We start from the raw sequence: 112,064 nt of genomic DNA on the forward strand, positions 1-112,064 counted from the left end.
GCGCGGGCACACCGCATCGCGGTGGCGGCCATCGGCCATGTTGCCGCCCAGCACCAGCACCTGCCCTTGCTGCACGGCGCGGGCCCCGGCCACCAGCGCCATCAGGCTGGATTTGCCCACCCCATCCGGCCCGATCAGGCCCACCATGCGGGCTGCAGGCACTTCCAGATCGATGTCTTCCAGCGCCACCGTGGCGCCGTAGCGCTGGCTGACGCCCGTGAGGGTGACGACGGGTGCGGTCACTGTGCGGCCTTGGGGGCTGCGGTTTGCAGGCTTTCCTTCACCGCGAGCTGCTGGGGCCAGGTGGCGTTCGGGTCAATGCGCAGCCACGCCACACCGGGCAGGCCGGTCTTGACCTGCTCGCGGTGGCGCACAAGCAACTCCTTGGGGATTTGCGCACGCACGCGGAACATGAGCTTTTGCCGCTCGCTGGCGGTCTCTACCGTCTTGGGGGTGAACTGCGCCGTGCTGGCCACAAACGACACGCTGGCCGGGATCACAAAGCCGGGGGCAGCGTCGAGCACGATACGCACTTCGCTGCCCAGGGCCACGCGGCCTGCGACGGTTTCGGGCAGGAAGAAGGTCATGTACACATCGGTCAAATCGGCCAACTGCAGCACGCGGGCACCTGCGCCCACTACCTCGCCGGGCTGCACCACGCGGAATTGCACGCGACCATCGCGCGGGGCCTTGAGTTCACTGTCGGCCAACTCCACGTCGATGCGGGCCAGCGTGGCCTGCAGCGCGCGCACATTGGCCTCGGCACTGGTCACCTGGGTGCGGGCGGCACTGATGCCCGCCTGCGCGGCCTTGGCCTGCGACTGAGCTGCTGTCAGGGCGGCTTGCAGGCTGCGCACCTTGGCACGGTCGTCATCGAGCAACTGGGTAGAGAAGAAACCATCGCGGGCCAGTTGTTCAGAGCGTGGCAGGCGCCGCTTGGCGGTGTCGAGGTCGCTGTCGCGCTGCGCTACCACCGCCAGGGCCGACTGGTAATCGCTTTCGCGCTGGGCCACCTGCACCTGGGCACTGCTCACAGCCAGCTGGGCCTGCTGCAGGCGGGCCATGGCCTCGTCGCGCTGGGCCTGCAGGCTGTCGATCTGCATGCGGGCCACGGGCTGGCCAGCTGTCACAAAGTCGCCCTCGCCCACGAGGATGTCGAGCACCCTGCCCGCTTGCTTGGTGGCGACGGCCACCTCCGTGGCTTCAATGCGGCCGTTGCCGCTGACAAATCCCTCGCCGTGCCCCTGGGTCTTCCAGGGTGCCCAATACACCAGCCCTGCAGCCACTGCCGCCAGCAGCGCCACTGCGGCAGCAAAGGTCTTGAGCTTCTTGTTCATGCTTCCTCCTTGTGGTCTTCACCGCACGCCGCTGGGCCAGTGCGCAAGAACACGCATCGGGTGAAGCCTTGAAGCAGTCAATGCTATGCCATCCGGATGACAAGCCAGGGAGCCGGGCGCGCATCAATTGACCTGCATCAATGCTCACGGTGCCTGGAGTGAAGAGACAGCTTGGCGGCGTCAGGCAGTAGCTATACATATCAAAATGGGCTCTAGCGCTCTATAGAAAAGCGTCAATAGCTACATTTTTAATAGCAAAAAGAGAAAGGCGACTCCCCCGCCCGTCCCACTGCGAAGCGCCCCGTTCGCAAGCGCCCTAGATTGGCACTGGAGACTCCGCCACTTCGACGCGGTTGCGCCCGTTTTGCTTGGCCAGGTACATGGCCGCATCCGCACGCTTGAGCACTGTCTCGGCGGAATCACCGCGCGTGCACAGGGCTACCCCAATGCTCACCGTGACGGGAATGGCGTGGTGGTCCGCACGCAAAGGCTGGGTTTCCACCAAGGCACGCAGGCGCTCGGCTACCGCTTCGGCGCCCGGCCCATCGGCGTTGGGTAGAAAAATGGCGAATTCCTCACCGCCCAGCCGGCCCATCACGTCTTCCTTGCGCAGGCACTGCTGGGCCAGGGCCACAAACTGGCGCAGCACATCGTCCCCCCCCGCCATGACCCCAGGTGTCGTTGATTTTCTTGAAGTGGTCGAGGTCCAGCGCCAGCACGGGCAGCCCCTGGCGCGTGCGCTGGGCGTTGCTGATGGCCTTGTCCAGCAGCGTGAGGTAGGCGCGGCGATTGAACACGTTGGTCAGCGAGTCCATTTCCGCCAGATGGCGCAGTTCTGTGGTGACGTGTTCGTTGGTCAGCAGCAAGGTCCCAAAGGCGATCATCACCAAGGCCACGGTCGATTCCAGCGCCACATACTGCGAAATCCGCTGCGCCATGTCGGACCCGGCCTCCGCCGCGCTGATCAGACCAAACAGCGCCGGCCGGAGCAGCAGAAATGCGCCATGAAAACCCACCATGGCCGCAAAAATATAACGGGCGGGTACCTTGTTGAAGCCACCCCGCGCCAAGGTGACCGCTGTGAGCAGGAAGTACACCCCACCCACCAAACCCGAAAGCACAAAGCGCGCTACCGGATGGGGATGCCCCACGGTGAAATAAACCGCCAACGCCACCACCGCAACAATCGCTGCCGTTGCATATCCATGGTGTGGCAGCCGCAGCCCCAGGTAGGCGCGGCCGCCCAGAAAGCAGCAATACGCCGCCACTGCAATGCCTGCCTGGGCCACCACCACAGAGAGCACCAAGGGCATGTGCTCGCGCACCAGCAGGCTGGCACCAAAAACGGAGGCGCTCAAAAATGAAAGCACCCAAAAACCCAGCCCAGGAATGTGCCTGTTGAACCGCCACACCAAATGCAGCACAGCGGTGACCAGCGCCGCGAGGATAGCGGCAAGGGCAATAAGGGTGGGACTGTACACTGCAGGAGGGCGTGAGGCGCCGGTTTGGGAGCGAGCGAAGTGGCAAAAACCGCTGGTGTGTAGCCGGGAGTCGAGCAAGCACCACCAAAAAACCGCTGACAGGTTTTTCAGAACATGCCGCCGAAATGACTTTTAAATGTTAACCTGCCCGGCTACATACCAAAGCACGGCACAGAGATTTTTATACCCTGCGCAGTGGCGCGAACCAGACACCGAAGCGTCAGGTCTGCGACCACAACGCGGCACAGCACACGACCACGCCGTCAGCCAGCGACGTGGCACTCCCGACGCAGCAGCGCCAATGCGTCGTGCAGTTGGTAGTCCATATCGCTGGTCAAGGTCCTGGTCGCCTCTTGAACAAAACCGTTCCACAGCGCCAGGTAATCGTCTTGGTACACGCCAGGCGCGTGGGCCTGAATGAACTCAGCCGCCAATGGGGGCTGCCACCCATGCTTGCGAATGCGGCGCACCAGGCTGGCTGCAGCTTTTTCGGTGAGCAGCGTCTTCTTCGGAACCCCAGCAGCCAGGCACAAGAACAGCGTGAGCAGCGAATGCTCATCGTCGTTGCCTTGTGTGGTCTTGGTCCATAGCTTGCTGGCGGGCTGCGGTGGCTCTGCAGCTTCGTCCAGTGCATCCAGGCTGCGGTGGTAGCTATCGACCTCGGCCAAGGGGTCGTCCAGCAGAAAGTACCGCGCGCGAAAGGCCCCCATGGGACGCAGCAAATTGCGCAGCGGCACAGCCGCATCCAGGAGCTTGGGCAAGTCGGCCAGCACTGCCGGACACTGTGCCTGAACCACCGGGCGCATGTCTGCAGGCAGGCCTGGGGGCAAACGCAGCGCGGTGGGTGCTGGCTGCTTTTTCTTGCGCAGTGCTGTCACCAGTTTTTCGAAACCTACCGTGTGCGGCCATTCGCCAGCAGCCATCGCGCTCGGGGCCAGGGCCTGCATCAGGAGGCCGGTGCGGATGACGGCTTCTGCATCCGCCCCGGCAGACTCCAGCTCGTCCGTGTCCAGGTCAAACTGTTCAGCCAGCCACTGGGCCGCCGTGATGGCCTGGGCCATCTGGCTGCGCCGCGCCAGTTCGGCCTGGTATTCCGCATGGCTGCGCAGCGTCCAGACGGCCAGCAGTGCAGTCTGCGCATCGTCGTAACCCGCCATGCCGAAATTGCTGCTCTCGGGCATGGCGATCAGCTTTTTGAGCATGTCGGACCCGCCTTTGGAACGCGACAGCAACGAGTTGTCGCGCAGTGACACAGCGGCCTTGTCGAGGTCGCCACCCGTGGTCTCCAGCAGGTAGAGGCTGATCATGTTGACCATGCGGTCCCGCGCTTTTTCGAGTTCAGGGCGCAGAAACTCGCTGCCAAAGTACCGTGCGATCTGCACGATGCCCTTGGGCGCATCGGCATTGATGGTGGCAAGCCGCTCTGCGTCGATGATGCCGCGACGCACGCCATGGGCCAGCACCTTGTCGAAGAACGGGCGTGCGTCGTGCAGTTGCAGTGCGTTGCCCGCTGGCACAGCGCTGGAATCGGTGGTTTCAGGCATGGCTTGGTTCGCAGGCCCGTTCAAATGGCAGATTCTTCATCAGACACGCGGGCTGCAGGTGTGGCCTTGCCGCGGTCGGTCTCGCTGGTCTCAAACTTGCCGTCGTCTTCTTCCGCAGGCTCTTCGGCGTCGTCCAACCCCAGATCAAAGGCCCGCGCCTTGGCCCGCAGCACCAGCAAGGTTTCAATGAACAGGTCGCGGCATTCATAGCGCAGCAACCAGGCCATTTGCATCCAGTCGCCATCAGCCACTTCGTCGAGCTCCACGCGGGGCTGCACATAGCCCGACGCCAGGAGCTCGTCATCGCTCAGCGTGGGGCCATAGTCCTCGGTGGCATCAAACGTGCCGGTGCGGGCAAAGGCTTCCAGTCGGCTCCACTTCTCTGCGAAGTAATTGGCCAGGGCCTCGGCCCCACCCTCCAGGTTGCCAATCGCGTTCAAAAATTCCACCGGGTCTGCATCGTCGCGGAACACCACGGCGTTGACCATGTTGCGCAGGTGCGTGTGGGTCAGGTCCTTGTATTGCTTTTCAAGCACCATGGCCCGCGCGAATTGCTCGGGGGTGACCAGCAGGTTCACTACGGAGGCCTTGGAGTCGTCGTATTCGCGCATGACGGCCAAGATGTCTTTGGGCTCCAGCTGATCCAGCACGACCATCAGGGCGTTATCGCCTTCGGTGTCTGCCAACTCGGCCAGGGCAGACTCGGCGCCCACGATGTCGCCTGCAGCAATGAGACTGGTAGTTTTGGTGATGAGGGCCAGGTGATTGCTCATGGATGTCAGTGCATTGGTTATGTAATGGATCAGTCTTTGCGCTCAAAGCCCACGTCGGCCAGCCAGTTTGCGCTGGCTTCTTCGCGGCTGCGGCTGTCGTGTGGTTCCACGACATCGTCTGCACTCAGTGCGTCGTAGTCATCGTCGTGCTCGCGGTCGTCTACATCGTCCTCATCACCTTCAGCATCTGCCTCGCCACCCACAGCCGAACCCGCAAACCTGGCCTGCTGTAAATACTCCAAACCGGCAGCGATCACCATGAAACGGTCGCCACCTGGCTCTGCAAGCACCGTCTTGGCCAGCGCTGCTGCCCAGGGCTCCAGGGAGATGCAAGTGCTCAGGCTTTCCCACGGTGGCAGATGGTCTTGCCCCACAGCCAGCGCCTGTTCCAGCGGAGCAGCGCGGGTGAAGCGAAAACCTTGGTGGAAGACCACAGCCACCATCTCCGGGGCCAGCTCCATCATCTTGACCAAGAAGCCGATCTCCGAACGCTTTTGGGCCAGCCGCTTGCGCAGCACATCCTTGCCTTCGGAGTCTTGGGTCAGGTCATCAATCTCGGCCTGATAAGCCGAGCGCAAGTCATGGAAAAAAGGAGAAATTTTCACGGGGCAAGAATGTTGTGGGTGTAGGTTTGCCAGATTTCCTGGGCGGTCTGCAGAGGGTCGTCCAGCAGGTTGCGTCGGCGGTTATCGTCATAGGCTTGGCGAGCGGCCTCGTCCGAGAGCACCTCATAAGCCTTTTGCACGGCAGCGAAGCGCTGAGCGGCATCCGGGGCGTCGTTCTTGTCCGGGTGATAGAAAGAGGCCTTTTGCCGAAAGGCTTTTTTGATATCTGCCAACGAAGCATGGGCCGCCAGCCCCAAAGCAGAGTAGTGATCGGTCATGGTTCTGTCTGTATGAATACCCAGGGCGGTTGCTTTGGGCCTTGGGGCGCATCGCGCGCACTCATCAGGCGCTCTTGCGCCGGTCGAAAAATGGGGGCCGCACACTTGAAATCAAGTGCGCGGCGCAGCCTCTTGAAAACCCGGAAGCTTGAAAAAGCTGGAATCAGCCCGCCAGGCTGACAAAGACGTTTTGTACGTCGTCATTGGCATCAATGGCAGCCAGAAAGCTCTCCACCTCTTCCAGCTGCTCTGCCGTGAGATTCGCTGGATTGACAGGGTTCTTGGGCTTGTAGCCCAGCTTGGCAGACAACACGGTGAAGCCTTGGGCTGGCAGTGCACGGCTGACCAGATCCAGATCCGTGGGATCCGTCCAGAACATGGTGACGCCCTCTTCGTCACCGGCTTCAAAGTCCTGGGCTCCCGCTTCAATCGCTGCAAGCTCGGGGTCGGCGTCAGGACGAGCGGGCTCAGCTTCAATCATGCCCACATGGTTGAAATCCCACGCCACGGAACCCGAGGTGCCCAACTGCCCTTTGCGAAACAGCACCCGCATTTCAGGCGCGGTGCGATTCACGTTGTCGGTCAGGCACTCAACCATCACAGCCACTTGATGCGGAGCGAACCCTTCGTAAATCACGCGCTCGTAGCTCACCGCATCAGCGCCTGTACCCGAACCCTTCTTGATGGCGCGCTCCAGCGTGTCTTTGGGCATGGAAGCCTTGCGGGCCTGCTCGACCACCAAGCGCAAGCGAGAATTGGTAGCAGGGTCTGCCCCACCACGCGCAGCTACAGTGATTTCCTTGACCAGCTTGCCAAACAGCTTGCCTTTGGCATCAGCCACCAGTGCCTTGCCCTTTGCTTTCCACTGCGCGCCCATGGTGCTTCTCTTTCTTTGTGTTGTAGCGCGCTCAGGCGCCCTGTTTTGTCATTGATATGTGTTGTGCAGATGTCTTGCCCCCTGAGGGAAGACAGACACCGGCGACCGCATATTTTCGTTGATTTGACGAGCCGCCCCGCGAGGGCTACTTTGCTGCTCCGAAGCAGGCTCTATGTAAGCAATATCCAGGGGGAGGAAATACCCTGTGATTGATTGTCATGAAGCACGAGTTCACGCAACATCGCTGCGCCAATCTCGGCACCCAAAAGTAATCACAACATGAAAAAAATTCTCGTTCTTGCCTTCGCTCTCGCACTGTCACCAGTCCTCATGGCGAAGGGGTTGCACCACAGCCCGAAAGTACACGCTGTGCAAAAAAGCTCACAAATGAAGCCATCCCACAACGCCAGCCGCAGCAAGGCGAAACCAACAAGTCACAAGCGAACTGCAAAGCCCCAGTCCAAACGCGCCAGTGTCAAAAAATAACGAGACTGCTGGAGCATGAGTCTCGGGTGGCCGCCTGTTGCAACCATGGGCGGCTACCCTGCTAGATAATTCACGAGAGCAAAAAAACAAAACCCACTGCTTTTACAAGCAGCGGGTTTGAAGCCGATGGGCTAAATTGGGTGGTAGGACGTACAAGATTCGAACTTGTGACCAACGGATTAAAAGTCCGCTGCTCTACCAACTGAGCTAACGTCCCAACCTGTCTCTTTACATTTCTGTAGAGTCTCAAATTATAGCCTGAATTTCAGGACCAAGAAGAAACCCCGGCAATTTTGTCGAGCACCCAGCCGGCCGCACATTGGCCAAAAGTCGCCGTCACCGCCACCACCGATCCATAGCCATGGCAGTTGAGCGATCCGTCACCCCCACTTTCCAGCGCACATGAAGCGTCGGGCGGCGCCACGGACTCACGGCTAAAAACGCAGGAGACACCGATTTTTTTACCGTCTCGTGCAGCACGGTGGTGTTTTCTGAGGCGGTAACGAAGCTGCGCCAACAGAGGGTCATGCGTCGTGGCAGACAGGTCATCGATATCCACCTTGTGGGCTTGGCGCTTGCCCCCTGCGGCACCTACCGAAATCAACAACTGCTTGTTGGCGAGGGCCCATGCAGCCATGGCTGTCTTCGCTCGCACTTGATCGCAGGCATCCACCACTGCAGACACTTTCACGCCGCCGAGCAGCTCCGGCCAGTTCTCAGGCTCGACAAAGTCTTCGATGCAATGAACCACGCAACCTGGATTGATCAGCGCGATCCGGTCACGCATGGCAAGCACCTTGGCTTGACCCACCGTGGTGGACACCGCATGGATTTGGCGGTTGATGTTGGACTCAGCCACATGGTCCAAGTCCACCAAGGTCAGTTGGCCGACACCACTGCGGGCCAAGGCCTCGGCCGTCCAGGAACCGACCCCGCCCACACCCACGACAACGACATGAGCATCACGGATGCGCTGAGCCCCGCCCACTCCGTACAGCCGCTCCAAACCGCCGAATCGGCGCTGAGTCACCTCGTCCGGCAGCAGCGTGGCTTCAGCGGTATTTGACGCAGACAAAGAATTGGATGTCACTTCAAGCGCGCAAGTCGTTCTTTGGCAGCGGCGGCGGCTTCAGATTGTGGGTAAACGCGCACCAAATCTTCCAGCGTTTTCCGGGCTGCACGGTTGTCTTTGAGTTCCAACTGGCAATTGGCGATCGAGAGAGCCGCCTCGGGTGCGCGTGCGTGCGAAGGCGCATCCGAAAGCAACTGCTTGAAATTGCCAATCGCTTCTTTGTACTCGCGCTGCGCATACTGTGCATTACCCAACCAAAAACGGGCAGATGGGCCATAACCGCTTCGGGGGTATTGACGCACGAAGGATGCGAAAGCCGTGTTGGCCTCGGCAAACTTGCCAGAACGGAAGACCGCCAGGGCGGCTTCGAAATCACGCTTTTCAGCAGGGTCAGCCTGGAACTCCTGTCCGTCCAGCGTCACCTTGACCGGCTCGAACTTGCTCAGCCTTTCATCCACCCCTTGGGCGATGTCTTTTTGACGGCGCTGCAGGTCCGCAACGTCCCTGATGAGCTGCTCATTTTGGCCGCGCAATTTCGCCTGCTCCACCCGCAGCACCTCGATCTGGTTTTGCAGATCCAGCAGGATGCGGCGAAGTTGCTCGGTATCTTGGCGGTGCTCGTCCGCTGCCTTTTGCTGGGCAGCCTGCATGGAATCCACACGCTGGCGAAGCTCCAGGATGGCACGACGTGCCTCACCGTCTTCAAAAATGGCTGCGTTGCTGACCGAAGCAAAAAGCCCCGCCAGCACAAGGGCCAGCAGGGATTTCACGGGTTTGGCGATCACACCGGTGCGCATTAGCGGTACGACAGTTCAGCACGGCGATTTTTCGCGTGCACTTCTTCCGTGCCACCTTGGGCAGCAGGCTTTTCCTTGCCGAAGCTCACAGCTTCCACCTGTGCATCCGACACGCCCAGCAATGCCAGAGCACGACGAACGGCTTCTGCACGTTTCTGGCCCAGAGCCAGGTTGTATTCGCGGCCACCGCGCTCGTCGGTGTGGCCTTCAACCATCAGCTTGCGGTTACCGCCAGCTTTGATGAAGCGGGCATGTGCCTCAATCAAAGATTGGAATTCTGGCTTGATGACGTAGCTGTCGTAGTCAAAGTACACGATGCGGCTCACGCCCACCGGGCCAGCAGCATCGCGAGCCGACTGGCCCAGATCTACCCCGGCCACGCCGCTTTGGCTGGTGTTACCAGAGTTGGCACCGCTACCAGTGGTAGAGGTCGAGCCTGTTTTGTCCTCGACAGGCACATCGTCGAGCTTGACGCCAGAGCTGCAGCCTGCGGCAAGAAGTGCGACGAGGGAAAGGGCAAGGGTTGCGTGTTTGATCATCAAAAATCTCCAGAAATTACGGATTGCTAAAAAGAGTCAAAAGTTCATTGTTTTTGAAACGAGCCCCAGTCAGGCTCGCGAATGTCCCCTGCTTGTCCTGCCAGGCGTGCCTTGATTTTTCCGTCCAGCGTTGTCGTCATCAGAGCCTCACGCCCCTGCTGCTGAGTCGCGTACACCAGCAGTCGGCTGTTGGGTGCAAAGCTCGGATTCTCATCCGCTGTCGTGTCTGTAATGGCATTGACTGCGCCGGAAGCGAGATCCATGACGTGCAGCTTGAAGGCCCCGCCCACCCGAGAGATGAAGGCAAGCCACTTGCCATCGGGGCTGATACTGGGGGAAATGTTGTAGTTTCCAGAGAAGGTCACTCGCTCAGCACTACCGCCGCCAACGGGAACCCGATAAATCTGGGGAGCGCCACCACGATCGCTCACGAAGTAAATCGTGCGACCATCGCTCGAAAACACCGGCTCCGTGTCAATGCCAGAACTTTGCATAAGACGACGTGGCTCTCCTCCATTGGCGTCAATGGTGTATAGCTGCGAGCCGCCGTCACGGCTGAGGGTGACCGCCAAAGTGCGGCCATCTGGAGCCCAGGCAGGAGCACTGTTGGAGCCGCGGAAATTCGCAATCAAACGGCGACGCCCCGTGGCCACATCGTGCACATACACCACGGGCTTGCGCGATTCGAAAGACACGTAAGCGATCTGCCCGCCGCTCGGAGACCACGCAGGCGAGATGATGGGCTCGGGGCTGGACAGCGCGGACTGGGCGTTCTCACCATCCGCATCCGCCACCCAGAGGCTGTAGCGAGAACCGGTCTTGGTCACGTAAGTGATGCGCGTGGAAAACACGCCTCGCTCGCCCGTGAGCTTTTCGTAAATGAAGTCGGCGATACGGTGCGCCACCAGACGCAAATCGCCTTGGGTCACGACAAAGCTTTGCCCACCCAAATCCTGACCCCGAACCACGTCCCAGAGCCTGAAGCGCACGTCATACCGCCCATCGGCCATCCGGGTGATACTGCCGGTAGCCAGAGAATCGGCGCTTTTTTGCCGCCACATTGCCACGTCGGGGCGCGACGATTCGTCCAGTGCAGCGCCAGAAGCATCGATGGAGCGAAACTGACCACTGCGCTCCAAGTCTGCCTGAACAATTGCAGCAATCTTCTGGGGAGCCTGGGCATCGCCACGAAACGGAGCGATGGCAATCGGCAATTGCGTCAAGCCCACGCCGGTGACTTCGACACGAAACTGCGCCATGGCCGGCGCTACCGAGGTCGCGGCCAAGGCAGCCAGCACATTTCGGCGGTGATGGAGCGGCTTGGCCGCAGCGAGAATTTGGTGTGAGTGGTGTTCGATGGTCATTGGCGTTCAGAAATAGCCGAACTATCGCAGTCTGGCGGAAGACAACCTTCAATGTTACACACTGGAAAGCCCCCCCTGTGACAAACTGTTCGGCATCCCTTACAGGGAAAGGCATTTTTTGCGACTTTCAGGCACCCATGGATTCCACGCGTCTTCAGGCGTGAACGGGGCCAGAGAACCTGCCGACAACGCGTAGTCCAAGCACGCATGCCACTTTGGAGCACGCAGTGGTTGCTCTGCCCCGCCCACTTCAACCCGAAGTGCAGTGCCGCAACCGTAGAATTCGCGTCACATGCAAGCAAATGAATCGCAAGGCGAGCAGCGCGCCACCTCCAGCCTTCCCTTGATGACCAGACTGGCCCGGCTGGCGGTCTACTTCGGGCACCAGCGGCTTGCATGGGGCTTGGCGATTGCCGCGACCTTGGTCGGCGCTGTGACCGAGCCCATGATTCCTGCCCTCTTGCAGCCGTTGCTGGACAAGGGATTCACCCAAGGCACCCTGCAGCTGTGGACGGTTCCTCTGGCCATCATGGGGGTCTTTCTCATCAGGGGCCTGGCTCAATTCATAGGCCAATACGCGTTGGCCAAGATTGCCAATGAGGGCATGCTGCTGTTGCGCAAGGCTCTGTTTGAGCGTGTGCTGGCAGCAGACATGGGGTTGTTTGGCCGCCAGTCGGCCAGCGCGCTTTCGAACACGGTGGTGTACGAAGTACAGAACGGCTCCAACCTGCTGGTGCAAGCGCTTCTGGGTCTCTCTCGGGACGGCTTCACATTGATTGCCCTGCTGGGATACCTGCTGTACCTGAACTGGCAACTGACGCTGATCGTGGCCGTGGTGGTGCCGGGCGTGGCCTGGATCATGAAGACCTTGTCACGCCGTCTATACAAGCTCACCAAATTCAGCCAGCAAGCCACCGATGAACTCGCCTACGTGGTGGAAGAAAACGTACTGGCCCACCGCATGGTGCGCCTGCACGGTGCCCAGCAAAGCCAGGCAAGCCGTTTCGGCGCGCTGAGCCAGAGCCTGCGACGCCTGGCGATCAAATCCACCATCGCCTCCGCCGCCATGACGCCGCTGACCCAATTGTTGGCAGCCGCAGCCTTGTCTGTGGTGATCTGCATTGCCCTGTGGCAAAGCCGTGGGGTGGTGGACTCCAAAGACGTCACGGTCGGCGGGTTTGTCTCGTTCATCACCGCGATGTTGATGCTGATTGCCCCCATCCGCCGACTGGCCGATGTGGCCAACCCCATCACGCGCGGCGTTGCTGCGCTGGAACGAGGTTTATCGCTACTGGGGGACACCGGGGCAGAATCGGAAGGCACGCACACTGCCGACCGGGTGCGGGGAGAGATTGTGCTGAACCAGGTCAGCGTCTCTTTCGGCGCAGAACAGGCGCCAGCGCTCAACAACGTCAGCCTGCGTGTGGCACCGGGCGAGATCGTGGCGCTGGTGGGCCCCTCGGGCGCGGGCAAGACGACTCTGGTCAACCTGCTGCCACGTTTCGTCAGCAGCAGCCAGGGCCAGATCACGCTCGACGGGCATGAGCTGAGCACCTGGAACCTGGCCTCCCTGCGCAGCCAATTTGCCATGGTGAGCCAGGACGTGGTGATGTTCAACGACACCATCGCGGCCAATGTGGCGCTGGGCAGCGCCATGGATGAAAAGCGGGTGCACGAATGTCTGGCGGCGGCCAATCTGGCCGAGCACATTGCGGCGCTACCGCAGGGCATTCATACCGTGGCAGGCCACAATGCAGCGCAACTGTCTGGGGGGCAACGGCAACGTTTGGCCATTGCCCGTGCGCTGTATAAAAACGCTCCCATCCTGATACTGGACGAAGCGACATCAGCGCTCGACACCGAATCCGAGCGCCTGGTTCAAGACGCCTTGCAGCGGCTGATGCAAGGAAGAACCACGCTGGTAATTGCCCACCGCCTCTCGACCATTGAGCATGCCGATCGCGTGGTCGTCATGGAGCGCGGGGCCATCGTGGAGCAAGGCACCCACGCGCAACTGATGGCTTCGGGCGGCCTCTACGCCCGCTTGCAGAGCCGTACGGCCACGCCCGCAGAGCTTTGATGGCGCGCCGCTACGCGCACCAGTAGCCGTCAATCACCAGGAGCCGGCGTTGGGCTGGCGCTTGCGAATCGCTGCCGAAAGCTGCGCAGCCAATTCGCTGCGGCTGACCCGCTGCGCAAAATTCACAGCGGTCAAACCCAGCTGGTTTTTCAGGGTGGGGTCCGCCCCTTCATCCAGCAATAACTTCACCATCTCTGCGGAGCCATACTGTGCGGCCATCATCAAAGGCGTAGTGCCATTGGGAGAAGCAGCGTCGATATAGGCATGGTTCTCCAGCAACAGCGCAGCAATGCGCAAATGCTGCTCAGTGCCACCAGACGCAGCGTAGTGCAGCGGCGCCCAGCCGGTCTTGTTGACATCTGCATCGCGAGCGATCAGCTTGCGTACCGCCTCCACATTGCCCTTGATGGCCGCCATCATCAGCGGGCTTTCGTCCTGCGCGTTGCGCGCTTCCACCTGCGTGTTGCGCGCGGCCAGCAAAGCGTCGAATGCTTTGTCGGACTCTTGTTTCAAGGCAATGACCAAACCCACCTGCCCTTTGGCATCGCGTGTGTTGGGATCGAACCCCCGGCGCAGTAAGGCAGTGATGGTGGCGGGGTCGTCGCGCAAAATGGCCGTGAAAAAATCTTCGTACGAGCCTGCCCAAGCCAGAGGGCTGGCTACTGCGGCCCCCGCGGCCAACAGCACGTTGCGACGATGGATCATGGAGTCACCCCTTTGAACAGCGTTTCAAAGTTGCGGCTGGTGGCGTGTCCCACCTCTTCCACCGCAATGCCTTTGCACTGCGCCACCTGCTGGGCCACATAGGGCACAAAGGAAGGATTGTTGGTTTTACCTCGGTACGGCACCGGCGCCAGATACGGGCTGTCGGTCTCGATCAAGATTCGATTCAGCGGAGTGAATGCCACCACGTCACGCAAGTCCTGCGCGTTCTTGAAGGTGATGATGCCGGAGAACGAGAGGTAGTACCCCAGGTCCAGCGCAGCCCGGGCCACCTGCATGGATTCGGTGAAGCAATGGAAGACGCCACCCGCGATGTTGCCTGCCCCATCTTCCCCCTCTTCCCTGAGGATGGCCAATGTGTCGTCCGACGCACTGCGGGTGTGGATGATCAACGGTTTGGCGCAGGCGCGCGCCGCGCGGATATGGGTGCGGAAACGGTCGCGCTGCCACTCCAGATCAGCCACGCTGCGCCCGCCCTTGCGGTCTTCCATGCCGTAATAGTCCAGGCCGGTTTCGCCAATCGCCACCACACGGGGCAACGCGGCTTTGGCCAGCAAGTCCTCCACAGAGGGCTCTTGCACACCCTCGTTGTCGGGGTGCACGCCCACCGTGCTCCAGAAGTTGTCGTAGGCCAATGCCAGAGCGTGCACGTCACCAAACTCTTCCATGGTGGTGCAGATACACAGGGCCCGGTCCACACGGGCATCAGCCATCGCCTGGCGAATGGCCGGCATTTGGCTCACTAGTTCGGGAAACGAGAGATGGCAGTGCGAGTCAATAAACATGCGGCATCAAAATAAAAAAAGCCGACCAGCCAGCGCGGGTCGGCACAGGGCGCAACGGCGCCATCAAATGGTCTGGGTAGGACGCTCCGAGCCCAGGGCAGTTCCCAAGATTTCTTCGATCTTGAGCTTGAGCAGGCGGGATTTTTCGTCTTTTGGAAACTGGATGCCCACCCCCTGGGTGCGATTGCCGGCCGCACGCGCTGGAGTCACCCACGCCACGCGCCCCGCCACCGGGTAGCGCTGGGTATCTTCGGGCAAGGTCAGCAGCACATAGACGTCGTCGCCCAGCTTGTAGTCGCGCTGGGTGGGGACAAAAATGCCACCTTCTACAAAAAAAGGAATGTACGCAGCATACAAAGCGCCCTTTTCCTTGATGGCCAGCTGCATGACGCTGGGACGGGGGGCATTGGACGGAGTGCTCATGGTCAGGAATGCGTTGGTTGTCTGGAGTGTAGGGTGTTTCGCGCCTGGGCGACAAGCGCTTCCAGCATGAGTCCGGCATTGAAGGGGTGGTCTGCCGTGCGTGCCTCCTTGGCCAGCGCCTTGGACCAGCGGGTGAGCGCGGCCAAGGGTGGCGGCTTGGGTAGATCAGCTGCAGCGAAGTAGCGCGGCGCGGCTCCTACCGCCACGGCCAGCAAGTCATGGCAGAGCTTTTGCAAGGCCTCAATGGCCTGCGCGGGCGTCCAGTCGCCCAGCGCAGTGACATCCCCACGCGCCACCGCCTGCGGCAGCGATGCCCAGGCCTGGGGGCTGCGCCCTGAACGGGCCACCGCCAGCGCATCATCAGGCCGCCCGCCCGCTGCACGCAAAAACGCGGTGGCCGCATCGGCGGCAACGCCTTTCGATTGCAGCCACTGCAACATATCGGCCTGCGCAGGCCACGTCATGGTATGGCCCAGGCAACGGCTGCGAATGGTGGGCAGCAACTGGTGCGCAGCCTCGCTGGCCAGCACAAAACGCACGTCGCCCGGCGGCTCTTCCAGCGTCTTGAGCAGCGCATTGGCCGTGACGTGGTTCATCTGCTCTGCGGGGTAAACCAGCACCGCCTTGCCGCGCCCTCGGGCAGAGGTACGCTGTGAAAACTCCACCGCATCGCGCATGGCTTCCACGCGAATTTCGCGGCTGGGTTTGCGCTTCTTGTCGTCGATTTCGGCCTGGGCTTTTTCCGACAAGGGCCAGCCCAGCTCCATCATCTGCACTTCGGGCATCAGCACGCACAGATCCGCATGGGTGCGCACCTCGATGGCGTGGCAACTGGCGCACTGGCCGCACGCTCCGTGCGGGGTGGGTGCATCGCACAGCCAGGCGCGCACCAGCTCCAGGCCCAGGGCGTACTGCCCCATGCCTGAAGGGCCTTGCAGCAACCACGCGTGGCCACGTTGCGCGAGCAAGGTGGTGCGCTGCGCCGCAATCCACGGCGCCAGTGCGGGGGACTCGCTGGAAGGCAGACTGCTCACGCGACGGCTCCTGGCGTGGGCACCATGATGGACAACCAACCCTTGCGCACAAACACGCTGGTGAGCTGCTGCCAAACACGGTGGCGGTCCTGTGCGGCATCGATACGGGCAAACCGCTGGGGCGCGGCAGCCGCCCGGTCGGCGTAGCCCTGGGCTACGCGCCGGAAGAACTCCACGGGCTGGGACTCGAACCGGTCGGGCACTCGCGCACCGGCCAGCCGCTCGGCGGCCACTTCAGGGGCCAAATCAAACCACACGGTCAAATCGGGTTCACGCATCAAATCAGGCTCTGGCGCAACACCAGTCTGCGCCATGCGCTCCAAAATCGATAGCAAATTCGTATCAAACCCGCGCCCAGCGCCCTGGTAGGCAAAAGTGGCATCGGTGAAGCGGTCGCACAGCACCACATCGCCGCGCGCCAGGGCGGGCTCGATCACCTGGCACAAATGGTCGCGCCGGGCCGCGAAGATCAACAGGGCTTCGGTCAGCGCATCCATGGGGTCATTCAGCACCAGCTCGCGCAGCTTTTCGGCCAGCGGGGTGCCGCCAGGCTCCCGGCTGAGCGTGACATTGCGCCCCTGGGCCCGAAAGGCTTGTGCCAGGCCGTCGATGTGCGAGGACTTGCCTGCACCGTCGATACCTTCAAACGAGATGAATAAGCCAGAACGTGACATGGAACCCTTCAGTGTTGAGGCCGTGCCCCATCAAGTCGATCAACCGCCATCTACCGCATGCACGCCAGTTACTGCGATTGCCCCCGCTGGTAGCGATTCACCGCGCGATTGTGTTCGTCCAGACTGGTGCTGAAATGGCTGGAGCCATCGCCCTTGGCCACAAAGTACAGCGCACGGGTGGACGCTGGCTGCACCGCGGCCAACAGAGCCGCCTTGCCCGGCATGGCGATGGGCGTGGGCGGCAAGCCGGGACGGGTGTAGGTGTTCCAGGGCGTGTCGGTCTGCAGGTCACGGCGGCGCAGGTTGCCGTCAAACTTCTCGCCCAGGCCGTAGATGACGGTGGGGTCGGTCTGCAGCAGCATGCCCACCCGCAGGCGGTTGGCAAACACCCCGGCAATTTGCGCCCGGTCGCTGGCCCGGCCGGTTTCTTTTTCAACAATGCTGGCCAGAATCAGCGCCTCGTCGGGTGACTTCAGCGGCACATCTGATGCCCGTGCCGCCCACGCGGCCTCCAACCGGCGGTCCATGGCGTGCAAGGCACGGCGCAGCAGCGCCAGGTCGCTCGAACCCTTGGCATACGAATAGGTGTCAGGAAAAAACCGCCCTTCCGGGTGTACGCCCGGGCGGCCCAGCTGGGCCATGATTTGCTCAGCCGTCAGCTGCGCCGTGTCTTGTTTGATCTGATCTTCCTTGGCCAGCGCCTGTCGCACTTGCCGGAAGGTCCAGCCCTCCACCAGGGTCAAGGTCCGCAAGGCTTCCTCTCCGCGCACCAGCATGCGCAGCAAACTGCGTGGCGTGGTGCCTGCCGGAATCTCGTAGTTGCCCGCCTTGATCAACCGGTCTTGGCCAGACAGGCGAAACCAGGCGTAGAGCAGTTGCGCGTTGGTATGCGCACCCGCAGCCACCACGTCACGGGCCACGCCGCGCGGGGTGGTGCCGGGCTCAATCGCCAGCTCCAGCGGCTCGGCACCTGTGGCCAGGGGCTCGTGCAACCACCATGCGGCAGCGGCGCCGCTGGCGATCAATAAAACAAACACCCATGCCAGTAAACGTCGCACAACCCTGCTGCCTGTGTGAAAAAGAGGGGGCATCATAATTCAGCCATGACGCAGCTTTTGAACGGTATTGCCCCCCTGTCCCACCTCGGCGTGATTCGCGTGGAAGGCGAAGACGCCGCGAAATTCCTTCACGGCCAGTTGACGCAGGACTTTGCGCTGCTGGACATGCAGCACGCCCGGCTGGCGGCTTTTTTGTCGGCCAAGGGCCGAATGCAAGCCAGCTTCATCGGCTTCAAGCGCAGCGCCACCGAAGTGCTGCTGGTCTGCAGCCTGGACTTGCTCGCACCCACGCTCAAGCGCCTGTCGATGTTTGTGCTGCGCGCCAAGGCCAAGCTCAGCGATGCGACGGCGGACTTCGCACTCTACGGGCTGGCGGGTGACACTATCAAAACCATAGCTGGCAGCGCTTTACCTGCTTGGTCCAAGGCCGATTTTGATCAAAACACGATCATCCACCTCTACCCGGCCGCAGGCCAGCCGCGCGCGCTGTGGATCGCCCCCCAGGGCAGCCCCGCACCCCAGGGCCCGCAGCTCGACCCGTCAATCTGGCTGTGGAGCGAGGTGCAAAGCGGTGTTGCCACGCTCACGGCACCGCTGGTGGATGCGTTTGTGCCGCAAATGCTCAACTACGAATCGGTGGGCGGTGTGAACTTCAAGAAGGGCTGCTACCCCGGCCAGGAAGTGGTGGCGCGCAGCCAGTTCCGGGGCACACTCAAGCGCCGTACCTATCTGGCGCACGCCAGCAGCGACATCGCCGTAGGCAGCGAAGTCTTTGCCGCCGACGACCTGGAGCAGCCTTGCGGCACGGTGGTGCAGACTGCGCCTTCGCCGCAAGGGGGCGTGGATGCGCTGGTCTCGCTGCAGATTGCTGCCACCGAACAACCGTTGCAGGTGGGCGCAGCCGGCGGCGTGGCATTGCAGTTGCAAGCCCTGCCGTACCCGCTGCTGGAAGATATTTAAGAGTCTGCCTGCACAACCCCTGCAAGGGCGCCAGCAGGCTTGGCGCTCAAAGCGCCTGGGTCATCAGCACATGGGCCAGCCCGGCCTCCTCATAGGGCGCACCCGCCACCGTGAACCCCGCCCGCTCATAGAACCCTTGTGCGCTGCACTGCGCGTGCAGTTGCACCTGCGTGTCACCCCGGGCGCGCGCGGCCTCTAGCAAGGCAGCCAGCAGCACACGGCCCCACTGGGCACCGCGCACGGATCGGTCTACCGCCATGCGCCCAATGCGGCCCACGCCCGGGGCCTGTTGCAGCAGCCGGCCCGTAGCCACAGGCTGCCCCAGGCGGTTGTAGAGCACCGCGTGGCGCGCGCTGGCATCCAGCGCGTCTGCTTCCACATCGGCGGGTATGCCCTGTTCGCGCACAAACACCGCCGTGCGCAGGCGGGCGGCATCGCGGCCCAGTGCATTCCAGTCACCCGTGCGCACTTCGACCATCTCTGCACCGGCCTCGTACCCCTCCAGCATCGCCCGCAGCGCAGCAGGCACCGGGGTGGATGTCTGAGTGGCTGGGTCGGCAAACACATAGACCAGTTCACCAGTGACCAGCAAGCGATCGCCACAGAAAATGGCCGCTTCAAACAGGCAGGATGAGTTGCCAATGCGCGCGCAGCGCATGCCCACGTCCAGCGTGTCGTCCAGCTTGGCCGAGGCGTGGTATTCCACCGTGGCCTTTTTCACATACATCTCGCCGCCCAGAATGTGCATGCTGGCCTCGTAGGGCAGCGCCAGCGCGCGCCAGTACTCCGACATGGCGGTGTCGATGTACATGAGGTAGTGGGCGTTGAACACGATTTTCTGCATGTCCACTTCGGCCCAGCGCACGCGCAGGCGGTGCATACAACGGAAGTTCTGGCGTTGCATTCGGTGTCACTCCATTCCAAAAGCTTGGCGCATCGCGCGGGCTGCGTCGGCGTGGGCTTTCAATGCCTCGGGCACGGCACGGCCCATCTTGATGAATTCATGCGTCACGCCACGGTAGATTTCCAGATCGACCGCCACGCCGCTGGCGCGCAATTTGTCGGCATAGTCCACGCCCTCGTCCACCAGCGGGTCACACTCGGCCAGGCCAATCCACGCAGGGGCCACGCCTTCGACATCGGGCGCGTGCAGGGGAGCAAAACGCCAGTCCTCACGCTCTGCCCGGCTTTGCACGTAGTGGCCAAAGAACCAGCTGATGGCGGGCTCTTCCAGCACCAGGCCGCGCGAGTAGGTGGCGTGGGAGGGAGTGTCCTGGTGCGCCGCGCAGCCTGGATAAAACAGCAGCTGCAAAGCCAGCGGCAGGCCCGCATCGCGCGCCAGGATGGCGTTGACTGCCGCCAGGGTGCCCCCGGCGCTGTCGCCCCCCACCGCCAGTCGGGCGGGGTCTGCGCCCAGCGTGGCAGCGTGCTGGGCCAGCCAGGCCAGCGCGTCCCACGCGTCGTTGCTGGCCGTGGGAAACCGGTGCTCCGGCGCCAGCCGGTATTCCAGCGACACCACCATCGCCCCCGAAAGGCGCGCCAGCTCGCGGCAAAGCACATCATGCGTGGCAATGCTGCCAATGGTGAAGCCGCCGCCGTGCAGGTACAGCAGCAGCGGCAGCGCGGCGCCCCCCGCCTCGATGGGCGCGTACAGTCGCGCAGGCATGCGGTAGCCGTCCCGCGCGGGGATGTGAAAGTCTTCCACCCTGGGCAGTGCCGCCTTGGGCACTTCCAGCACACCTGCACCGGCCTCGTAGGCCTTGCGCGCATCTTCGGGGGTGCGCGTGTGCAGCGGCGGGTGCCCGGCGCGGGCCATGCCTTGCAGCACGCCGCGCATCTGCGGCGTCAGGCGGGTGTGGTGGATGTGCAAATCGGTCAAAACACAAAGCTCCGTGGGTTGCGGTCGAAAAATTGGGGCAACGCCTACTTGAAGCTCACCCGCACAGGCTCGGCACCTGGCAGCCCTTCGAATGTGGCTGTGACTGACAAGCCGGCCTTGGGTGGCAGCAAGGGCGAGAAAGAACCTAGGCTGATCAAGTCGCCCGGCTGCATTGCCAGCCCTTCTTGCGCCAGGGCCTGGGCCAGCCACACCACGGCGTTGAGTGGGTGCTCCAGAATGTCGCTGCCCTTGCCGCCACCCAGCCGGGTCCCGGCGCCATCGGTCAGGCTGACCTGCATGTCGGCCAGAGCCTGCAGGAACGCATAGCGCTCTGCACGGTAGGCTGGCACGGCCAGCGGCGCACCGGCCACGCCCAGGCGGGCGCCCACATTGATGGCGCTGACGCCAGCGCCGTTGAGCTTGGGCGGCGCCTGCACCAGCAGGTCGGGCAGTTCGATGAACGGAATGACCTGGTCAATCGACTCCAGCACCTGCATGGGCGTCTTGGCCTGGTTGATGTGGGCGCTTTTCACGCGCACCAGCATGTCGGCCTCGAACAGTGGGCGGGCACCAAAGGCTGCATCCACTGCCGCGCCGTTGGCCAGCACCATGCCTTCGTAGAGCTTGCCCCACACGGGCTTGTCGGTGTTGAAGCGCTTTTGCACCGCAGGGTTGGTCAGCCCGGCCTTGTAGCCCACCACCTTGCCAAAGCGCTGCGCGAGCAGGCTGTTGACCTTGGCGCGGGTGCAGGCGCCGTCAGCGTCTGACAAGCCTTCGATATTGGCGGCGGGCTTTTTGGCCACGTAGTTGGCGACCAGGTCAGACACCTGCGCATCGCTCAGGCACTGGGCACTGGCGCTTGTCGCGCAAGTGACGGCCAGCAAAACAGTCATCAGGGTTTGCTTCGTAGGCATGTGCGTCTCCTCCTTATAAAGTGGGCCTTTGCGGGCTGGCGGCTATCGTAATCGCTGGCGTTCTTCTCCACATCCATCTCACACCATGGCTTTCATCAACTACGTGACCCAGATCCAGTTCGAGTTTGGCGCGGTGCAACTGCTGCGCCAGGAATGTGATCGGGTCGGCATCACCCGCCCCCTGATCGTGACCGACCCCGGCGTGAAAGCCGCCGGGGTGCTGCAAAAAGCGCTGGACGCCCTGCCCGGCCTGCCACTGGCCGTTTTCGACCAGACCCCGGCCAACCCCACCGAAGCCGCCGTGCGCGCGGCTGTGGCGGTGTACCAGGCTCAGGGCTGCGATGGCCTGATTGCGGTGGGTGGCGGTTCGGCCATCGATTGCGCCAAGGGCATTGCCATTGCAGCCACCCACGAAGGCCCCCTCACCCACTACGCCACGATTGAAGGCGGCTCCCCGCGCATCAGCGAGCGCACCGCGCCGGTCATTGCCGTGCCCACCACCAGCGGCACGGGCAGCGAGGTGGCGCGCGGCGCCATCATCATCGTGGACGACCACCGCAAGCTGGGCTTTCACTCGTGGAACCTGGTGCCCAAGGCCGCCATCTGCGACCCTGAACTCACCCTGGGCCTGCCCCCCATGCTCACGGCAGCCACCGGCATGGACGCCATTGCGCACTGTATGGAAACCTTCATGTCTGCCGCCTTCAACCCGCCGGCCGATGGCATTGCACTGGATGGCCTGGAACGCGGCTGGGCTGCCATCGAAAAAGCCACCCGCAACGGCAGCGACCGCGAAGCGCGCCTGAACATGATGAGCGCCAGCATGCAAGGGGCCATGGCCTTCCAGAAGGGGCTGGGGGCGGTGCATTCGCTCAGCCACAGCCTGGGCGGCGTGAACCCGCGCCTGCACCACGGCACGCTCAATGCCATGTTTTTGCCCGCCGTGGTGCGCTTCAATGCGCAGGCGGAATCGGTGCAAAAGGAAAAGCGCCTAGAGCGCATGGCCCACGCCATGGGCCTGGCCAGCGCAGGAGACATCCCCGAAGCCATCCGCGACATGAACGCCCGCCTGGGCCTGCCCACTGGCCTGGCCGCCATGGGTGTGACGGAAAGCATGTTCGACGAAATCATCAAAGGCGCCATGGCCGACCACTGCCACAAGACCAACCCGCGCGTTGCCACGCCCGAGCAATACCGGGAAATGCTGCACCAGAGCCTGTAAGAACGTGGTGCCCGGCGGCTGTGCCCACCAAGCCAGCCCTACAACCGGTGCACCACCCCCATGTCGGGCCGCTGCAGCCACTGGGCCAGCTCATCAGCCAATTGCTGGGCTGCCCCCGTGGCAGCCAGCCAGGCCTTGCTGCGCGCAGCGGTGTCGGGCCCGTAGTGGGTGAAATCCTGGCGGTCGGGCAGCTTGGCGTTGGGCAAGGTCTTCACCCATTGCGGATCGGGCGACAGCACCACCATCGAGTCGAGCGCCGGGGTGGCTTTGTGGCGCCAGCGCAGCGCCTTGTCCAGCCAGCCCGGAACCACCTGGTGCTGAAAGTGCGGGTACAGCACCAGGCCTGCGCCCTGCAAGGCTTCAGATCCGCCCATAGTAAATTGTGAGTCAAATCGGCCTGCAGCGCTTTCTGAATAAGCGCTAGCAGCTATGTTATTGATAGCACCCTGCGGCTGATGGTAGGCCAGATGCATGTGGTAGTCGGTCAGCCCGCCATCCCAATAGGCACCGGGCGGAGCCCCCTCAATGTGGTGCACCGCCTGCAACACGAACGGAATGGAGCAACTCGCCTGCAAGGCGTTCATGAAGTTGGCAGGCGTGAGGCGCACCTGCCGGGTGCGAAAGTCGTGCGTGCCGAACGGGAGCGGTGCGGGCAGCGGTGCGCCCGCAGACCCATCCCCCAGGGGCGAGGAGAACACCACCCGCTCCAGCCAGGCGCCCAGTGCCTTGCGGTGCACGGTGTTGCTGAAGAATGCGCCCAGGTAGCCCAGCGGCGTAGCCACCGGGTGCTCCCGCCCCAGCACATGGCGGCCACGCGCTGCAATCACATGCAGGTGGTAGCGCGGGTGCTGCAGCACCTCGTCCACCCGCCCGGCATAAAAGCTTTGCAGGTTTTGCCCAAACTGCTCGCTCACCTGCGATGCGGGGGGGCGCTTCTTGCCCGGGGGCACCTCGTAGTGCTGGCGCACGTAGGCGTCTTCCAGGCGCTGCAGGGCAGCCACCGGGTCATTGAGACAAGCGGTGGCCATGCGCCACGCGCCAATCGATGCACCCACCAGGTGCACCGGCTGGGCAGATTGCGGCAACCACTGGCCAAACAAAAACCGGTCAAGCGGCCCCAGGATGAGCCCCTTGGGCCCACCGGCTGCGGCGGGCACCACCCCGACATCAGACGGCTGCAGGCCGCGCTGGGCCAGGTGTTGGTAGGCCAGTGGGCCAGCGTGGATTCGCAGTGCTTTCATCGCGCCGATTGTCGCAGCGCAGCAGCCCGCGCGCGGCGGGCGCGAGCGTCAGACCAGGTAGTCTGCGGCGTCGGGGCGCACCGTCCAGTCGATGGGGTCTTGCTGCAGCACCATGTCAATGTCCAGGCCCAGCATCAGGCCGATCTCGCCCGGAAAAGTCACTGCCAGCTCGCGCTCAGAGAGTCCGGCCTCGCGGCCCCGCACGCGCCAGGCCGCCAGGTGAATGACACCCGCCAGTGGCTCGTAGGCTGTGTTCTCAAAAGGCGCGGCCTGGTACTGCAAGGCATCCACCACCACCTGGGGCAGCAGCCAGCGCTGGGCCAGCGCCGCAGAAACATGGCTGTAGCTGTAGCCCAGGATGCGTTGCTCGATCTTGCCCCGGCGCATGTCCAGCGGTAGCACCAAGGTGTTCATCGACTGCGCCTTTTGCGGGTTGCCTAGGTGAATGAGCAATTCACCCAAACCATGCAGCAAGCCAGCGGTATACGCAGCCGTGGGGTTCTGGAACACCACCCCAGCCAGTGAACGCGCCAGCTTGGCAGTGTGCAGGCTGTAGCGCCAGAACTGCTGCAGGTTGATGCCCGGCACCGCACGGGCCGCCGTGCCCAGCGTGGCAGACGACACCAGCGTTTGCAGCGGGGCGCTGCCCAGCAGCACCAGGGCTTCAGAAATGCCCGCCACCTGGCGGGTCAGCTGGTGCGCGGGTGCGTTGGCCAGCTCCAGCAGGCGCGCGGCGAGCACCGGGTCTGAACCAAAAAGCAGGTTCAGCCGACGCAAACTGGGCTCGCGCTGCGCCAGCTCGTTCATCAGCAACGCCACCGTGCGCGGCAGGCTTGGCAGCGCCACGGGTTGGCCTAGCAGTGCGTTCAGCTCCATGGTTCAGGGGGCGCGTCGGTGGTGGTTGCGGCGATTATGGCCGCGCCACCCCGGCAGCGGTGAGCGAAACGCCCGCCGCGCCTTCAGCGCCCCTTGGCCTGTTGCAATTTGGCAAACGCCGAGGCCATGGCCGATTGCTGCGCGGGCTCTGGCGCCCGGCGCTGGGGCTGCTGGTAGCCGCGCCCTGCACCTTCAAAGCGGTTGTCGCGCTGGCCGCGGTCGCCCGACTGGCGGGGGGCGGCATCCAGCTTCATCGACAGGCCGATGCGCTTGCGCTCCACATCCACTTCCATGACCTTGACGCGGACGATGTCGCCGGTCTTGACCACCTCGCGGGCGTCGTTCACAAACTTGTGCGCGAGCTGGCTCACGTGGACCAGGCCATCCTGGTGCACACCCAGGTCCACAAACGCGCCAAACTGGGCGACGTTGCTCACGGTACCTTCCAGAATCATCCCCTCCTTCAGGTCCTTGATGTCTTCCACGCCGTCGTTGAAGCGGGCCACCTTGAAGTCGGGGCGCGGGTCGCGGCCGGGCTTTTCCAGCTCGCCCAGAATGTCCTTGACGGTGATGACGCCAAACTTCTCGTTGGCGAACAGCTCGGGCTTCAGGGTCTTGAGCATGTCAGCCCGGCCCATCAGCTCGGCCACGGGCTTGCCCGTCTTTTCCATGATCTGCTCGACCACGGGGTAGGTTTCGGGGTGCACCCCGGTCATGTCGAGCGGGTTGTCACCGCCACGAATGCGCAAAAAGCCCGCGCTCTGCTCAAAAGTTTTGGCGCCCAGGCCGGCCACGTCCATCAGCTGCTTGCGGTTTTTGAACGCCCCATTGGCCTCGCGCCAGCGCACCACGGCCTTGGCCACACTGGCCGACAGGCCCGACACGCGGGAGAGCAGCGGCACGCTGGCCGTGTTCAGGTCCACCCCCACCGAGTTCACGCAGTCTTCCACCACCGTGCCCAGGGTGCGGGCCAGTTCGCTCTGGTTCACATCGTGCTGGTACTGGCCCACGCCAATGCTCTTGGGGTCGATCTTCACCAGCTCAGCCAGCGGGTCTTGCAGACGGCGGGCGATGGAGGCCGCGCCGCGCAGGCTCACGTCCACATCGGGCATTTCCTGAGAAGCGTATTCGCTGGCGGAATAGACCGAGGCGCCCGCTTCGCTCACCACCACTTTCTCAATGGCGCGGTCGGCCTTGGCGGCCATCTTGATCAGGTCAGCGGCCAGCTTGTCGGTCTCGCGGCTGGCCGTGCCGTTGCCAATGGCGATCAGGTTCACGCCGTGCTTTTCGCACAGCTTGGCCAGCGTGAACAGCGAGCCATCCCAGTCGCGCTTGGGCTCGTGCGGGTACACCGTGGCGGTGTCTACCAGCTTGCCGGTGGCGTCCACCACCGCCACTTTCACGCCGGTGCGAATGCCGGGGTCCAGGCCCATCACCACGCGCGGGCCGGCGGGTGCGGCCAGCAGCAGGTCGCGCAGGTTGTCGGCAAACACCTTGATGGCGACTTTTTCGGCCTCGTCGCGCAGGCGGGTGAACAGGTCGCGCTCGGTGGATAGGCTCAGCTTCACACGCCAGGTCCAGGCCACGCACTTGCGGATCAGGTCATCGGCCTTGCGGCCCTGGTGGCTCCAGCCCAGGTGCAGCGCAATCTTGCCTTCGGCCAGGCTGGGCTTGCCGGGCTCTGGCTCCACCGGTTGCACCAGCTTGGCTTCCAGAATCTCCAGACCACGACCGCGGAACACGGCCAGCGCCCGGTGCGAAGGCACGCGGCCAATGGGCTCGTCGTATTCAAAATAGTCACGGAATTTCGAGACTTCAGGGTCGTTCTCGTTCTTGCCTTCCACCTTTTTGGAGCGCAGCAGGCCTTCGGCCCACAGCCACTCGCGCAGGTTTTGCACCAGCGCGGCATCCTCAGCCCAGCGCTCGGAAAGAATGTCGCGCACCCCGTCCAGCACGGCGGGCACGGTCGAAAAATCGGCTCCGGTCTTGCCGTCGTCCAGCACTTCGGGCGGGCGGATGAAGGCCACGGCCTCTGCGGCGGGGTCCAGCGTGGGGTCGGCAAACAGCTTGTCGGCCAGCGGTTCGATGCCGAATTCGCGGGCCATCTGGCCCTTGGTGCGGCGCTTTTGCTTGAAGGGCAGGTAGATGTCTTCCAGCTCCTGCTTGGTGGGCGCGGCGGCAATGGCGGCACGCAGGGCATCGGTCAGCTTGCCTTGCTCATCAATGCTCTTGAGCACCGCAGCGCGGCGCTCGTCCAGTTCGCGCAGGTACGACAGGCGGGCTTCCAGTTCGCGCAGCTGGATATCGTCCAGGCCGCCAGTCACTTCCTTGCGGTAGCGCGCGATGAAGGGCACCGTGGCACCACCGTCCAGCAACTCGACGGCAGCGCGGACCTGCTGCTCCCCTACTTTGATTTCTGCGGCCAGTTGCCGAATGATCTGCTGCATGTGTGGGCAAACTCTCTGATACTCAAACGAACAAAACGCGAAGCGCGGGAGTTTGCCACAGGCCTGAGCGGGGCTAACATCCCCACCCCTTCCCCCCGTTGTTGACTGCTTTGCCTTTGCAAGACGACCTGTTTGGCGCACCGCCCGCCCCACCTGCGCCGCCGCCTGCCTCTGGCCCCGCCGACGCCGCCCCCGCCAAACGCGGCCAGGGGCTGAAGGTGTGCCCGGCACCGCAGGATGATGCGCTGCATGCCTTGGCCCAGGCGCTGCCGCCGCAGCTGCGCATGGGTACGTCGTCGTGGACTTACCCGGCCTGGAATGGTCTGGTGTGGGATGCCGTATACGAGGCACCGCAGTTGTCCAAGCAAGGTTTGGCGGCCTATGCAGCCCACCCTCTGCTGCGCACCGTGAGCCTGGACCGTAACTTTTACCGGCCGCTCACCGTCAGCCAATACCAGCGTTACGCCGAGCAGGTGCCCGAGGACTTCCGCTTTGTGGTCAAAGCCCCCAGCCTGGTGACGGACGCGCTGGTGCGCACCGAAGACGGCCGGGGCCGCGAGCCCAACCCCGCGTTTCTGAACCCCGAACTGGCGCTGCGCGAATTTGTGGAGCCTGCACTGGAAGGTCTGGGCAGCAAAGTCGGCGCACTGGTGTTCCAGATCAGCCCCTTGCCGATGGCGCTGCTGGATCGCATGCCGCAGGTGCTGGAGCAGCTGCGCACGCTGCTACAAGCCCTGCCACCCGTGGCCAGCCGGGCACCTGATGGGGTGATTGCCGTGGAGGTGCGTGACCCAGAGTGGCTCACGCCCGAATTTGCCGCCGTGCTGCGCAACGCCGGCGCAACCTACTGCCTGGGCCTGCACCCCAAGCTGCCACCACTGGCAGACCAATTGCCGCTGCTGCGGGCGCTGTGGCCCACGCCCCTGGTGTGCCGCTGGAACCTGAACGAAGTGCACGGCCCCTACGGCTACGAAGACGCGGAAAAGCGCTACGCCCCCTACGACCGGCTGCACGACCTGGACCCCGCCACACACGAAGCCCTGGCCAAGGTGATCGTCGGCATCACCGGCAGGGGCCAGAACGCCTACGTCACCATCAGCAACCATGCCGAGGGCTGCGCCCCCTTGACCGTGCAGCGACTGGCGCAGCATGTGCGAGCGCTACACACATCAGCCAGCCCAAGCCCAAGCCCAAGCCCTGGCACTGCTACCGGATAAGAGCCTTTTTGGCCTCTAGCGCTTATCCATCAAGCGCAAGCAGCTATTAACTTAATAGCAAATTCATGCAGACTCAGCGCCCCAGTTGCAGCGCCTGCCCTGGCTCCTGACCCAGCTTGAACTGGGCCACGGCCTCCACCATCTGCTCGGCCTGGGTGCGCAGGCTGCTGGCGGCAGCCGCCATTTCTTCCACCAGGGCCGCGTTTTGCTGGGTGGCCTGATCGAGCTGCGTGACCGCCTGCCCCACCTGGCCCACCCCGGCGCTTTGCTCGCCCGTGGCGGCGCTGATTTCCGAGACGATGTCGGCCACGCGCTGGATGGCGCTGACCACCTCGCCCATGGTGGTGCCCGCCTTGTCGGCCAGCACCGAGCCCTCTTGCACCATGGCACTGCTGGCGCCAATCAGCTCCTTGATGGCCTTGGCCTCGGTTGCCGTGCGCTGCGCCAGGTTGCGCACCTCGCTGGCCACCACGGCAAAGCCTCGGCCTTGCTCGCCCGCGCGGGCGGCTTCCACGGCGGCGTTCAAGGCCAGGATGTTGGTCTGAAACGCGATGCCGTCGATCACACCAATGATGTCGGCAATCTTCTGGCTGCTGCCATTGATGTTGTGCATGGTGCTGACCACCTGCGCCACCACGTCGCCACCTTGCGCGGCCACCTGGCTGGCGCTGGCCGCCAGGCGGCTGGCTTGCGAGGCGTTGTCGGCGTTGTGGCGAATGGTGGAGCCCAGCTCCTCCATGCTGGCAGCCGTTTCCTCCAGCGAGCTGGCCTGGGTTTCGGTGCGGGCCGAGAGGTCTTGGTTGCCCTGGGCGATCTCGTAACTGGCGGACGACACACTTTCAGCACTGCGGCGCACCGTGCCCAGGCTTTCCGCCAGGCGCTGGCGAAAACCTTCCATGGCCTGGCCCAAGGCGCCAATCTCGTCGTTGGATCAGATGTCCACCGACCGCGTCAAGTCGCCTTGCGACAGGAACCCCAGCGCGGCGCTGAGCTGCTGCACCGGTTTGCCCACCAGTCGGCGCGTGGCGTAGACCAACACCACGGTCAGGATGACCAGCGCGGCCAGCACGCCCACCCACAGCCAGATCAGCACGGCGCGGGCGTTTTTCATCATTTCTGACAGGGGAGCCTCGGCCACGATCACCCAGTTCCAGGGCTTATAGCGTTCGGTGGCCACAAACTGGCGCTGCTGCGCGCCAGCGCCCAGGCGGGGCGACCAGGCCACCTCCAACTCGCCGGTCTGGTCTTTCTCGGTCAGCTTGGCCAGCCAGGCTTTGCCTTCTTCGGTTTTTTCATCCACCACCAGGGCACTGGCCAGGCCCGATGTGCGCCCCCGCGCAGGGCGCGGTGGACACGTTCACCGCATACACCGCGCCGGTTTCAAACAGCTTTTGCGAGCCCATGACCTGGGCCAGCCTGCCCAGGATGGCGCTCATGTCGGTGCCGATGAACAGAATGCCAATCGTGCGGTTGCCCTCGCGAATGGGCTCTTACACCGTCATGTATTCCTTGCCAAACAGGCTGGCGCGGCCGATGTACGTCTTGCCTTCCTGCATCAGCGAATAGGCGGGGTGGTTGCGGTCCAGCAGGGTTTTGTAGGCGCGCTCGCCATCCTGCTTTTTGAGGGATGTGGTCACGCGGATGAAGTCATCACCCGTGCGCGCAAAAATGGTGGCAATGGCGCCCGCACTGTCTTTGGTGAAGCGGTCCACCCCCTCGAAGTTGCCGTTCAGGGGCACCCCCTGAAAATTCAGCACGGCTTCGGGCCTGCCGTCCGCACCGGGCTGCTCTTGCACACTGAAGTCACCCGAAAAGCGCGACTTGAACAGCACAAAGTCCCGCTTGGCTTGCTCTTGAGCGGTTTCATCAAAGCTCTGCACCAGGGTGCGCATCTGGGTCGCATATTGGTGGGCATCGTGGCGCGATACCGCACCAAAGTCCCGCCAGATAAACAGACTCACCAGGGTCATGGTGGTGAGCAAGACCAACAACAGGCTCACCAACGCCGCCAGGGAAAGTTTGAAAGCGACGGAGCGCTGGGATACGGGAGACATGGCCATCCTTGATGAATATGTTTTTATCAAATTTATTGCCAAATTCATCAATTTGCAATAAATAATTACACGATGATTCAAGAAAATGACTTGATCATGCTCAAAAGATTGTTTGATGATATTTTTTTACAAGAAAAACAATTGATAGTAACCCGATAATTCACAATGATTAACAACCAGTGTTCAGTCCTCTGCACACAGGCAGCGGGTGAATCCCGGTGCTATGCTTTTTGGGCTTTCCTGCTCGCCCCCTCCCCGGCACCCTTGACGCTTTGAGCCCCCCTCGCCCCACCGAAACACCCCTGCCCATGCGCGAAGGCGTGAGCCCCAGTTGCGTGGTGCTGCCCGCGCACCATGCAGCCCCATTGCTCGACAGGCTGGCCGCCCACCTGCCTGTGGTGGGCCGCGATGAATGGCTGGCGCGCATGCTGGCCGGTGATGTGGTGGATGCGCTGGGCCTGCCTGTGCGCCCCGAGCAGGTGGTCAAAGGCAGCGTGCGCCTGTTCTATTACCGCCATCTGCAGAACGAGCCCGAGCTGCCTTTTGAACACGAGGTGCTGTACCAGGACGAGCATCTGCTGGTGGCCGACAAGCCGCATTTCATGCCCGTCACGCCCACGGGGCGCTACGTGCAGCAGTCGCTCTTGGTGCGGCTGAAGCGGCAATTGGGCCTGCCAGATCTATCGCCCCTGCACCGCATCGACCGCGACACGGCGGGGCTGGTGCTGTTCTCGGTGCAGCCGCGCACGCGGGGCGCGTACCAGGCCTTGTTCAGGGAGCGCAGCATGGCCAAGACCTACGACGCCGTGGCGCCCTGGAATGCTGACATCCCCTTTCCGCGTGAACACCGCAGCCGCATGGAGGAATCACCACAGTTCTTTCGCATGCAAGAGGTGTCCGGCGAGCCCAACAGCCACACGCACATGGCCGTGCAGGCCGTGCAAGGCCCCTGGGCGCTGTACCGGCTGGAGCCCATCAGCGGCAAACGCCACCAGCTGCGCGTGCACATGGCCGCGCTGGGCCTGCCACTGCGCAACGACCCGTTCTACCCCGAGGTGAACGACCCGCCCGAAGGCGACTACTCGCGCCCCTTGCAGCTGCTGGCCCGGTCGCTGCGCTTTACCGACCCGCTGACCGGGCAAGAGCACCACTTTGAAAGCCGACTGCGCCTGCAGTGGCCCGTGATTGAACCCCTGCCTGAGTCCGCAGCGGCGTAGACCTACAATCCAACCCGCATTGGATGGCCTCCGGCCGCCAATGCGTGCTAGGGGTGTCTGCAGCGCAAGTTGCAGGCTGAGAGAGTCCCTTTGAACCTGATTGCGCCCCTTTCACCAAGACTGAGGCCCGAGATCATCCTCGCGCAGGGAAGCCGTCACGCCACAGCCATGCCCCGCACCGGGCAGCGCCAGGGCGGGCGTTGCCGCCTTGCGCTGTTGTTATCTGATTGAACAGACCGCTGCGGAGCTTTTGCATGACGTCACCCCACCCCCCTGCCCCATCGGCAGCCCAACCATCGGCAATCAACGAGGCCCTGGTGCCCGTGTCTGCCGATCGCCGCGTCTTTCAGTGGCACGACCACGCCTCGCTCTGGTTCAGCCTGGGCGTGGGTCTGCTGGTCATGCAGGTCGGCGCCTACCTGATGCCCGCGCTGGGCACCCAGGAGGCCTTGTGGGCAATTGTGGCGGGCTCGCTGCTGGGCGCCGGGCTGCTGGGCTGGGTGGCCAAGCTGGGCTGCGACAGCGGCCTGGCCAGCGCGGGGCTGATGCATGCGGTGTATGGCCGGGGCTTTGCCAGCCTGCCCATCGTGCTGAACATCGTGCAACTGGTGGGCTGGGGCACGTTTGAGCTGGTGGTGATGCGCGATGCCACCGTAGCGATTGGGCAGCAATCTGGCGGCCTGCAAGGGGCCCAGTGGCCCGTACTGGCCACGCTGCTGTGGGGCTGCGTGGTGATGCTGCTCATCAGCGGGTCGATGGTGCAACTGGTGCGCAAGCTGATCGCCCGCGTGGCCCTGCCCCTGGTGGTGCTGTCGCTGCTGTGGCTGAGCTGGCAGTTTGTGTCGCTGGCGCAAGCCCAGGGCTTGAGTGCGCTGTGGAACCGGCAGGGCGCTGGCGGCATGGGCGTGCTGCCCGCGCTCGACCTGGTCATCGCCATGCCCATCTCGTGGCTGCCGCTGGTGGCCGACTACGCCCGCCACGGCAAGAGCGGCGGCGCTGCGCTGCGCGGTACCTGGCTGGGCTATGCGCTGGCCAACATGTGGTGCTACAGCCTGGGCGTGCTGGTGGCGTTGACGTTGCCCTCTACCGACCTGGTGCAGGCGCTGCTGCTGGCGCAGGGCGGGCTGATTGCGCTGTCGCTGATACTGATCGACGAGGTGGACAACGCTTATGGCGACACCTACTCCGGCGCGGTGTCGGCCCACAGCCTGCTGCCACGCTGGAGCATTCGCCGCTGGGGGCTGGCAGTGGCCGCCCTGTGCACGGGTCTCGCCCTGGTGCTGCCCATGCACAGCCTAGAGCCCTTCCTGCTACTGCTCAGTTCGGTGTTCGTGCCGCTGTTCGGCGTCATCCTGGGGCGCTTGGCGTTTGGCACCCACGCCCCCACGCTGCTGGCACAGGCCCGGGTGGTGAACGCCTTGCCCGTGGCACTGTGGCTGGCGGGCATTGCGGTGTACCACCTGGCACCCAAGGTTTTGCCGGGCGCTGGATCGGCCTTGCCAGCACTGGCGTTCAGCTTTGCGCTGGCCTGGGCCACCCGGCCCAAGGCGCGCTGATTGCTATCAAAATATGAGCTGTCAGCGCTTTATTGATAAGCGCTCGCGGCCAAAATGATTAAGAATTCTCAAACACCCGCTGCGCGATGGGTGCGTAGCCGTGGTTCAGCGGCCCATGGCCGCGCCCCGTGGTCACATCGGCTCCGGCGGCAATTGCGCCCAGGATGTAGCTGCGGGCTTGCTCCACCGCCTGCTGCAGCGGCAGCCCCAGCGCCAGGTGGGCAGCAATGGCGGACGACAGCGTGCACCCGGTGCCATGCCCGTTGTGCGTGGCAATGCGCGGCGACTGAAGCTTGTGCGCTTGCGGTGCACCGGGCATCGACAGCACATCCACCACCCAATCGCCGGACAAGTGCCCGCCTTTGAGCAGCACCGCCTGCGCGCCCAGCGCACGCAGGTCTTGCGCGGCGGCTTCCAGGGCATCGGCGTCTTGCAGGCTGCGGCCCAGCAGCCAGCCCGCTTCGTCCAGGTTGGGCGTGATCACCTCGGCCAGCGGGAACAGCTCACTCACCAGCACGCCCACAGTCTCCTGCGCAATCAGTCGGTCGCCACTGGTGGCGACCATCACCGGGTCCAGCACCACATGGGGCAACTGGTAGGCGCGAATGGCATCGGCCACCACGCGCACCACTTCGGGCGAATGCAGCATGCCGATCTTGACCGCATCCACGCCAATGTCTTGCACCACAGCATCGATTTGGGCCTTGAGCATGTCAGGCGGCACGCCATGGATGCCCGTGACGCCGCAGGTGTTTTGCGCCGTGATGGCGGTGATGGCCGTCATGCCGTAGCAGCCCAGAGCGCTGAAGGTTTTGAGATCGGCCTGAATGCCTGCGCCGCCGCCGCTGTCTGAGCCGGCAATCGACAACACGCGTGCGTAACGGGATGACACGCGCGCGTCACTGGGCAACACGCGTGCGTGTGGACGGCCCGCGTGGAGCCCTGTAGAAGAGGAAGTCATGGCAAAAATTATGGCCTATGCGCCAGGTCAAGCCACGCCAAAAGGGGATGTGCTGTAATTGTTTTTTCCGGACGAAACAGGGGTGTCCCGCCGCTTCAACGGTGTGTGACTGAGAAATACCCTGGGGCCCGCAGCCACGCTGCACTGCGCCCCGCTACCCGATCCAGGTCATGCTGGCGTGGGGAGTTTCCACCAACGGCGCTGCGCCCTCCGTTTTGTCCACTGTTGCCTTTCTACAGACGGACGCCAGACGGACCCCTATGTCACTTTCTCCTTCATCCTTCGCAATTCTGGGCGCCGGCCTCATGGGCCGCCTGCTCGCCGTAGAGCTGGCACGCCAGGGCCACCGGGTTGAGATTTACGACGCAGGCAGCCCCCAGGCAGAACAATCGGCCGCCACGGTGGCCGCCGCCATGCTGGCACCGCTGGCCGAATCCGCCATCACCGAGCCAGGCGTGGTGCGCATGGGCCACTACGCGCTGCCACGCTGGCAGCAGTTGATTGCGTCGCTGACCGAATCGGTATTTTTTCAGCAGGCGGGCACCTTGATCGTCTGGCACCGCCAAGACGCTGCAGAAGCCCAACGCTTTACGCGCGTGCTGGAAGCCAACCAGCAAACCACCCCGGAGCTGCTGCCACTGCAAAAGCTGGACAGCGCTGCTCTGGCACAAGCAGAGCCTACGCTGGCAGAGCGCTTCAATCACGGCCTGTATCTGCCGGGCGAAGGCCAGCTGGACAACCGCCAGTTGCTGACCAGCCTGTTCGCTGAAATGACACGGCTGGGTGTGCAGATGCACTGGAATGCGCCCCGCACGCCCGAGGCCTTTGCACCGGGCACGCCAGGGCAACCCGACTGGGTGCTGGACTGCCGAGGCCTGGGCGCTCGCCAGGACTGGAAAGACCTGCGCGGTGTGCGAGGCGAGGTGGTGCGCCTGTACGCACCCGATGTCACCCTGCAACGCCCTACCCGCCTGGTGCACCCCCGCTACCCCATCTACCTGGCGCCCAAGCAAGACCATGTGTTTGTGATTGGCGCCACCGAGATAGAGTCCGACGACCTGTCGCCCGCCAGCGTGCGATCGACGCTGGAGCTGCTGAGCGCAGCGTATGCCGTGCACCCTGGCTTTGCCGAGGCGCGCATTCTCGAAATTCGCACCCAGTGCCGCCCCACCCTGCCCGACAACCTGCCCGCCATTCGCCAGCCCCAGCCGCGCGTGCTGGAGGTCAATGGCATGTACCGGCACGGCTTCATGATTTCTCCGGCAATGCTGGACGTCACCCTGGAAATTCTGAACACAGGACAATCGCAGCTTTCAAAACGATTTGATCTGCGGCTTGAACTGCTGGGGCAACCAGCCCCCGCCGTTCAGGCAGCCAGCGCATTGGCATGAAGATTTTCATCAACAACCATCCTTACGAACTGCCGGAAGGCGCCACCGTCACCGATGCCGTGGCCGCCATCCAGGCCCGGCCGCCCTTCGCTGTCGCTGTCAACACCAGCTTTGTGCCCAACACGCGCTACGCAGCACACGCTTTGCAGCCGGGCGACCGCGTAGAAATCATCTCCCCTGTGACGGGCGGCTGATGCCCCAACAACCCATGACCGCTCTTACCTCTCCAGATTCGCTGGTCCTTTACGGCCACACCTTCACCAGCCGCCTGCTGCTGGGCACCTCCCGGTACCCCTCGCCCGCCATTCTGGAAGCCGCCGTGGCGCGGTCGCAGCCCGCCATGGTGACGGCATCTCTGCGCCGCCAGGGCAGCAACCCGGCCGAAAGCGGCGCCAGCTTCTGGGAGCTGCTGCGCAAGCTCAATGTGCCCGTGCTGCCCAACACCGCGGGCTGCCACAGCGCCCAGGAAGCCATCACCACCGCCCAGATGGCCCGCGAGGTGTTCAACACCCCGTGGATCAAGCTGGAACTGATCGGCGACGACTACACCCTGCAGCCCGACACGCTGAACCTGGTGAGCACGGCCGAGCACCTCATCAAAGAAGGCTTTCAGGTGCTGCCCTACTGCACCGAAGACCTGGTGCTGTGCCAACGCTTGGTCGATGTCGGCTGCCAGGCCGTCATGCCCTGGGCTGCGCCCATTGGCACCGGTCGCGGCCCTGTGAACCCCTACGCGCTGCAAACCTTGCGTGAGCGGCTGAGCGTGCCACTGCTGGTGGATGCAGGCCTGGGCCTGCCCTCCCACGCGTGCCAGGTCATGGAATGGGGCTATGACGGTGTGCTGCTGAACACGGCCGTGGCCCTGGCGCAAGACCCCGTGGCCATGGCCGGTGCTTTTGCCGATGCGGTGCAGGCTGGCCGGGCTGCCTACCGCGCAGGCGCCATGACCGCACAGGACTCCGCCCAGCCCAGCACCCCCGTGCTGGGCACGCCCTTCTGGCACCACGACCAACATGCTTGATGCCACCACGGCCGCCATGGCCCAATCCATCCAGAGCTTGCACGCAGCAACGTTTGCGGGGTTTGAACCGCTGCAACCCCCAGCGCCCACAGGTAAAGATCCTGTGTACCTGGCCGCTTTGCACGCCTGCAGCCAGCTGGGCTTCATCGCCCACGACGCAGAATGCCTGGCCCGTGCCTGGCTTGCTCAATCCACGCGCACCGGTCAGTTCGACGCAGCACTCTGGCCCAGTGACCCACGCGACTATGGCTTGCAAACTACACCACGGACCAGTGCCTTTGTCACCTGCCCCCAGGCACTCGGCTTGTATGCCGTGTTGCCCGATGCCGACTGGGTGGGCCGCATGGCACATGCGGGCGTGCCCACGGTACAGCTGCGCTACAAGTCGGATGACGCTGTAGCGATTGCCCAGGAAGTGCGCAAAGCCGTGGCTGCAGTCGCGGGCACCCCCGCCCTGCTGTTCATCAACGACCACTGGCGGGAAGCCATTGCCGCCGGGGCCTACGGTGTGCACCTGGGGCAGGAAGACCTGGACGCACTCACCCCCGAAGAACTGCAGACCCTGCGCGATTCAGGCCTGCGGCTGGGCGTCAGCACCCATGGGTATGCCGAGATGGTGCGCGCCGATGCGGTGGGCCCCAGCTACATAGCCATGGGCGCCGTGTTCCCTACGACGTTGAAAAAAATGGCGACGGCTCCGCAAGGGCTGGGGCGGCTGGCGGCTTATGCCAAACTCATGAAGAGCTACCCTCAAGTTGCCATCGGCGGGATAGGGCAAGATCAATTCGCCGAGGTATTGGCCACCGGGGTCGGCTCCATCGCGGTAGTGCGCGCCTTGGTCAATGCCGACCAGCCTGAAGAAGCTGCAGCGAGCCTGATGGCGGCAATGCGAGGTTGAGTGACCTGCGGGCGGGGTTGTTGATATTTCCACCTGCGTCACCGCAAGGCTGCTGCTGCGGCATCGGAAAGCTGGGTTGCGCAACCCCTCAAACCACCCGCTCAGGGCTTCTTATCAGTGGGCTTGAGCGGCTCCAGCTCCAAGCTCAACTCCATCAGATCGTTGGAAGACCCGAACCCAATCGGTGTGCCAGGGGCTGGAGGCGGGGTTACCAAAACAGCTGGCAAATCACTGATGGTGATGGGAACGGGCTCAGACAAATCAATGTCCAGCGTGACGGACGATTGGTACTTTGCACCTCTCGAGCCGACAGCAGAAGCTGATGCAGGAGGCTGCACTACCGGCTTGGGCTCCTGAGGTGCCAATTTGTTCTCGTCCACCGCAGCTTCCGCACGCGGTGCGGGCGGCTCAAAGCCAAACTCCAGGGCGGCTGCCAGCGAGTCCAGAGGGAAGTCTGGCGTGTGGTCCAGCGGCGCCAGCGAACTCAAGGCATGCGCGGCTGCGGCCTCAAAAGTCTGTGGATGCGGCGTGGTACGTTTGCGCGGAGGTGGTGCGCCCCGCGCACTCGATGGCGTCGTCTGCGCAATCGCCAACAGTAGCAGCAGGTCATCAAAGGCAGCCAGATCAAAGGGCGCCTTGCGCGTGTCACCGGGCCGGTAGAACATATGCTTCTCCAGCACATGGAGCACGTTGGGAGAGCTCCACTCGGCCTCGATTTCAGCCAGGGCTTCCAGGTACTGGTCCAGCGGCTTGCCCAGGCGGTCAAACGCCGAGAACTCCGGCACATGCGCATTGAAATGGCGCATGAACTGCTGGCGCAGGGCGTTGAAATCTGCAGCACGGCTCAAGGTACGGTACAGGCGCAGCAAATCCAGGTACGTCACCGGCGAGGTTTCCTCATGCTGGGCGATGTGCTGGCGCAACACCTCGACGGCCTGGTCGTGCTCGCCCACGGACACGAAAAACTCTGCCTGCTGCTGAATATCGAACAGCTCTTCTGGATTGATGATGTGGTGCAGTGGTGCCTGCGCTGCTGGTGCAGCCGTGGGGGCCGGTTCAAAACCAGCGTCCTCCAGCGAGACTTCACCGGGCTCGGCCGCATTTTCTGACGCTACCGCCTGCACCACAGGCATGGGCGCAGCCACGGGCGGGGTCGCAGCAGGGGTCAGAGGACGACCCCAGCGGTCTGTAGGCGGTGCAACCACCTCTTCCACAGTTTCCAGATCGACCACACTTGGCTCGTCAGCCCTTCGGCTGCTGACCGCCACGGCTTCACGCCATGAACGTTCGGACTTGGATGCCGCCCGGTCAGAGCGGCGCCACAACCATCCGCACAAGCCCAGGGCCACGGCCAGCGCGCCACCCAAGCCGTAGACCATCCACGAGGGAAGGCGATCAGCCTCCATCTCATGCACCTGCCTTTGCAACTCAGCGGTCGCGGCCTGGTTACGGCTCGCGCTGGCGCGAAACTGGGTCAATTCGGTTTCCAGCTTACGCAGGGCTGCTTCCTGCTGCGCCAATGTCTGGGGATCCTGATTCAAGGCACGCCACAACGCAGCCGCTTGCTCCCGCTGGGGTGAAGTTTCTGATGCGGGGGCTTGTGGCAGTTCCGGCGTGGTGCGCAGGGCCAGCGGCATTTCAAGCCAGGCATCCAAAGGCTCCATCACCAGCCGAGAGCGCGCAGGCTCCCGGGGCGCAGCCTGCTTGACTACCGATGGACGCGGGGAAACACGCGCTTCTTTGCGCGCCACAGCGGGCGCAGATGCCGCCTTGGTGGGCGCAGGGCGCGGAACGGTGGCGCTGCTACCCTGTGGAGCGGAATTTGAGACGGGCACATCCACCGCTGTCGGTGCTGCGATGCGCGATGGAGTGGTCACCGTCGCTTGCGGCCCAGGAACTGCAACGCTGCGCGGTGCCGTCTGCGGAGGGTCTGCAAAGAAAATGTAGGTACGGGCCACCCGGCCCGCACAGCCCGCTGTCAGGGTGACCTGGACGATGGGCTCGTCGATAGCGACAGAGGCTTGCACACGAACGCCGCTACGTCCGCTGGTTTCTGGCAAGGGCGTGACGAAGACCTTCGATTCGCTCAATTGCGCATCGCCCGACTTCACCGTAGCAGCAACACAAGAAGAAGCCACGTCCGAGCCAGTATCTGGCTGCACATCAAAAGTGAGGTCGAGCGAACTACCCAGGACCACAGCTCCCCTGCTTGCCCCAAGGGAAAGCGCTGAAGCACCGGCTGCGATAGCCCACAGACCGGCTCCAAGGATGTTGTTACGGAGTTTCACAATTAATTTTGTTCTTGGCTCGTTGGATTCTTGCACATAAGTGGCAACGCAGGGCCGCAGCCATAATCGCGCTATGAAAATTCATTTTTCCAGCATCGCCGTGGTGGGCGCGGGGGCCATGGGCCAAGGCATAGCGCAGATTGCGGCACAAGCGGGCAGTCACGTCTGGTTGCTTGATTCCAAGCCCGGCGCAGCAGACAAAGCCAAGCAAGCCATCCAGCAGCAATGGGCCAAACTCGCCGCCAAAGGCCGCGTGACAGAGGAGCAAGTCCAGGCCTGGAATCAACAGTTGCAAATTGCCAACACTTTGGCTGAACTCGGGTCTTGCCAACTGGTGATTGAGGCGGTGGTGGAGCGTCTTGAGGTCAAGCAAGCACTCTTCGCAGAGTTGGAGCGCACCCTGCCAGCCAACGTGGTGTGGGCAACCAACACTTCTTCCCTGTCTGTGACGGCCATTGCAGCCGCGTTGCAGCAACCCGAACGACTGGCCGGTTTCCATTTCTTCAACCCCGTGCCGCTGATGAAGGTGGTAGAGGTGGTGGCAGGCCTCAAGACCGATCCAGCCCTGTGCCAAGCCCTCACAGCCTACGCCCGCGAAATGGGGCACACCCCGGTGCAGGCGCAAGACACACCGGGCTTCATCGTCAACCACGCCGGGCGTGGTTTTGGCACCGAGGCATTGCGTATCGTCAGCGAGGGCGTGGCCGACTTCGCCACCATCGACCGCATCCTGCGCGACCAGGTGGGTTTCAAGCTCGGGCCCTTCGAGTTGATGGACCTGACGGCACTGGACGTGTCGCACCCCGTGATGGAATCCATTTACCACCAGTATTACGAAGAGCCGCGCTTTCGCCCCAGCGTCATCACGGCACAACGGCTGGCAGGCGGGGTGCTGGGCAAGAAAGTGGGAGATGGCTTCTATCGCTACGAAAACGGTGTGGCCCAGGTGCCCGCAGAGCCGCCTGTCCCGGTGGTGCAAGACATACCGCCCGTGTGGGTCTCGCCCCGAGCATCGCGACGCATGGAGCTGTACCAGTTACTCAAGGACCTGGGCGCCGCCATCGAGACCGGTGCATCGCCCTCACCCACAGCCATCACCTTGGTCGCCCCCCTGGGGTTTGACGTGACCACCGTGGCAGTGGTCGAACGGCTGGACCCGGCCCGCACCATTGGCATCGACATGCTGGTGGAAGAAGCCGCCACCAAGCGGCGCGTACTGGCCACCAACCCGGCCACGCGCGTGGACATTCGCAACGCCGCGCACGCCCTGTTTGCCCGCGATGGCAAGCCCGTGAGCGTGATCCGTGACAGCGGCGGCTTTGTCACCCAGCGCGTGGTGGCCACCATCATCAACATCGCGACAGATATTTGCCAGCAAGGCATTTGCTCACCCAAGGATCTGGAAACCGCCGTCACCCTGGGCCTGGGCTACCCACTGGGGCCTTTGGCCATGGGCGACCGCTGGGGGCCCACCACACTGGGGCCTTTGGCCATGGGCGACCGCTGGGGGCCCACCAATATCCTGGAAGTGCTGTTCAACATGCAGACCGTGTACGGCGACACCCGTTACCGCCCCAGCCCCTGGCTGCGCCGGCGAGGCGCCATCGGCCTGAGCCTGACCCACGTCGAAGAAAGCTGAATCCATGCCCGCCCAACTCCTGAGCACCAGTGAAGGTCAGACGCTGGTTCTGACCCTGAGCAACCCCGGTCTGCGCAATGCAATGGAGCCCTCCATGGGCGCGGCTTGCATCGAAGCACTCATCGTGGCCGAGCGCAGCCCCGATGTACGCAGCGTGGTCATCACCGGCGCGGGCGGCATGTTCTGCTCGGGCGGCAACCTGCAAAGCCTGCAGGCCAACCGCCAGCAGCCCCCCGAAGTGCAAGCCCAGCGCATTGAAGGCCTGCACCAATGGATCGAGACCGTCCGCACCTACCCCAAGCCCATCATCGCGGCGGTGGAAGGCGCTGCGGCTGGCGCAGGCTTTTCGCTGGCCCTGGCGTGCGACATGGTGGTCGCAGCACGCGATGCGGTGTTTTTGATGGCATACAGCAATGTGGCCCTGTCGCCCGACGGAGGCGCCAGTTGGAGCCTGGCACACACCCTTCCCCGCCCTTTGGCCACCGAGCTGTTGATGTGTGGCGACAAGATCACCGCCGAGCGGCTGCATGCATTGGGCCTGGTCAACCGCCTGAGCAACCCAGGCGATGCTCTGGGCACAGCGCTGCAACTGGCAGATCGCCTGAACCAACGTGCTCCCAACGCTTTGGCCAGCATCAAGGAACTGCTGAGCGATGCCGCCCACCAAACGCTGAGCCAGCACCTCAACAGTGAACGCGATCACTTCGTCAAAAACCTGCACCACCCGAACGCGGGGGAAGGCATTGCAGCGTTTCTGGAAAAGCGCGCGCCGCGCTACGAGTGAACGCCTTCACCAGCCGCCTTCACCAGCCTGCCAAGGCTGGTGAAGGCCTGTGCCCTGCGCCCCTCTCGGCCCAGGGCATTTTTTTCGTCTGTACGTCGCAGGCTAAGCGCCCAAGACACAGACACACAGGTGACAACACTGAGCGAATAGCCCGGTCCCTCACGCGACAATGAAGCTGTTTCCAGTCACCCAAAAGACAGACCATGGACGACCCGATTCTTACCATCGAAGAACGTGAAGCGATCAATTCCGGTCGCTGGTTCTCATCCCTTTCTCCGTCATTGCGACACGACATCCTCCGATGTGCATACGTCAAACGCTTCAAAGACGGCGGCCTCATAGCCGCCCGGGGCGATCCGCCCGAGGAGTGGATTGCCTGCGCGCGCGGCGCGGTGCGGGTCAGCTCCACCTCCATCTCGGGCAAGCAGATCACGCTGACCTATGTGGAGCCGGGCATCTGGTTTGGGGACGTAGCCATCTTCGACGGGGATCGGCGCACGCACGATGCCTACGCGCACGGCGACACCACCATTCTTTGCGTGGCCAAGGCAGACTTCAAGAAAATTCTGGCCGCGCACACCGAGTTCTACGAAGCCATGCTGCGCCTGCATGCACGCCGCATTCGGCAACTGTATGGCTTGGTGGAAGACCTCAACACCCTGCCCCTGCGGGCGCGCTTGGCCAAGCAGCTCATGCACCTGGTGCGCAGCTATGGCATTCCCAGTTTGTCGGACGGCAGCGAGATGCGCATTGGCCTGCAACTGGCCCAGGAAGAGCTGGCGCAATTGCTGGGCGCATCGCGCCAGCGGGTGAACCAGGAACTCAAAGCCATGGAACGCGAGGATGCGATTCGCATCGAGCCGGGTGGCCTGGTGGTGCGCAACCGCGAAGCACTGATGCGCATTGCCGAAGCAGACATCTGAAGGTCCACTTCCGGTCACCGCCGTGTTCTCCGTGCGCAAACCCTGCGCACCCCACACCTGCCGCACCTGCAGCGGCAGGCTCGCCCCTCTCATATCACCGCATGCGGCGCGCTGCACGTCCGCAAAGCCTTGCCGCGTCTACACACCCAACCTCACATGAGCAACTTTGACCACTTCGTGGGCACACGCCCTGTGTCCGAACAACACGCCTTCGATGTTGCCGCGCTCACCAGCTGGCTCGGTCGCCACATGCCAGGCTTTGAAGGGCCCCTGACCGTCGAGATGTTCAAAGGCGGACAGTCCAACCCCACCTACAAGCTCATCACGCCCAGCGCCAGCTACGTGATGCGTGCCAAGCCCGGCCCAGTGGCCAAGCTGCTGCCTTCGGCCCATGCCATCGAGCGCGAATTCGCCGTGATGAGCGGCCTGCAAGGCACCGATGTACCCGTGCCACGCATGCATGTGCTGTGCGAAGACGAATCGGTGATTGGCCGCGCCTTCTACGTGATGGAGTGCATGCAAGGCCGCGTGCTGTGGGACCAATCCCTGCCCGGGATGACGCCGACCGAGCGCGGCGCCATCTACGACGAGATGAACCGCGTGATTGCCGCGCTGCACACCGTGAAGTTTGCTGATCGGGGCCTGGCCAACTATGGCAAGCCCGGCAATTACTTTGACCGCCAGATTGGCCGCTGGAGCAAGCAATACGTCGCCTCTATCACCCAGCCCATCGAAGAGATGGACCGACTGATGGAATGGCTGCCCGCACACATGCCTGCCAGCGCCAGGGATGAGAGCCAAGTCTCCATCGTGCATGGCGACTTCCGGCTGGACAACCTCATGTTCCACCCCACCGAGCCCCGCGTGATCGCCGTGCTGGACTGGGAGCTGTCCACCCTGGGCCACCCGCTGGCTGACTTCAGCTACCACTGCATGAGCTGGCACATCCCGGCGGCACTGGGGCGCGGCATTGCAGGGCAAGACCTGGCCGCACTGGGCATTCCGGACGAAGACAGCTACATCCGCAGCTACTGCGAGCGCACTGGCATTGCCACGCCCGAAGCACTGCGGGCCGACTGGAACTTCTACATGGCCTACAACATGTTCCGCATCGCGGCCATCTTGCAGGGCATTGCCAAGCGGGTGGAGGCAGGCACCGCCTCCAGCGCGCAGGCTAAGGCCTCGGGCGAAACGGCCCGTCCCATGGCGCAACTGGCCTGGTCTTTTGCCCAGCGCGGCTGACCCTGCCCCACAGAACCACACGACCAATTTTTCACGGAGAACCCCATGGACTTTGACTACTCCCCCAAAACCAAAGAACTGCAGGCCAAACTGCTCCAGTTCATGGACGAGCACATCTACCCAGCCGAAGCCGACTACACGGCCGAGCTGCAGGCCAACACGGCTGCAGGAAAACGCTGGAGTGCACTGAACACCATCGAAAACCTCAAGCCCAAGGCCCAAGCCGCAGGCTTGTGGAATTTGTTTTTGCCGGTGGACAGCGCCGCCGCCTCAGGCTACGCAGGCGCAGGCCTCACCAACCAGGAATATGCGCCCCTGGCAGAAATCATGGGCCGCGTGCCATGGGCCAGCGAAGTGTTCAACTGCTCGGCACCCGACACCGGCAACATGGAAACCATTGCCCGTTACGGCAGTGAAGAGAACAAGGCCCGCTGGCTCAAGCCATTGCTCGAAGGCAAGATTCGCTCTGCCTTCGCCATGACTGAACCGGCCGTGGCATCAAGCGACGCCACCAACATTGAAACCCGTATTGAACGCCAGGGAGACGAATACGTCATCAACGGCCGCAAGTGGTGGATTTCGGGCGCGGCCGACCCACGTTGCGCTGTGTTCATCACCATGGGCAAGAGCGACCCCGATGCGCCCAAGCACTCGCAGCAAAGCATGGTGCTGGTGCCCGCTGACACCCCCGGCATCAAGATCATTCGCCCGCTCAACGTGTTCGGCTACGACGACGCCCCCCACGGCCATGTGGAGATGACGTTTGAAAACGTGCGCGTGCCCGTCTCCAACATCCTGCTGGGCGAAGGCCGTGGCTTCGAGATCGCCCAAGGGCGTCTGGGCCCCGGGCGCATCCACCACTGCATGCGCCTCATTGGCCTGGCCGAGCGCGCGCTGGAGCTGATGTGCAAGCGCGCCAGCAGCCGCGTGGCCTTTGGCAAGACCGTGGCCCAGCAAACCGTGACGCAAGAGCGCATTGCCGAAGCCCGTTGCAAGATCGACATGGCCCGCCTGCTGACCCTGAAGGCCGCCTGGCTGATGGACGTGGCAGGCAACAAGGTGGCCAAGACCGAGATCGCCATGATCAAGGTGGTAGCCCCCAGCATGGCCTGCCAGGTGATCGACTGGGCCATGCAGGCCCACGGCGGCGGCGGCATGTGCGACGACTTCCCCCTGGCCTACGCCTACGCCGGTGCGCGCACCCTGCGCTTTGCAGACGGCCCGGACGAAGTGCACCGCAACGCCATTGCCAAGTGGGAGCTGGGCAAGTACGGCAGCTACGGCCGCGACGCGGGCGTGCCCATCACACGCGGCGCCTAACAGGCCGTTGAAAAATCCCCCGCCGACGCTGGCGTCGGCCAGTACGATCTGAAGCCATCGGCGAACAACCCAGACGAGGACGATGAGAGGCAACCAAGACTTCCAGGGGGCGATGTTCAGCTACATCAGCCTTGAAGAGCGCGTGCCGCAGACACACCCGCTGCGCAAACTGCGCGCCGCAGTCGATGCGCTGCTGGCGACGATGAACCGCGAGTTCGACGCGGTGTACGCCCGCCGGGGCCGCCCCTCGGTGCCGCCGGAGATGCTGCTCAAGGCCCTGCTGCTGCAGATCCTGTTCTCCATCCGCAGCGAGCGCCAGTTGGTCGAAGCGGTCAACTACAACCTGCTGTACCGCTGGTTCGTGGGCCTGAACATCGAGGACAAGGTCTGGGACCACTCCACCTTCAGCGCCAACCGCGAGCGGCTCTTCAACGAAGACTTGGCCCGCGCCTTCTTCGAGCGGGTCAAGCACACCGCCGATTGGGCGAAGTTGACCAGCGACGAACACTTCAGCGTGGACGGCACGCTGATCGAGGCCTGGGCCTCGCACAAAAGTTTCAAGCGCCGGGACGACGACCAAACCCCGACTGAGGGGCGCAATCCCGAGGTGGACTTCAAAGGACAGCAGCGCTGCAACGACACCCACGCCAGTACCACGGACCCCGATGCCCGGCTGTTCAAGAAGAGCGCGGGCGACAAGGCTCGCCTGTGCCACATGGCGCACATCCTCATGGAAAACCGCAACGGTCTGATCGTGGACGTGGAGATCACCCATGCCAGCGGCACCGCCGAGCGCGAGGCGGCGCTGGCCATGTTGAAGCGTCGGGACAACAAGAACAAGCGGGCTACGGTCGGGGCCGACAAGGGCTACGACAGCAAGGCCTTCATCAAGGGCTGCCGAAAGCTCAAGGTCACGCCGCACGTGGCGGCCAAGGACAAGCACTCGGCGGTGGATGCCCGGATCACCCGACACGAGGGCTACAAGACCAGTCAGAAGGTGCGCAAGCGCATTGAGGAGGCCTTTGGCTGGATCAAGACCGTGGGTGGTCTGGCCAAGACCAAGCTCATCGGTCAGGCCAAGCTCACGGGTCAGGCGCTGCTGTGCTTTGCCACCTACAACCTGGTGCGCATGGGCAGCATCGGCGGCTGGTGGGACGCGCATCATGCGTGAGCCCGGGGATACGTGCGCCCGAAATGGGCGAGATGGCCTGCAAACAGGCCAGATTGGCCGGTGCAATCGCTGCGCAGACGCGTCTGGGCCACTCGTTTCTTCGAAAACAGCGTCCCTGATGCGTTCGATGCCCACTTTTTCAACGGCCTGCTAAGGCATAGGCTGCCCACGAGCGATACGCAGGGAAGTGCATGATTTGCACTTCCCTGGGGTCTCCAAATTTGGTTGGCAGGCACAGGGGCTAGTGGCGGATAGTCGCTCGGTATCTGTGGGAAATCCCTGACCCCGCTGCAGGTTCGCTACCTGCACGGGGCATTGACTGGCCCTCCCACAATGCACTTCATCTCAACACACCGAGGAAGTGCTATGTCCCTTTCCCTGATTCTCCTAATCGTCCTGATCTTGATCCTGATTGGCGCTCTGCCCACATGGGGTCACAGCCGCTCTTGGGGGTACGGCCCCAGCGGGGGGATCGGTCTGGTAGTGCTGATACTGGTCATCTTGCTGCTCATGGGCAGGATATGACGGTCTATTGAAGTTGCGCAAACTGCTACAAGCCACCAGCTGCTTGTGCAATCAACGCACAACCCAGACTGAAACAAAAAAGGGAGCCTGCCAAGCACGCTCCCTTTTGCTTTGATGAGTTGCTCGGGAAAGAATGTCCGAGCAACCTCAAGATTGGCGACGGAGGCCCGTGCGCCAACGGGCACGCCTCCTGCGCCAATATCACGATCAGCCCATGTGCAAGCCACCGTTCACAGAGAAGTCTGCGCCGGTCGCGTAGCCGCCTTCGTCCGACGCCAGCCACGCAATGATGGAAGCGATCTCTCTGGGCTCACCCAGGCGTTTGACGGGAACGGTGGCCACGATCTTTTCCAGCACGTCAGGGCGGATGGCCTTGACCATGTCGGTGCCGATGTAGCCGGGGCTCACGGTGTTGACGGTCACGCCTTTGGTGGCCAGCTCTTGCGCCAAAGCCATGGAGAAACCGTGCATGCCAGCCTTGGCAGCAGAGTAGTTGGTCTGGCCCGCCTGGCCCTTTTCGCCGTTCACGCTGCTGATGTTGATGATGCGGCCCCAGCCCTTTTCCACCATGTCGGCAACCACTTGCTTGGTCACATTGAACATGCTGTTCAGATTGGTTTCGATCACGGCGTCCCAGTCCTCGCGGGACATCTTCAGGAACATGCGGTCGCGGGTGATACCGGCGTTGTTCACCAGCACATCAATGGTGCCATGCTCAGCCTTGGCCTGGGTGAATGCCTCGACGGTCGAATCCCAGTCGCCCACGTTGCCCACCGATGCGTAAAAGGTGAAGCCCAGGGCTTTTTGTTCTGCCAGCCACTTGGCGTGGTCACGCGTGGGGCCACAGCCGGCGATGACCTTGAAACCATCCTTGTGCAAACGCTGGCAGATAGCGGTACCAATGCCACCCATGCCACCGGTTACATACGCTACTTTTTGGCTCATGCTATTTCTCCTTGTGTAAGTGATCTGCCTGGCACCACTCTACCGAAAATTTGTGAGCTGGCTGTGCAGGTAAACACTGGAGCGTGCGGTCTTTTCCAAAAAAAGTAACGAAACATGCAGACCGTCGCACGGGTGCAACGGGCATGAAAAAGGCCGCGCATCCGCGCGGCCTTGCAGGGGATCAAAAAAAGCAGTGGGCTCAGCGCTCAAGCGCCAGCGAAACGCCCATGCCGCCGCCAATGCACAAGGCCGCCAGACCCTTCTTGGCATCACGGCGCTGCATTTCGTGCAGCAGGGTCACCAAGATGCGGCAGCCCGACGCGCCAATGGGGTGGCCAATCGCGATGGCACCGCCGTTGACGTTGACCTTGGCAGGATCAATGGCCAACTCTTTGTTCACTGCGCAGGCTTGTGCCGCAAACGCTTCGTTCAACTCGAACAAGTCCACATCGGCGGCGTTCCAGCCAGCGCGTTGCAGAGCCTTGCGGGAAGCAGGCACGGGGCCCATGCCCATCGTGGCGGGGTCCAGGCCGCTGGTGCCAAAGGCCGCAATGCGCGCCAGGGGCTTGAGGCCCAGCGCTGCGGCCTTCTTGGCGCTCATCACTACCACGGCGGCGGCGCCGTCATTGATGCCCGAGGCATTGCCGGCCGTTACGCTGCCGGCCTTGTCAAACGCGGGGCGCAGGCCCGCCAGGGCTTCGGCACTGGTCTTGCGGTTGAGGTACTCGTCCACGTTGAAGACAACCGGGTCGCCTTTTTTCTGGGGAATGCTCACACCCACGATTTCGTCCACAAACTTGCCCGCATCCTGGGCGGCTGCAGCTTTTTGCTGGCTGGCCAGGGCCAGGGCGTCTTGCATGTCACGGGTAATGCCGTATTGCTTGGCGACGTTCTCGGCCGTGATGCCCATGTGGTACTGGTTGTAGACGTCCCACAGGCCGTCCACGATCATGGTGTCCACCATCTTCCAGTCGCCCATGCGCTGACCATCGCGCGAGCCATTGAGCACGTGGGGCGAGAGGCTCATGTTTTCCTGCCCACCCGCCACCACGATTTCGCTGTCACCCCAGGCCACGGCCTGGGCAGCCAGCATCACGGCCTTGAGGCCGGAGCCACACACGGCATTGATGGTCAAAGCGGGTGTTTCCTTCGCCACACCAGCCTTCATCATGGCTTGGCGGGCAGGGTTCTGGCCTACGCCAGCAGCCAGCACCTGGCCCATGATGACTTCACCGATCTGGTCAGACGCCAAACCAGCACGCGCGATGGCTTCACGGATCACCACGGCGCCCAGCTCGGTTGCCGGGGTCTTGGCCAGCGAACCGCCAAACTTGCCCACCGCAGTGCGGGCGGCAGAAACGATAACGATGTCTTCCATGAAAGTCCTTTCAGTGTGAATCTCTTTTGCCCGGTGGCGCATCACCATGCGCTTCGAGGGGCAAGCCCAAACATTCTCTCAGTCCTGCAAGTCAGGACTTTTGCTTAACGTAGCTGCCAGGAGCTGGCTCGATGGCCTTGAACTTGGCGCCCTTGCCATAGGTCTTGGGGGCGGCAATCTGCTTGCCAGCGTGGGCCTTCAACCAGTGGGACCAATCGGTCCACCAGCTGCCCGCATGTTCTGTGGCCCCTTCAAGCCATTGCTCCAGGGTGGCGGGCAGCTTGCCATCGGCGCGAATCCAATGGCTGCGTTTGTTCTTGGCGGGTGGGTTGATGACACCGGCGATGTGGCCCGAGGCCCCCATGACAAACCGCTTTTTGCCGGGCAACACCTGGGTGGACGCATAGGCAGCGTTGATGGGCACGATGTGGTCTTCGCGCGAGCCGTAGATGTACACGGGCAGCGTGAGCTGGCCCAGGTCCAGCTTCTCGCCACACACGGTGAGCTTGCCGGGCTGCACCAGGTTGTTTTCAAGATAGAAGTTGCGCAGGTACCAGGCGTAGAAGGGACCGGGCAGATTGGTGCTGTCGCTGTTCCAGTACAGCAGGTCGAACGGGGGCGGCGTTTCGCCCTTGAGGTAGTTGCCCACCACGTAGTTCCACACCAGGTCATTGGGGCGCAGGAAGCTGAAGGTCGAGGCCAGGTCTTGCCCCTTCATCAGCCCGCCCTTGCCCATTTGCAACTCGCGGAACTGCACGAATGCCTCGTCGATGAACACGTCCAGAATGCCGGTGTCGGCAAAGTCGATGAGCGTGGTGAGGAAGGTGGCGCTGGCCACGGGCTCTTGCCCGCGTGCTGCCATCACCGCCAGGGCGTTACTCAGAATGGTTCCGCCCACGCAAAAGCCCAGCGCATTGATTTGGTCGGCCCCGGTGATGCTCTGCACCACGTCGATGGCCGCCATGGCGCCGTCTTCCACATAGTCGTCCCATGTTTTGTGGGCCAAGTCTTCGTGAGGATTGCGCCAGCTCACCACAAAGGTGCGGTGCCCCTGCTCCACCGCGTAGCGGATGAAGGAGTTGTCGGGCTGCAAATCAAGGATGTAGAACTTGTTGATGCAAGGCGGCACCAGTAAAAAGGGCCGTTCGTACACTTTGGTGGTGAGGGGCTTGTATTCGAGCAACTGGAACAGCTCGTTTTCATACACCACGGCACCCTCGGTGGTGGCCACGTTGCGGCCCACCTCGAACAGGCTCTCGTCCGTCATCGACACATGGCCCTGGCGAATGTCGTGCAGCAGGTTTTGCATGCCCTTGGCAATGCTCTCGCCCTTGGTTTCGATGGCTTTTTTCTGCGCTTCGGCATTGAAGGCCAGAAAGTTGCTCGGGGCCATGGCGGCCATCCACTGCTCCACGCCAAAGCGGATGCGGGCACGGGTTTTTTCGTCGCCCTCTACCGCATCGGCCAAGCCCATCAGGGTGCGAGCATTGAGCAGGTAGGCAGCCGCTGAGAAGGCCGCCACGGGGTTGGAAGCCCAACCGTCTCCGCTGAAGCGGCGGTCTTTCACCTCGGGCGTGCCTTGCAGGCTTTGCGACCACAGCGCCTGCGCCTCCTTCATGTACTGCTCTTGCAGGGCCTGCAGCTTGGCGGGAGACAACTGCACCGCAGGCACCTTGCCCGGGGTACCGCCCAGGTCCAGGTTCTGGAAGGATTGCAGCGCTTTGGCCCAGCTGTCTCCAAATATCTGTTGGAATTGCTGGGCACCTTGGGCCCAGAGTGCTTCAGAATTCATGCTGCGTTCCTCAAAGGGTGGTCCGTCGGGCGGGCTGCAGGGGTTTTCACCCGCTCTGGTTCATTGTTGCCCAACCCGCTGGGGCATGGCAACCATGATGGAGCGTTTCACCTACATACACACCAATGTACCTTGTCCTGATTGCATGGCTTTACGTCACTTTGATGATGGCAGTGGCCGAGGCCACCAGCCCCATGGGTACGGTGCTGGGCGCTGTCATGACGTTTGTGCTGTATGGCTTGCTGCCGATGGGCATCGTGGGCTACATCCTGGGCACCCCATCACGCAAACGCGCCATCAAGGCGCGCGAGATGGCCGAGCGGGCCGCCTACGAAGAAGCACAGGCCCAGGCGGCGGCGCCCGCCTCAACCCCGCCAGATGCAGGCGGCCAGACGCCCGCTGCCGCCGAGCAAAGCCGTGTCACGCCGATGGGAAAAGAACCGGGCTGACTGCGTGACCGTGCACCACGCTGCGCTGCTGTCATTGCCATAAATGCGCGTGACGCCCATGGCCTGCAGGCGCAAACGGGCCAGGCCTGCCAAATCGGCCAGCCATTTACCCTGCTGGGTGGGCGATGGAACAAAGCAGGAGCTGTATTGGGGGCCCGCAGCGCAAAACGCCTCGCGCACTTCCGGGCCCACCTCAAAAGCCTGCGAACCGATGCAAGGCCCCAGCCAGGCCAAGGTGCCGCGGGCAACCGCTTCCAAACTTTCAGCGTTGCTTGCTACATTTTCAATAGCTGCTTGCGCTTTATTGGTAAGCGCTAGAGCGTGAAATCGCTCAAACAGTGCGTGCATGGCAGATTCCAGCACACCCACCCCGCCCTGGCCCGCCAGGCCCCGCCAGCCCGCGTGTGCAGCCCCCACCACAGCGCCGCTGGTGTGGGCAAGCAAGACCGGCAGGCAATCGGCCACCATGATGGTGCACACCACGCCAGCCTCGGTCGCCACGCAGGCGTCGGCCTGGGTGTTGTCGGGGGTGGAGGCGGTCAATGCAGCCACGCCCGTGCCATGCACCTGGCTTAAAAACACAGGGCGGGCGCCCGGTGTGGATTGACCCAGGGCCGCCTGCAGGCGGGCGCGGTTGGTTTGCACCGCCTGGGGGTCGTCGCCCACATGCGTGCCCAGGTTCATGCTGGCATAGGGCCCCTGGCTGACACCGCCTGCGCGCGTGGTGCACAGGGCCTGCACGCCCGCCGGGGCAGGCCACTCAGGCACCAGCCAATCTGCGGGCAGCGCAGCGCCTAAATCGCCGCTCACGGCGCGTTGTCCGGACACGCCGAGGGCTGGGCCTGGGCGAATGCAGGCAGGGCCATGCAGGCATCGAATGCAGCCATGGTAAGCGGCAGGCCATCGAGGTTCACGCCAAAGCGCTTGCCGTTGAAGATTTGCGGCACCAGGCAGCAATCGGCCAGCGTGGGGGTGTCACCCCAGCAATACACCGAGGGGGCCAGCCCCTGCGCCTGCCGCTCGGCGGCCAGCAGTGCCAGCTGGCGCTCAAAGGCCTCCAGGCCCTGGCGCACCCAGTGGTGGTACCAGGCATTTTTCGCGTCTTCATCGGCGTGCAGGGTACCGGTGAGGTACTTGAGCACGCGGGGGTTGTTCAGCGGGTGGATTTCGCAAGCCACCATTTGCGCCAGGGCGCGCACCCGGGCGCGGGCCAGGGGCGTGGTGGGTAACAGCGCAGGGGTGGGTTGCAGCTCTTCCAGATATTCCATGATGGCCATGGATTGCGGCAGCACGGCCCCCTCGTCGGTGACCAGGGCGGGTACCAGGGCGTCACCTACCAGGTTGGCGTAGGCCGGGTCGCGGTGCTCGCCACGCAGCAGGTGCACCGGCAGGTACTCATAAGGCAGGCCCTTGATGTTGAGCGCGATGCGCACGCGAAAAGAGGCCGAGGATCGGAAATAGTTGTAGAGCTTCATGGTCAAGCGCAAAGCGGATAACGGGGGTACTGACGCAGGGATGGGGACGCCCCCAACACCTCAGCGCCCGTGGCTTTCGGTGCCGGTGCTGAACACCAGTTTGGTCAGCAAGGCGTTGAGCTGGGCTTGTTCCTGCGGCGTCAGGGGGGCGACCAGCCTTTCCTGCACGCGCTGGGCGGCCGGGCGCATGCGCAGCACGGCAGCTTCGCCTTCGGGGGTGATCCACAGGAGTTTGCGGCGCCGGTCCTGGGTATCAGGCTCACGCCGCACCCAGCCGCGCGCTTCCAGGCGCCCGATGACCGAGCCCGACGTGGCGGCATCAAACGCCACACGGGTGGCCAGCGTCACCTGGTCCTCGCCCGGCTGTTCCAGCAGTGCGTGCAAGATGGCGAACTGCACGGGCGTCACATCAAAGTCGGCGGCTTCTTCCATGAAAAGCGCCACCGAGCGCTGGTGCGCTCGCCGAACCAGGTGGCCCGGCGCGGTGTGTAAATCGAAGCTCTTGGGCATGGGCGCGAGTGTAGCGCCCCCCTGCAAACAGCCCGTGCCCGTGGCACACTGCACTTCATGCGCCCACAGCCAAGCCATGCTTCGCTAGCGGGCGCGGCACTGTTTTTGGGCTGCGCACAGCAGCCACACCACAACGAAAGGCAGACATGAGCTACGTGTTCCCCCCCGCCCCCGCCCCCAGCGTTCCTGTGGTGGGCACTGAAGCGCAATTTCCGGTGCACCGCATCTATTGCGTGGGCCGTAACTATGAAGAGCACGCCAAGGAGATGGGCTTCACAGGGCGCGAGCCACCCTTCTTCTTCATGAAGCCAGCCGACGCCATCGTGGTCGCCCCTCCCGGCGCCACCACCCCGCTGCCCTACCCGTCCCTCACGACCAACCTGCACCACGAGATCGAGCTGGTGGTGGCCATTGGCAAGGGGGGCAAGAACATCAAGGCGGCCGATGCGCTCTCGCACATCTACGGCTACGCCGTGGGCCTGGACATGACGCGCCGCGACCTGCAAAACGACATGAAGAAACAGGGCCGCCCCTGGTGCATTGGCAAGGGCTTTGACGCCAGCGCCCCCATTGGCCCCATCACTCCCATCGATCAGGCGGGTGACATCGCCAAGGCCGCCATCTGGCTGCAGGTCAATGGCGCCGACCGCCAGCGCAGCACCGTGGCCCAGCTCATCTGGAACATTGCCGAAACCATCGAGCACCTGTCGGCCGCCTGGGAGCTGGCCCCCGGCGACCTGATCTACACCGGCACCCCCGAAGGCGTGGGCGCCGTGGTGCGCGGCGACACACTGGAAGGCGGCGTGGACGGCCTCACCCCGCTGCGCCTGAGCGTGGTGTAGCCGCCCAGGCAGCGCCTGCATTCACTTCAACTCACTTCACTTCACTTTTAATAGCTGCCTGCGCTTTACCCATAAGCGCTAGCGGCCTATTTGACTTATATTTTTGGCATGACCTTTCGCAGCCCGATCAAACACTGCCGCGACTGCGGCACGGCCGTTGCCTACCGCCTGCCCGACGACGGCGACACCAAGCAGCGCGCCGTGTGCCCCGCCTGCCACACCGTTCACTACGAAAACCCGCTGAACGTGGTGGGCACCGTGCCCGAGTTCACCGACGGCCGGGTGCTGCTGTGCAAGCGCAACATCGAGCCGCGCTGGGGCAAGTGGACGCTGCCCGCCGGGTTCATGGAGCTCGATGAAACCACGGCACAGGGCGCAGCCCGCGAAACCGACGAGGAAGCCGGCGCCCAGATCGAGATGGGCCCGCTGTTCAGCCTGCTGAACGTGCGCCGCGTAGGCCAGGTGCACCTGTTTTACCGCGCCCGGCTGCTCAGCGACCAGTTCAACCCCGGCTATGAAACCATCGAGGCGCGGCTGTTCACCGAGGCAGAGGTTCCGTGGGACGAACTGGCGTTTCGCACCGTCAAGGAAACGCTGGCGGCCTACTTTGCCGACCGGCGCCGTGGCAGCTTCGGGCTGCACTGCATCGACGTGGAATAGCCCCGTGCCCTCGCACCGTGCGGTGCCAGGGCCACGAGGCGCTCGGTCGCTCATTCATTCAATGGGGCATCGGGATGGATTTCCAGCCGGAGTGATCAAAATGGCGGCCGTAGGTGTTGAGTGCCTGGGCAATCTTCACCACCCCGGCAGCGCGCGCCTTGTCGCCTTCCTTGCCCTGCACGGCATCCACGCCGCCCAGGATCTCGCCGATCACGATGTGCAACTGGGCATCGGCCTTCGGATCAAGCTTGCAGTTTTCCACGATGTACGCGACCTGTTTGGAGACTTCTGCGCCCAAGGCGTCGTAGTCGGCTGCCTGGGCCTTGCCCGCGTGGGCCAGCGGCAGCGTGCGGTTGACGGCCTTGTGCATGGCGCTCATGCCCTGGCGCAGCGGGGCATCGATGTGCCATTTCTTGCCGGCATTGAGTTCGATTTTCTGGGGTGCGGCCGCATCGTGGTCATGGCCAGCCGGGCTGGCGGCCAGCGTGGCAAACGGCAGGGTCAAGGCGGCGGCGAGCACAAGGTACAGAGGGGATTTCATGAGAAGACTCCGGTAGGTTGAACAAAAGGGCCGGCAATTGCCGGGCCTTGTTGCTTCAAACGAAGGACGACCACAAATGTTCCATCTGTTTTGCATCTTTTTTAATGCAACCCCTCCAGCGGCCCCGCTCCGGCGGCGCTCAATCGCGGTGCAGCAGTTCCTCTTCCGTGGATTCCTGGGCATAGCGGCTGAGCAGCAGGGCCATCAGGCGGGCACGCTGCCCCTCGTCAAGCAGCGCGCGCTCCGCCAGCAACTGCGCAATCACGCGTTGCTGCTGCACGTCCTGCAAGGCGGCAATGCGGGCCTGCTCTGCGTCGATGGCGGCGCGCTGCGGCGGGTCGGCAAAAATGTGCCGCACCAGCGCCTCGCGGTGGCGCCGGATCTCGGCCCAGTTCGCGGCCACCTCACGCAGAAAGGCGGGTTCGAGCTGTTGCCAGCGCTGGCGCTGCTCGGCACTCAGTTCCAGGTAATCCGGCAGGTTCACGGGGCTTGTGCGCACGGCATCCACACCCGGCTGCGGTTGCAACAGGTGCATGGCTGCGGCCACCAGGATGCCCGCATTCAGGGCCAGCGACACGGCCAAAAGCCATGCGGGTACGCTGCGGCGGTTCATGGCATTCCTTTCGAAAGACGACAGAGTTCTGCGGCGGCGCACAGGCCGCCCGGTGGCACCGGATCAAACACCCGCACCAGACCGGCACCCGGTGCCATGGCAGCACCGCCGCCCAGCAGCAGGCCGCCCAGCCAGATGCCCGACGCCAGCGCCAGTCCGCCGGCCAGCCCTGCCGGCATCCAGCCCAGCCAGCCGGACCAGGGGGGCGCCGGGCGCGAGGCGCGCTGGCGGTCACGCTGGCGCTCGTTCAGCCGATCGTTCAGTTGCGCAGCCAGATCAAAGCCCAGCTGGGGCGACGGCATGGCGCGCAGGCTCTGGCCCAGCGCGGTAATTTCATCAAGCCGGTGCTGGCACACCGGGCAGCCCGCCATGTGCTGGCTGAAGCGGGCGCGTTCAGCGGGTTGCACCATGTCGTCCGCATAGGCGGACAGATCGTCGTGGTGGGGGCAAGTCATGGCAAGGTCTCCATTCAGCGCGGCATTTTTTCCAGCAACCCGGCGCGCGCCCGTGCGATGCGCGACTTGACGGTGCCGACGTTCAGTTGAAGCACGGCGGCAATGTCTTCATACGACATTTCTTCGATCTCCCGCAGCAGCAGGATCTCGCGGTGCTCTGGCGGCAAACGCGCCAGGGCTTTCTCCAGGCCCTGGAAGCGCTGGGCCGTCTCCAGCACGGCATCGGGCGCCGGTGCGGGGTCGGGGTGGCTGGCGGCTTGGTCTTCGTCCCACGGCACAAAGGCCACGCGCTTGCCGCGCCGCAGCCAGTCAAACGCCAGGTTGCGGGCAATGCGAAACAGCCAGGTGCTCAGCCGGGCATCTGGCGTCCAGCGCGCCAGCGCCTGGTAGGCGTGCAAAAACGTCTCCTGCGTCAACTCCAACGCATCGTCGGGCGACCGCGTGAGCCGCACTAAAAAGCGGTAGATGCGATTCTGAAACCGGCCCACCAGCTCCGAAAACGCTGCGCGATCACCCCGCTGTGCGTGCGCGGCGCATTCTTCGTCATCGAGGTGGCTGCAGATTCCCATGGTGAACGAGGGCTTCAACGCGCGGGTGGCCGGAATGTTCCATGTAATTTTGTGATTCCGGGCTCTGGTGCTACGCGCGCCCGCGTCCTGGCATGTCGATGGACATCAGAAGGCCGCTGTGTGCCGGGGGCTCCGCACGGCCTGGTTAGCCCGGGCTGCGAAACCACGAAAGCCTGCCTTTCACCACAAGCGAGGTGCGGGGGCAAGGTCGCAAGTGTTGCGGGATGCGGATACGTGACGCAATAAAAGCTGCTAGCCAATTTCAGCGACCACAACGGCGGCCGGTTTGGGCTGCGTTGCATCGACATTCAATGCACCCGCAGCGTTGGCACACCGCTCAACAGCTCACCCTCCCGCCCAGTCCTGCGCAGGCGTGGCTGGCGTTAACGGAACGAGTGGTGGGGGCGGCGGAACCATCGGCGTGAACTGAACGGATGGCGCATCGTCGGTGGTCACCGGGGGCAAGGTGCCCGGTGGGAGCGCTGGTGGCGCTGGCGGCGCAGACCGCGACTCACCGCCGCCGAACAGCCCGCGAATCCAGTCACGCACGCTGTCCAGCGGTGCATCTGGCGGCGGCGGCAGCTCTACCGGCGCAAACTCATCCACAAACCTCTCGTTGCCATTGATCACCCTGGCGCGCAGCCCCTGTTGCACGAACTCGCCCACTATCGGCAATGCGCTGCGCGCACCCTGCCCCCAGTAGTCGCTGCGCAGTGTGATGCGGCCGTCGTTGAAGCCCGCCCAGGCGCCCGCCACCACGCGGGCGTTCATCAGGATGAACCAGCCGTCGGTGTTGTCCTGGGTGGTGCCGGTCTTGCCCGCCACATCGGCCTGGATGCCATAGCGCGAACGGATCGCCGTGGCCGTGCCCCGGTCTACCCCGCCGCGCATGGTGTTGCGCAGGGTCTGGGCGGCGCGGGCGTCAAACACGGGCTCGGGCGTGGACTGAGCAAATGTCTCCAGCACCTTGCCGTTTTTGTCTTCGATGCGGGTGATGAGCACAGGCTCGACGTAGCGGCCCAGGTTCACGATGCTGCAATAGGCCGCAATCATTTCCTTCAAGGTGACAGGACTCGTGCCCAGCGCCAGCGAGGGAACTTCTTCGAGCGGGGACTGCCGCACGCCCAGGGCGCGCGCCACCTCGGCCACGCGGGCGGGGCCCACCTGCTGCATCAGCTGCGCGGTGATGGTGTTTTTTGAGTAAGCAAGGCCATCGGCCAGTGTCATGGGTTCCTCGCTGGGCGCGCGGCCGTCGGTGGGCCGCCACACGCGGCCACCCCCCAGCGGAATTTCAACGGCCGAGTCCATCAGCGCATCGTTGGGTGATGCCCCCTGGGCAAAAGCGGCCCCGTACACAAAGGGCTTGAACGTGGAGCCTGGCTGGCGGCGCGCGGCCGCCACATGGTCGTACGGGTCAATGCCAAAGTCACGGCTGCCCACCCACGCCAGCACATGGCCGGTAACCGGGTCCTGCGCCAGAAAACCCGCCTGCACGCGCGTTTTTTCTCGGCGCAGCTTGAGCATGAAGCTGTCATCGGCCAGCAGGGTGTGCAGTGCTTCATCGGGCGGTGTGCCTTTTTCCTGCGCGGCGCGGTATTCGGCGCTCTCGCGCACCAGCGCCAGCACCAGCTCGTTGCCGGGGCCCCAGCCATCGCGGCGGGCCCACGCCTTGTCGGCAACCTCCTGCAACTGGCGCCCCTGGCGGGCCACGGCCTGGTTGGCATAGTTTTGCAGGCGCGAATCAATGGTGGAGCGAATCACCAGCCCGTCAGCATACAGGTTGTAGCCATTGGCGTCCGCCCAGCCGATGAGCTGCTTGCGCAACTGCATCGCAAAGTGCGGCGCCGGGCCCATCACCTCGGTCTGTCGCTCGAAGTTGACGCGCAGCGGGCGCTTTTTCAGGGCATCGAACTGCTTTTGCTCCAGCTTGCCGCGCTTGAGCATTTGCGACAGCACGGTGTTGCGCCGCGCCAGTGCGCGCTCGGGATTGAGCACCGGGTTGTAATAAGCCGTGCCCTTGAGCATGCCGATCAGCGTGGCGCTTTCCAGCACATTGAGCTTGTCGGCCGACTTGTCGAAATACGTGCGCGCGGCCATCTCGATACCAAACGCGTTGTAGAGAAACGGCACGGTGTTGAGATAGGTTTCAAGGATCTCGTCCTTGGAGTAGGTCGCCTCGATCTTCAGCGCCGTGATCGCCTCCTTGAGCTTGCGCGTGACGGTGCGCGAGCGGCCGATTTCCTCGGGGAAAAGGTTGCGCGCCAGCTGCTGCGTGATGGTCGAGCCGCCCTGCGGGTCGCCCCGCAGCGTGAGCAGCACCGACGACGCCGTGCGCCGCCAGTCCAGTCCGAAATGGTCGTAAAAGCGGTGGTCTTCGGTGGCGATGAGCGCGTTCACCACGTTCGGGGAAATCTGGTCAAGCGCCACCCACTCTCGGTTGGCCCAACGGTATTCGGCCAGCAGCTTGCCATCGGCCGACATGAGCTGCGCGGGCTGCTCGGTCTTGGCCTTGCGGATATCGCCAATGCCCGGGGTGAAGGGAACCAGCGCAACCGCATACAGCAGCAGTGCCAGCGGCAAGGCGGCGAGCAGCCACACCAGGCTGTGCAGCGACACCAGCCGTTCGGGCCGGCGCACCAGGCGGGCCAGCGCGGAGCGCAGCGCAACCCAGCGCACTGAAAGGGATTCAAAAAGCGACATGAGAACAGTATAAAAGCGCCGCTAGCGCTTATGTATCAAGCGGTACACGCTATTAATATAGGAGCATTAACCCATGAAGCGCCGCAGTTGCGGCATGCTGGCCTTGGCGGCGCGGCGGCCTTCTTCGATGGCCTCACTGGCGCGATGAAAATCCAGCAGCCCCAGGTTGGCCAGCGCAGGCGCCACCACCACCTCGGGCGGATCGCCGGCCATGCGGCTGCGGGTGATGCGCATCTGCATGATGGCAACGCTGGTCATCACCACGTCCAGCATTGACGGCACCCGCTGCACATCAGCCGCTGCGGGCTCGTCGGCGCGCCAGGGTGTGAGGCGCTGCATCCAGCCGCTGCTCTTGGGTGGCTCGGGCTCGGGCACCGCGTCGGAATCTGGTGCAGGCGTCTGCACCACGGCCAGCGGCTGCATGTGGCGGTGCAGGATGTCGGAGTTCAGGTCTACACCAATCACGATGTCCGCCCCCATGGCGCGCGCAAGCGACGTGGGCACGGGGTTGACGATGCCGCCATCCACCAGCAGCCGCCCGTCTGCTCGCGCCACGGGCGTGAACAGGCCCGGCAGCGCAATCGAGGCACGCACCGCGTCGGCGATGGAGCCATGGCGCAGCCACACTTCAGCGCCCGAATGCAGATCGGTGGCCACAGCCCCAAAAAGCATGGGCGACGATTCGATATTAAAGTCCGCGAAATTGCGGCGCCAGAAGGCAATCAGTTTTTCGCCCTTGAGCATGCCGCCCGTGAGGTTGAAGTCCATGAAGCCGAATACATCGCGCATGCCCAGGCCCTGCACCCAGTCGGCAAAACGCGCCAGCTCGCCCGCCGCGTAGGCGGCCCCCACCAGCGCGCCAATCGAAGAGCCGCAAACGATGTCGGGGCGCACGCCCTCCTCGTCGAGCACCTGCAGCACGCCGATATGCGCCCAGCCACGCGCCGAGCCGCTGCCTAATGCCAGCCCCAGCCGGGGTGTACGCCGCGACAACGCCATCAGGCCCCTTCTTGTGCGGCGGTGCCGCCTGTGTGCTGCAGCAGCGCCAGCATGCCCGCCTCGTCCAGCACGGGCACGCCCAGTTCCTGCGCTCTGGCCAGCTTGCTGCCCGCGTCTTCGCCAGCCACCACATAGCTGGTTTTTTTGCTGACCGAGCCGGCCACCTTGGCACCGGCGGCTTCGAGCAGGTCTTTGGCGGCGTCGCGGCTCAGGGTGGGCAGTGTGCCGGTGAGCACCACGGTTTTGCCCGCCAGCACCTGGGGGGCGCGCTCGGCCGGGGCGCCTTCGGGCCAAGTCACGCCGCAGGCGCGCAACTGCTCCACTACCTCGCGGTTGTGCGGTTGCTGAAAGAAGGTGTGCAGGCTTTGTGCGACCACGGGGCCCACATCGGGCACCTGCAGCAGCTGCTCGACGCTCGCATCCATGATGGCGTCCAGCGTGCCGAAGTGCCTTGCCAGGTCTTTGGCCGTGGCCTCGCCCACATGGCGCAGCCCCAGGCCGAACAGAAAACGCGGCAAGGTGGTCTGCTTGGATTTTTCGAGTGCGGCCAGCACGTTTTGCGCCGACTTTTCGGCCATGCGATCCAGCGCGATGAGGGATGTGAGGCCCAGCCGGTACAGGTCGGGCAGCGTGCGGATCACGTTGGCATCCACCAACTGGTCCACCAGCTTGTCGCCCAGGCCCTCGATGTCCATGGCGCGGCGGGCGGCAAAGTGCAGGATGGCTTCCTTGCGCTGCGCCGCGCAGAACAGGCCGCCCGTGCAGCGGTGGTTGGCCTCGCCCTTTTCGCGCACCACCTCGCTGCCGCAAATGGGGCACTGTCGCGGCATGCGGAAGTTCTTGACGTAGGCCGGGCGCGGGCCGGAAGCCATCACGCCCACCACCTCGGGAATCACATCGCCTGCGCGCCGCACAATCACCTGGTCGCCCACGCGCACGCCTTTTTTGCGGATTTCGAACAGGTTGTGCAACGTGGCATTGGTTACCGTGACGCCGCCCACAAACACGGGTGCCAAGCGCGCCACCGGCGTGAGCTTACCCGTGCGGCCCACCTGGATGTCGATACCTTCGACCTTGGTCGCCATCTCTTGCGCGGGGTACTTGTGCGCGACGGCCCAGCGCGGCTCACGGGTCTTGAAGCCCAGGTCGCGCTGCAACTGCAGCGAGTTGACCTTGTAGACCACGCCATCAATGTCGTAGGGCAGCGCATCGCGGCTGGCGCCCACCTGCTGGTGAAACGCTACCAATTCCGTAGCACCTCGCGCAATCTGCACCTGCGCTGCGACCGGAAAACCCCAAGATTTCAGGGTCTGCAGCATCTCGTAATGCGTGCGGAACACCGGCCCGCCTTCGGCTGGCGGCGTGATGGCGCCCAGGCCGTAGGCAAAAAAGCTCAGCGGGCGCTGGGCGGTGATGTTCGAATCGAGCTGGCGCACGGCCCCCGCTGCGGCGTTGCGCGGGTTCACAAAGGTCTTGCCGCCCTGCTCGCGCTGGCGTTCGTTGAGCGCATCAAAGTCGGCCCGGCGCATGTAGACCTCGCCACGCACTTCCAGCACTGGGGGTACGCCCTCAGGCAAGGTCAGCGGGATTTGCCGAATGGTGCGGATGTTGTGCGTCACGTCCTCGCCCACCTCGCCGTCGCCCCGCGTGGCGGCCTGCACCAGGCGGCCGCGCTCGTAGCGCAGACTCATGGCCAGGCCATCAAACTTGGGCTCGGCCACGTATTCGATGGCGGGGTCGGCCTCGGTCAGCCCCAGTTCGCGCCGCACGCGGGCGTCGAACGCTTGCGCGCCCGTGGCTTCGGTGTCGGTTTCGGTGTGGATGCTGAGCATGGGCACCACATGGCGCACCGGGGCCAGCCCTTCCATCACCGCGCCAATCACGCGCTGTGTGGGCGAATCCGGGGTGATGAGGTGCGGGTGCGCAGCTTCCAGCGCCTGCAGCTCGCGGAACACGCGGTCGTATTCGGCATCGGGCACGGTGGGCTCGTCCAGCACGTAATACTGGTGGGCCCACTGATTCAATTGGGCGCGCAAGGCGGCAGCTTTTGCTTCTAAATCGATAGCTGCTTGCGCTTTATTTTCGGGCGCTGGAGCCGAAAAAAGGTCTAAATTTTCGGTCATGGGTTGTGATCGGCATCGACAGACACGGGGCGCGTTGCCTGCAAAGGGCAAGGCTGGCGCCAGGAACACCGAGCAAAGGCCGCCCCGCAGAGAGGGCACCGTTCCCCGCAGGGGAGAAGACGCCGAAAACGGCTCAAAAGAGGCAGCACGTTCTAGCTAAACAGGCGCCGGGCCAGCACCGAACCGGCCGACAAATCACGCGCATCAAGCTGGTCATACAGCAGCTCCAGGTCGGCGGCAATCGGGTCCATGGCCATGGCGGGCAAGGGTTGGCCGTTCTGGTCGCACAGCACGCCGTCCATGGCTTCCGCCAGGGCAGCGCCCACTTCACGCAGGCGGGCAAAGGGCTGTTCGGTGCGGTGCACCTGGGCCACGTCCAGGCTCAGGCTGATGTCGCGGATGGCCGACTGCTCGGGGTCGTCGGCCAGGGCGGCCTGGGTGTCGTAGCCCAGGGTGAGCACGGGCGGCAGACCGGGTGCGCTGGCGGGCAGCACCAAACGGCCGGGCATGGCGCCCACCACAAAGCCCACGCGGGCGGCGTTTTGCAGCACGTAGCCGGGGCTCCAGGCGGCCTGACGGGCGCGCAGCACAAACAAAAGCTGCGCGTCGTGGTCACTGGCGAACTGGTCCAGCTCGCGGGCGCGGGCCACTTCCTGCAGCATGTCGGGGAAGTCTGGGGCGGCGTTGATGGCGTCGGCAAAGCCCTGCGCCTTCATCACGAATTCAGAGAACTCGATCTCGTTGAGCGCGCCCATGCGGTTGGCCAGTTGCACCCCGGCCTGGAAGCTGCGGTAGCGCTGGCCGGGTGCAGGGGTCTCCCACTGCTGGGTGGCGTCGTTCAGCCCTTCAATGGCAAAAGGCTTGCTGCCAGCGCGGCGCGTGGGTGGCAAGGCGGCCAGGGCCGCGTCGCCAGAGACAAGGCCTTCGGGCTGGATGGACGCGATCACATCGATCAGCGGGTCCAGCCCTGGGCGGCGTTCCAGGCTGTGCGTGGGCACCGGCATGCGCAGGGCATCGCCCGCATCCACCGTGTGTTCGTGCGGCTCTGCACCCTGATCCAGGTTCGCGTAGCTGGCGGCATCGCTCGGGCCCAGGTCGGCATCGAGCGAAGGCTCCTGGCGCAGGGTGGGTTCAAGCAAGGGATCGCCTGCGACGGGGGCCGGGCGGTCCGGGTCAGGGGGCAAGGCTTTTTTGGGAGCGTTGCGGTGCAGGATCCAGGCGTTGTAGGCCACGATGGCCGCCAGCACCAGCCCGCCGGTGATTGCCAGACTCAGTAACAGGGATGAGTTCATGGGGGGGGGTCAGTTCAAATCAAGCGTCGGCCATGGACAGGGCGGACTCCATGTCCACCGCCACGATGCGCGACACACCTTGTTCCTGCATGGTCACGCCGATCAGTTGCTCGGCCATTTCCATAGCGATCTTGTTGTGGCTGATGAACAGGAACTGGGTTTCCTTGCTCATACTGGCCACCAGCTTGGCGTAGCGCTCGGTGTTGGCGTCGTCCAGCGGCGCGTCCACCTCGTCCAGCAAGCAAAACGGCGCGGGGTTGAGCTGGAAGATCGCAAACACCAGCGCAATCGCCGTGAGTGCCTTCTCACCACCCGAGAGCAGGTGAATGGTCTGGTTCTTCTTGCCGGGTGGCTGCGCCATCACCTGCACGCCTGAATCCAGAATTTCGTCGCCGGTGATGATGAGCTTGGCCTGCCCGCCCCCGAACAACTCAGGGAACATGCGGCCAAAGTGCCCGTTCACCGTCTCAAACGTGCCCGAGAGCAGCTGGCGCGTTTCGCCGTCGATCTTGCGGATCGCGTCTTCCAGCGTGTTCATGGCCTCGGTCAAATCGGCGGTTTGCGCATCGAGGAACACCTTGCGTTCACGCGCCAGGTTCAGTTCATCGAGCGCGGCAAGGTTGACGGCGCCCAGCGCGGCAATTTCGCGGTGCAGGCGGTCAATTTCGCCCTGCAAGCCCTGCACGCGCACGTTGCCATCGGCAATGGATTTCTCCACGGCCTCCAGGTCGGCCTGCGCGTCGGTCAGCAGCGTGGTGTATTGCTCCAGGCCCAGGCGCGCGGCCTGTTCCTTGAGCTGGAATTCGGTGATGCGCTGGCGCAGCGGGTCCAGCGCCCGCTCCAGCTGCATACGGCGCTCGTCGCTGGCGCGCAGTTTGGCTGTCAGGTCGTCGTATTCGCTGCGCTGGGCTGCCAGAGCCTTTTCCCGGTCCATCTTCAAGTCCAGCGCCTGCTGCAAGCCGCCCTGCGCCGCGGCGTCTGACAGGCGTGCCAGCTCGTCGCGGGCGCGCTGCTGCTCGTCGGTGAGGGCCGTGGCCTGCTGGGTGGCGGTTTCGATGGAGCGGTTCAGCTCGGCGCGGCGGGCGTCCAGGCTGCGCTGCGAGAAGGTGGCTTCCTGCACCTGGCGCTCCAGCATGCGCTGCTGTTCGCGGCAGGCGTTGAGCTTTCGCTCGGTCTCGATCACGCGGTCGCCCAGCTGGGCTTCGCGCTCCTGGCTGTCGGCCAGTTGCATGTCCAGCTCTTCAAACCGGGCCTCGGCGGCCACGCGGCGCTCTTGCAGGTCGGCCAGTTGGGCCTCGACCTCACCCAGGTCGGCGTCAATCTGCTCGCTGCGCGCACGGGTCTGCTCGGCCAACTGGGTCAGGCGCAGGGTTTCCACCTGCAGCTCGTGGGCGCGGCTTTGGGCCTCGGTGGCTTCGCGGCGGGCGGCCACCAAGCGCTGCGAGGCGTCGGCATAAGCCGCTTCCGCGCGGACCAGCGCGGTGCGCGATTCGTCGGCAATCAGGGCCTGGGCGCGCAGTTCCTTTTCCAGGTGCTCAATCTCTTGCGCACGCGCCAGCAAGCCCGACTGTTCGGAGTCTTGCGCGTAAAAGCTCACACTGTGGCTGCTGACGGCGTGGCCCGTGGGCACGTAGATCACTTCGCCCGGCTGCAGGCTGGCGCGGCGGTTCAGGGCCTCGTCCAGCGTCTGGGCAATGCTGCAGCCCTGCAACCAGTCGGTCAGTACGGCGCGCAGGCTGGCGTCGTGGATGCGCAGCAGGTCTGCCAGCCGGGTGTGCGCGCCCGTGGGCTCAGGCACACCGGCAGCAGGGGCGCTGTAGAAAGCCAGACGCGCAGGCGGCGCATCGTTTTCGTTCGAGCCCAAGAAGCCGCGCACCATGTCGAGGCGCCCCACTTCCAGCGCGCCCAGGCGTTCGCGCAGGGCGGCTTCCAGCGCGTTTTCCCAGCCGGGTTCGATGTGGATGCGGCTCCACAGGCCCTGCATGCCATCCAGGCCGTGCTTGGCCAGCCAGGGGCGCAGCTTGCCGTCGGTCTTGACCTTTTCCTGCAGCGCCTTCAGGGCTTCCATGCGGGCCGACAGGTCGGTCTGTCGCGCACTTTCGGTGTTCACATCCTGCTGGCGGGCGCGGCGGTCTTCGTCCAACTGGGGCACGGTGTCTTGCAGCTCGGCCAGGCGGGCTTCGGTGGTTTCGGCCTGCTCTTGGGCGGCTTCGAGCTGGCTGCGCAGGTTGTTCAGGCGGGCTTCGTCGGGCGCGGCCAGAGCGTTGCGGTCAGCGCGCAGGCGCTCGTAGCGGGTGTCGAGCTGGCGGCTTTGTTCATCCAGGCTGCGCTGCTCGGCGGCCAGCACGCCAATTTGCTGCTGTACCTGCACCACACTGGCGCGCTGCTCGCTGGCGCGGGTCTGCGCCTGGCGCAGGGCGTCTTCCAGGTCGGGCAGCTGCATGGCCTGCTCTTCCAGCTGGGCGGCCAGCAACTCGGCGCGCTCTTCGGCATCCACACCCGCACCGGCCAGGTTTTCCAGCTCGATGTCGGCTTCTTCCTTGCGGGCCTGCCACTGGGCGATCTGCTCGGCCAGGGTGACGAGGCGCTGCTCCACGCGCACGCGGCCTTCCACCACATAGCGGATTTCGGCTTCGAGCCGCCCCACTTCGGCCGTGGCCTCGTACAGCTTGCCCTGGGCCTGGTTGACCTGGTCACCCGCCGCGTAGTGCGCCTGGCGGATGGTTTCCAAGTCAGACTCCACAGCGCGCAGGTCGGCCATGCGCGATTCCAGGTCGTTCACGGCCTGCAGGCCTTCCAGGCGCACCTTGGTCTGCTCGGCCTCGGCGTCGGCGCGCTTCAAGAACCACAGCTGGTGCTGCTTGAGGGTGGCGTCGGCGTTCAGCGCGTTGTACTTGGCGGCCACCTCGGCCTGCTTTTCCAGCTTTTCGAGGTTGGCGTTCAGCTCGCGCAAGATGTCTTCCACCCGCGTGAGGTTTTCGCGCGTGTCGGCCAGGCGGTTTTCGGTCTCGCGGCGACGCTCTTTGTATTTGGAGACCCCGGCCGCTTCTTCCAGGAACAGGCGCAACTCTTCAGGGCGCGACTCGATGATGCGGCTGATGGTGCCCTGGCCGATGATGGCGTAGGCCCGTGGCCCCAGGCCGGTGCCCAGAAACACGTCCTGCACGTCGCGGCGGCGCACGGGCTGGTTGTTCAGAAAGTAGCTGCTGGTGCCGTCGCGCGTGAGCACGCGGCGCACGGCCACCTCGCCATATTGGCCCCACTGGCCGCCTGCGCGGTGGTCGGAGTTGTCGAACACCAGCTCCACGCTGGCGCGGCTGGCCTGCTTGCGGGTGGTGGTGCCACTGAAGATCACGTCCTGCATGCTCTCGCCACGCAGCTCGCTGGCCTTGCTCTCGCCCAGCACCCAGCGCACCGCATCCATGATGTTGGATTTGCCGCAACCGTTCGGCCCCACCACGCCCACCAGTTGCCCAGGCAGCATGAAATTGGTGGGTTCAGCGAACGACTTGAAGCCGGAGAGCTTGATGGAGGTAAGACGCACGGGTCAGGCGGAGGGAGCGTGGAGCAAGGACAACAGCGAACAACAACGCAAATCGCCCAGGAAGCTGCAGGCGACCTGGGCAGGCCCGGATGATACCGCGCCCCAAGGGGCCGCCTGCCCCTGAGCGTGGCACCCGCCACCATGCCCGGCCCGCTCAATGCTGCGACGCAGCATGCTGGCGGCCAATATTCAGCCAAATTGGCCTCTGGCGCTTGACAGACAAGCGCCTCCAGCTATCAAAATATGAGCGTTTATCCAACCTACGATGGGCCACCGCTGCCCGAGGTTTCACCGCCCCGGCCAGCAAATCCCCTCGGGGGCACCAATAATTGCGGCTCGGCATTCATCTCAGCCCCTCTGTTCAGACCCGACACCGCCACCCCACGGCATGACACCCCTGCACACCCTCACACCCCAGCCCCGCGACCCCGCTGCCATGCTGGCCCAGACGCTGGCGCAGTGGAACCCCCACCAAGACCTCTGGCTGTTTGGCTACGGCTCGCTCATCTGGCGGCCCGACTTTGACTACGCCGAGCAGCGGCCCGCCAAAGTGCACGGCTGGCACCGGGCGCTGAAGATGTGGAGCCGCGTGAACCGGGGCACGCCCGAATGCCCCGGCCTGGTGTTTGCGCTGCTGACCGGCGGCAGCTGCCGGGGCATGGTGTTTCGCATCGAGCGGCAGCGGGTGCTGGACGTGATGCCCCCGCTGTGGGACCGCGAGATGGTCAACGCCGTGTACGACCCGCGCTGGCTGCCCTGCCAGACGCCCCACGGCACCGTGAGTGCGCTGGCGTTCACCCTGTCGCGCCGCAGCCCCAACCACACCGGCGTGCTGCCCGACCATGAATACACCCGCATCTTTGCCCAGGCCCGGGGGCGCTACGGCACCACGCACGACTACGCCAGGGCCACGCACGAGGGCTTGGTGAAGATGGGCATCCACGACCGGGCGCTGGCCCGCTTGCTGGCGCTGGCACCCAAACGGGATGATTGAGGCGGCGCCTGCCGGGTCGCCTAATGAAAATCCCGGCTGCTGTGCAGCGCCCCGCCCAGGCGGCCCAGCAGCGGGGTCAGGTCTTTGAAGCGCTGGGCGACCAGGTGGCGCACGGCGGGCACCCCAGGCGCTGCGCCCTGCCCCCCGGCCGATGGCGGCACCGGCCCGGTGGCGCACTGCCACAGGCCCTGCACGGCCAGCAGTTGTGATCTGAGCAGCGCATCGCGCCACGTCTCGATCAACCCCGGCCAGACGACGACGTTGACCGGGCCGGTTTCGTCCTCCAGCGTCACAAACATGGTGCCTTTGGCGGTGCCCGGCCGCTGGCGCACGGTGACGATGCCGCAGGCGCGCACGCTGCGGCCATGGGGCACGCTTTGCAACTGCAGGGCCGTGAGCAGCCGCCAGCGCGCCAGGCGCGGGCGCAGCAGGGCCAGTGGGTGGCGGCGCAAGGTCAGGCCCGTGGCGGCGTAGTCGAAGACGATTTCTTCGCCCTCGGGCGCCTGGGGCAGCTCCAGCGGCGCTTCGTTGACCGGGGCGTGGCGCAGCAGCGCAGGGGCGCGGTGCTGGGCGGCGGCGTCCCACATTTGCTGGCGACGGTGGCCCGACAAGGCGGCCAGCGCATCGGCAGCGGCCAGGGCCTGCAGGTCGTGCCGCTCCAGCCCGGCGCGCAGGGCCAGGTCTTCGGTGCTGGCAAAGCGGCACTGCGGCGCCTGTGCGCGGGCTTGCAGCAGGCGCTGCGCTGCATCGGTATGCAGCCCGCTGACCAGCCGCAGCCCCAGGCGCACCGCTGGCTGGGGCAAGGCGGCGGTGCGTACGCCGGGGATGGGCCGAGGGGGGTGCAGGGGCGCTAGTGGCCCTTCCAGCGTGCAATCCCAGTCGCTGTGGTTCACATCAATCGGCAGCACGCGCACACCGTGGCGGCGGGCGTCTTGCACCAGTTGCGACGGGCCATAAAACCCCATGGGCAAAGAGTTGAGCAGCGCGGCTAAAAAACACGCGGGCTCGTGGCACTTGAGCCAGCTGCTGCTGTAGGCCAGCAGCGCAAAGCTGTAGGCATGGCTTTCTGGAAAGCCGTATTCGCCAAAGCCCAGCATCTGCGCAAAGATGGCCTGGGCAAAGGGCAGCGCGTAGCCGTTGGCCACCATGCCGTCGATCAGGCGCTTTTCAAATTGGTGCACGCCGCCCGTGCGCTTCCAGGCGGCCATGGACCGGCGCAGCGCATCGGCCTCGGCGGCTGAGAATTTGGCCGCAATCATGGCGATCTGCATCACCTGTTCCTGAAAAATCGGCACGCCCCGCCTGCGCCGCTCGCGCGCCTGCAAATACGGGTGCACCATGCCGCCCTGGATGGGGCCGGGCCGCACGATGGCCACTTCCACCACCAGGTCGTAAAACACACGCGGCTGCAGGCGCGGCAGCATGCTCATCTGGGCGCGGCTTTCGATCTGGAACACGCCCACGGTGTCGGCAGCGCAGATCATGTCGTAGGTGTGCGGGTCTTCGGCGGGGATGTCGGCTAGCCGCCAGCGCTCACCGCGCAGCGCGGCGCGCAAATCCAGGCAGCGGCGCAGTGCGCTGAGCATGCCCAGCGCCAGCACGTCCACTTTCATCAGGCCCATCTCGTCCAGGTCGTCCTTTTCCCACTGGATGATGGAGCGGTCTGCCATGGCGGCGTTTTCAATCGGCACCAGCCGCGACAGCGGCCCCTGCGTAAGCACAAAGCCGCCCACATGCTGGCTCAAGTGGCGCGGAAAGCCGTGCAGCTCGCCCGCCAGTTCCAGCCACAGGCGGGCGGTGTGCGTCGCCAGGGGCTGGCCCAATGATTCGGCCAGGGCCTGCAGCTTGTGGCTGGCCAGGTCTTCGTCAAACCAGTGGTGCTCTTTGGCAAACGCGTCCACCACTGCGGGTGGCACGCCCAGGGCCTTGCCCACGTCACGCAGCACGCTGCGGGTGCGGTAGGTGGTGACCACGGCGGCAATAGCGGCACGGTCGCGTCCGTATTTGCTGTAGATGTACTGGATGACCTCTTCGCGCCTGTCGTGCTCAAAGTCCACATCAATGTCGGGCGGCTCTTGGCGCTCTTTGCTGATGAAGCGCTCAAACAGCAGGTGGGACCGGGTGGGGTCTACCTCGGTAATGCCCAGGCAAAAGCACACCGCAGAATTGGCCGCCGAGCCGCGCCCCTGGCACAAGATGCCCTGGCTGCGCGCATAGCGCACGATGTCGTGCACCGTCAGAAAGTACATCTCGTATTGGCAGTCGACAATCAGCGCCAGCTCACGCTGCAGCTGGGTGTGCACCGCAGGCGGCACCCCCTGCGGGTAGCGGCTGGCTGCGCCTTCGTAGGTGAGCCAGGCCAGGCCCTGGGCGGGTTTCATGCCGGGGGGCACGGCCTCTTGCGGGTATTGGTATTTGATTTCGTCCAGGGTGAAAGTGCAGCGCTGCGCAATCTGCACCGTGGCCTGCAGCAGCTCGGGCGGGTAGATGCCTGCCAGCCGCACGCGCTGCCGCAGGTGGCGCTCGGCATGCGGCTGCAGCGCAAAGCCGCATTGCGCCACCGGTAGCCCCAGGCGCACGGCGGTGATCACGTCCTGCAGCGGCTTGCGCGAGCGCACATGCATGTGCACATCGCCCGCGGCCACCAGCGGCACGCCCACCGCCGCACCCGCCTGCTGCAAGGTGGCCAGCCACAGGTCGTCGTCGGGCTCCAGCAGCAGCTCGGCCACCAGCCAAAAATCCAAGCCAAATTGGGCTCTAGCGCTTGTTAATAAAGCGCTAACAGCTACAAAATCAGTAGCGTTTTGTACCGTGCGCTCGGGCACCAGCAGCAGTTCGCAGCCTTGCAGCTGCTGCACATCGCTCAAAGGCCCCATCTGGTAACGGCCCTTGGCCGCACTGCGCCGCGCGGCGGTGATGAACTGGCACAGATTACCCCAGCCCTGCGCATTGCGCGCCAGCGCCACCAGCCGGAAGCCGGGGTACGCAAACTCGCTGCCCACAATGAGGTGCAGCCCCAGCGCCTTGGCACGCACATGGGCGCGCACCACACCTGCCACCGAGCATTCGTCCGTCAGCGCCAGTGCGCGGTAGCCCAGCGCGGCGGCGCGCTCCACCAGCTCGTGCGGGTGCGATGCGCCGCGCTGAAAGCTGAAGTTGGAGACGCAATGAAGCTCGGCATAGTCGGGCAGCGCCAGCGTGGTTTGGCGGGCGGGGGCGGTGCGGTCAGCCATAAATGCCGTGCAAAAACCAGCGGTGCTGCCGGGTGGGTGCGCCGCCTTCGGCGCTGGGCGGGGCCGATGGTGTCCGCTCGCGAAACACCCACACATGCCCGGCGCGCTCGTTGTGGGCCACAAAGTAGTCACGCACCACCAGGCCGGGGGTGGGGTCAGCACCGCAGGCATTGGGCTGCGATTCAGGGGCGTCGGCAGCTTCCCACCACGCGGCCTCCAGCCGGTGGGGGCCCGCCAGCAGGCGCAGCGGCCCCTGATAGCAAGGGCGGCTGCCCTGCACCGCCAGGGGTTGCGGCGGGCGCAGGAGCCAGGTGGGCCACAGGCTGGCGTCGGGCAAAACTTGAGATGCAGAGGCTTTGGCAAGGCCTGCCCCACCCGCTTGCAGCGCGTGGCTGGCGGGCTGCCAGTGCTGCATGCGTTCGGGCCGGTGGTCTGCCACCAGAGCCACGCCTTGCACCTGCTCGGGCCCCAGGCGGGCCGACAGGCGCTCTACCAGCTGGTGCCAGCTTTCGCTGCGAGCGTGGTCTTCGGCGCTGCGGCCCACCACGCCTGCAGGGGGGAGAAGGCTGGCGCTGGCCTGGGGCATGGGCACAGTTTGCAGGGCGCGCAGGGCAATCTGGTTGACGGGTGCGGCCAGCGGCGTGCGGGCCAGGTGCTCGGCCAGCAGGCGGCGCAGGTGGGCCAGGGCCTGCGTGGGCTGGGCGGTGCGCACGGGCAGCGCCTGCCAGGGGGGCACGGGCTTGCCGTCCACCTTGCGCAGGTCGTGGTGCCAGGCCAGTTCCAGCGCCAGCACGCCCTGCTGGCGCGCCTGCAGCCAGGCCTGCAGTGCTTGCAGCAAGGCGTGGGCCGACCACAGCAGCGCATCGGCCGAGGTGGCCAGCGCGGGCAGCTCGGCCGCCAGGGCGAAGGTTTCGGGCAGCTCCAGCCAGGTGTGCGTGTGGGGGGCATCGCCAAAGGCACAGTCCAGCGCATGCAAGGCCGCGGCGCCCAGCCGCCGCGCCACCCCATCGCGCGGCAAGGCGCGCAACTGGCCCCAGGTGTTGCAGCCCATGCGCGCCAGGCTGGCCACATGGGGGCGCAGCGCTGTCAGGGTGTGCAGGGGCAAATCGTGCGGCACGCGCCGGGGTGGGCGCAGCCCTGCCTGCTGCAGCCGCAGCAGTGCCAGGGCCTGGAACGATGTAGCGCCCTGGGCAAAAGGCGCGGGCGGTGGCTGTACACGGGGCGATGGAGACGCCAGCTCGGCCACTGGTGCAGGTTCGGGCGCAACGCCGGTTTCCATCGCAGGCGCACTGGCTTGCAGCTGGGCCAGCAGCGCCGCGCGGCCGCCCCACAGGCGCTTGTATCTTTAAACCAGACCAGCGCGGTAGAGTCTGAACGCCGTTGAGGCGGCCAGACCGGCCCGTGCAGTTTGGTAGGCGCTGGGGTGATAGAGCCCGTGACTGAGTACAGAACGCATGGCCGCCGCGCTGGTCTTCGTGAAGCCCGAACGGTTACGCGCGCCTTGATTGAGCGCGCATGCACAAGCAAGGGATCTGAAGATCATGTCTGTTACCTCAGTGACGGTGGGCATCGACGTGGCCAAGGCGCACGTGGATGTCTGTGTGCTGGGTGCCAAGAGCAGCGCCCAGCGGTTTGACAACGATGCCGAAGGCCACTCGGCGCTGGCGGCTGCCCTGCAGCCCCTGGACGTGGGTCTGGTGGTGATGGAGGCCACCGGCGGCTACGAGGCCGCGTTAGCGTGTGCCCTGCAGGCCACAGGCCTGCCCGTGGCGGTCATCAACCCGCGCCAGGCGCGCGACTTCGCCAAATCCATGGGACGCCTGGCCAAGACCGACGCGGTGGATGCGCGCACGCTGGCCGAGCTGGCAGCGGTGCTGCTGCGCCGCGACGATCTGCAGCGCTTCTTGCGCCCCCTGGCCGATGAGCGCCAGCAGTGGCTCGCGGCCCTGGTCACGCGCAGGCGCCAGTTGCTGACCATGCTCCATTCGGAGCGCCAACGGCTGCAGATCACGCCCAAGAAGCTGCACGCCAGCATCGAGGCCATCGAGGCGGCGATCAAGGCGCAGCTCGATGAGATCGAAGAGCAGATGGTCACGCATGTGCGCGAGCACTTTGGGGAGCTCGACACGCTGCTGCAGTCGGCTGCGGGAGTCGGCCCGGTGAGCAGTGCCACGATGATTGCCGAGCTGCCAGAGCTGGGCCGGCTGAACCGGCGCGAGATCGCTGCATTGGTGGGCGTGGCGCCCATGGCCAATGACTCCGGCGGCAGCAAGGGCAGGCGGCGCGTACAAGGCGGGCGCTTCGAGATCCGCCGCGTGCTGTACATGGCAACGCTCACGGCCACCCGCTACAACCCGGCCATCAAGGCCTTCTACGAGCGTCTGAAGGCCGCTGGCAAGTTGCCCAAGGTCGCCCTGGTCGCTTGCATGCGCAAGTTGCTCACCACGCTCAACGCCATGGTGCGCACTGGAAAACCTTGGGACAAGTCGCTTCATTGCGCTTGACTTCGAAGACGGTTACTCAGTCGTAGACACCTCCAGCAGCAGTGCCTCATCCACACGCGCCACCCTGGGGGTAAAGCGCAGCGCCCACCAGGCCTCGGCACCTTGTACCGTTTGCCATGTGGGCGTAGCACCGGGCACACCGCCCGACGGTGCGTGCGCGTGCAGGCTGGGCTCGGCACCCGCTGCCCCAGGGGCGTGGGCGCTGGGTGGGCGGGGTTCAACGGGTTGCGGGCACGGCCAGGCGATCCAGTGCATGTGCCACCCCCTTCCACCCACCGGCAGGCTCTTGCAAACCACCCAGCGCAGCGCCTCCCTCCCGCATCCCGAGCGCAGTGGCCAGCGCCAATGCGGGCAATGCCGCAGGCGCAGCAGAAACGGGCGATGACCGCACAGGCGTTACAGGCGCAACAGCGCCCTGCCCTCGCCGCTGCTGGCTGCGCAGGGCGCCTGCTGCCAGCACCTGCGCCAGCCGGGCGGAGCCCGCTGGCAACACCAAAGGCTGGGCCAGCGGCGGCCCCTTGCGCTTGAGCACCTGCACCCGCATGGCCAGGGGCTGGGTCACGTCTTCTTGCACCCACAGCCGCAGCGGCGCGGGCGATGCCTGCTGGCGCACCCCGGCGGGGCGAAACACCCACAGCAACTGCCCCATTTGGGCAGCCGCCAGGTGCAGGCGGCGCAGTTGCTCGGGCAGCGCCTGGGGCAGCCAGGCCACCACGGCCAGCACATCGCGGCAGCGCAGCGCCTGCTCGGCCGCCCACAGAGCGGCGGTGGCGGCTTTGCCTGTGGCTGCAGCCCCCGGCTGCACCTTGCACAGGCGCGCAGGCGGCAGCCCAGCGGCTTGCAAGGCAGGGGCAAAAGGCTCGAACGGCGGGGCGACCAGCACCACAGCCCCCGGCCGGGCCGCCGTGGCCTGCGCCAGCGCGGGCTGCAGCAGTTGCCAGGCATGGCGGCTGGGGTTGGGCTGCAGCACCTCGGTCAGCGCGCCAATGGGCCAGCCGCCACCGGGCAACTGCGCATCCAGCGCGCTGTGCCCCGTGGGCTGGGTGGGGGCCGAAGCGGCATCGCACAACTGGTGGCCCAGCCAAAGCCCCTGCAAATGCACTGGGGCTTTGGCTGGCGCATCGCGCGGGGGCGCAAAAGACAAGGCAGACATGGAGGAAGCTCGTGGGGTGGGTGAATCAACGGTGCGTCGTGAATTGCATAATAACTGTATTTTTATAAGGGGTATCTATTTAGCTCCAGTAGCCCCATTAATACTGTGATTTCATCCAGCAATGGTATCCGATTGGCTCTCCCCGGTGTTCTTGCTCACGACATCCCCATACGTCACTGGCGGCGTAACCACCGCTTGCTGCAGCAAGCGGTAAAACAGCATCCCGCGTGAGCTGGATGTGCGCCGGTTGAAACGGAACACGAATTCATCGAGATAGGCGTCCAGGTGGTCTGGCTGTACAGAGCCATGATGTGTTCCCAGCACCCAGCGCTGTACCAGTGAGGCGACCCGGTGCACTCCCGCCATGGAGACATGGGCAGGTACGCCTGAGCCGAGCATGACGGTGCGCTGGTGGGTGTAACCCAGTTCTCCCAGAGCGCGGTATGCCGCCGAACCATCCGTGCGTACCTGGGCTCCAGGCTCGACCACCTCCTGCACAAAGGGGATTACGTGGGTGGCGGCGTCTCGGTCAATGCGGCGTAACCGGATGCGCCCAAACCCCTTGGGCTCCACGATCTCCACCGCCATGACCATCAACACTTTGGTGGTGCTGCTCTTGCGCCCTGCAGGGGTGGCGGGATTCTTGCGATCCGTGATGGACAGGTACGTTTCATCCACCTCCACAAGCCCCTTGAGCTTGTCCCGGCCCGGGCGGACCATGGCACGTCGAAACCGGTGCAGCATGGTCCAGGCGGTCTGGTAGCTCCCCAAACCCAATACGCGCTGCAGCCCCAGGGCGCTCACGCCTTGTTTCTGATTGGTCAGGTACCAAGCTGCAGCCAGCCAGACACGCAGCGGTGTGCGCGTCTTGTCAAAGATGGTTCCAGATGTCACTGTGCCTTGGTACTGGCATGAGCGGCACATCAGGCGGGTGCGGCTGGCGCGGTACACATCGCCAGCGTTGCCGCAACGCGGGCAGACGAAGCCTTGGGGCCACCGAAGCTTCTCCAGGAACGCCTGGCAAGCCTCTTCGGTGGCAAACCAGTCAAGAAATTCGTTCCAGGTGCGGGGGTAGTCCCGTCCAGGAGTTGGCGTTAGCATCTGGGTTTCCATCCAGCTATTCTCACGTCACTGGAGCTAAATAGATACCCCTTATTTTTATACAGTATTCAAACATTTCCACACCTCTTGCCCCAAGCTTTGTGGCCCACCCCTACCCACAATGCACCAGCCGTGCGTACCATGGCCATGCGGTTGTCCTGCGCCTGTCACAGTGCCAGCGGCAGCCCGCCCTTCCCTTCACTCCAGGAGCATGTGATGAATCTTCGCTTTGTCTTGGCGGCTACCGCCGTGGCCGCGCTGGCAGGCTGCGCCAGCTATAACGCAGGCCCCACCGCCACCGCACAGTTGCAGCCCACCCGGGGCAACACCACCGCAGGCACCGTGCAGTTTGCGCAAACGGGTGATGTGGTGAAGGTGTCGGGCACCATCAGCGGCCTCAAGCCCGGTGCTGAGCATGGCTTTCACATCCACGAAAAAGGCGACTGCAGCAGCGGCGACGGCATGAGCGCAGGCGGCCACTTCAACCCCGGCGGCAAACCCCACGGCCACCACGGCAAGGGCGAACACCACACCGGCGACCTGCCCAGCCTGAAGGCCGACGCCAACGGCACCGTCAGCTTCCAATTTGAATCGCGCAGCATTCGCGTGGGCAGCACCGCCAACAACATCGTGGGCAAGGGCCTCATCGTGCACCGCGACCCCGATGACTACGCCACCCAACCCACCGGCAACGCCGGGCCCCGACTGGCCTGCGCGGTGATTACGGCCAAATAAACCCAGCGCGCCCTGTGCATGGCAACGGCTTTTAGGCCGCGCTGCTGCCCTACCAAGCAAAAAGCCGCTGCAACCACAGCGGCTTTTTTCATGGGGCCCGAACCTTGGTGGCCACAGTGCCTGCCACGGGGCTAGGGGTTGATCACCCCCCAGCCTGGCGCTGGTGCCAACGCGCCTCGGCCCGCGCCAGCGCATCCACGGTGTCAATGTCCGTCACCACGCCTTCGTCCTGCACCGGCACCGCCAGCCCCCGCCCCTGCTCTGCCCACTTGCGCACCACCGGCGCAGCGCCCTTTTCGCCTTGCAGGGCCAGCAAACCCTCCAGACAATCCCGTCCAAACGCCACCGGGTGCCCCCGCTCGCCCGCAAACTCCGGCCATGCCACCGTGGCCCGCTGATCGAGCAGCACCTGCGCCATGGCCTGCAGCGTGGCGGGCTGCACCAGTGGCAAATCGCCCGGCAACACCAACCAGCCCGCCGCATCGACCGTGTGCCGCACAGCCGCCGCAATCGAATCGCCCATGCCAGGGTGCCCCACATCTTCCACATGCCAAGGCAATCCACTGGCGCGCACGGCATCCAGCGTGTGTTGCAACACGGGCTTGCCCGCCAGCAAGGCCTGCAATTTGTGAACGCTGCCGCCCGACGCTTTGAAACGCTCGCCACGGCCCGAGGCGAGGATAAGGACGGTGGGTGGGGGCAGATGCATGGAATAGATGAGGGGATGCTGGGTTGCGAGGCAAGTCAGAATGACCCCAACCGCCCGCGGCAGCCCGCTTGGGGCGCTGCGCGCCCCGCACGGCTGTGCCCTGAGCGCTATTGAACCTGAGAGCGTGACCCGAGCAGCGCTTTGATCTGCTCCAGCTCTTCGGGGGTGGCGTCACCGATCGTTTTTTCGGCAATTTGCACCTTGCCTTTGCCGCGCGCCTTCGCCCTGCGTCCCAGGTCGGTTTGTTCCTTGAATTTTTCGGCTATCGGGCGCAGTGCCTGGGCGACTTCATCGCCGTGCTCTGCAAGCATGGTCATCAGTTCCCCGTAAGAGTCCAGGCCAACCTTCTCCAAGCCTTCACGAAGCGAGTCCTTGAGCTCCTTGCGTACTGCAAACGTGGTGGTATACAAATTCTCGCGCGCCGTAGGCATTTTCTGTCTTTCTAGCTATGTTTTTGATAGTAAATTCGTCGGACTTCGGTCACCACGAATTGAGCAAGGGGTTCATCTGGAGTTCTACCTCCTGGCGCGCCAGCTCTTCCAGTTCGCGCATCTGCTCCGCTGTCGCCTTTTCTTCGGCCTCCCGCCGCTCTCGCTCACGCCTTGATTCCCTACCCAGCAGCTGAGATACCACTTCAATGCCGAGCATTGCGTCAAAGGTGCCGTCTTTCATCGCCACTGCCTCAGCTGCATTCCTCTCGCGGGATTTATGCATGAACCCCACCATGCGAAGCGTATGCACCAGCTCACCCATGTGCTTTTCAACGTGCCTCACACCTACTGCGCGAACAAGGTAGTCCATGAACTCGCGGTGCAGGGAAAGGTTCCACGTTAGTGCGAACTGTGCGATTTGCTCCGAGTAGGCGTAGTGCGGCTTCTTCCAGTCCCTGCGGAAGTTCACCGCATGCAACAGGTTCTCAAAGTCCTCGATCGAGTCGTAGGGCAACCTGCCGCTGATGCATCGGTGGCGCGTATCGTCCACCCGGGCGACTGCATTCAGGATGACCCCGCGCTCATTGCGCATCCTTGCGGGAAGGTTCACCTCCAGCGGCACCTCCTTACACAGCACCGTCGCAGCCAGCCGCTAGGGTCTTCTAGCGGAAAGGAAGTCGCCATCAATTCATCCCCTGCTTCTGTGCGCGCAGCTTCTCAAGAGCCTCCTTGATCTGCTCTGGTGTTGCGCCTGTTTCTTTGACTAGGGTCTGTTGAGAATTACCGAGAGTTGATAACCCCAGCTGCGAGATAGATCATCGCTGCGAAGCTGCTATCCGTCTTGTCGCTGCGCATTGCGATACGTTTGAACTCCTTGAGCTTGCAAAAGAAGTTCTCGATCAAGTGGCGCCATTTGTAGACCTCCAGGTCAATCTCCAGTGGCGCTCTCCTGCGGGGCATCTGTGAGATCACCACCTGCGCCCCGCGCTTACCCAACTCCTGGATCAGCCAATTCACATCGAAGGCCTTGTCGGCAAGCAAGGCATCAAAGCGCACATCGGCAATCAGCTCTCTGACCCCTTTGGTGTCGTGGCGCTGCCCTGGCATCAAGACGAACTTCACCAGATTGCCCAATGCATCCGTCAGCGCCAGTATCTTCGTGGTCATGCCGCCCCTCGAGTGGCCTATGGCCTGGCCCGAAGTCCCCCTTTTGCCCCCTGGCCGTGCCGATGCACTTTCACAATCGTGGCATCCACCATCGCATATTCCATGTCCGGCTGCTCGCTCACTGCATCGAACAGACGTTGGAACACATCGGCCTTAACCCAGTCTCTAAAGCGTTTGAACACCGTGTTCCACTTGCCGAACTCTGGCGGCAGGTCTCGCCAGGGGCAGCCTGTGCGGGCTATCCACAGCACTGCCTCAACGAAGCGGCGGTTGTCTGTGCCGCTGCGCCCCGGATCACTTGGCTTGCCAAGGCAGTGCGGCTCCATCTTGGCCCATTGTGCGTCTGTCAGTACCCATCGAATGCTCATGCGCCTATTGCATCACATCCATTCACGCATCTCAGAATGATTCTCAACAGACCCTAGTGTATTGAGCGCCTTCACGCGCGCCTGGGCAACCTTCTTGGGGTTGAGTGCTTCCTCGGCGGCCCGAGCCTCTGCGAAGATTGGCGCCAGGGCGGCACCCACCTTCTCTGGGTACTTGGCCATCACGCTGATCATGGTCGAGAAGTTTTTTGCGCCGCACAGGTCAACAACCTGGCGCGCACCAGGCTCCAGCTCCCGCTTGATCGCCACGCTCGTGCGCCAGAGGGTTTCTTCGTAGTCTTTCTGTTTTTCGCTTACTGCCATGTTTTGCCCAAAAATGAATAAAGACTTTCAACCATTATAGGCTGCAAGCATTTAAAAATCACAATTTCAGAAACGGTTATTTGGTAAGAAAGCCGATCTTGGGGTCATCGTCGTCGCCGTTGTCTTCCTGGAACTTCGCCATCGAGTGATTTGCCAGCAGCAGCGCGACCACCATCAGCAGGGGTTCCTTGAAGCTGTAGGCCAGCCCCACTGGCTTACAGTGCTAAGGAAGACTTCGCGCGGCTTTCAGGCAGCATTCGGGCTTTTGCTCGGGTTCGATTGCCCAGCAGTATTCAACCCTAAACGGTCGGGTTGCCGTACAACGCGAATCGCCCATTGGCTGCCCTTCAGTTACAGTCCTCGCCCTTCGGGTGATTTTTGCCCGCATCGCGCACCTCGGTGACAGGGTTTGAAAACACAATCTGCGACTTGGGGGCTGACTGATGAGGCCAAGCAAACTGCAACTCGCAGAGATAGAAAAATATGCTGTTAACCGATATAGCCGTCGAGCACACTTTGGTGTCTAAAAAGGATGGCGTTCGCCAGACTTTCTTACTGCATCCTTTTACCGATACCCAGCGCGACTCCCTGGGCAAATTCGAGCTCGTTCGCGACGTGAGTCAGCCCGGTTTCAAAGACGTGAAACGCTCCACCTTCGTATCGTTTCACCAATTGGCGGAGCTGTATGCGAAAGGCCTGCTCGACGAATTCGGGTTTTCCGTTCGCATGTGTCCGGGCAAAGGCACCTACCCCGCCAAACTGCCCGCCAAAAAGATACTGCCCACCAGCATCAAGCCCCGCTCTTCATTCGACCTGGCGGTGCAAAAGGTGGATATTGCCAAACCAGCCACTCGCGAATTGAGAACCGCCTTGCTTCGCACCAACGTCAAATTGGAAGCGTGACGGCGCTGATCAATCAAGGAGCCGATGTGAACCCCTCCATTGCTCATGCTGAACTCATCGCCACATTCAAGCGGGCCGAGGCAGATGCTGCCCACAAATTTGGGCTGATTAAAGCGGCTGCCCATAAAGGCCCCAAGGCCATTCAAGCGGCTACCGAAACTGCTGCTAAGGCGGCGAAGCGCAGGGACTCATTTGCGAGAAAGTTGGAAATCCTGGGGGTGAGCCTCAAGGATTGAGTACCGCTCAGCCAATGGCGTGACACCTGCCATTGGCGGCTGCGCGCAACAGGCTCTGATCTTCAAAATAATCTCCGTAATCTGAAAGCAGAATCGGTAATGGGTCTTGCACCGATTTGCTTGCTTTCCATATGAGGCAGCTCAATCGACTTTGCTTTTCAATCGCAAAGGTGTTTGAAAACAGATTGGTAAGTCTGCTCCGGGTTGATATGCGTCGTTCTCGGTGGTGAGCCGGTTCGTCATTCAACCAGTGGCTGGATTCTTGTTGTCTGTTACTTCGTCAGAGCGTCGACGTTGATGGCCTCAAGGAAGCTGAAGCGGCCAAACGAGCGCCCACCAACGCGGTTCAAGTCGCTCAGAAGGCTCTCCAGTCCCTGTCGGTTGGGCTTGCCGTCTTGGATGGCACGGACTGTGGCCCCAATTCCCTGACATAGCTTGTGCCACCGTTGGACACGAAGGCGGGCGCACCGCCGAGCTTGGGTTTCTGATGAAAGGGTTGCTCATAGATGAGCCGGAGAAGCTGGTCAAGCCCCTCGCCGTACCGTTCCTCTGACGATACGTCGATGTAGATGAGCCCCTTCATGAAGACAGGGAGGCACGGCTGACCATCGTCGTCGTACTCGCAAACGATGGGGATGAACTTGGTCTGCTGCACTTTGCCGTAGAGCTCTTGGGAGATGATCTGCGACTCGGTGCCAACACCCCCGGCTCGGTTGTTCGCCTTCTCTTGGTACTTACGGTCACAAAGGACGAGGACCTTGAGCACTTCGGTGTCGACAACCATCGATTCCATGAAGACGTACTTGTCTTGACCGGGCTTGAGGTCCCACTTGTCAAGGATTGCGTCTATGCCGTGATTACGCAGTGACGTAGCCAGGTCCATGACGAACTGCTCGTGCTCGACGCTTGTCCAGCTGTACGAAATGAAAACTTTAGGATGCTTGTATCTTTAAACCAGACCAGCGCGGTAGAGTCTGAACGCCGTTGAGGCGGCCAGACCGGCCCGTGCAGTTTGGTAGGCGCTGGGGTGATAGAGCCCGTGACTGAGTACAGAACGCATGGCCGCCGCGCTGGTCTTCGTGAAGCCCGAACGGTTACGCGCGCCTTGATTGAGCGCGCATGCACAAGCAAGGGATCTGAAGATCATGTCTGTTACCTCTGTGACGGTGGGCATCGACGTGGCCAAGGCGCACGTGGATGTCTGTGTGCTGGGTGCCAAGAGCAGCGCCCAGCGGTTTGACAACGATGCCGAAGGCCACTCGGCGCTGGCGGCTGCCCTGCAGCCCCTGGACGTGGGTCTGGTGGTGATGGAGGCCACCGGCGGCTACGAGGCCGCGTTAGCGTGTGCCCTGCAGGCCACAGGCCTGCCCGTGGCGGTCATCAACCCGCGCCAGGCGCGCGACTTCGCCAAATCCATGGGACGCCTGGCCAAGACCGACGCGGTGGATGCGCGCACGCTGGCCGAGCTGGCAGCGGTGCTGCTGCGCCGCGACGATCTGCAGCGCTTCTTGCGCCCCCTGGCCGATGAGCGCCAGCAGTGGCTCGCGGCCCTGGTCACGCGCAGGCGCCAGTTGCTGACCATGCTCCATTCGGAGCGCCAACGGCTGCAGATCACGCCCAAGAAGCTGCACGCCAGCATCGAGGCCATCGAGGCGGCGATCAAGGCGCAGCTCGATGAGATCGAAGAGCAGATGGTCACGCATGTGCGCGAGCACTTTGGGGAGCTCGACACGCTGCTGCAGTCGGCTGCGGGAGTCGGCCCGGTGGCCAGTGCCACGATGATTGCCGAGCTGCCAGAGCTGGGCCGGCTGAACCGGCGCGAGATCGCTGCATTGGTGGGCGTGGCGCCCATGGCCAATGACTCCGGCGGCAGCAAGGGCAGGCGGCGCGTACAAGGCGGGCGCTTCGAGATCCGCCGCGTGCTGTACATGGCAACGCTCACGGCCACCCGCTACAACCCGGCCATCAAGGCCTTCTACGAGCGTCTGAAGGCCGCTGGCAAGTTGCCCAAGGTCGCCCTGGTCGCTTGCATGCGCAAGTTGCTCACCACGCTCAACGCCATGGTGCGCACTGGAAAACCTTGGGACAAGTCGCTTCATTGCGCTTGACTTCGAAGACGGTTACTCAGTCGTCGCGCTCATAGTAATTTCCAACCTTCAATTATTGGTGCCACATATCCTCGTGTAGGCCTCGGCGATCCTATGTCAGTGGCCATAACACTTCCGTTGATTGCAGAACCCAACAAGCGCCTTACGCCGGTTAGTTTAAGTTCGCAAGTCTTCGCCCACAGACTGAAACCGCAACATTGCAGTCACCTCGCTTCCGCTTGAAGTGGGCCAAAATCCGCTCGCCAAACACAGCCCGTGCAATGCCTTGCACGCCGAACTGGCACAACCGAATAAACTATAAAAAAGCGCCGGGCTTTTCCAAACCCGGCGCTCTACTTCCATCCAACCCGATCAAGCCAACTTAAACGGCAGCTCCCTCGGCGTCTTCCCCGTCAATCGCGCTACCGCATTCGCAAACGCAGGTGCCAGCGGCGGCAACCCGGGCTCGCCCATGCCGGTAGGCGGCTCGGCGCTGGGCACGATGTGCACGGCCACCTGGGGCATGTCGGTGATGCGGGGCACGGCGAAGTCGCCGAAGTTGCTTTGCTCCACCACGCCGTCCTTCAGGGTGATAGCGGCACCGGGCAGGCACATCGACAGGCCCATCAGCGCCCCGCCCTGCACCTGGGCTTCCACGCTCTTGGGGTTGACGGCCAGATTGCAGTGCACGCCAGCGGTCACGCTGTGCAGCTTGGGCGTGCCGTCTTTGCTGACGGAGGCTTCCACCACGTACGCAACCACGGAGCTGAACGACTCGTGCACCGCCACGCCCCAGGCGCGGCCTGCGGCGAGTTTCTTTTTGCCGTAGCCGGATTGGTCCACCGCCAGTTGCAGGGCAGCCTTGTGGCGGGGGTGCTTGTCACCCATCAGGCGCAGGCGGTAGGCCACGGGGTCTTGCTTCGTCGCACGCGCCACTTCGTCCAGCAGGGTTTCCATGGCGTAGGCGGTGTGGGTGCTGCCCACGCTGCGCCACCACAGCACGGGTACGTTGACCTGCGGGTGGTGTACCGAGAGGCGCATGGGGATGTTGTAGGGCTCTTTCATGCCCTCCACTGCGGTGGAATCGACCCCGTTTTTGACCATGAAGCCTTCAAACGGTGTGCCTTTGACAATGGACTGGCCGACGATGACGTGGTCCCACGCCAGGATGTTGCCCTGGGCGTCGAAGCCGATCTCGGCGCGGTGCACGTGCATGGGGCGGTAGTAGCCGCCTTTGATGTCGTCCTCGCGGCTCCACAGGGTGCGCACGGGGGCGTTGATGCCTGCGGTGCGGGCAGCCTTGGCTACGCCACAGGCTTCCACCACGTAGTCGCTGGTGGGGATGGCACGGCGGCCAAAGCCGCCACCGGCCATCTGGGTGTGCACCTTCACGTTTTGGGGCTGCAGGCCCAGCACCTTGGCGGCGGCCATGGCGTCCAGGCCGGGCATTTGGGTGCCCATCCACAGTTCGGCCTTGTCACCATCCAATTTCACCGTGCAGTTCAGCGGCTCCATGGGCGCGTGGGCAAGGTAGGGGAAGGTGAACTCGGCGCTGATTTTTTGCGGCGCGTTGGCCAGCGCGGCCACATCGGCGGGGATGGCGATGGAGCCGGTTTTTTGGGCCAGGGCGCGGTACTGGGTGAGCAGCTGGGCGGTGTCGGGTTTTTCGACGCTGGCGGTGTCCCATTCCACCTTGAGTGCGTCGCGCCCCTGCTTGGCGGGCCAGTAGCCTTCGGCAATGATGGCCACGCCTTCGCCGCCGCGGTCGGTGGGCACGCGCAGCACGGCTTTCACGCCCTTGATGGCTTTGGCGGTGCTGTCGTCCAGCGACTTGAGCTTTGCACCAAACACGGGTGGGCGGGCCACCACGGCCGTGAGTATGCCGGGCAGGCGCACGTCAATGCCGTAGTCTTGCTGGCCGCTGGATTTGGCCTGGGCATCAAGCCGCGTGGTGGGCTTGCCGATGATGCGGAACTGCTTGGGGTCTTTGAGGGTGACCTTCTCGGGCACGGGCTGCTGCATGGCGGCCTCGGCCAGCGCGCCGTAGGCCAGCTTTTTGCCGCCGGGGCCCACCACAAAGCCTGCGTTGGTGCGCAGGGTGGATGCGTCTACACCCCACTGCGCAGCGGCGGCAGACACCAGCATGGCGCGGGTGCGGGCACCCAGCTCTCGGTACTGGGTGTACGAGTTTTTGAGCGAATTGGAGCCGCCCGTGAGGTGCATGCCAAAGGCCGGGTCGGCATAGGCGGGGTTGGCGTCGCCGTGCACGCTGCGCACCTTGGCCCAGTCGGCGTCCAGCTCTTCGGCCAGGATCATGGGCAGCCCGGTTTGCACGCCCTGGCCAAAGTCCAGGCGGTTGATGGTGACGGTGACGGTGCCATCGGTGTCAATGCGCACAAAGGCCGAAGGCTGCTCGAAAGGCTTGAGCCCGGCAGGCGCTGTGCCTGCACCTTGCGCGGTGGCCACCAGCGGGTAAGCCCCCAGCGCAAAGCCGGATGCGGCTGCGGCCTTGAGGAAGGTGCGGCGTGCCACGCCTTCGGTGGCGGCGGCATTTGCTTCGGTATTGATAGCGCCTTGCGCTTGATCCATCAGCGCTACCAGGCCTTTTGGCATGTGGGCGCGGGCGGTGTGAGCGTCGAAATGCATGGTGTTCTCCTGCTCGGTGTTCTTGGGAGGGGGTTGGATGTGGAGAGCGGGGCAAAAAAACTCAGCGAAGCGGTTCTGGCTAGGCGCTGTGTCGCAGGCAGTACTACCAGTACGACAAGACGCAGCAACGACGCCAGAAGAGTTTTTTTGAACCGATCAGGCCAAAGACTTGGCGGCGTCGTGGATGGCGGCGCGTATGCGCACATAGGTGCCGCAGCGGCACACATTGCCTGCCATGGCGGCGTCGATGTCGGCGTCGGTGGGTTTCTTCTTGCCCTTGAGCAGCGCGGTGGCGCTCATGATCTGGCCGCTTTGGCAGTAGCCGCACTGGGCCACGTCGTGCTTGACCCAGGCGGCATGCACGGCCTTGCCCACCTTGTCGTCGGCGGCAATGGCTTCGATGGTGGTGATCTTCTGGCCCACGGCGGCCGAGATGGGCGTGACGCACGAGCGCACGGGCGCGCCGTTCAGGTGCACGGTGCAGGCCCCGCACAGGGCCTGGCCGCAGCCAAACTTGGTGCCGGTCATGCCCAGCGTGTCGCGCAGGGCCCAGAGGATGGGGGTGGAGTCGTCGGCGTTGACGGCAGTATCTTTGCCGTTGATGTTCAAGGTGGGCATCGTGAGGTTCTCCGGTGGGGGATCAGCTCGCAGCCATGCGGCTGGGCAGCAAAATAGTGGCGGGATTAAATCCCAACCAGCGTTTTTCTGCTGGCAGTCGAGATTGCGTAGGGTCCATTCCCTGCCCTGCTCTTGCCCCAGCGCAGCGCGGGGCTGGCGCGTGCATTGCACAATGGCGAAATGACCACATCCATCGCAGACCTTCGCAAGAGCTACGAGCGTGCCGAGCTGAACGAAGACGCTTCGCACGCCGCCCCCCTGCAACAGTTTGACCAATGGCTGAAAGAAGCCATCAGCGCCGAAGTGCCGGAGCCCAACGCCATGACGCTGGCCACGGTGGGCAGCGATATGCGCCCCAGCACGCGCATCGTGCTGATCAAGGGCTATGACGAGCGCGGCATTGTCTGGTTTACCAACTACGACAGCCGCAAGGGCCGCCAACTGGCGGGCAACCCCTACGCCGCCATCCAGTTCCATTGGGTGGAGCTGGAGCGCGTGGTGCGCATTGAAGGCGTGGTGGAAAAGGTGAGCGACGAAGAAAGCGACGAATACTTCCACAGCCGCCCGCTCGATTCGCGCATTGGCGCCTGGGCCAGCCCGCAAAGCCAGGTGATTGCGGGGCGCGGCGTGCTGGTGGCCAATGCGGCCAAATACGGCGCGCAGTTCATGCTGAAGCCCCCGCGCCCACCGCACTGGGGCGGCTACCGCCTGAAGCCCGACCAGTGGGAGTTTTGGCAAGGCCGCAAGAGCCGCCTGCACGACCGCCTGCGCTACCGGCTGGACGGCACCGACTGGGTACGCGAGCGGCTGGCACCATGAGGCACCAGTCCCTGCACATACAACCCGCTGTGCACCAACACCCCGCTACGCGCCTGCGCACGGCCCTGTGCCTGGCAGCCGCCTGCGCCGCACTGGCCGCGTGCAAGCCGCAGTCTGCCCCCCAGCAGCCGGCCGCAGCCACGCAGCAAGCCAATGAGAGCTTTGCCACATTGGTACAAGCCTGCACGCAGTTTGTGGCGGCCCGCACGCCGCACGTGGGCAAGGCCGATGTTGCGGGGAATATCGTCTGGACGAAAACGGGTTACAGCCCGGCCCAGGTGCAGCCGGAAGTGATGGCCACCGAATCGGCCGTGACGCCGTTTGTGGGCAAGATCGTCATCAAAGACAACGAGGCACGCGCCACCGCTGCGACAGAGGCGGAGGCCCAGGCCATCACCCTCACCCCGGCGCACCTGCTGTCCAACCGCACGCACACCTTTGTGTACAGCTTTGACGGCCAGCAGTGGCGCTGGCAAAACGGGCAGCGCCTGACCAAGATACCGGGCCAGAACGACCGCATGGACGAGCTGGCGCTGACCGAGGTGTCTGCCCCCGGGCCGCAGGGCTTTGCAGGCTGCCTGCCCGCCAACATCACACCGCCTGCCGCTACCAAATAGATAGCTACCAGCGCTTGACTGATAAGCGCTGGATGCCGATTTGATTGAAAATTCATGCGGGCGTGCATGAGGCCGGAGCATGCTGGGGCTGCGTTGCTTGTGCCTGGAGCAGTGCACACCCTCTGCGCGCACCCACCCCATACATCGGCCCTGCCGCTACCATCGGCAGCACCACCCCCCTGCCCTCGCGGCGCTACACCACCAGCCCACCATGCTCACGCTTCTGTACTACGCACTGATGCTGCTGGTCGGCTTCGTCTTTTACCGGCACGGCCAAAAGCTGCTCCGCCAAGGGTATCGGGACCGCAACGGCGAGCCCACCCAGGGCATGGTGGGGCCGGTGGGTTTTTTGGTGCTGGGCGCTGTGGGCTGCTATTTGCTGTTTGCCCTGCTGCGTGCGCTGGCGCGGGGCGAGGTGCCTTGCGTGGGCAAGGGCTGTGCGGGGCAGATTTACACGCTGGCTGAACAGGCCGGCCCGTACTGGGCCAACGTGTTTTTTCTGCTGTGGTGCGTGCTGGCGTTTGGCTACGCGCTGTATGTCACGCTCAAGATCTGGCTTCGGCCATAGCGGCTTCGTTCCAGGCTAAAACGCCTGCGGGGTGCGCCTGGGGCACCACCGCCCCAGAAGCGGGTGCCTAGCGCGGGCTCAGGCCTGCTGCGCTTGCAGGTAGCCAGGGCGCTCTGCCGTCATGGCCTGCTTCAGGCGCTGGGTCAGCTCATCGGCCAGCACTTCTTCTGCGCCGGCCTCCAGCCCATCCAGCGCGCACTGAACAATCTGCTCGGGGCTGGTCTTGGGCACATCAAAGCCACGTGTCAGATCGGTATCGACATAGGCCATGTGCAAGCCCAGCACCTGCGTTTTTGTGCGGCCAGTTCCTGGCGCAGCGCGTTGGTCAGCGACCAGGCGGCCGATTTGCTGGCCGAGTACACCGCCAGTTCCCCGGCATTGATCCCCAAAAACAAATGCTAGGCCAATGCCGCGATTGGCACCGGCAACGGCCCCTGGCACGGCTACGACCAGGCGGCCGTGTCGTTGACCGCGGCGATCAAGGCCTTGGCGCGGGCGGCCTGACCAGCTGGCTGGCGGCTGGCTGACCGGCTGGCTGGTGGCCCCATGCGTCGCTTTGACCACACGGCAACGGCAAGATCACAAACAGATCAGGATCGCCCGATCTGCGCCGCCGGGTTGGGATAGCGCGGCAGGCGGGGCTGGCCTGCCTTCACGCGGCGCGTAGGCAGGTCTGTGGCCAGGCGCTGTGCGGGCGCCGCGCTGGTGGCGGGCTGGTAACCATGCGGCACCACCAGCACATCGGTGGGCGCGTGGCGCAGGATGCGATGGGCCACGCTCTCAAACACCAGGTCCGACAGCAGGGAAGCCGGGTGCTTGCCCACCACGATCAGGTCGGCCGCCGTGTGCTGCTGCTGCACCACCACCTGCCGGGCGGGGTCGCCCCGGCCGATGGTGGAGGACAGACGGTTGCGGCGCGCGTCATACGAGTCGGCCAGCGTGAACATCCTGTCTTGGGCAAACCGCTGGCACTCTTCGCGGTATGCGCGGATGGCGCGTTCGGACACCTCGGCATAGCGCAGCTTGCCTTCATTGGTCGTGTCGATGGCATGAAACAGCTCGACGCGTGCCGACGGCTGCAATGCAGAGCCCAGTTCCACCAGGCGCTGCGACACCTGCGAAAAATCCACCGCCACCAGAAGACTCTGGTACGGCTGTGCCGCCGCTTTGCGCACCACCAGCACCGGCCGCTGGCATGCGCGCAGCATGCGCACGGCCGGGTGGGTGCGGAACCAGGCGGCCAGCCCCCGCGGCGGGGCGGTGCCCCACACCACCAGGTCGGCATCGGCGGCTTCGCGGGCCACATCCGCCGCCGTGAGGTCCATGCGGGTTGCGGCCTGCACTGTGATGTGGTGCCGCTGCCTGAGCTGCAGCGCATGCTGCGCGAGGCGCACGGCCGCATCCGGTGGCGGCGCCTCGTCGGGGTGGGCCAGGTACACCAGCTTCAACGTGGCGCGGTGCTCGGCACACAGCAGCGCAGCGCGGGCGATGGCGTGGCAGCCTTTGGAAGAAAAGTCGGTGACGGCGAGGATGGAGCGAAGGGTCATGGCGGGCGTGTCCTTGTTGTCGTTGTGATGGGGCCGTGCGCACCCGTGCAGCGGCGGCCACCCGATGTGGCGCCGGCGTGAAGGGCAATGAGTGCGGGCACGGTGGTCCCGGGCGGCAGCGGGCGCTGCAGTTGCTGAAGCGGCGGCTACGTGTGGTAGTCGCCCGAGGCCTCGGGCTGGAACTGAATGCACTCGATCACGGCCGCGCATTCTTCGCCGTGGGGTGTCTGCCACCTGGCCACATCCCCCTCCCGCAGCCCCAGCAGGCTGATGCCCACGGGAGACAGCACCGAGATGAAACCGGCGGCCGGTTCTGCGTCTTGCGGGTAGCACAGGGTCACCACCTGGCGCCTGCGGGTGTGCACATCCAACAGCTCGACGCGCGAATACATCGTGACCACATCCGCGCGCACGGTGCGCGAGCTGGTGATGTCTGCCTGGGCCAGCAGATCATCCAGAACGGAGGGAAGCCGGTGGCCCCCCAGCCTGATCAGGCGGGAATGGTCCAGATCGGTGAGCGTGCGCTCGCCGTGAACCACAACAACATCATCAACAACTGCGGCTGCATGCATGAATTGGCACTCCATCAAATGCGGCTGTCGCCCAGCGGGAACAGACGGCCACTACCGCGCAAGGCTGGTGCCCGGCGGTGGATGGTTGCGCTGAAAGAGGATGAGGAGAGAGTGCCGCCGGGCTCAGGAATGTGCTGGCGTCTGCTGACAACGCGCAGTCTTCCTGCCCGCCGCACGCGCGCAAGCCGCTGCGTAAAGCAGCGATGCCAGGGCAGCGGTGGTGTATGCAAGGAGGGTCGTCATGGCGCCGATTGTAGGCCGCCAGCACGCATCTGGGGCCAATGGCCCCAGGGTTCGTGCCAGATAGGCGGGGCGCCGCACCCGGCGCCGCAAGCTATCAAAATAATAGCTATTGGCGCTTGACCAGAAAGCGCTGGAACCTGATTTTCGGCTCTTCTAGCGAATGCTAGTGATGAGTCTTTAAACGCCCTGCAGCGCCCCCATCTCCCAAGCATGACGCTCCTGCGTCTGCCCCAGGAGAAGGCCATGCGACAGCAACAGATGACGCGCTTGATCCACAGCTTGCCCCAGCTGACGCACCACCAGCTCCAGCAACTGGCAAGCTCTCTGCAGGCTCTGCTCGATCACAGTCAAGCCATCGCCGTTTTAGAAGCACACGGTGATGCTCCTCGGGCTTGCCCGCATTGCAGCAGCTCCCTGCTCGTCAAGAACGGCTCGGCCAATGGGCTGCAACGTTTCAAGTGTCGCCATTGCGCACGCACCTTCAACGCCTTGACTGGCACACCGCTGGCGCGTTTGCATCTGCGGGACAAGTGGATGGGTCAGGCACAAGCTCTGAGCGAGGGCCTTTCGCTAAACCAGGTGGCCCAGCGCCTGGGCGTGGCGCAAAGCACCGCCTTTCGCTGGCGCCACCGCTTCCTGGCCTGCCCAAGCCACCAGCAGGCTCACCAGCTTGTGGGCATTGCCGAGGCCGATGAGTCCTACTTCCTGGTCTCCTGCAAAGGCCAAAGAGGGTTGCTGCGCCGTCCTCGCCGGCGGGGCGGCAAGGCACTGGCTGGCTGCAAGGGTTCGGAGTACACACCCGTACTGATGGCACGAGACCGGGCGGGAGCAACGGTCAACCTCATTCTGCAGACGAGCAAGGCCGTCAGTGTGCAAGCAGCACTCAAGCCCTTGTTGCCACCGGACACCATCCTGTGCACCGACGGCAGCGTCACTCTGGCCAGTGCAGCGCGGCTCTTGGGTGTGCAGCACCAGGCGGTGAATGTGAGCCGGGGCCAGAGGGTGAGGGGGCCCTGGCATGTGCAGAACGTCAATGCCTATGTCGGCAGGCTGCGCGGGTGGATGCAGCGTTTCAAGGGCGTTGCAACGAAATACCTTGATTCGTACCTGGGCTGGTTCAGGATGCTGGACCGATCAGGCCCCACGGGGCTGCAGCCCGCGCTGGTGCTGGGTGCGGCCATGGGGAATCAAAGTATCACTAGCATTCGCTAGAAGAGCCATTTTTTTATTCAAAAGACAAGGCTCCGCCCTGCCCGCCGGACTGGGCGGGTTCTTCGGGCCTGGGCAGCGCCCAGGCGTTTGAAGGGGTGCGGGGCGGGCCTGCCGGTTTACTTCTTGGTGTAGATCTGGTCGAAGCTGGCGTTGTCGGCAAAGTGGTCCTTGGCCGCCTTGTCCCAGCCACCAAACGCGTCGTTGATGGTGAACAGGTTCAGCTTGGGGAACTGTTTGGCGTACTTGGCCTTGGCTTTGTCAGACACGGCGGGGCGATAGAAATGCTTGCCCGCAATGTCCTGGCCTTCTTCGGTGTAGAGGTACTGCAGATAGGCCTCGGCCACGGCACGGGTGCCCTTCTTGTCCACGTTCTTGTCCACCACCGCGACGGCGGGCTCGGCCAGGATGGAGATCGAAGGCGCAATCACGTCGAACTTGGCGCCGAACTCTTTCTCCAGCAGGTAGGCCTCGTTCTCCCAGGCAACCAGCACATCGCCCTGGTTGCGCTGCGCAAAGGTGATGGTGGAGCCGCGCGCGCCGGTGTCGAGCACGGGCACGTTGCCGTACAGCTTGGCGACGAAGTCCTTGGCCTTGCTTTCATCACGGTTCGGACCGCCATATTTGCGCTTGGCAAATTCCCAGGCGGCCAGGTAGTTCCAGCGCGCGCCACCCGATGTTTTGGGGTTGGGGGTGATCACCTTCACATCGGGGCGCACCAGGTCGTCCCAGTCCTTGATGCCCTTGGGGTTGCCCTGGCGCACCACCAGCACGATGGTGGAGCTGTAGGGCGAGCTGTTGTGCGGCAGGCGCTTTTGCCAGTCTTTGGGGATCCACCCACCATTGGTGTGCAGGGCATCGGTGTCGCCCGCCAGGGCCAGCGTGGCCACGTCGGCGTCCAGCCCGTCGATGATGGAGCGCGCCTGCTTGCCTGAGCCACCGTGGCTTTGCTTGATGGTCACGTCCTGGCCAGTCTTGGCCTTCCAGTGCTTGGCAAAGGCCTGGTTGAATTCCACGTACAACTCGCGGGTGGGGTCGTACGAGACGTTGAGCAGCGTCACAGACTGCGCAAACGACGGCAGTGCGGTCAACGCCAAAGCGCCTGCAAAGGTTGCGGCCAATGGAAACTTGATAAAGTCGCGGCGAAAGTTCATGGGGGTCCTCGGTTTTGAATGTGGGCGGTGCAAAACACCGATGAAACGCATTCTGGAAGGCCCTCTTAAAAACTGGAACCAATAAGATTTCAGTTCTTAATACCCAAAACATCTGAAGACTGTCCCGCGCAGCCTTCGCCCCACCCCATCACGAGAAGGAAACACCATGGCACGCACCGTCCAATGCATCAAACTCGGCCAAGAGGCAGAAGGCCTGGACTTTCCGCCCTACCCTGGCGAGCTGGGCAAGCGGATCTGGGAAAACGTCAGCAAGCAAGCCTGGGCCGACTGGCTCAAGCACCAGACCATGCTGGTCAATGAAAACCGCCTGAACCTGGCCGACGCCCGCGCCCGCCAGTATTTGGCCCGGCAGATGGAAAACCACTTCTTTGGCGGCGGCGCAGACGCCGCGGCGGGCTATGTCCCGCCCAGCCAGTGAGTGATCTAACGCAATAGCGGCAGATCCCGCTTCGGGTACAAACCAAATCCAGCACGGCGCCCTTGTGGCGCAATGCCGCTCAGTTAAGTCTGAGCGGCATTTTTTTGACGGGATACTGGGTCTTGGTCATACGAACCTCACGCGGATACCGCCTGTGGGATCTGCGAGGCGGCAGCACGAAGCGGCGGATGTTCTTTCTCATGGCCGCAAGCTTGGCCGGGATGGCCCCAGGGGTGTGTGATCCTGAACTCCACAGCCACTCATCCACGATGTAGCGCAGCGCCGTGATGAAGCTGATGCGACAGGGCTGCACTTTGGCCTCGTCTGCGATGCGCGTGATCTCCAAGCGGATCAGGTTGTACATCAGCAAGGTTGCCCACAGCTCTTGCTTGACCCCATCGGGTTGCTGGCTGCGCAACGTCATCGCCTGGCCCAGCATGTCCGTCTTCATCTCTCCATAGGCCAGCTCAATCTCCCAGCGTTCGTGGTACAGCGCGAACACCTCCTCGGCCTTGTAGCGTGCCGGATCCATCAGGGACGTGAACAAGGTTCTGGGTTTGCCATCGAGTTCACGGGTGATGGCGCGCACCTCCCACGTGAGCGGCAAGCCGGGGTCTTTCTTGCGAGCTTGGGGCGAGACCTTCATGCGCAAGCTCACATCGCCAGGGCCATGCGTTTGCACCACCTCGCCCCTGAGTCCGGCACGCGCAGGGATCAGCCAGTGACGTCCCTGGCGGTGTTGCAGCGGCCACAGCAGACTTGCCGAGTAAAACCCTTTGTCCACAATCACCAGCGAGTCAGGCGGCAACTTCGGCCACAAGCGTTCAGCCAATGCGTACTCACTGGTGTCGTAGGCATCCAGGCTGGCATCTACCAATAAACGAGCTCTGGCATCGAGCAAGCAGGCCATGCGCACCAGGGGGAAGGGACTTTGGTGGTCTGCGTGGTTGCGCTGGCAACCAAAGTGCTGGCGGTTGTCTTGTGTGTCGGGGGTACGCCAGACCACGCCATCCAATGCGTACAGCGCCAAGCCTTGCCAGCGGTGGCGAGCGGCCTGCTGGTGCGCCCAATGGGCAGCAGTGTGGCGAAACAGCCATTGCAGGGGCTCACTGCCCAGCCGTTGGCGCGCCTGGCTCAGCGCGCTGGAGCTGATGGGTTCATTGTGCTGCCCAGGCAGTGCCAGCTCCAGTACCTCGGCCACGTTCACGATGGAGCGGTCTCTAAGCAAGGCCACACCCAATACCAGCCAAAGTGCCTGCTCCATGGGCAGTCGCCGCTTGCGCAGCGTGGCTACACCCGTCATCTGCAAGGCCTGTTCAATCCACTGCTGGGGTATGTTGCTTTGAACGACACCCCATTGTTCGGGGCTCGCAAACTCATGGGTATCGTTCAGGTACTCTTGCAGCAGCATTGGCTATCGCTTGACCTCTATGGCCAAAGCTCAATTGATCAAGCCTGCACTGTACAAACAACAAAGACCCCGAAGGGCCTTTGCTTAACTTACTGGCATTGCCCTTGTGGCGCCCTTTGTTTTTCTGGGCCGCGCGCAAGGCTTGCACGGGCCCGGTGTTCAGCACTTGCATACCCCATGTCCGAGCCCATCGACTGGCTGCCCGACGGCACCCCCTACAGCCCCCGCTTTGCCGACCGTTACCACAGTGAAAACGGGGGGCTGGACCAGGCCCGCCGCGTGTTTCTGCAAGGCTGCAGCCTGCCTGCGGCCTGGGCTGGGCAGCCCCAGTGGCGGGTGCTGGAAACGGGTTTTGGCTTTGGGCTGAACTTTCTCGTCACCTGGGCCGCCTGGCGGGCCGACGCGCAGCGCCCCCGCCTGCTGCACTTCATATCGACGGAAGCATGGCCCGTGAGCGCTGCCGACCTGCTGCGCGCCACCTCCGCCCACCCCGAACTGGCGCCCTTGGCCGAACAGCTCCACGCCCAATGGTGGGGCCTGCTGCCCGGCGTGCACCGTTTGAGCTTTGAGGACGGCCGCGTGCTGCTCACCCTGTATGTGGGCGATGCGCAAGAAATGCTGCGCCAGCAGGCGCCCACGGCCGACTCGGTGTACCTCGACGGTTTTAGCCCCTCCGTCAACCCTGACATCTGGAGCGCCCACACCCTCAAAGCCGTGGCGCGCTGCTGCCGCCGGGGCACGCAGCTGGCCACCTGGACCATTGCCCGCGCCGTGCGCGACGCGCTGGCCGAGTGCGGCTTTGAAGTGCAACGCGTGCCCGGCGTGCCCCCCAAGCGCGACAACCTGCACGCCACCTACAACCCCCGCTGGGAACCCCGTGCCCGCACGGCCACGCTACCCGACGTAGCCCCCCTAGCCAGCGCACAGCACCAGCATTGCCTGGTGATTGGTGGCGGGCTGGCCGGGGCTGCCGCTGCCGCCAGCCTGGCCCGCCGGGGCTGGCAGGTGCAGGTGCTGGACCAGGCGGCCGAACCCGCTGCAGGCGCATCGGGCCTGCCAGCGGGCGTGTTTGCACCCCATGTGTCGCCCGACGATGCCGTGCTCTCGCGCCTGTCGCGCAGCGGCGTGCGCACCACCTTGCAGCAAGCCAGCCAACGCCTGCAGGCCGGGCAAGACTGGGGCCCCACGGGCGTGCTGGAACACCGCACCGACGGCACCCCCGGCTTGCCCGCCGACTGGCACACAGGGCCAGGCGCCGACTGGACCATTCCGGCCCCCGAATCGGCCCGCGAACAGGCGGGCCTGCCGCCCCAGGCCGTGGCCTGCTGGCACACCCGGGCGGGCTGGATCCGCCCGCCCCAGTTGGTGCGAGCCCTGCTGCGCGAGCCTGGCGTGACCTGGCGTGGCCAATGCGCCGTGGCAAGCCTGCGCCCCATGCCGGGGGCCGATGCCGCCGCCCCCAAAGAATGGCAGGCACTGGATGCGCAAGGCCAGGTGCTGGCCCAGGCCCCTGTGGTGGTGATTGCCGCAGGCGCAGGCAGCCCCACCCTGCTGGCCGAGCGCTGGCCCCTGCAGCCCGTGCGCGGCCAGGTGTCCTGGGGCCGCTATGCCGCGCACCTGCCGCCACCCGCGCCCTTCCCGGCCAATGGGCATGGCAACGTGGTGCCGTCGTTTGGCGTGGGGCAGACTGACAACCCGGCTGAGCAGGCCACCGAGCGCGGCTGGATCATGGGCTCGACATTCGAGCGTAACGTGACCGAACTACCTGCCAGCGCGCCAGACCAGCTCGCCGCCCACCAGGGGCAATGGAACAAGCTGCAAACCCTGATGCCCACCGCCGCCCGCGCCCTGGCGCCCCGTTTCGAAGCCCGGCTGGCGGCTGGCGAGCAGGCCGATGGCGCGGCCGCCTCGGTGGAACACTGGGCCGCCGTGCGCTGCACCGCCCCCGACCGCTTGCCCATCGTGGGGCCGGTGGATGCCGCCACGCTGCCCGGCCTGTGGGTGTGCACCGCCATGGGCGCGCGGGGGCTGACTCTGGCCCTGCTGTGCGGCGAATTGCTGGCCGCCCGCCTGAACGGCGAACCCCTGCCGCTGGACGCCAAACTGGCCCGAGCACTGGCGAGTGAGCGGATGTAAAAACGCTGTGTGGACTGCCGGAAAACTGATTGACCACCAGCTCGGCGCCTCTTACAACACGTCTTTATATCTATATTTGCATATTAGAAGCACAAAACAATAGTTTGCTTCCATAAGAAGCCCCTCTACATTCGCCGCCATGCATGAATTGGCGTTTGTCTTTGCGGGTTTCGCGGTGGGTCTGATCGTCGGACTCACTGGCGTGGGCGGTGGCTCGCTGATGACGCCGATCCTCATCTTCTTTTTCGGCATCAAGCCCCACATGGCCGTAGGCACCGATTTGCTGTTTGCGGCCTTCACCAAGATGGGCGGCACCGTCAGCCTGGCCCGCCAGCGCCTGGTGCCCTGGAAAGTGGTGGGCCAACTGTGCGCAGGCAGCATTCCGGCCGCCCTGCTGGCGCTGTGGGCGCTGCGCACCCTGGGCCCGGCCAGCGCCACCGCGCAGCGCATCATGACCACCACGCTGGGCTTTGCCCTGCTGCTCACGGCCGCTGCCACGCTCTACAAGGCGATTGTTTTTTCTGCCCAGCGCCAGGCCGCCCAAAACGCCGCACGCAAGGCCCACACCGGCGACGTCACCCGCCCCCGCCACTGGAGCCTGCCCGTGCTGCTGGGCGCGGTGATCGGCACGCTGGTCACCTTCACCTCGGTGGGCGCGGGCGCCATCGGCGTCACCGTGCTGCTGCTGGTGTACCCCCTGCTGCCGCTGCCGCGCATCATCGGTGCCGACATTGCCTACGCCGTGCCGCTGACCCTGGTGGCGGGTCTGGGCCATGCATCGCTCGGCTCGGTGGACTGGCCTTTGCTTGCACAATTGCTGGCTGGCTCGCTGCCGGGCATCTGGCTGGGCTCGCGCCTGGTCAGCCGCACCCCTGAGCGCCTTATCCGCTCTGCCCTTTCTCTGTTGCTCGCCTGGGCGGGCTTCAAACTGATTCTGATCTGAGTGCTCCACGATGTACCAATACACCGACTTTGACCGCCAATTCATCCGCCTGCGCGCCGAGCAGTTCCGCGACCAGCTCGAACGCTGGCAAGCGGGCAAGCTGACCGAAGAGCAGTTCCGCCCCCTGCGCCTGCAAAACGGCTGGTACGTGCAGCGCTACGCCCCCATGCTACGCGTGGCCGTGCCCTACGGCGAGCTGTCCAGCACGCAACTGCGCGTGCTGGCGCGCGTGGCCCGCGAATACGACCAGCCCGAGCCCGCCCTGCTGGCCGAGGCCCAGGCCACGCAAGAAAAGCTGGGCGACATTCCGCTGGCCGACGGCCGCCGCATTGGCACCAAGCTGAAGTACGGCTACGGCCACTTCACCACGCGCACCAACGTGCAGTACAACTGGATTCCGCTGTCCAAGGCCGCTGACGTGATGGACCTGCTGGCCACCGTGCAGCTGCACGGCATCCAGACCAGCGGCAACTGCATCCGCAACATCAACAGTGACGCACTGGCCGGCATCGCCGCCGACGAGATTGCCGACCCCCGGCCGTTTTGCGAAATCCTGCGCCAATGGAGCACGCTGCACCCCGAGTTCTCATTCCTGCCCCGCAAGTTCAAGATCTCGATCAACGGTGCGCGCGAAGACCGCGCCGCTTTGGGCTGGTACGACGTGGGCCTGCAACTGGTGAAGAACGACGCGGGCGAGCTGGGCTTCAAGGTGCGCGTGGGTGGCGGCATGGGCCGCACGCCCACCATCAGCCCGGTGCTGCGCGAGTTCCTGCCCTGGAACCAGCTCATGAACTACCTGGAAGCCGTGATCCGCGTCTACAACCGCTACGGCCGCCGCGACAACAGCTGGAAGGCGCGCATCAAGATTCTGGTGAAGGCCGAAGGCCAGGCCTACATCGACCAGGTGAATGAAGAGTTCCGCCAGATCGTCGAGGACGAAGGCGGCCCGCACACCATCACCCAGGCCGAATACGACCGCGTGGCCGCGAACTTCCGCGAGCCCGAGCTGGACCTGTCACCCGCCAACGCCGAAGCCGAAACGCTGGAGCTGCTGCGCACCGCCGCCAGCGACGACCGCGACTTTGGTCGCTGGCTCACCAGCAACGTGCTGCCACACCGCCACCCGCAACTGCGCGCCGTGATGCTGTCGTTCAAGCGCCTGGGCTACGCGCCGGGCGATGCCACGGCCGAGCAGATGGAAGCCGCTGCCGAGCTGGCCGACCGTTTCTCGGGCGGCGAAGCCCGCGTGACGCACGAGCAAAACCTGCTGCTGCCCTGGGTGCGCCGCGACCAGTTGCCCGCGCTGTACCAGGCCGCCAAGGCACTGGGCCTGGCCAAGCCCAACATCGGCCTGCTCACCGACATGATTGCCTGCCCCGGCGGCGACTTCTGCTCGCTGGCCAACGCGCGCAGCCTGCCGATTGCCGAAACCATCACCGAGCGCTACCAGGACCTGGACGAGCTGTGGGACCTGGGCGAAATCGACCTGCACATCAGCGGCTGCATCAACAGCTGCGGCCACCACCACAGCGGCCACATCGGCATCCTGGGCGTGGACAAGGACGGCAAGGAGTGGTACCAGATCACCCTGGGCGGCGCCGATGGCTCCGATCTGTCGGGCCCTGCCACGCCGGGCAAGATCATCGGCCCCTCGTTCAGCGCCGCCGAAGTGCCGGGCGTGATCGAAGCCTTGCTGAACACCTACCGCACCGAGCGCCAGCCGCTGGCCGATGACGCGCAAGGCCCACGCTACGAAAACTTCATCGACACCGTGCGCCGCGTGGGCCTGGAGCCCTTCAAAGCCGCCGCCAACGCCGCCCGCCGCCCCGCTGAAACCGAAACCGCCTGAGGGTTTATCACTATGAAAATAATAGCTGCTCACGAGCACCAGCCAAGCCCTGAAGGCCTGAAAGTCATTGAACTGCCCAACGACGCCAACCCGTTCGAGCTGGACTTGGCGGGCGTGGACCGCATTGACCTGCAGTTCCCCAAGTTCACCGACGGCCGGGCCTTCAGCCAGGCCCGCCTGCTGCGCGGCCGCCTGAAGTTTGCGGGCGAGCTGCGCGCCACCGGCGACGTTCTGATCGACCAGCTGGTGCAGATGGCCCGCTGCGGCTTTGACGTGGCCGTGCTGCGCGAAGGCCTGGACATGGCCGATGCCCAGCGCCAGTTCGACCGCTTCAAGGGCTTCTACCAGGGCGACGTGACCGAGCCGCTGCCCCACTTCCGAAAGGCAGCATGACCATGGGCCACATCGACCTCACCGCCGTCAACGCCGACCTGGGCCGCAACGCGCCCGCCCTGGTGGAATGGGCCCTGGGCCTGGGCAAGACCAGCATCGTCACTACGAACTTCCGGCCTTTTGAAGCCGTGATCCTGCACATGGTCACGCAAGTGAACCCCAAGGTGCCCGTGGTGTGGATGGACAACGGCTACAACACCGAAGCCACCTACCGCTTTGCCGACGAGGTGACGAAGCAGCTGGGGCTGAACCTGAAGATCTACCTGCCCCTGCGCTCGCGCGCCCATCGCGAGGCGGTGGAAGGCCCCACGCCCGCATTGGACGACCCACGCCACGCCGCCTTCACCGCCGAAGTGAAGCTTGAACCCTTTGCCCGCGCCCTGCGCGAGACCGCACCGCAAGTCTGGTTCACCGCCCTGCGCGCTACCGACACCGCCGTGCGCGCCCAGATGAACCCGGTCAGCATCAACCCTGACGGCCTGATCAAGGTCGCCCCGCTGCTGCACTGGTCGTCCAAAGACCTGCACGAGTACTGCGTGAAGCACGGCCTGCCCAACAACTTCGACTACGTGGACCCGACCAAGGGTGAAGACAACCGCGAGTGCGGCTTGCACCTCGCCCACTGACCCCCAGGCCCGACCATGAACGCCCGCACCGACTCAGCGCTGCTTGAGAAAACCAACAACATGAGCTACCACCTCAACAACTCGCACCTCGACGCCCTGGAAGAAGAAACCATCTTCATCCTGCGCGAAGTCGCCGCCGCCTTCGAGCGCCCCGCCCTGCTGTTCTCGGGCGGCAAGGATTCCTTGGTCATGCTCAAGTGCGCCGAAAAGGCCTTTGGCGCGGGCCGCATTCCGTACCCGCTCTTGATGATCGACACGGGCCACAACTTCCCGGAAGTGACGGACTTCCGCGACTTCCGCGCGAAGGAACTGGGTGCTGAACTGATCGTACGCAGCGTGGAGGATTCGATGGCGCGCGGCACCGTGCGCCTGGCGCACCCCGGCGAATCACGCAACGTGCACCAGTCCGTCACGCTGCTCGAAGCGATTGAAGAATTCCGCTTTGACGCGCTGATCGGCGGCGCCCGCCGCGACGAAGAAAAGGCGCGCGCCAAGGAGCGCATCTTCAGCCACCGCGACAGCTTCGGCCAATGGCAGCCCAAGGCCCAGCGCCCCGAGCTGTGGACGCTGTTCAACACCCGCCTGCAACCCGGCGAGCACTTCCGCGTGTTCCCCATCAGCAACTGGACCGAGCTGGACGTGTGGCAGTACATCGACCGCGAGCAGATCGGCCTGCCCAGCATCTACTACACGCACAAGCGCCAGGTGGTGGACAAGAAGGGCCTGCTGATGCCGGTGACCGAGCTGACTCCCGCGCGTGAAGGCGACGTGGTCGAAACGCGCGACGTGCGCTTCCGCACCGTGGGCGACATCACCTGCACCGCACCGGTGGAAAGCACCGCCGCTACCCCGGCCGAGATCGTCATCGAGACCCTGGCCGCCGACGTGAGCGAGCGTGGCGCCACGCGCATGGATGACAAGACCAGCGACGCGTCGATGGAAAAGCGCAAGAAGGACGGTTATTTCTGATGACAAACACTACCAATTCAATAGCTGCTAGCGCTTATCCAGCAAGCGCTGGAGCCCAAAATGACCATATCTCCGCCCTCAAGTTCATCACCTGCGGCAGCGTGGACGATGGCAAGAGCACACTGATTGGCCGCCTCCTGGTAGACAGCAAGGCCGTGCTGCAAGACCACCTGGCGGGCGTGCAGCGCCAGGGTGAAACCGACCTGGCCCTGCTGACCGACGGCCTCAGCGCCGAGCGCGAGCAAGGCATCACCATCGACGTGGCCTACCGCTACTTCGCCACCGAAGAGCGCAAGTTCATCATTGGCGACGCGCCCGGCCACGAGCAGTACACCCGCAACATGGTGACGGCCGCCAGCAGCGCCGACGCCGCCGTGGTGCTGGTCGATGCCACCAAGCTCGACTGGAAGAACCCCAGCCTGGCCCTGCTGCCGCAAACCCGCCGCCACAGCCTGCTGGTGCACCTGCTGCGCGTGCATTCGCTGGTGTTTGCCGTGAACAAGCTGGACGCGGTGGAAGACCCCGCGCTGGCCTGGAAGCACATCCAGGGCGCGCTGCAAGCCTTTGCCCAGGCCGCGGGCATCTCCGTACGTGCCACGGTGCCGGTGTCGGCTCTCAAGGGCTGGAACGTGGTCGATGCCCATGCAGGCTGGTGCGGCTACACCGGCCCCACGCTGCTGCAAGTGCTGGAAGAGCTGCCCAACACCCCAGCCGACACAGCGCTGGCCCCCGCCTTCCCCGTGCAGTGGGTCGAAAAGTTCTCGTCCTCATCCGACACCAGCCAGGGCCGCCGCGTGTTCTGGGGCCGTGTGGCTGCGGGCACCTTCGCGCCCGGCACCGCCGTGCAGATCTTCCCCAGCGGCCAGCTCGCCACAGTGGCCCAGGTGCTGGACCACGCCCGCCGCCCCAAGGACGTGCCCGCAGGCACCAGCGCCGGCATCATCCTCGACCGCGAGGTGGATGTCTCGCGCGGCGACTGGATTCTGGCCGCGCCCACCGCCGCCGCAGCGCCCGCTGCTGACGACGACTTTGGCGACACCCCCGCCGCCACCCCGGCTTGGCCTGCCAGCCGCGAGTTGCGCACCACCATCGCCTGGATGGACGACGAACCGCTGGTCGCGGGCCGCGTGTACTGGGCGCTGCATGGCCACCGCTGGGTCAAGGCCAAGGTCAAGGCCGTGGTGCACAAGCTCAACATCAACACCCTGGCCGAAGAAGCCGCCACACAGCTCGACCCCAACGCCATTGGCCATGTGGAGCTGCTGCTGCAAGAGGCCATTCCCGCCGCTCCATTCACCCAGGCCCGCGTGCTGGGATCGCTCATCCTGGTGGACACCGCCAGCCACAAGACCGCTGGCGCGGTGCTGGTGAACTGACCCAGCGCAATAAAAAAATGCCCTGAGTCCCCCTTGCGGGCTCAGGGGCCCTCTCAACCCGCGCGGTGAAAGCCTTAAAATCGCGGGTTTTTACCGACCGACCCACACACCCTCTGCCATGACCCACGTCGTCTCCGAAAACTGCATCAAGTGCAAGTACACCGATTGTGTGGACGTGTGCCCCGTGGACTGCTTCCGCGAAGGCCCGAACATGCTCGTCATCGACCCCGATGAGTGCATCGACTGCGCCGTGTGCATTCCCGAGTGCCCTGCCAACGCCATCTTTGCCGAAGAAGACCTGCCGGCAGACCAGATCGCCTTCATCAAGATCAACGCCGAGCTGGCCTTTGCCGATGGTTGGAAGAGCATCACCAAGCGCAAGCCCGCTTTGCCCGACGCCGACGAATGGAACGGCAAGCCCGGCAAGATCGCTGACCTGGTCAAGTAATGCCCGCTGGCGCTGCCCGCCGCTGCACCGCCCTTTGCCAGAGCATGGCAATGGCGCAGCGGCATGACTCGGCAGTGCCATCTTCCAGCGGGTTCCAGCATCCTCTGCCCCGCCCATGATTCAAGAAACCGATGTCGTCGTCATCGGTGCAGGCCCGGTGGGCCTGTTCCAGGTGTTCCAGCTGGGCCTGCAAGGCCTGTCCGCCCACATCATTGACGCGCTGCCCTACGCGGGCGGCCAATGCGTGGAGCTGTATGGCGACAAACCCATTTACGACATTCCCGGCGTGCCCGTGTGCACCGGGCGCGAACTGGCTGCCCTGCTGCAGCAGCAAGTCGCCCCCTTCCAGCCCCAGTGGCACCTGAACACGCAGGTGGCTGCTCTGCAACCGCAGGCAGACACCGGGCGCTTTCACGTCACCACCGCCCAAGGCACCACCTTGAGTGCCCGCGCAGTGTTCATCGCGGCGGGCGTGGGCGCGTTCGTGCCCAAGGCCCTCAAGCTGGACGGCATAGACCGGTTTGTGGGGACCCAACTGCATTACACACGGCTACCTGCCGCGGCATCGCTCAAAGACCAGCGGCTGGTGGTGCACGGCGGTGACGATGCGGCCGTGGCCTGCGCGGTGGAAGCCGCAACTGCCGGGCAAGCCGCCAGCGTGACGCTGCTGTACCGGCGCGATGTCTTCAACGCCACGCCCGAAGCGCTGGCACAGTTGCAGGCCCTGCGCAATGCCGGCCGCATCCAGGTGGTCGTGGGCCAACCCACAGGCATGGACTGCGCCGGCGAGCGGCTGACCGCGCTGCACATCACCACCCCGCAAGACACCACCGTGTCGCTGCCACTGGATTTACTGGTGGTAGCCCTTGGCGTATCACCCCGGCTCGGCCCGATTGCCGATTGGGGCCTGGCCATGGAGCGCAAACAACTGGTGGTAGACACCGCCACCTTTGCCACCAGCGTGCCCGGCATCTACGCGGTGGGCGACATCAACACCTACCCCGGCAAGCGCAAGCTGATCGTCTGCGGCTTTCACGAAGCCACCCTGGCCGCCTTTGCTGCGGCGGAAGCATTGAGCGGCAAGCCTGTGGCGCTGCAGTACACCACCAGCAGTACGCGTCTGCACCAGTTGCTGCGGGTGGGGTCAGCCGCGACTGTGAACGGTTGAAGACGGCAAGGAGCGGACCTAACCCTAGGATCGGATTAATAGGTTACCGCACGTTGCTTTAGCATCGATGTATGAACCGAGAACCTAGCCAAGATCTCGCCCGCGACGCGGTGCTGTTTGGTGATTTACGCAATCTGACCAAACTGAAGGAAGTTCAGCGGCCGACTGAAGACGACGTACGAGTACATTCGGCTTCTGTCAGACGACTTTTGCTTGACGGGGAGCTTCCTGCGGCAGTGGGTCGTAGGAGGCTTCCACTCCTCTTTCACCCAGCTGATTCCAACCCTCTGCTCAGAGCTGCTCGGAACCACCGCGTTGCGGCGTTCTGTTTGTTGGGTGTGGAAGTGTTCGGCGTCCAGTTTGCAGGTGTGGCAATCAACAAGGGATCCCAAAGATTGGGGGATAGCTTCAATCCGGAAGCCCGTGTCCCTCTGAAACTTGATTCCTTTCTAAAGCAGACCATTGCGATGAGCCCACCACTCATATCGACGCACTCTGTAAATTCGCCCAAAGAAGTGAGACCAAGCGTCCTGCTGTCGCGACATGACATCCTGCTGTATGTCGCAAACAAGCTTGGCGGCGTTCACTACGATCCGATGCCGAAGGGGTACCTTTCTGAAGAGAAACTGCACGGGTTGGGACGATTGAGACGCGTGTTTCACATAGGGCTACCAGATGGGATTCCGACTATCGGTTTCGACCCGAGAACATTCGAAGAAGACCAATCTTCAACATTTGCATACGAGCCGGAGAAGATCGATGCTGTGTACCTTGAGTTCATTGCAGCGATCGAGTTGATTCTGAGCAGCCCGGAAGTATGCGCATTGCGTGCAGCTATCGCTAAAGATCTTGGAGTAACCCCTTGAGAGCTGGCAGTCTCAATGTGAGATTTCAGCTTGATCCCAAGATCTGGTTTCGTCTAACGCAATGTCCGCTCAGGACCTAAAGCTGTCGTCCAAATTTACTCATAACGAACACTCAATTTGCGTTACTCAAATCCAAACCGGCATGCAACACCACCCCGCTCAAACCACAAACCGCGTAGTCAACAAAATCACCACTGGCATCGTCACCAGCGCCAGCATGGTGGACACCGCCACGCTGGCGGTCACCTCGTCCTGGGCCACTTCGTAGCGCTGCGCGAACAGGAACACGTTGGCCCCCACGGGCAGCGATGCCGCCACGATCATCACGGCCAGGGGCAGTCCTGACAGGCCCAGGGCCCAGGCCATGGCGGCGAGCAGCAGCGGGTGAACGATGCACTTGGCCAAGGCGATGCGCAGTGCGCCCTTGAAATGGTGACCCACGCGGGTGAACACCAGCGTGACCCCCACCAGCAGCAGGGCCAACGGGCCCAGGGCCTGGCCCAGCAACTGCAGGGGTTTGTCGACCACCGGGGGCAGTACCAGCCCGGTCTGCGCAAACAACAGGCCGGCCAGGATGGGCAGTGGCACCGGGTGCAGCACACCGTTGCGCACGGCGCCCAGCACAGTGCGCCACATGGGGGGCTGCACTGCGTCTGACTGGCCTGCGTGTTCGCGCGCGGCGGCCAGTTCGAACACCACGGTGGCAGCGGTCAGCAAGATGAGCGAGTGCACCGAAATCAGGGTGAACAGGGTGACTAGGCCCGCATCGCCAAACACCAGGCCCACCAGAGGCACACCAATCATCAGAGTGTTGCTGAACGTGTTGGCCAGGGCCCGCGCCGCCGCCAGACGGTTGAAGCCTTGCCAGGCCAGGGTGGCGAAATACAAAACGCCGAACGCGGCGAAGTAGATGCCCACCGGGCCAAAGTTCAGATCTTCGATGTGCACGGTGCTCATGGTGCGAAACAGCAGCGCGGGCGACAGCACCATGAAGACGAGGTTGGACAGGTCTTTCACCGCGCTGGCGCGGATCCATTCCTGGCGGCCCGCCACAAAGCCGATGGCAATGAAAAGCACCACGGGAACCAGGGAAGCAATGACAGGAGAATTCAAGACAGCACGCCAGAAGGAAAAAAGAACAAGGACGGGAACAACAGAGTCAGCGCAGCAACGCTATTAATTTAATAGCTGCTTCCGCTTTATAAATAAGCGCCAGGGCCGATTTTCATATCAAACTCGGCAGCAAGACCTGCAGCCCCCAGCCCGTCAACGCGGTGGCCACCACCACCGCCCAGGGCGGCACCCGCCAGCGCAGCAGCGCAGCCAGCGCCACCAGCGCCAGGGCCACATCCGCCGCGCTGTGCAGCGCACTGGTGGCCACTGGCTGATACAGCGCGGCCAGCAGCAAGCCCACCACCGCTGCATTCACCCCGGCCAGCACACCCCGCGCCCAGGTCCGCTGGCGCAGCGGCGCCCACCAGGGCAGTGCGCCCGCCACCAGCAAAAAAGCCGGAAGAAAAATACCCAGAATGGCCAGCAGCGCCAAGCCTGCTCCGGCCCAGCCAGGCGCCATCGCCGCACCCAAAAAGGCAGCAAAGGTGAACAGCGGGCCTGGCACGGCCTGGGTGGCACCATAGCCCGCTAAAAATGCGTCGGCAGACACCCAGCCGGGCTCCACCACGGCCGACTGCAGCAGGGGCAGCACCACATGGCCGCCGCCAAACACCAGCGCACCGGCGCGGTAAAACGCATCCACTACCAAGAGCGCAGAAGCTGTGCCGTCTGCGGCGGGCGCCACGGCCACCGACCACGGCAGCACCACCAGCAGGGCGGCGAACACTGCCAACAGCGCCAGCCCCCCGCGACGCGAAAGAGGGACAGCCCAGGCGTCCCGCGCGTCGGTTACCGCACTCGGCACCGCATCAGCTTGCTTGCGGCCCCAGGCCCACCACCCCACCAAGCCTGCCCCCAACATAGCAGCCAACTGGCCCACTACACCCGGTTGCACCAAGGTAATGGCACAGGCGGCCAGCATCAACGCCACCCGCCCTGCCGTGGCACACAACCCGCGCGCCATGCCCCACACCGCCTGGGCCACCACAGCCACGGCCACCACCTTGAGGCCCTGCACCAACCCTGCAGGCATGCCAAACCCGCCCGCAGAAAACCCGAGGCCCAACAACGCCAGCGCCAAGGCCGACGGCAGCGTGAACCCTACCCAAGCTGCCAGCGCACCACCCCAGCCACCACGCATCAGCCCCAGCGCCATACCCACCTGGCTGCTGGCCGGGCCCGGCAAGAACTGGCACAGCGCCACCAGGTCTGCGTAGCTGTGCTCCGTGAGCCAACGGCGGCGCACCACAAACTCATCACGGAAGTAGCCCAGGTGGGCCACAGGCCCGCCAAACGAGGTCAACCCCAGGCGCAGGAACACCCAGAACACCTCCCAGGGAGTGGCAGGTGCAACGGCGGACGTGGACGGACTTGGTGTGACAGACATGGCGCGTAAAGACAAAAACCCACGCCCAGCGAAAGCCAGACGTGTTTGTGGGATGCGGGGCGCTACTCTGCCACAGCGATATGGCTGAGTGACGAAAAGGCGCTCGCCAGGCGCACCGAGCCACCCGCGCTACTGACACAGGCAACCAAGGACAAAGCCTGTGGCGCTTTCGCATTGATCACCCGAAAGGGGCTGCGCACGGGAAGATGCCTTCATCTCGATTAGTTGTGTGTTGTCGTACAACAAATTGAGATTAAACGACAATTTTTCTCTCAGAATCGCTCCATCCAACCTGTCTCGGGTGAAATCGGGCCATCAGTCAGCATCAGATTAAGTCAGCTTCTCCCTTGTAACCAGAGGCATCACATAGTGATTTCCCCCAGAAAAATCCCCTTGTGCTCAATGCCAGTCAGTTAAGAGCTGACTGGCATTTTTTTCGTTGGGAATTTGGAAGCGCGTTTTTTGACGACCCTTGGGAAGCTGCGCCCAGTGCGGCGTGGCCGCAGCACGAAGTGTCGCGATTGCGCCAACAGGGCTGCCAACTGCTTGGGCAAGGTGCCGGCAGAGTCCAGGCTGGGGACCGCCAGTAAGTTCACGATGGCGTAGCTGGCTGTGTGGAAGCTGATGCGCTGGGGCTCGACCTGGACGTGCGCTGCCATCTCGCGCATCCAGCGGCGCAGCAGCGTGTAGGCGATCAGCACACCCCACAGCTCCTGGCGCACCAGCGCGGGCTGCTTGCTGCGCAGCACCGGCTCACCCTCTTGCAGGGTCTGCTTGATCTCCCGGAACCCCAACTCGATCTCCCAGCGCTGGTGGTAGAGCTCGGCCAGCTCCTGCGCCGGATGCGTGCGGGGACACAGCAAGGATGTGATGAAGCGGCGCAGCCGTCCACCCACGCTCACCTCGATCAGGCGTGCCTGCCAGTGGCTGGGCAGATGCGGGTGTGCCTTGCGCGCTTGTGGGGACACCGGCATGCGGATCAGCGCATCGCCGCACGCCAGTTGCTGGACGATCTCATGGCGCAGATTGTCCCGCGCGCGCATCAACCAGTGGCGCTGCGTACCCGCAGCCTGCCAGTCCAACAAGAACGCTGCCGAGAAGTACGCTCGGTCAAACAGGGTCACCGAGTGATCCTCGCCGCGCAACTGCGCTGCCAGGCTCAATTCGCCGCAGTCCATGGCGCCGAGCTTGGCATCAAGCATCTCGTGGCTGTGTGTGTCCATCAGGCAAGTGGCGCGGATCTGCGGCCAGGGCGAGAGGCCATGCTGGTTGCTGCAGCTGCCCAGTTCGACTCGATTCTCAGGGGTGTCCGGCGCCGACCAGACCACACCATCCACAGCCAGCACGCGCAGTGGCTGGCGCACATTCACCGCAGGACGGCTCCAGGCTTGGGTCAGTAGAGCGAACAGCTCGGCCAGAGGCTCCTCGCCCAGGCGCTGGCGGGCTTGCACGCTGACACTCGGTGCAGGCGGCGCTTGTCCATCCAGGCTCAAATCCAGCTGCTGCACCACCTGCCACAGTGGCCGGTCGCGAAACAGCGCCAGTCCGATCACAAGCCACACGGCATGCTCGGCAGGCAGCTTGCGCCGGCGGATGGAGGCCTTGCCGCTGATCCCCAGCGCCTGCGCGATCCAGGCAGGGTCTATCAACGCGCTGAGCTGCTCGAGGCGATCAGGTACTCGGGGCAGGGTCTGGCGCAAGGCGTTTGCAAGCAGGCTCATCAAGCAAAAAAGGGAACGTGTTGAACACGTCCCCTTTTTACTGGATCAAGCCGCCTGCGGGCTTAACTGACTGGCATTGCCCTTGTGCTGGCTTTTTTCATGTTGTACGATGACCAACAACATTTTACCAACGGGAGACAATTCCATGACCATCCTTCGCCGCTCCGCCGTACTGGCCGGCTTTGCCCTGCTGGCCACGGCCAGCGCCTTTGCACAGAACGCGGCTGAATGGCCCAGCAAAACGGTGCGCATCATCGTGCCCTACCCGCCCGGCGGCAGCTCGGACATCATTGCGCGATCCATCAGCCAGGTGCTGTCGGAATCGCTCAAGCAAAGCGTGATCGTGGAAAACAAGGCAGGCGCCAACGGCAACCTGGGCGCCGACCTGGTGGCCAAGGCCGAGCCTGATGGCTACACGCTGCTGCTGTGCGACGTGGGCGCACTGGCTATCAGCCCGTCGGTGTACACCAAGCTGTCGTTCGACCCGTCCAAAGACCTGCGTGGCGTGACCATGCTGGCCTACTCGCCCCACCTGCTGGTGGTGCACCCCTCGGTGCCGGTGAACAACCTCAAGGAGCTGGTCGCCTATTCCAAAAAGAACGACCTGAACTTTGCCGTTACGGCCACAGGCAGCGCACCGCACCTGGCTGGCTTGGCGCTGGAGCGCGCCAGTGGCGCACGCTGGCAGTACATCCCCTACAAGGGCGGTGTCACCGCCATT

107 protein-coding genes, 1 tRNA gene and 2 pseudogenes (1 of these 110 running past the window's edge) are annotated in these 112,064 nt (G+C 64.1%); 44 read left to right on the plus strand and 66 right to left on the minus strand.

Features of this window, described 5'->3' with window-relative positions:
• The 9 genes from BDD18_RS00005 to BDD18_RS00040 form a co-directional block, all read right to left on the minus strand.
• Positions 1-243, minus strand: a 243-nt coding sequence (locus BDD18_RS00005; RefSeq protein ID WP_142080658.1) for an ATP-binding cassette domain-containing protein, incomplete at its 3' end; no start/stop codon positions are given.
• A complete protein-coding gene (locus BDD18_RS00010) occupies positions 240-1,337 on the minus strand; it encodes an HlyD family secretion protein (protein WP_142080660.1) in 1,098 nt (365 codons plus the stop codon). The genes BDD18_RS00010 and BDD18_RS00005, both read right to left, overlap by 4 nt.
• A gap of 316 nt (positions 1,338-1,653) precedes the next feature.
• Entirely contained in the window at positions 1,654-2,004 is a 351-nt protein-coding gene (locus BDD18_RS22325; protein WP_244938946.1) for a GGDEF domain-containing protein, read from the minus strand.
• Positions 1,913-2,695: a GGDEF domain-containing protein gene (locus BDD18_RS00015; protein WP_244938947.1), complete on the minus strand. Its 783-nt coding sequence runs from the start codon at positions 2,693-2,695 to the stop codon at positions 1,913-1,915. Before BDD18_RS00015 ends, BDD18_RS22325 begins: the two co-directional genes overlap by 92 nt.
• Before the next feature lie 386 nt (positions 2,696-3,081).
• The gene (locus BDD18_RS00020; protein ID WP_142080662.1) at positions 3,082-4,362 is read right to left on the minus strand and encodes a hypothetical protein; all 1,281 of its coding nucleotides are present in this window, start codon (positions 4,360-4,362) and stop codon (positions 3,082-3,084) included.
• Between the two features lie 20 nt (positions 4,363-4,382).
• Complete coding sequence (locus BDD18_RS00025) at positions 4,383-5,135, minus strand: hypothetical protein (RefSeq protein WP_066786092.1); 753 nt, start codon at positions 5,133-5,135, stop codon at positions 4,383-4,385.
• A 29-nt stretch (positions 5,136-5,164) separates the two neighbouring features.
• On the minus strand, positions 5,165-5,740 hold the full coding sequence (locus tag BDD18_RS00030) for a hypothetical protein (RefSeq protein ID WP_066786090.1): 576 nt from the start codon (positions 5,738-5,740) through the stop codon (positions 5,165-5,167).
• The gene (locus BDD18_RS00035) at positions 5,737-6,018 is read right to left on the minus strand and encodes a DnaJ domain-containing protein (protein ID WP_044394862.1); all 282 of its coding nucleotides are present in this window, start codon (positions 6,016-6,018) and stop codon (positions 5,737-5,739) included. The genes BDD18_RS00030 and BDD18_RS00035 overlap by 4 nt, the downstream gene beginning before the upstream one ends.
• Positions 6,019-6,181: 163 nt before the next feature.
• Entirely contained in the window at positions 6,182-6,895 is a 714-nt protein-coding gene (locus tag BDD18_RS00040; protein WP_142080663.1) for a YebC/PmpR family DNA-binding transcriptional regulator, read from the minus strand.
• 279 nt (positions 6,896-7,174) lie between these two features.
• On the opposite strand from BDD18_RS00040, the gene BDD18_RS00045 reads away from it, so the two are divergent.
• Positions 7,175-7,381 carry a hypothetical protein gene (locus tag BDD18_RS00045; RefSeq protein WP_142080665.1) on the plus strand — a complete coding sequence of 69 codons (207 nt, stop codon included), beginning with the start codon at positions 7,175-7,177 and terminating at the stop codon, positions 7,379-7,381.
• Positions 7,382-7,522: 141 nt separating this feature from the next.
• Here the strand turns inward: BDD18_RS00045 and BDD18_RS00050 are convergent.
• The 5 genes from BDD18_RS00050 to tolB form a co-directional block, all read right to left on the minus strand.
• Positions 7,523-7,598: transfer RNA gene (locus tag BDD18_RS00050), tRNA-Lys, on the minus strand.
• Between the two features lie 48 nt (positions 7,599-7,646).
• A complete protein-coding gene (locus BDD18_RS00055; RefSeq protein ID WP_244939012.1) occupies positions 7,647-8,456 on the minus strand; it encodes a tRNA threonylcarbamoyladenosine dehydratase in 810 nt (269 codons plus the stop codon).
• Positions 8,457-8,467: 11 nt separating this feature from the next.
• Complete coding sequence (ybgF, locus tag BDD18_RS00060) at positions 8,468-9,250, minus strand: tol-pal system protein YbgF (RefSeq protein ID WP_066692206.1); 783 nt, start codon at positions 9,248-9,250, stop codon at positions 8,468-8,470.
• A complete protein-coding gene (gene pal, locus BDD18_RS00065) occupies positions 9,250-9,789 on the minus strand; it encodes a peptidoglycan-associated lipoprotein Pal (RefSeq protein WP_044394630.1) in 540 nt (179 codons plus the stop codon). The genes ybgF and pal overlap by 1 nt, the downstream gene beginning before the upstream one ends.
• A gap of 44 nt (positions 9,790-9,833) precedes the next feature.
• Positions 9,834-11,153: a Tol-Pal system beta propeller repeat protein TolB gene (gene tolB / locus BDD18_RS00070; RefSeq protein WP_142080668.1), complete on the minus strand. Its 1,320-nt coding sequence runs from the start codon at positions 11,151-11,153 to the stop codon at positions 9,834-9,836.
• A 292-nt stretch (positions 11,154-11,445) separates the two neighbouring features.
• Between tolB and msbA the strand changes: the two genes are divergently transcribed.
• Complete coding sequence (gene msbA, locus BDD18_RS00075; protein ID WP_142080670.1) at positions 11,446-13,233, plus strand: lipid A export permease/ATP-binding protein MsbA; 1,788 nt, start codon at positions 11,446-11,448, stop codon at positions 13,231-13,233.
• Between the two features lie 33 nt (positions 13,234-13,266).
• Here the strand turns inward: msbA and BDD18_RS00080 are convergent, their stop codons facing one another.
• The 6 genes from BDD18_RS00080 to mltG form a co-directional block, all read right to left on the minus strand.
• Positions 13,267-13,938, minus strand: coding sequence for an ankyrin repeat domain-containing protein (locus tag BDD18_RS00080; RefSeq protein WP_066697015.1), 672 nt, complete (start codon positions 13,936-13,938; stop codon positions 13,267-13,269).
• A complete protein-coding gene (locus tag BDD18_RS00085; protein ID WP_044394622.1) occupies positions 13,935-14,741 on the minus strand; it encodes a TatD family hydrolase in 807 nt (268 codons plus the stop codon). The genes BDD18_RS00080 and BDD18_RS00085 overlap by 4 nt, the downstream gene beginning before the upstream one ends.
• Before the next feature lie 63 nt (positions 14,742-14,804).
• Positions 14,805-15,164 (minus strand): PilZ domain-containing protein, encoded by a 360-nt coding sequence (locus BDD18_RS00090; RefSeq protein WP_044394620.1) that lies wholly within the window; start codon positions 15,162-15,164, stop codon positions 14,805-14,807.
• A 2-nt stretch (positions 15,165-15,166) separates the two neighbouring features.
• Positions 15,167-16,198, minus strand: a complete 1,032-nt coding sequence (locus tag BDD18_RS00095; RefSeq protein ID WP_420837292.1) for a DNA polymerase III subunit delta' — start codon at positions 16,196-16,198, stop codon at positions 15,167-15,169.
• Complete coding sequence (gene tmk / locus BDD18_RS00100; RefSeq protein ID WP_044394618.1) at positions 16,195-16,872, minus strand: dTMP kinase; 678 nt, start codon at positions 16,870-16,872, stop codon at positions 16,195-16,197. Before tmk ends, BDD18_RS00095 begins: the two co-directional genes overlap by 4 nt.
• A gap of 68 nt (positions 16,873-16,940) precedes the next feature.
• Positions 16,941-17,930: an endolytic transglycosylase MltG gene (mltG, locus tag BDD18_RS00105; protein ID WP_338071774.1), complete on the minus strand. Its 990-nt coding sequence runs from the start codon at positions 17,928-17,930 to the stop codon at positions 16,941-16,943.
• Between the two features lie 45 nt (positions 17,931-17,975).
• On the opposite strand from mltG, the gene ygfZ reads away from it, so the two are divergent.
• Positions 17,976-18,890 carry a CAF17-like 4Fe-4S cluster assembly/insertion protein YgfZ gene (ygfZ, locus tag BDD18_RS00110; protein WP_142080674.1) on the plus strand — a complete coding sequence of 305 codons (915 nt, stop codon included), beginning with the start codon at positions 17,976-17,978 and terminating at the stop codon, positions 18,888-18,890.
• 46 nt (positions 18,891-18,936) lie between these two features.
• Here the strand turns inward: ygfZ and BDD18_RS00115 are convergent, their stop codons facing one another.
• Genes BDD18_RS00115 through BDD18_RS00125 form a run of 3 tightly spaced genes read right to left on the minus strand, consistent with a single transcriptional unit; the run spans position 18,937 to position 21,683 of the window.
• Complete coding sequence (locus tag BDD18_RS00115; protein WP_142080675.1) at positions 18,937-19,794, minus strand: YbgC/FadM family acyl-CoA thioesterase; 858 nt, start codon at positions 19,792-19,794, stop codon at positions 18,937-18,939.
• 6 nt (positions 19,795-19,800) lie between these two features.
• On the minus strand, positions 19,801-20,769 hold the full coding sequence (locus BDD18_RS00120; protein WP_420837293.1) for an alpha/beta hydrolase: 969 nt from the start codon (positions 20,767-20,769) through the stop codon (positions 19,801-19,803).
• A 44-nt stretch (positions 20,770-20,813) separates the two neighbouring features.
• Positions 20,814-21,683, minus strand: a complete 870-nt coding sequence (locus BDD18_RS00125; RefSeq protein ID WP_142080677.1) for a 2-keto-4-pentenoate hydratase — start codon at positions 21,681-21,683, stop codon at positions 20,814-20,816.
• 85 nt (positions 21,684-21,768) lie between these two features.
• Between BDD18_RS00125 and BDD18_RS00130 the strand changes: the two genes are divergently transcribed.
• Entirely contained in the window at positions 21,769-22,905 is a 1,137-nt protein-coding gene (locus BDD18_RS00130; RefSeq protein ID WP_142080680.1) for an iron-containing alcohol dehydrogenase, read from the plus strand.
• Between the two features lie 38 nt (positions 22,906-22,943).
• Here BDD18_RS00130 and BDD18_RS00135 read toward each other — a convergent pair whose 3' ends face one another.
• The 3 genes from BDD18_RS00135 to BDD18_RS00145 all read right to left on the minus strand — a co-directional run bounded on the left by BDD18_RS00135 (position 22,944) and on the right by BDD18_RS00145 (position 27,469).
• Positions 22,944-24,146 carry a patatin-like phospholipase family protein gene (locus tag BDD18_RS00135; protein ID WP_142080682.1) on the minus strand — a complete coding sequence of 401 codons (1,203 nt, stop codon included), beginning with the start codon at positions 24,144-24,146 and terminating at the stop codon, positions 22,944-22,946.
• Between the two features lie 48 nt (positions 24,147-24,194).
• Positions 24,195-25,022 carry an HDOD domain-containing protein gene (locus BDD18_RS00140; RefSeq protein ID WP_142080684.1) on the minus strand — a complete coding sequence of 276 codons (828 nt, stop codon included), beginning with the start codon at positions 25,020-25,022 and terminating at the stop codon, positions 24,195-24,197.
• A gap of 83 nt (positions 25,023-25,105) precedes the next feature.
• A complete protein-coding gene (locus tag BDD18_RS00145; RefSeq protein WP_142080687.1) occupies positions 25,106-27,469 on the minus strand; it encodes a Tex family protein in 2,364 nt (787 codons plus the stop codon).
• A gap of 116 nt (positions 27,470-27,585) precedes the next feature.
• Here BDD18_RS00145 and BDD18_RS00150 point away from each other — a divergent pair, with 116 nt between their 5' ends.
• The gene (locus BDD18_RS00150) at positions 27,586-28,686 is read left to right on the plus strand and encodes a DUF72 domain-containing protein (protein ID WP_211360700.1); all 1,101 of its coding nucleotides are present in this window, start codon (positions 27,586-27,588) and stop codon (positions 28,684-28,686) included.
• Positions 28,687-28,759: 73 nt separating this feature from the next.
• Here BDD18_RS00150 and BDD18_RS23030 read toward each other — a convergent pair.
• A pseudogene (locus BDD18_RS23030) lies at positions 28,760-30,686 on the minus strand (methyl-accepting chemotaxis protein).
• On the opposite strand from BDD18_RS23030, the gene BDD18_RS22335 reads away from it, so the two are divergent.
• From BDD18_RS22335 to BDD18_RS00170, 3 genes are all read left to right on the plus strand, one after another.
• Positions 30,661-30,801 (plus strand): hypothetical protein, encoded by a 141-nt coding sequence (locus tag BDD18_RS22335; protein ID WP_244939041.1) that lies wholly within the window; start codon positions 30,661-30,663, stop codon positions 30,799-30,801. The pseudogene BDD18_RS23030 and the gene BDD18_RS22335 overlap by 26 nt on opposite strands.
• Before the next feature lie 247 nt (positions 30,802-31,048).
• Positions 31,049-31,957, plus strand: coding sequence for a pseudouridine synthase (locus BDD18_RS00165; RefSeq protein ID WP_142082436.1), 909 nt, complete (start codon positions 31,049-31,051; stop codon positions 31,955-31,957).
• Between the two features lie 254 nt (positions 31,958-32,211).
• Positions 32,212-33,513 (plus strand): purine-cytosine permease family protein, encoded by a 1,302-nt coding sequence (locus BDD18_RS00170; protein ID WP_142080690.1) that lies wholly within the window; start codon positions 32,212-32,214, stop codon positions 33,511-33,513.
• Between the two features lie 58 nt (positions 33,514-33,571).
• Here the strand turns inward: BDD18_RS00170 and thiD are convergent, their stop codons facing one another.
• Positions 33,572-34,474 carry a bifunctional hydroxymethylpyrimidine kinase/phosphomethylpyrimidine kinase gene (gene thiD / locus BDD18_RS00175; protein ID WP_142080692.1) on the minus strand — a complete coding sequence of 301 codons (903 nt, stop codon included), beginning with the start codon at positions 34,472-34,474 and terminating at the stop codon, positions 33,572-33,574.
• A gap of 260 nt (positions 34,475-34,734) precedes the next feature.
• Between thiD and thiO the strand changes: the two genes are divergently transcribed.
• Genes thiO through BDD18_RS00195 form a run of 4 tightly spaced genes read left to right on the plus strand, consistent with a single transcriptional unit; the run spans position 34,735 to position 37,784 of the window.
• Entirely contained in the window at positions 34,735-35,865 is a 1,131-nt protein-coding gene (thiO, locus tag BDD18_RS00180) for a glycine oxidase ThiO (RefSeq protein WP_142080695.1), read from the plus strand.
• The gene (thiS, locus tag BDD18_RS00185) at positions 35,862-36,059 is read left to right on the plus strand and encodes a sulfur carrier protein ThiS (protein ID WP_044394592.1); all 198 of its coding nucleotides are present in this window, start codon (positions 35,862-35,864) and stop codon (positions 36,057-36,059) included. Before thiO ends, thiS begins: the two co-directional genes overlap by 4 nt.
• Before the next feature lie 14 nt (positions 36,060-36,073).
• The gene (locus BDD18_RS00190) at positions 36,074-36,886 is read left to right on the plus strand and encodes a thiazole synthase (RefSeq protein ID WP_066782779.1); all 813 of its coding nucleotides are present in this window, start codon (positions 36,074-36,076) and stop codon (positions 36,884-36,886) included.
• Entirely contained in the window at positions 36,879-37,784 is a 906-nt protein-coding gene (locus BDD18_RS00195) for a thiamine phosphate synthase (RefSeq protein WP_142080697.1), read from the plus strand. The genes BDD18_RS00190 and BDD18_RS00195 overlap by 8 nt, the downstream gene beginning before the upstream one ends.
• Positions 37,785-37,885: 101 nt before the next feature.
• Here the strand turns inward: BDD18_RS00195 and BDD18_RS00200 are convergent, their stop codons facing one another.
• Positions 37,886-39,982, minus strand: coding sequence for a hypothetical protein (locus tag BDD18_RS00200; protein WP_244938948.1), 2,097 nt, complete (start codon positions 39,980-39,982; stop codon positions 37,886-37,888).
• Between the two features lie 163 nt (positions 39,983-40,145).
• Here BDD18_RS00200 and BDD18_RS00205 point away from each other — a divergent pair, with 163 nt between their 5' ends.
• The 7 genes from BDD18_RS00205 (at position 40,146) to BDD18_RS00240 (ending at position 47,676) form a co-directional block, all read left to right on the plus strand.
• A complete protein-coding gene (locus BDD18_RS00205; RefSeq protein ID WP_142080699.1) occupies positions 40,146-41,711 on the plus strand; it encodes a 3-hydroxyacyl-CoA dehydrogenase in 1,566 nt (521 codons plus the stop codon).
• 4 nt (positions 41,712-41,715) lie between these two features.
• Positions 41,716-42,495 (plus strand): oxepin-CoA hydrolase, alternative type, encoded by a 780-nt coding sequence (locus tag BDD18_RS00210; protein ID WP_142080701.1) that lies wholly within the window; start codon positions 41,716-41,718, stop codon positions 42,493-42,495.
• A 203-nt stretch (positions 42,496-42,698) separates the two neighbouring features.
• Positions 42,699-43,418, plus strand: coding sequence for a Crp/Fnr family transcriptional regulator (locus BDD18_RS00215; protein WP_066693789.1), 720 nt, complete (start codon positions 42,699-42,701; stop codon positions 43,416-43,418).
• Between the two features lie 156 nt (positions 43,419-43,574).
• The gene (locus BDD18_RS00220; protein WP_142080703.1) at positions 43,575-44,660 is read left to right on the plus strand and encodes a phosphotransferase; all 1,086 of its coding nucleotides are present in this window, start codon (positions 43,575-43,577) and stop codon (positions 44,658-44,660) included.
• A gap of 45 nt (positions 44,661-44,705) precedes the next feature.
• Positions 44,706-45,980 carry an acyl-CoA dehydrogenase family protein gene (locus BDD18_RS00225; RefSeq protein ID WP_142080705.1) on the plus strand — a complete coding sequence of 425 codons (1,275 nt, stop codon included), beginning with the start codon at positions 44,706-44,708 and terminating at the stop codon, positions 45,978-45,980.
• A gap of 82 nt (positions 45,981-46,062) precedes the next feature.
• Positions 46,063-47,151: an IS5 family transposase gene (locus BDD18_RS00230; protein WP_142080708.1), complete on the plus strand. Its 1,089-nt coding sequence runs from the start codon at positions 46,063-46,065 to the stop codon at positions 47,149-47,151.
• 366 nt (positions 47,152-47,517) lie between these two features.
• Positions 47,518-47,676 carry a DUF3309 family protein gene (locus tag BDD18_RS00240; RefSeq protein WP_015014216.1) on the plus strand — a complete coding sequence of 53 codons (159 nt, stop codon included), beginning with the start codon at positions 47,518-47,520 and terminating at the stop codon, positions 47,674-47,676.
• Positions 47,677-47,883: 207 nt separating this feature from the next.
• On the opposite strand, the gene phbB is transcribed toward BDD18_RS00240, so the two are convergent.
• The 3 genes from phbB to BDD18_RS00255 all read right to left on the minus strand — a co-directional run bounded on the left by phbB (position 47,884) and on the right by BDD18_RS00255 (position 51,791).
• Positions 47,884-48,621 (minus strand): acetoacetyl-CoA reductase, encoded by a 738-nt coding sequence (gene phbB / locus BDD18_RS00245; RefSeq protein WP_044394578.1) that lies wholly within the window; start codon positions 48,619-48,621, stop codon positions 47,884-47,886.
• Positions 48,622-48,820: 199 nt separating this feature from the next.
• Positions 48,821-49,999, minus strand: coding sequence for an acetyl-CoA C-acetyltransferase (locus tag BDD18_RS00250; protein ID WP_044402866.1), 1,179 nt, complete (start codon positions 49,997-49,999; stop codon positions 48,821-48,823).
• A 91-nt stretch (positions 50,000-50,090) separates the two neighbouring features.
• Complete coding sequence (locus BDD18_RS00255) at positions 50,091-51,791, minus strand: PHA/PHB synthase family protein (RefSeq protein ID WP_142080710.1); 1,701 nt, start codon at positions 51,789-51,791, stop codon at positions 50,091-50,093.
• Between the two features lie 125 nt (positions 51,792-51,916).
• Here BDD18_RS00255 and BDD18_RS00260 point away from each other — a divergent pair, with 125 nt between their 5' ends.
• The gene (locus BDD18_RS00260) at positions 51,917-52,240 is read left to right on the plus strand and encodes a hypothetical protein (protein ID WP_142080712.1); all 324 of its coding nucleotides are present in this window, start codon (positions 51,917-51,919) and stop codon (positions 52,238-52,240) included.
• On the opposite strand, the gene BDD18_RS00265 is transcribed toward BDD18_RS00260, so the two are convergent.
• The 3 genes from BDD18_RS00265 to BDD18_RS00275 are packed head-to-tail and all read right to left on the minus strand — an operon-like array spanning position 52,157 to position 54,225.
• Entirely contained in the window at positions 52,157-53,050 is an 894-nt protein-coding gene (locus BDD18_RS00265; RefSeq protein ID WP_244938949.1) for a purine nucleoside phosphorylase YfiH/LACC1 family protein, read from the minus strand. The two genes, BDD18_RS00260 and BDD18_RS00265, sit on opposite strands and share 84 nt — an antisense overlap.
• The gene (maiA, locus tag BDD18_RS00270) at positions 53,047-53,715 is read right to left on the minus strand and encodes a maleylacetoacetate isomerase (protein WP_066786333.1); all 669 of its coding nucleotides are present in this window, start codon (positions 53,713-53,715) and stop codon (positions 53,047-53,049) included. Before maiA ends, BDD18_RS00265 begins: the two co-directional genes overlap by 4 nt.
• Positions 53,716-53,775: 60 nt before the next feature.
• The gene (locus BDD18_RS00275) at positions 53,776-54,225 is read right to left on the minus strand and encodes a MarR family winged helix-turn-helix transcriptional regulator (RefSeq protein ID WP_044402876.1); all 450 of its coding nucleotides are present in this window, start codon (positions 54,223-54,225) and stop codon (positions 53,776-53,778) included.
• Positions 54,226-54,371: 146 nt separating this feature from the next.
• Between BDD18_RS00275 and BDD18_RS00280 the strand changes: the two genes are divergently transcribed.
• The gene (locus tag BDD18_RS00280) at positions 54,372-55,067 is read left to right on the plus strand and encodes a fumarylacetoacetate hydrolase family protein (protein WP_142080714.1); all 696 of its coding nucleotides are present in this window, start codon (positions 54,372-54,374) and stop codon (positions 55,065-55,067) included.
• A gap of 108 nt (positions 55,068-55,175) precedes the next feature.
• The gene (locus BDD18_RS00285) at positions 55,176-55,727 is read left to right on the plus strand and encodes an NUDIX hydrolase (protein WP_142080717.1); all 552 of its coding nucleotides are present in this window, start codon (positions 55,176-55,178) and stop codon (positions 55,725-55,727) included.
• A 58-nt stretch (positions 55,728-55,785) separates the two neighbouring features.
• Here BDD18_RS00285 and BDD18_RS00290 read toward each other — a convergent pair whose 3' ends face one another.
• The 9 genes from BDD18_RS00290 to smc form a co-directional block, all read right to left on the minus strand.
• Positions 55,786-56,268 carry a hypothetical protein gene (locus BDD18_RS00290; RefSeq protein ID WP_066693815.1) on the minus strand — a complete coding sequence of 161 codons (483 nt, stop codon included), beginning with the start codon at positions 56,266-56,268 and terminating at the stop codon, positions 55,786-55,788.
• A gap of 139 nt (positions 56,269-56,407) precedes the next feature.
• Positions 56,408-56,881 carry a Spy/CpxP family protein refolding chaperone gene (locus tag BDD18_RS00295; protein WP_066693823.1) on the minus strand — a complete coding sequence of 158 codons (474 nt, stop codon included), beginning with the start codon at positions 56,879-56,881 and terminating at the stop codon, positions 56,408-56,410.
• Positions 56,878-57,336 (minus strand): anti-sigma factor family protein, encoded by a 459-nt coding sequence (locus tag BDD18_RS00300; RefSeq protein WP_142080719.1) that lies wholly within the window; start codon positions 57,334-57,336, stop codon positions 56,878-56,880. The genes BDD18_RS00295 and BDD18_RS00300 overlap by 4 nt, the downstream gene beginning before the upstream one ends.
• Before the next feature lie 14 nt (positions 57,337-57,350).
• Positions 57,351-57,905, minus strand: a complete 555-nt coding sequence (locus BDD18_RS00305) for a sigma-70 family RNA polymerase sigma factor (protein WP_142080722.1) — start codon at positions 57,903-57,905, stop codon at positions 57,351-57,353.
• A 345-nt stretch (positions 57,906-58,250) separates the two neighbouring features.
• Positions 58,251-60,605: a penicillin-binding protein 1A gene (locus tag BDD18_RS00310; protein WP_142080724.1), complete on the minus strand. Its 2,355-nt coding sequence runs from the start codon at positions 60,603-60,605 to the stop codon at positions 58,251-58,253.
• Positions 60,606-60,671: 66 nt separating this feature from the next.
• The gene (locus BDD18_RS00315; protein WP_142080726.1) at positions 60,672-61,604 is read right to left on the minus strand and encodes a patatin-like phospholipase family protein; all 933 of its coding nucleotides are present in this window, start codon (positions 61,602-61,604) and stop codon (positions 60,672-60,674) included.
• Positions 61,604-63,727, minus strand: coding sequence for an NAD-dependent DNA ligase LigA (gene ligA, locus BDD18_RS00320; protein WP_142080728.1), 2,124 nt, complete (start codon positions 63,725-63,727; stop codon positions 61,604-61,606). The genes BDD18_RS00315 and ligA overlap by 1 nt, the downstream gene beginning before the upstream one ends.
• Positions 63,728-63,879: 152 nt before the next feature.
• Positions 63,880-65,019 (minus strand): cell division protein FtsZ, encoded by a 1,140-nt coding sequence (locus tag BDD18_RS00325; RefSeq protein ID WP_066693838.1) that lies wholly within the window; start codon positions 65,017-65,019, stop codon positions 63,880-63,882.
• A 19-nt stretch (positions 65,020-65,038) separates the two neighbouring features.
• Entirely contained in the window at positions 65,039-68,563 is a 3,525-nt protein-coding gene (smc, locus tag BDD18_RS00330; RefSeq protein WP_142080729.1) for a chromosome segregation protein SMC, read from the minus strand.
• 388 nt (positions 68,564-68,951) lie between these two features.
• Between smc and BDD18_RS00335 the strand changes: the two genes are divergently transcribed.
• Entirely contained in the window at positions 68,952-69,557 is a 606-nt protein-coding gene (locus BDD18_RS00335) for a gamma-glutamylcyclotransferase (protein ID WP_244938950.1), read from the plus strand.
• A gap of 20 nt (positions 69,558-69,577) precedes the next feature.
• Here the strand turns inward: BDD18_RS00335 and BDD18_RS00340 are convergent, their stop codons facing one another.
• Positions 69,578-72,790: an error-prone DNA polymerase gene (locus tag BDD18_RS00340; RefSeq protein WP_142080731.1), complete on the minus strand. Its 3,213-nt coding sequence runs from the start codon at positions 72,788-72,790 to the stop codon at positions 69,578-69,580.
• Entirely contained in the window at positions 72,783-74,069 is a 1,287-nt protein-coding gene (locus BDD18_RS00345; RefSeq protein ID WP_211360625.1) for a DNA polymerase Y subunit UmuC family protein, read from the minus strand. The genes BDD18_RS00340 and BDD18_RS00345 overlap by 8 nt, the downstream gene beginning before the upstream one ends.
• 262 nt (positions 74,070-74,331) lie before the next feature.
• Here BDD18_RS00345 and BDD18_RS00355 point away from each other — a divergent pair, with 262 nt between their 5' ends.
• The gene (locus tag BDD18_RS00355) at positions 74,332-75,294 is read left to right on the plus strand and encodes an IS110 family RNA-guided transposase (RefSeq protein WP_420837294.1); all 963 of its coding nucleotides are present in this window, start codon (positions 74,332-74,334) and stop codon (positions 75,292-75,294) included.
• Between the two features lie 12 nt (positions 75,295-75,306).
• Here BDD18_RS00355 and BDD18_RS00360 read toward each other — a convergent pair whose 3' ends face one another.
• The 3 genes from BDD18_RS00360 to BDD18_RS00370 form a co-directional block, all read right to left on the minus strand.
• A complete protein-coding gene (locus BDD18_RS00360; protein ID WP_142080733.1) occupies positions 75,307-75,549 on the minus strand; it encodes a hypothetical protein in 243 nt (80 codons plus the stop codon).
• A complete protein-coding gene (gene imuA / locus BDD18_RS00365; RefSeq protein WP_142080735.1) occupies positions 75,512-76,447 on the minus strand; it encodes a translesion DNA synthesis-associated protein ImuA in 936 nt (311 codons plus the stop codon). The genes BDD18_RS00360 and imuA overlap by 38 nt, the downstream gene beginning before the upstream one ends.
• A gap of 111 nt (positions 76,448-76,558) precedes the next feature.
• The gene (locus BDD18_RS00370) at positions 76,559-77,560 is read right to left on the minus strand and encodes an IS1595-like element ISCsp2 family transposase (RefSeq protein ID WP_011805960.1); all 1,002 of its coding nucleotides are present in this window, start codon (positions 77,558-77,560) and stop codon (positions 76,559-76,561) included.
• Between the two features lie 204 nt (positions 77,561-77,764).
• Between BDD18_RS00370 and BDD18_RS00375 the strand changes: the two genes are divergently transcribed.
• A complete protein-coding gene (locus BDD18_RS00375; RefSeq protein WP_066690152.1) occupies positions 77,765-78,283 on the plus strand; it encodes a superoxide dismutase family protein in 519 nt (172 codons plus the stop codon).
• Positions 78,284-78,425: 142 nt separating this feature from the next.
• Here BDD18_RS00375 and BDD18_RS00380 read toward each other — a convergent pair whose 3' ends face one another.
• The 6 genes from BDD18_RS00380 to BDD18_RS22680 all read right to left on the minus strand — a co-directional run bounded on the left by BDD18_RS00380 (position 78,426) and on the right by BDD18_RS22680 (position 81,490).
• Complete coding sequence (locus BDD18_RS00380) at positions 78,426-78,992, minus strand: nucleotidyltransferase family protein (protein WP_142080736.1); 567 nt, start codon at positions 78,990-78,992, stop codon at positions 78,426-78,428.
• Positions 78,993-79,099: 107 nt separating this feature from the next.
• A complete protein-coding gene (locus BDD18_RS00385; RefSeq protein WP_142080738.1) occupies positions 79,100-79,423 on the minus strand; it encodes a hypothetical protein in 324 nt (107 codons plus the stop codon).
• Between the two features lie 49 nt (positions 79,424-79,472).
• Positions 79,473-80,033, minus strand: a complete 561-nt coding sequence (locus BDD18_RS00390) for a hypothetical protein (RefSeq protein WP_142080740.1) — start codon at positions 80,031-80,033, stop codon at positions 79,473-79,475.
• 170 nt (positions 80,034-80,203) lie between these two features.
• A protein-coding gene (locus tag BDD18_RS00395) for an IS5 family transposase (RefSeq protein WP_142080741.1) occupies positions 80,204-80,958 on the minus strand; the annotation gives its coding sequence in 2 pieces (ribosomal slippage) (positions 80,204-80,625 and positions 80,625-80,958; 756 coding nt in all).
• Positions 80,959-80,970: 12 nt separating this feature from the next.
• Positions 80,971-81,279, minus strand: a complete 309-nt coding sequence (locus tag BDD18_RS00400) for a hypothetical protein (RefSeq protein WP_142080743.1) — start codon at positions 81,277-81,279, stop codon at positions 80,971-80,973.
• 76 nt (positions 81,280-81,355) lie between these two features.
• Complete coding sequence (locus BDD18_RS22680; protein ID WP_276490449.1) at positions 81,356-81,490, minus strand: hypothetical protein; 135 nt, start codon at positions 81,488-81,490, stop codon at positions 81,356-81,358.
• A gap of 272 nt (positions 81,491-81,762) precedes the next feature.
• On the opposite strand from BDD18_RS22680, the gene BDD18_RS00405 reads away from it, so the two are divergent.
• Positions 81,763-82,182: a hypothetical protein gene (locus tag BDD18_RS00405; protein WP_142080745.1), complete on the plus strand. Its 420-nt coding sequence runs from the start codon at positions 81,763-81,765 to the stop codon at positions 82,180-82,182.
• Positions 82,179-82,418: a hypothetical protein gene (locus BDD18_RS00410; protein WP_338071776.1), complete on the plus strand. Its 240-nt coding sequence runs from the start codon at positions 82,179-82,181 to the stop codon at positions 82,416-82,418. The genes BDD18_RS00405 and BDD18_RS00410 overlap by 4 nt, the downstream gene beginning before the upstream one ends.
• Positions 82,419-82,773: 355 nt before the next feature.
• Here the strand turns inward: BDD18_RS00410 and BDD18_RS00415 are convergent, their stop codons facing one another.
• Positions 82,774-83,343, minus strand: coding sequence for a toll/interleukin-1 receptor domain-containing protein (locus BDD18_RS00415; RefSeq protein WP_142080746.1), 570 nt, complete (start codon positions 83,341-83,343; stop codon positions 82,774-82,776).
• A gap of 220 nt (positions 83,344-83,563) precedes the next feature.
• On the opposite strand from BDD18_RS00415, the gene BDD18_RS00425 reads away from it, so the two are divergent.
• A complete protein-coding gene (locus tag BDD18_RS00425; RefSeq protein ID WP_011804582.1) occupies positions 83,564-84,526 on the plus strand; it encodes an IS110 family RNA-guided transposase in 963 nt (320 codons plus the stop codon).
• Positions 84,527-84,877: 351 nt separating this feature from the next.
• On the opposite strand, the gene BDD18_RS00430 is transcribed toward BDD18_RS00425, so the two are convergent.
• Both BDD18_RS00430 and BDD18_RS00435 read right to left on the minus strand, forming a co-directional pair.
• Positions 84,878-87,151, minus strand: a complete 2,274-nt coding sequence (locus tag BDD18_RS00430; protein WP_142080748.1) for a xanthine dehydrogenase family protein molybdopterin-binding subunit — start codon at positions 87,149-87,151, stop codon at positions 84,878-84,880.
• 156 nt (positions 87,152-87,307) lie between these two features.
• Complete coding sequence (locus BDD18_RS00435) at positions 87,308-87,769, minus strand: (2Fe-2S)-binding protein (RefSeq protein ID WP_066694216.1); 462 nt, start codon at positions 87,767-87,769, stop codon at positions 87,308-87,310.
• A 180-nt stretch (positions 87,770-87,949) separates the two neighbouring features.
• On the opposite strand from BDD18_RS00435, the gene pdxH reads away from it, so the two are divergent.
• The 3 genes from pdxH (at position 87,950) to BDD18_RS00450 (ending at position 89,773) form a co-directional block, all read left to right on the plus strand.
• On the plus strand, positions 87,950-88,588 hold the full coding sequence (gene pdxH, locus BDD18_RS00440; RefSeq protein WP_066694213.1) for a pyridoxamine 5'-phosphate oxidase: 639 nt from the start codon (positions 87,950-87,952) through the stop codon (positions 88,586-88,588).
• Entirely contained in the window at positions 88,585-89,205 is a 621-nt protein-coding gene (locus tag BDD18_RS00445; RefSeq protein ID WP_244938952.1) for a hypothetical protein, read from the plus strand. The genes pdxH and BDD18_RS00445 overlap by 4 nt, the downstream gene beginning before the upstream one ends.
• Positions 89,206-89,416: 211 nt before the next feature.
• Positions 89,417-89,773 (plus strand): hypothetical protein, encoded by a 357-nt coding sequence (locus tag BDD18_RS00450; RefSeq protein ID WP_142080750.1) that lies wholly within the window; start codon positions 89,417-89,419, stop codon positions 89,771-89,773.
• A 78-nt stretch (positions 89,774-89,851) separates the two neighbouring features.
• On the opposite strand, the pseudogene BDD18_RS00455 reads toward BDD18_RS00450, so the two are convergent.
• From BDD18_RS00455 to BDD18_RS00465, 3 genes and pseudogenes are all read right to left on the minus strand, one after another.
• Positions 89,852-90,156, minus strand: a pseudogene (locus BDD18_RS00455) (SDR family NAD(P)-dependent oxidoreductase); the annotation flags it as partial.
• A gap of 207 nt (positions 90,157-90,363) precedes the next feature.
• Positions 90,364-91,320: a universal stress protein gene (locus tag BDD18_RS00460; RefSeq protein ID WP_142080752.1), complete on the minus strand. Its 957-nt coding sequence runs from the start codon at positions 91,318-91,320 to the stop codon at positions 90,364-90,366.
• A gap of 146 nt (positions 91,321-91,466) precedes the next feature.
• Positions 91,467-91,892, minus strand: coding sequence for a GreA/GreB family elongation factor (locus BDD18_RS00465; protein ID WP_142080754.1), 426 nt, complete (start codon positions 91,890-91,892; stop codon positions 91,467-91,469).
• Positions 91,893-92,378: 486 nt separating this feature from the next.
• Between BDD18_RS00465 and BDD18_RS00470 the strand changes: the two genes are divergently transcribed.
• Positions 92,379-93,347, plus strand: a complete 969-nt coding sequence (locus BDD18_RS00470) for an IS1595 family transposase (protein WP_142080756.1) — start codon at positions 92,379-92,381, stop codon at positions 93,345-93,347.
• Between the two features lie 116 nt (positions 93,348-93,463).
• Here BDD18_RS00470 and BDD18_RS00475 read toward each other — a convergent pair whose 3' ends face one another.
• The gene (locus BDD18_RS00475; RefSeq protein WP_142080759.1) at positions 93,464-94,498 is read right to left on the minus strand and encodes a sulfate ABC transporter substrate-binding protein; all 1,035 of its coding nucleotides are present in this window, start codon (positions 94,496-94,498) and stop codon (positions 93,464-93,466) included.
• A 166-nt stretch (positions 94,499-94,664) separates the two neighbouring features.
• Between BDD18_RS00475 and BDD18_RS00480 the strand changes: the two genes are divergently transcribed.
• On the plus strand, positions 94,665-94,937 hold the full coding sequence (locus BDD18_RS00480; RefSeq protein WP_142080761.1) for an oxidative damage protection protein: 273 nt from the start codon (positions 94,665-94,667) through the stop codon (positions 94,935-94,937).
• 79 nt (positions 94,938-95,016) lie between these two features.
• Here the strand turns inward: BDD18_RS00480 and BDD18_RS00485 are convergent, their stop codons facing one another.
• Positions 95,017-96,348, minus strand: coding sequence for an IS4 family transposase (locus BDD18_RS00485; protein ID WP_125958944.1), 1,332 nt, complete (start codon positions 96,346-96,348; stop codon positions 95,017-95,019).
• A gap of 177 nt (positions 96,349-96,525) precedes the next feature.
• On the opposite strand from BDD18_RS00485, the gene mnmC reads away from it, so the two are divergent.
• From mnmC to BDD18_RS00535, 10 genes are all read left to right on the plus strand, one after another.
• The gene (gene mnmC, locus BDD18_RS00490; protein ID WP_142080763.1) at positions 96,526-98,484 is read left to right on the plus strand and encodes a bifunctional tRNA (5-methylaminomethyl-2-thiouridine)(34)-methyltransferase MnmC2/FAD-dependent 5-carboxymethylaminomethyl-2-thiouridine(34) oxidoreductase MnmC1; all 1,959 of its coding nucleotides are present in this window, start codon (positions 96,526-96,528) and stop codon (positions 98,482-98,484) included.
• A 139-nt stretch (positions 98,485-98,623) separates the two neighbouring features.
• Positions 98,624-99,427 (plus strand): sulfite exporter TauE/SafE family protein, encoded by an 804-nt coding sequence (locus BDD18_RS00495; RefSeq protein ID WP_067511675.1) that lies wholly within the window; start codon positions 98,624-98,626, stop codon positions 99,425-99,427.
• A gap of 10 nt (positions 99,428-99,437) precedes the next feature.
• A complete protein-coding gene (locus BDD18_RS00500; RefSeq protein WP_142080766.1) occupies positions 99,438-101,276 on the plus strand; it encodes a nitrite/sulfite reductase in 1,839 nt (612 codons plus the stop codon).
• Between the two features lie 12 nt (positions 101,277-101,288).
• Positions 101,289-101,669, plus strand: coding sequence for a DUF934 domain-containing protein (locus BDD18_RS00505; protein ID WP_066787154.1), 381 nt, complete (start codon positions 101,289-101,291; stop codon positions 101,667-101,669).
• 2 nt (positions 101,670-101,671) lie between these two features.
• Positions 101,672-102,295 carry a phosphoadenosine phosphosulfate reductase domain-containing protein gene (locus tag BDD18_RS00510; protein WP_211360629.1) on the plus strand — a complete coding sequence of 208 codons (624 nt, stop codon included), beginning with the start codon at positions 101,672-101,674 and terminating at the stop codon, positions 102,293-102,295.
• Between the two features lie 15 nt (positions 102,296-102,310).
• Positions 102,311-103,264: a sulfate adenylyltransferase subunit CysD gene (gene cysD, locus BDD18_RS00515; RefSeq protein ID WP_067511677.1), complete on the plus strand. Its 954-nt coding sequence runs from the start codon at positions 102,311-102,313 to the stop codon at positions 103,262-103,264.
• On the plus strand, positions 103,264-104,640 hold the full coding sequence (locus BDD18_RS00520) for a sulfate adenylyltransferase subunit 1 (RefSeq protein WP_142080768.1): 1,377 nt from the start codon (positions 103,264-103,266) through the stop codon (positions 104,638-104,640). Before cysD ends, BDD18_RS00520 begins: the two co-directional genes overlap by 1 nt.
• A 118-nt stretch (positions 104,641-104,758) precedes the next feature.
• Complete coding sequence (gene fdxA, locus BDD18_RS00525) at positions 104,759-105,088, plus strand: ferredoxin FdxA (RefSeq protein ID WP_142080771.1); 330 nt, start codon at positions 104,759-104,761, stop codon at positions 105,086-105,088.
• A 115-nt stretch (positions 105,089-105,203) separates the two neighbouring features.
• Complete coding sequence (locus BDD18_RS00530) at positions 105,204-106,256, plus strand: NAD(P)/FAD-dependent oxidoreductase (protein ID WP_142080773.1); 1,053 nt, start codon at positions 105,204-105,206, stop codon at positions 106,254-106,256.
• A 71-nt stretch (positions 106,257-106,327) separates the two neighbouring features.
• Positions 106,328-107,122, plus strand: a complete 795-nt coding sequence (locus BDD18_RS00535) for a hypothetical protein (RefSeq protein WP_142080776.1) — start codon at positions 106,328-106,330, stop codon at positions 107,120-107,122.
• Positions 107,123-107,281: 159 nt separating this feature from the next.
• Here the strand turns inward: BDD18_RS00535 and BDD18_RS00540 are convergent, their stop codons facing one another.
• The 3 genes from BDD18_RS00540 to BDD18_RS00550 form a co-directional block, all read right to left on the minus strand.
• The gene (locus tag BDD18_RS00540; RefSeq protein ID WP_142080778.1) at positions 107,282-108,235 is read right to left on the minus strand and encodes an AEC family transporter; all 954 of its coding nucleotides are present in this window, start codon (positions 108,233-108,235) and stop codon (positions 107,282-107,284) included.
• 112 nt (positions 108,236-108,347) lie between these two features.
• The gene (gene chrA, locus BDD18_RS00545; protein WP_142080781.1) at positions 108,348-109,622 is read right to left on the minus strand and encodes a chromate efflux transporter; all 1,275 of its coding nucleotides are present in this window, start codon (positions 109,620-109,622) and stop codon (positions 108,348-108,350) included.
• A 413-nt stretch (positions 109,623-110,035) separates the two neighbouring features.
• The gene (locus BDD18_RS00550; RefSeq protein WP_142080782.1) at positions 110,036-111,343 is read right to left on the minus strand and encodes an IS4 family transposase; all 1,308 of its coding nucleotides are present in this window, start codon (positions 111,341-111,343) and stop codon (positions 110,036-110,038) included.
• A 145-nt stretch (positions 111,344-111,488) separates the two neighbouring features.
• Here BDD18_RS00550 and BDD18_RS00555 point away from each other — a divergent pair, with 145 nt between their 5' ends.
• Positions 111,489-112,064, plus strand: the 5' portion of a protein-coding gene (locus BDD18_RS00555) for a Bug family tripartite tricarboxylate transporter substrate binding protein (RefSeq protein WP_142080784.1). The gene runs 399 nt beyond the window's last position; the window shows 576 of its 975 coding nt (coding positions 1-576); its start codon is at positions 111,489-111,491; its stop codon lies beyond the right edge, outside the window.

This window comes from Acidovorax temperans (genome assembly GCF_006716905.1).
Lineage (GTDB): Bacteria > Pseudomonadota > Gammaproteobacteria > Burkholderiales > Burkholderiaceae_C > Acidovorax > Acidovorax temperans.

What these genes read in the sequence shown, in the direction of transcription:
- BDD18_RS00480 (WP_142080761.1), top strand. Translation starts at nt 94,665, where the DNA reads ATGGCACGCACCGTCCAATGCATCAAACTCGGCCAAGAGGCAGAAGGC.
- BDD18_RS00205 (WP_142080699.1), top strand. Translation starts at nt 40,146, where the DNA reads ATGAAAATTCATTTTTCCAGCATCGCCGTGGTGGGCGCGGGGGCCATG.
- phbB (WP_044394578.1), bottom strand. Translation starts at nt 48,621, where the DNA reads ATGAGCCAAAAAGTAGCGTATGTAACCGGTGGCATGGGTGGCATTGGT.
- ligA (WP_142080728.1), bottom strand. Translation starts at nt 63,727, where the DNA reads ATGACCGAAAATTTAGACCTTTTTTCGGCTCCAGCGCCCGAAAATAAA.
- BDD18_RS00285 (WP_142080717.1), top strand. Translation starts at nt 55,176, where the DNA reads ATGACCTTTCGCAGCCCGATCAAACACTGCCGCGACTGCGGCACGGCC.
- BDD18_RS00475 (WP_142080759.1), bottom strand. Translation starts at nt 94,498, where the DNA reads ATGAACTTTCGCCGCGACTTTATCAAGTTTCCATTGGCCGCAACCTTT.
- BDD18_RS00400 (WP_142080743.1), bottom strand. Translation starts at nt 81,279, where the DNA reads ATGGCAGTAAGCGAAAAACAGAAAGACTACGAAGAAACCCTCTGGCGC.
- BDD18_RS00020 (WP_142080662.1), bottom strand. Translation starts at nt 4,362, where the DNA reads ATGCCTGAAACCACCGATTCCAGCGCTGTGCCAGCGGGCAACGCACTG.
- pal (WP_044394630.1), bottom strand. Translation starts at nt 9,789, where the DNA reads ATGATCAAACACGCAACCCTTGCCCTTTCCCTCGTCGCACTTCTTGCC.
- BDD18_RS00220 (WP_142080703.1), top strand. Translation starts at nt 43,575, where the DNA reads ATGAGCAACTTTGACCACTTCGTGGGCACACGCCCTGTGTCCGAACAA.
- imuA (WP_142080735.1), bottom strand. Translation starts at nt 76,447, where the DNA reads ATGTCTGCCTTGTCTTTTGCGCCCCCGCGCGATGCGCCAGCCAAAGCC.
- BDD18_RS00250 (WP_044402866.1), bottom strand. Translation starts at nt 49,999, where the DNA reads ATGGAAGACATCGTTATCGTTTCTGCCGCCCGCACTGCGGTGGGCAAG.
- BDD18_RS00450 (WP_142080750.1), top strand. Translation starts at nt 89,417, where the DNA reads ATGCTCACGCTTCTGTACTACGCACTGATGCTGCTGGTCGGCTTCGTC.
- BDD18_RS00275 (WP_044402876.1), bottom strand. Translation starts at nt 54,225, where the DNA reads ATGCCCAAGAGCTTCGATTTACACACCGCGCCGGGCCACCTGGTTCGG.
- BDD18_RS00500 (WP_142080766.1), top strand. Translation starts at nt 99,438, where the DNA reads ATGTACCAATACACCGACTTTGACCGCCAATTCATCCGCCTGCGCGCC.
- BDD18_RS00520 (WP_142080768.1), top strand. Translation starts at nt 103,264, where the DNA reads ATGACAAACACTACCAATTCAATAGCTGCTAGCGCTTATCCAGCAAGC.
- tolB (WP_142080668.1), bottom strand. Translation starts at nt 11,153, where the DNA reads ATGACCATCGAACACCACTCACACCAAATTCTCGCTGCGGCCAAGCCG.
- BDD18_RS00255 (WP_142080710.1), bottom strand. Translation starts at nt 51,791, where the DNA reads ATGAATTCTGAAGCACTCTGGGCCCAAGGTGCCCAGCAATTCCAACAG.
- BDD18_RS00025 (WP_066786092.1), bottom strand. Translation starts at nt 5,135, where the DNA reads ATGAGCAATCACCTGGCCCTCATCACCAAAACTACCAGTCTCATTGCT.
- BDD18_RS00125 (WP_142080677.1), bottom strand. Translation starts at nt 21,683, where the DNA reads ATGCCTACGAAGCAAACCCTGATGACTGTTTTGCTGGCCGTCACTTGC.
- BDD18_RS00170 (WP_142080690.1), top strand. Translation starts at nt 32,212, where the DNA reads ATGACGTCACCCCACCCCCCTGCCCCATCGGCAGCCCAACCATCGGCA.
- BDD18_RS00380 (WP_142080736.1), bottom strand. Translation starts at nt 78,992, where the DNA reads ATGCATCTGCCCCCACCCACCGTCCTTATCCTCGCCTCGGGCCGTGGC.
- BDD18_RS00505 (WP_066787154.1), top strand. Translation starts at nt 101,289, where the DNA reads ATGAAAATAATAGCTGCTCACGAGCACCAGCCAAGCCCTGAAGGCCTG.
- BDD18_RS00135 (WP_142080682.1), bottom strand. Translation starts at nt 24,146, where the DNA reads ATGAAAGCACTGCGAATCCACGCTGGCCCACTGGCCTACCAACACCTG.
- cysD (WP_067511677.1), top strand. Translation starts at nt 102,311, where the DNA reads ATGAACGCCCGCACCGACTCAGCGCTGCTTGAGAAAACCAACAACATG.
- BDD18_RS00085 (WP_044394622.1), bottom strand. Translation starts at nt 14,741, where the DNA reads ATGTTTATTGACTCGCACTGCCATCTCTCGTTTCCCGAACTAGTGAGC.
- thiO (WP_142080695.1), top strand. Translation starts at nt 34,735, where the DNA reads ATGTCACTTTCTCCTTCATCCTTCGCAATTCTGGGCGCCGGCCTCATG.
- BDD18_RS00345 (WP_211360625.1), bottom strand. Translation starts at nt 74,069, where the DNA reads ATGGAAACCGGCGTTGCGCCCGAACCTGCACCAGTGGCCGAGCTGGCG.
- BDD18_RS00140 (WP_142080684.1), bottom strand. Translation starts at nt 25,022, where the DNA reads ATGGAGCTGAACGCACTGCTAGGCCAACCCGTGGCGCTGCCAAGCCTG.
- thiS (WP_044394592.1), top strand. Translation starts at nt 35,862, where the DNA reads ATGAAGATTTTCATCAACAACCATCCTTACGAACTGCCGGAAGGCGCC.
- pdxH (WP_066694213.1), top strand. Translation starts at nt 87,950, where the DNA reads ATGACCACATCCATCGCAGACCTTCGCAAGAGCTACGAGCGTGCCGAG.
- BDD18_RS00010 (WP_142080660.1), bottom strand. Translation starts at nt 1,337, where the DNA reads ATGAACAAGAAGCTCAAGACCTTTGCTGCCGCAGTGGCGCTGCTGGCG.
- BDD18_RS00280 (WP_142080714.1), top strand. Translation starts at nt 54,372, where the DNA reads ATGAGCTACGTGTTCCCCCCCGCCCCCGCCCCCAGCGTTCCTGTGGTG.
- BDD18_RS00295 (WP_066693823.1), bottom strand. Translation starts at nt 56,881, where the DNA reads ATGAACCGCCGCAGCGTACCCGCATGGCTTTTGGCCGTGTCGCTGGCC.
- BDD18_RS00370 (WP_011805960.1), bottom strand. Translation starts at nt 77,560, where the DNA reads ATGGAAACCCAGATGCTAACGCCAACTCCTGGACGGGACTACCCCCGC.
- BDD18_RS00315 (WP_142080726.1), bottom strand. Translation starts at nt 61,604, where the DNA reads ATGGCGTTGTCGCGGCGTACACCCCGGCTGGGGCTGGCATTAGGCAGC.
- BDD18_RS00425 (WP_011804582.1), top strand. Translation starts at nt 83,564, where the DNA reads ATGTCTGTTACCTCTGTGACGGTGGGCATCGACGTGGCCAAGGCGCAC.
- BDD18_RS00090 (WP_044394620.1), bottom strand. Translation starts at nt 15,164, where the DNA reads ATGAGCACTCCGTCCAATGCCCCCCGTCCCAGCGTCATGCAGCTGGCC.
- BDD18_RS00470 (WP_142080756.1), top strand. Translation starts at nt 92,379, where the DNA reads ATGCGACAGCAACAGATGACGCGCTTGATCCACAGCTTGCCCCAGCTG.
- BDD18_RS00300 (WP_142080719.1), bottom strand. Translation starts at nt 57,336, where the DNA reads ATGACTTGCCCCCACCACGACGATCTGTCCGCCTATGCGGACGACATG.
- BDD18_RS00495 (WP_067511675.1), top strand. Translation starts at nt 98,624, where the DNA reads ATGCATGAATTGGCGTTTGTCTTTGCGGGTTTCGCGGTGGGTCTGATC.
- chrA (WP_142080781.1), bottom strand. Translation starts at nt 109,622, where the DNA reads ATGTCTGTCACACCAAGTCCGTCCACGTCCGCCGTTGCACCTGCCACT.
- maiA (WP_066786333.1), bottom strand. Translation starts at nt 53,715, where the DNA reads ATGAAGCTCTACAACTATTTCCGATCCTCGGCCTCTTTTCGCGTGCGC.
- BDD18_RS00225 (WP_142080705.1), top strand. Translation starts at nt 44,706, where the DNA reads ATGGACTTTGACTACTCCCCCAAAACCAAAGAACTGCAGGCCAAACTG.
- BDD18_RS00260 (WP_142080712.1), top strand. Translation starts at nt 51,917, where the DNA reads ATGTACCTTGTCCTGATTGCATGGCTTTACGTCACTTTGATGATGGCA.
- BDD18_RS00460 (WP_142080752.1), bottom strand. Translation starts at nt 91,320, where the DNA reads ATGACCCTTCGCTCCATCCTCGCCGTCACCGACTTTTCTTCCAAAGGC.
- ybgF (WP_066692206.1), bottom strand. Translation starts at nt 9,250, where the DNA reads ATGCGCACCGGTGTGATCGCCAAACCCGTGAAATCCCTGCTGGCCCTT.
- tmk (WP_044394618.1), bottom strand. Translation starts at nt 16,872, where the DNA reads ATGTCACGTTCTGGCTTATTCATCTCGTTTGAAGGTATCGACGGTGCA.
- BDD18_RS00115 (WP_142080675.1), bottom strand. Translation starts at nt 19,794, where the DNA reads ATGCAACGCCAGAACTTCCGTTGTATGCACCGCCTGCGCGTGCGCTGG.
- BDD18_RS00335 (WP_244938950.1), top strand. Translation starts at nt 68,952, where the DNA reads ATGACACCCCTGCACACCCTCACACCCCAGCCCCGCGACCCCGCTGCC.
- BDD18_RS00385 (WP_142080738.1), bottom strand. Translation starts at nt 79,423, where the DNA reads ATGCCTACGGCGCGCGAGAATTTGTATACCACCACGTTTGCAGTACGC.
- BDD18_RS00430 (WP_142080748.1), bottom strand. Translation starts at nt 87,151, where the DNA reads ATGCATTTCGACGCTCACACCGCCCGCGCCCACATGCCAAAAGGCCTG.
- BDD18_RS00340 (WP_142080731.1), bottom strand. Translation starts at nt 72,790, where the DNA reads ATGGCTGACCGCACCGCCCCCGCCCGCCAAACCACGCTGGCGCTGCCC.
- BDD18_RS00310 (WP_142080724.1), bottom strand. Translation starts at nt 60,605, where the DNA reads ATGTCGCTTTTTGAATCCCTTTCAGTGCGCTGGGTTGCGCTGCGCTCC.
- BDD18_RS00325 (WP_066693838.1), bottom strand. Translation starts at nt 65,019, where the DNA reads ATGAACTCATCCCTGTTACTGAGTCTGGCAATCACCGGCGGGCTGGTG.
- BDD18_RS00435 (WP_066694216.1), bottom strand. Translation starts at nt 87,769, where the DNA reads ATGCCCACCTTGAACATCAACGGCAAAGATACTGCCGTCAACGCCGAC.
- BDD18_RS00405 (WP_142080745.1), top strand. Translation starts at nt 81,763, where the DNA reads ATGCTGTTAACCGATATAGCCGTCGAGCACACTTTGGTGTCTAAAAAG.
- BDD18_RS22325 (WP_244938946.1), bottom strand. Translation starts at nt 2,004, where the DNA reads ATGGCGGGGGGGGACGATGTGCTGCGCCAGTTTGTGGCCCTGGCCCAG.
- BDD18_RS00035 (WP_044394862.1), bottom strand. Translation starts at nt 6,018, where the DNA reads ATGACCGATCACTACTCTGCTTTGGGGCTGGCGGCCCATGCTTCGTTG.
- BDD18_RS00045 (WP_142080665.1), top strand. Translation starts at nt 7,175, where the DNA reads ATGAAAAAAATTCTCGTTCTTGCCTTCGCTCTCGCACTGTCACCAGTC.
- BDD18_RS00190 (WP_066782779.1), top strand. Translation starts at nt 36,074, where the DNA reads ATGACCGCTCTTACCTCTCCAGATTCGCTGGTCCTTTACGGCCACACC.
- BDD18_RS00080 (WP_066697015.1), bottom strand. Translation starts at nt 13,938, where the DNA reads ATGATCCATCGTCGCAACGTGCTGTTGGCCGCGGGGGCCGCAGTAGCC.
- fdxA (WP_142080771.1), top strand. Translation starts at nt 104,759, where the DNA reads ATGACCCACGTCGTCTCCGAAAACTGCATCAAGTGCAAGTACACCGAT.
- BDD18_RS00445 (WP_244938952.1), top strand. Translation starts at nt 88,585, where the DNA reads ATGAGGCACCAGTCCCTGCACATACAACCCGCTGTGCACCAACACCCC.
- BDD18_RS00530 (WP_142080773.1), top strand. Translation starts at nt 105,204, where the DNA reads ATGATTCAAGAAACCGATGTCGTCGTCATCGGTGCAGGCCCGGTGGGC.
- mnmC (WP_142080763.1), top strand. Translation starts at nt 96,526, where the DNA reads ATGTCCGAGCCCATCGACTGGCTGCCCGACGGCACCCCCTACAGCCCC.
- BDD18_RS00290 (WP_066693815.1), bottom strand. Translation starts at nt 56,268, where the DNA reads ATGAAATCCCCTCTGTACCTTGTGCTCGCCGCCGCCTTGACCCTGCCG.
- BDD18_RS00485 (WP_125958944.1), bottom strand. Translation starts at nt 96,348, where the DNA reads ATGCTGCTGCAAGAGTACCTGAACGATACCCATGAGTTTGCGAGCCCC.
- ygfZ (WP_142080674.1), top strand. Translation starts at nt 17,976, where the DNA reads ATGACGCAGCTTTTGAACGGTATTGCCCCCCTGTCCCACCTCGGCGTG.
- BDD18_RS00305 (WP_142080722.1), bottom strand. Translation starts at nt 57,905, where the DNA reads ATGGGAATCTGCAGCCACCTCGATGACGAAGAATGCGCCGCGCACGCA.
- thiD (WP_142080692.1), bottom strand. Translation starts at nt 34,474, where the DNA reads ATGACTTCCTCTTCTACAGGGCTCCACGCGGGCCGTCCACACGCACGC.
- BDD18_RS00230 (WP_142080708.1), top strand. Translation starts at nt 46,063, where the DNA reads ATGAGAGGCAACCAAGACTTCCAGGGGGCGATGTTCAGCTACATCAGC.
- BDD18_RS00130 (WP_142080680.1), top strand. Translation starts at nt 21,769, where the DNA reads ATGGCTTTCATCAACTACGTGACCCAGATCCAGTTCGAGTTTGGCGCG.
- BDD18_RS00375 (WP_066690152.1), top strand. Translation starts at nt 77,765, where the DNA reads ATGAATCTTCGCTTTGTCTTGGCGGCTACCGCCGTGGCCGCGCTGGCA.
- BDD18_RS00535 (WP_142080776.1), top strand. Translation starts at nt 106,328, where the DNA reads ATGAACCGAGAACCTAGCCAAGATCTCGCCCGCGACGCGGTGCTGTTT.
- BDD18_RS00360 (WP_142080733.1), bottom strand. Translation starts at nt 75,549, where the DNA reads ATGCACTGGATCGCCTGGCCGTGCCCGCAACCCGTTGAACCCCGCCCA.
- BDD18_RS00550 (WP_142080782.1), bottom strand. Translation starts at nt 111,343, where the DNA reads ATGAGCCTGCTTGCAAACGCCTTGCGCCAGACCCTGCCCCGAGTACCT.
- msbA (WP_142080670.1), top strand. Translation starts at nt 11,446, where the DNA reads ATGCAAGCAAATGAATCGCAAGGCGAGCAGCGCGCCACCTCCAGCCTT.
- BDD18_RS00040 (WP_142080663.1), bottom strand. Translation starts at nt 6,895, where the DNA reads ATGGGCGCGCAGTGGAAAGCAAAGGGCAAGGCACTGGTGGCTGATGCC.
- BDD18_RS00165 (WP_142082436.1), top strand. Translation starts at nt 31,049, where the DNA reads ATGCGCGAAGGCGTGAGCCCCAGTTGCGTGGTGCTGCCCGCGCACCAT.
- BDD18_RS00145 (WP_142080687.1), bottom strand. Translation starts at nt 27,469, where the DNA reads ATGCAGCAGATCATTCGGCAACTGGCCGCAGAAATCAAAGTAGGGGAG.
- BDD18_RS00210 (WP_142080701.1), top strand. Translation starts at nt 41,716, where the DNA reads ATGCCCGCCCAACTCCTGAGCACCAGTGAAGGTCAGACGCTGGTTCTG.
- BDD18_RS00465 (WP_142080754.1), bottom strand. Translation starts at nt 91,892, where the DNA reads ATGCATGCAGCCGCAGTTGTTGATGATGTTGTTGTGGTTCACGGCGAG.
- BDD18_RS00215 (WP_066693789.1), top strand. Translation starts at nt 42,699, where the DNA reads ATGGACGACCCGATTCTTACCATCGAAGAACGTGAAGCGATCAATTCC.
- BDD18_RS00510 (WP_211360629.1), top strand. Translation starts at nt 101,672, where the DNA reads ATGGGCCACATCGACCTCACCGCCGTCAACGCCGACCTGGGCCGCAAC.
- BDD18_RS00240 (WP_015014216.1), top strand. Translation starts at nt 47,518, where the DNA reads ATGTCCCTTTCCCTGATTCTCCTAATCGTCCTGATCTTGATCCTGATT.
- BDD18_RS00355 (WP_420837294.1), top strand. Translation starts at nt 74,332, where the DNA reads ATGTCTGTTACCTCAGTGACGGTGGGCATCGACGTGGCCAAGGCGCAC.
- BDD18_RS00195 (WP_142080697.1), top strand. Translation starts at nt 36,879, where the DNA reads ATGCTTGATGCCACCACGGCCGCCATGGCCCAATCCATCCAGAGCTTG.